Origin of the sequence: Marinomonas vulgaris (assembly GCF_018145875.1) — a bacterium.
GTDB lineage: Bacteria > Pseudomonadota > Gammaproteobacteria > Pseudomonadales > Marinomonadaceae > Marinomonas > Marinomonas vulgaris.
In genome coordinates, this window is sequence record NZ_JAGSSV010000003.1 from 115,343 (window position 1) to 215,239 (window position 99,897).

Sequence of the window (99,897 nt, forward strand, 5' to 3'; positions counted from 1 at the left end):
CTTCTTTTACTTTCTCGACGTTGTAACCTATGCCAGTGGTGCCCCATAAATACGGCACGCCGTATAAGTTGCCTGGGTCAACGGCTTCTAAAAAGCCCAATAGTTCTGGGTCAACGTGGTGTAGGTTAGTGAGTGCGTCTTTATCGAGTTTATCAAACACCCCCGCTTGAATCTGGCGACCCATAAAAGACGCCGTTGGCACGACCAAGTCGTAACCCGAATTGCCTGCGAGCAATTTGGCTTCGAGCACTTCGTTGCTGTCGAATACGTCTTGAATCACATCGATGCCGGTTTGTTCTTCGAAATTGGCAATGGTGTCTTCTGCCATGTAATCGGACCAGTTGAAGAACTTGAGTGTTTCGGCCATTGCAGGGGTGGCGCTGCCTAATGCGCAGACCACGCCCGCGACGGGCAAGACACAACGGGTGAAGCGTTTGCGGTTTGTCATGGTTCGGTTCCTTTTATGATAAAGCCATACGCCCCGTTAAGCTTTTGAATCCTAATCGGGGTGTGTTGTGAAAAACAGTTACGCCGTTAGACGTTCAACAAAAGATGCTCTCGTTCCCAAGAGCTAATCACGCGGTTAAAGGTTTCGAATTCGCTGCGTTTCACGCCCATGTAAGCGGTGACGAAGTCTTGACCTAGAATTTCGCACAATGGCTCGCATTCTTCTAGTAAACGTAAGCCTTCTTCTAAGGTTCGTGCGATTTCCACATCAGGATGGTCCGATGGCGGCTGGTTGGCTTTGGTCGGTTCCGTTGGTTGCAGCTTTTGCTTCATGCCCAAATAACCACAGGCGAGCGTTGCTGCGATGGCCAAATACGGGTTGGAGTCGGCGCCGGGGAAACGGTTTTCAATGCGCGTGGCTTGCGGTGGCGCAAATGGAATACGCAGCCCTGCGGTGCGGTTGTCAAAGCCCCAGTTCATGTTGATCGGCGCGGCCATTTCGGGTGAAAAACGACGATAAGAATTGACGTTAGGGGCGAAGAAAGAAATCGCATTCGGAGTGTATTTTTGCAAACCGCCAAGGTAGTGGTAAAACGTTTCGCTTGGCTTGCCGTTGTCATCAAACACGTTCTCACCGGTGTTGGCGTCGACCAAACTTTGGTGAATGTGCATGGAACTGCCCGGTTCGTCTTTCATCGGCTTGGCCATAAAAGTCGCGTAAACACCGTGTTTCAAAGCGGCTTCGCGCAAGGTGCGTTTGAACACAAACACCTGATCGGCGAGGTCCAGCGGGTCGCCATGAATGAAGTTGATCTCCATCTGCGCCGCGCCCGATTCGTGAATTAGGGTGTCTACGTCCAGATCTTGGGCTTCGCAGTAGCTGTAAAGCGTGTCGATGATGGAATTAAACTCATTGACCGCGTCTATGCTGTAAGAGCGACGGGAAGTTTCGCGTTTGCCTGAACGCCCTACCGCCGGTTTTAGTTCGTAATCTGGGTCGGTATTGGGCTGAATAAGGTAGAACTCGACTTCTGGTGCGATAACGGGTTTTAAGCCTTCTTTTTCGTACAAGGACAAAATATGGCGTAAGATCGTGCGGCTGGCCAAGGGATGCAAATTGCCGTCGTTGGTGTAACAGTCGTTGATGACTTGCGCGGTGGGTTCGTCGGCCCAGGGCACCATGCGTAAGGTTTTGGGATCGGGTTTGAGCACCATGTCTCGGTCGCTGGCGTCGATGATATCGTAGTGATTGTCGGCCCAGTCGCCGGTCACACTTTGCACTAACACCGTTTCGGGTATGCGCCCGGTTTTTTCAGCGAGAAATTTAAACGTTGGGTAAAATTTACCCCGCGCGTTCCCCGTCATATCCGCTAATGTTGACTCGACTTCAGTAATCGCATGCTCTTTTAAAAAAGCTTCAAGCTCTGTCATAACTCACCTTACGTTGGTTGCTCAACGACCACTGTTGAGCGCTAAAAAATGTCTGTTGGTTGTTTTACTATTAGATTGTTTTTTTAGTCAACCCGAATAATAATTCGGTTTAAACCTTATTTTAGTTTGATTGGTAAATCAACACATTGTGATTAAATAGGTTAATATTACGATTGACAACCGCCCTAAAATCGATCAATTATTCGGTTATTGCTTTGCGTTCTATGAACGTTTCGGCGTGAACCCAAACAGGAGTATTTTTTGAGCATACAGGATTCCTCTTACTACGAAGCGACAGCGACAGCGCGCAAAGGTCGTCCACAGTTAGTGGGTGATCACACAGCGGACATTTGCATCATTGGCGGCGGTTTTACGGGGGCGTCGGCGGCCTTGCATTTGGCGCAAGCGGGTTATCAAGTCACCTTGTTGGAAGCGCAAACCATAGGTTGGGGAGCGTCGGGACGCAATGGTGGACAAATATGCCAAGGTCACAACATGGGCCACGCGGAGATGGTCAAAAAAGTCGGCAAAGACACGGCGGACATTCTGTGGCAAACCTCGGTCAATTCCGTGGAGATGGTCAAAAATTTAGTGGCTCAGTATGATATTGACTGTGACCTCACGCCGGGCGTGCTGCATGTGGCGTCCAAAAAAGGTCACACCGAGGAGATTCAACAAGCGGTCGATTACAAACGCGATGTTTTAGGTTATGAGGGCGTGCGTTTTTTAGACGCCAGCGAAGTAGCAGATAAGCTCGGAACGGAGCGGTATTTTGGCGGCGAATATTATCAAGATGGCGCGCACATTCACCCACTGAATTTTGTCTTAGGCTTGGCGAAAGCCGCCGAATCTCATGGTGCAACACTGTACGAGCATTCGTCTGTGGTGGAATACACCGACGACAAACACCCAGTAATCAGCACCGAGAAAGGCCGTGTGACCTGTCGTTATGTGTTGTTTGCCTGCAATGGTTACTTGGGGCATCTGAACGGCCCTGCGGCGCGTAAAATCATGCCGATCAATAACTTCATCATCGCCACAGAGCCTTTACCTGATAACTTGGTGAAGCGCATTAACCCCGATCGTGTGGCCGTGGCGGATTCAAAATTTGTGGTGAACTATTATCGTTTGTCCCGTGATAATCGTATGTTGTGGGGCGGCGGCGAAAATTACAGTCCGCGTTTTCCAAAAGACATTGCGAGCTTTGTGAAAAAACACATGGTGGCGACCTATCCTGAACTGGGCGAGTATCGTATCGATCATGCTTGGGGTGGCACTTTGGCGATCACTCTCAATCGCATGCCAAACATCAGTCGTCAAAAAGACAATGTATTTGTTGCCCAAGGTTACTCGGGTCACGGTGTGGCCATGGCGACGTACGCGGGTGCCATGTTTGCCAAGGCAGTGCAAGGCTCGTTAGAAGAAACTGATGCGTTTGAGCGTTTGCCAAGTCGTGATTTCCCGGGGGGAACGCTGTTACGCTGGCCAGGTTTGGTGGCCGGCATGTTGTACTATTCTATGCTGGATCGTTTACCCTAGGGCTTGGCTGTTAACGGATATGTTATTTTGCCAGTTTTTCTTTTTTATTGTAGCAGGACACTTTGTCTATTATGTCTAACCCCTCTGAGACGACGAAAACGCCCACGGCGGTGAAAACCATGCAATCTGTCTCACCGCGCAGTGAGCCGGTGCAGTCTCGTTCTATTAAGCGAGCCCAACAGATTTTAGACGTCACCAGCGAACTGCTGGAAACCGTTGGTTTGAACGATTTGAACACGGCGATTATCGCCAAAGAAGTAGGCATTTCAGTCGGTTCCTTGTACCACTATTTTCCCAATAAACACGCCATCTTGTACGCCATGGGTAAGTCTTGGCTCGACAGCATCGAAGAGGTGCTTACCGACATTCAAGAATGGTCATTGGAAGAAATGCCTTTATCGGTGTTTATTGATCAGGTTACCGACATCAATTTGCGCACCTACCGCCAGCAGCGAGCAGTATTGCGTTTGGTGCAGGCGATGTTTTCGGTACAGGAATTACGTGAGCTGGACGAACGTCACGACGACATGGTCATTACGCAAATGGCCAAGGTGTTTAAGCGCATCGGACTGAAAAAACATGTGCGCGAACGGGAACGCATTGCGCGTCTGTACCTAGAAGTGACCCACAGTACCTATCTGGTGGTGGTGAACCAAAACGAGCGTCGTGCAGCGCGCACCTTATCGGACTTAAAACTCATGCTCACCTGTTTATTAGAGCGGCATTTGAACGAAGTCGATACCGACTGACTGCGTTGCGTCACAGGCTCTCTTTTTCTCGATCGAGAGCGTCCAAATGGCTCAGAAATAAGGTAAAGATTTCTGACTGACTGGAGGTATCAAGGCGAGCATGAATGTTTTTTCGATGCACCTTGACGGTGCCTGCACTGATATTGAGCTCGCTGGCGATGGATTTCGACGAGTGACCTTTTAGTAACAGCCCCAGAATTTCCTGTTCGCGAGACGTCAGCACGCCATGGGCAAAGGTTTTTAACGCTTGCTTTAAAGGGCCAGATTGCGAGACTCGTTCAACAAATTCCCCAGATTGCGCCAACCAAAATTGATTCACCAAGGCTTCTAAAACGGGAAAAACCGTTTTGAGGTTGTTTAGTTCTGAACGACGAATCGAGCCAACGGCTTTTTGTCGACCCAACGAAATCGCACAGGTGGTGGTTTTGTCTAAATCCACCAAAATATTGATTTCATCGACCAGGTCAAAATCGCGATAGCAGGTTTGGTAGTACTCGGTTTCTTCAAACGAATCGGGGGCCATATCGACCAAACGATACACGCCGGGCGTCACACCCTGTTGGATGGAGTTAAACAGCGGATCAAGCAGGTACGCCTTATTCAAATACAGTCGTAGAGTGTGGCTTTGTTCACTGGGGTCGCTAGGGTAAATGAGCAGTGGCTTCAGCGTTTTTTTGTAAGTCACTATGATGAAGGTGTCGAAATAGCAAAGGTTAGATAAGACACTTCTCAGCGTGCTGGGGAAGCTAGGCACACGAATGTGGCTGGACAGCGTACCGAGGTCTCGCATGAGTTCAGGTAGGGTCAAATGCCCTCCTAATATGTTTCTTTGCATGACAATAGGCCTTTTGCACAGACCCCAATCATCAGGGTCACTGTTTTATCGATAAAATACTGAATTAAGAGCAAACACTGTGCCATTTTAAGAGCGAAATGTCTTACACAGTATAAACGGATATTTTATTCGGTTTTATGTTTTTGCGGTCGCCTGATTTTGTTCGTCTAAAACAAAATTTACATCGACTTTATAATCTTTTCTGTAGTAAAAATAATGCCATAACCTGAATAATATGTCGGATTGTGCAACCTGTTATTCGCTGTAGAAATCCTACTCTTACTCTGTTTTCTAATGTATATCAGTTATATAGACAAGCAGAGCGGTAGAGATCTTTGTTCTTCAGCCAGATTTTTACACAATTGCGTCCATGTTTGCCTATACCCATTCGGGGATAGTTACTTGCATCATTTTATCGGGTTAAGGTGAATTACATTGAAAGAATTTGATTCAGGTCAGGCATTGAAGTCGAAAAATTACTCGATTATGAATCAGCTTAAAGCACCTCTTTCTTAGCAAGACTCATTTCAGAAGAGAATATTGTATGTCGGATATGTACGAAGGGAACAATGAATTTGATTTGTTCATCACAGATCTAAACGGTAACTTACGCGGTAAGCGTATGCCTTCCAGTGGCCTTAGATACGTGATGAAAAATGGTGTTAAGCTGCCACAATCGGTGATTGGCTTTGACCATTGGGGCGACGATGTGCTGGACAATGGCATGGTATTCGAAACTGGTGACAGTGATGGTATTTGTTTAGCCGTGCATCCTGAGCCCATTCCTGTGCCGTGGGCAGAGTCGGCTCGAGATCAAATTTTGGCGATGATGTACAACGCCGACGGTTCACCTTTTTACCCAGATCCACGTCAATTGCTTACCCGCATTGTTAATCGCTTCAAAGAGCTTGGTTACACGCCTGTTGTGGCCACTGAGTTGGAATTTTACTTGCTAGACGGCACATCCGAAGCCCAGCGTCGCCCTTCTCCGCCTATTATTGTTGAAGGCAATGGCGTGCGTTTGAACAAAACCGACTGTTACTCTATTGAAGAAATGGATGGCCTTGAAAGCTTCTTCGCTGAAGTGCGTCAAGCTTGTGAGATTCAAGGCATTCCTGCTGACACCATTATTTCTGAATTGGGCCCCGGCCAGTTTGAAATCAACATGAAACACACGGATGACGCGGTTCAAGCGGCGGATCATGCCATCATGTTTAAGCGTTTGATCAAGGGCGTGGCGCGTCAGCACGACTTCGGTGCGACCTTTATGGCGAAACCTTACGCTGATAAAAGCGGCAACGGCTTCCACGTGCATTTCAGCTTACTGGATGCCGACGGCAATAACGTTTTCAACAACGAAACCGATGAAGGGTCAGATCTGCTCAAACAAGCGGTTGCGGGCTTATTGCATCATATGTCCGATTCTATGCTGGTGTTCGCGCCACACTTGAATTCTTATCGTCGTTTTCAGACGGGAGCACACGCACCAACGTTTGCCAGCTGGGGCTATGAAAACCGCACTGTTGCGGTGCGCATCCCAGAAAGTGAAAATATTGCGCGCCGAATTGAACACCGTGTCGCCGGGGCGGATGCTAACCCTTATTTGGTATTGGCAACGGTTTTGGGTGCGGCATTGCATGGCATTGAAACAAAAATGTCACCGCCTGCACCTATTGAAGGCGATGCCTATGCTATGTCAGAAGATTTTGAACCTCTGCCTAATCGTTGGGAATTGGCGACGGAATCCTTTGCTGACAGCGCCTTCTTAACAGAATACATGGGCGAAGAGTTTGTACGAGTGTATGGCGCGGCGAAAGAACAAGAGCAAATGAAGATACACAGCCGTATTTCTAACGTGGAATACGAAGCGTATTTGTAAGCAATACACAGGTATTTGGCTATTTTATAAGCCGACATGAAAAAAGTATTTTTTTTGGTTAATGCTTTGCACAAATTTCGCGTGCAAAGTGTGATCAGCAGTATTAAAAGATGAGAAAGCTCAGTAAGGGCTCACAACTAAAATCAATATCACATCGGAACCGGTCAACGACAGTTGACTAAATGGGAGAATCCTATATGAAACGCAAAGCATTAAATGTACTGATCGCCGCCTCTGTGTCTACTTTTGCCGCAAGCAGCTACGCGCAAGACGTGTTAAACATTTATAACTGGTCAGACTACATGGCACCGGGCGCATTAGAGCAGTTCAGCAAAGAAACCGGCATCAAGGTGAACTACGATGTATACGACAGCAACGAAGCGCTAGAAGCGAAGTTGATGGCGGGCGGTTCAGGATACGATTTGGTAATGCCATCGAACTCCTTTTTTGAGCGCCAACTTCAAGCCGGTGTGTATCAGAAAATCGACAAAAGCAAGTTGACGAATTACCCAAATTTAGATCAAACCCTAGCCAAGCAAATTGAAAAACACGACGCCGGTAACCAATACAACATTCCTTATGCGTGGGGCACCATCGGCATCGGTTATAACACCAAGATGATCGAAGAACGCCTTGGCACAACGGACATCGATTCTTGGGACGTGCTTTTCAACCCAAGCATTGCGGCTAAGTTGCAAGATTGTGGCATCGCGGTTCTGGACTCTCCTGCTGAAATGATGTCTGTAGTGAACAACTACCGCCAAGTAGACCCAAACTCCGAAAGCAAAGACGAGCTTGAAGCGTCGTCTAAACTGATGGCAACGGCACAAGACAACGTAAAATACTTCCATTCCAGTAAATACATTTCCGACCTAGCCAACGGCGAAGTGTGTGTGGCCATTGGTTACAACGGTGATATTCTTCAGTCGCAAAGTCGTGCGGAAGAAGCAGAGCAAGGCGTCGACATTAACTTTGTCATCCCTAAAGAAGGTACCTTGGTGTGGTTCGATTTGATGGCGATCCCAGCGGACGCGCCTCATGCGGATGCGGCGCATAAGTTTATCGACTTTGTCCTACGTCCTGAAATTGCCGCGGCGATCTCTAACTATGTTTATTACGCGGTGCCAAATACCGCGGCTGAGCCATTGTTGGATGAAGAAGTTGCCAACAACAAAGGCGTGTACCCAACACAAGCGGTCAAAGAAAAACTGTATGTGCAAGTTGCCCATACCGCTCGTTTCGACCGTATTCTTACCCGCGCATGGTCTAATATCAAAACAGGTCGATAAACACCTGATTTTGAGTCAGTTTTTTTGATCAAGCGTCTATCGATACCAGGGCGAAGTCGTTAAGATTCGCCCTCTTCGAATGCATTCATTTTGACAGGTGGGGTTATGTCTGTGTCTTCTGGTTCTCCAATTATTACGTCTCAAACGCTGCCAACGTGGCGTCAAAAAGAAGCGGAGCCCTTTGTTCGAATAGAACAAATTAATAAGCAATTCGGTGACTTTACCGCCGTCAACGATGTGTCATTAGACATATACAAAAACGAGCTATTTTGTCTCTTGGGCGGTTCTGGCTCAGGTAAAAGTACCTTGTTGCGCATGTTAGCCGGGTTCGAGTCGCCAACATCCGGGCGGATTATCATCGACGGTGTGGACATGTCTCATGTGCCACCTTGGGAACGTCCGGTGAACATGATGTTCCAGTCTTACGCATTGTTCCCGCATTTGAGCGTTGAAGCCAATGTGGCGTTTGGCTTGAAGCGCGAAGGCTTACCTAATCACGAAGTGAAAAAGCGCGTTGCTGAAATGCTCGACATGGTGCAACTGGGGCATTTAGCCCGTCGTAAACCGCACATGTTGTCCGGTGGTCAGCGTCAACGCGTGGCTTTGGCGCGTTCCTTGGTAAAACAGCCCAAGCTCTTGTTACTTGATGAGCCATTGGGTGCATTGGACAAAAAGCTGCGCGAAGAAACGCAATTTGAATTGATGCGTATACAAGAAGAGTTAGGCATTACCTTTGTGGTCGTTACCCACGATCAAGAAGAAGCCATGACCTTGGCAACGCGTATTGGTGTGATGAACAACGGCGTGATTGTGCAAACCGCCGAGCCTCACGAGGTGTACGAATACCCGAATAACCGTTTTGTGGCCGAGTTCATTGGTAATGTGAACATTTTCGATGGCACCGTGGTTACAGATGAACGCGACAGTGCGACCATTCATTGTGCCGACACCGACTCGTTGATTTACGTGGATCACGGCATCAGCTGTGCACCAAACCAAGGTGTGAGCGTTGCCATTCGTCCCGAAAAAATGCGCATCAGCCGCGAAGCACCGACTGAGATAAATAATCATGTGTCTGGCGTGATCAGCGAAGTGGCTTACATGGGCAGCCAATCGATCTTTAAAGTGCGTTTGCCATCAGGCAAAGAGATTCGTGTGACGCAACCGAATGCTCAGCGTGATACGGGTGATCGTTTAACGTGGGACGACAAAGTGCATTTGTCTTGGGACGCCGACAGCAGCGTGGTACTCACATCATGATGACACCGCCTGCGACTGCCTCTGTTGAAACGTCTCGCCCTACGCTGAAACAACGTTTGCAACGCCTGAGTCTTGGGCGTTGGCTGGTCATTTTGATCCCTATGTTGTGGTTAGCGGCGTTCTTTTTTGTACCCTTTTTAGTGGTGTTTAAGATATCTTTATCCGAAGCCATGATTGCGGTACCGCCTTATTCGCCTTTGCTTGAGTGGGACCCCGACTCAGCGTTTGCGACCTTGCGAGTGACTTTCGGTAACTATTTATTCTTGTTCGAATCGCGTTTCTACCTGGATGCCTATTTAAGCTCCTTGCGCATTGCCGCGGTGTCGACGTTTTTCACCTTGCTGATTGGTTTTCCGATCGCTTATTTGATTGCTCGTAGTGGCCCTACCTCGCGCACTATTTTATTGTCTTTGGTGATTTTGCCGTTTTGGACGTCTTTTTTGCTGCGGGTTTACGCGTGGATGGCTTTGCTGAAAAAGAACGGTTTGGTCAACGACATTCTGATGTCGGTGGGTTTGATCGATGAGCCTTTGCAAATCTTACAAACCGATTTTGCCGTTTACCTTGGCATTGTTTATACCTACTTGCCCTTTATGATTTTGCCCTTGTACACCCAGCTTGAAAAAATGGACATGAGCCTAGTGGAAGCAGCGTTGGATTTAGGCGCACGACCTTGGCGTGCCTTTTGTCTGGTGACCTTGCCATTGGCTAAGCCTGGTATAATCGCTGGCTGTTTGTTGGTGTTCATTCCGGCGGTGGGCGAGTTTGTTATTCCTTCCTTACTGGGCGGTTCCGATACCTTGATGATTGGCCGTGTGTTGTGGGATGAATTTTTCCTAAATCGAGATTGGCCGTTGGCGTCTGCCGTAGCGATTGTGATGTTAATCGTTTTAGTGGGTCCCATTATGTTTATGCGTAATGGCAATAAGGAGGCGGTATGAAGCAGCATTCTCTTGCGCTTAAACTCAGTGCGGGTTTTGGCTTTGTGTTTTTGTATGCGCCGATTATTGCGCTGATTATTTACAGCTTTAACGAATCCAAACTGGTGACAGTCTGGGGTGGCTGGTCGTTAAAATGGTACGCCGAGTTGTTCCGCAATGAGCAAATCATGAGCGCCGCTTGGGTAAGCTTAAAAATCGCCTTTATCAGTGCCACCTTGGCTGCCATTCTCGGCACCTTGGCGGGTTTTGTGTTGAGTCGAATGCGTCGTTTTCGTGGTAAAACCATGATGGCGGGTTGGGTAACAGCGCCTCTGGTTATGCCGGAAGTGATCACTGGCTTATCTTTGCTGCTGTTGTTCGTCGCCATGGAAAACATGTTTGGCTGGCCTGCAGGCCGTGGCACCACAACGATAGTAATCGCTCACACAACTTTTTGTCTGGCGTATGTGGCGGTGGTGGTGCAATCGCGCTTGGCTTCGATGGATGAAACCCTAGAAGAAGCCGCGATGGATTTGGGCGCTAAGCCGGTGTCTCTTTTCTTTTTGATTACCTTACCGATGATTTCTCCGGCCATTTTGTCCGGTTGGTTGTTGTCGTTTACCTTGTCGTTAGACGATTTAGTGATCGCAAGCTTTGTGTCTGGGCCAGGTAATTCCACCTTGCCGATGGTGATTTTCTCGAAAGTGCGCTTAGGCGTCACACCAGAAATTAACGCGTTGGCGACCCTGATGATTTTGGTCGTATCTGTCGCTGTGATCGCTGCGATTGTGATTATGCGTCGTCAGAATCGATTTCAAAAACCGTAACTTCGTATTATAAAAGTGCTTTTTTAGAGGCTAATAAGTCATGAAAATAGGTATTCTCGCAGCGGGCATCACGCCCGATGTGTTGCGCTCTGAGTATCCAACTTACGCTGAAATGTTTGCTCAGCAACTTTCTACCTTGGAGTCGTCGTTATCGTTCGAAATATTCGACGTACGCTTGGGTGAGTTTCCCGCCAGCACGGCGGTGTGTGATGGCTGGTTGATTACCGGCTCGAAATCCGACGCGCACGGCGACGATGCTTGGGTATTGGAGCTGTGCGACTTCATTCGTGAAGTTGATGCTAAGGGTCAAGTGTTGGTTGGCATTTGCTTTGGTCATCAAGTGATTGCCCGTGCCTTGGGTGGGCGAGTTGAAAAGTTCACCGGTGGCTGGGGCGTGGGTGTTCATCATTATCAAGTGGTCGACAACACAATCTCGGCACTTGATCGTAGTGACATTGCTTTTTGCGCCTTTCATCAGGATCAAGTGCTTGAGAAACCTGAGAAGATGACGACCTTCTTGACCAGTGACTTTTGCCAGCATGCGGGTTTGATCTATCAAGATCGCATCCTAACTTTTCAAGGCCACCCTGAATTTTCTAAAGCCTATGAAAGTGAGCTGATTGATATGTACGACGGTAAAACGCTGACTACAGAAGAAGCGGCTCAAGCGCGTGACAGTGTTGCAAAAGAAGCGATACAGAACGATCAATTGATGGCGTGGATCGGATGTTTCTTGAAAGGCTAACTCGTGGCCGATCCATTCCTCAAAGATCATCACAAAACCCCGTTAGTAGTTACTCACTAACGGGGTTTTGTTTTTTATGATTTGAAGCGTTATGAATAGTGCGCTTAGTTGTGAAAAGTACACTTAAGAATGGCCAGTGATCAGCTGTATTTTTGCAAAGTAGCAATAGTAAACGCCGCCAAATCTGTGAACACAGAAAAATGAAAATCGATCTTCTTGTACTGAGTCTCACGGCCTTTGCCGGTCAAAACCAATACTGGTGCGCAACCGCGGGCATGACCTGCCTGTAGGTCTCTCAGGGAGTCTCCGACCATAATCGCTGGTGTGTTCTCAAACGACACACCGAGTTCTGCTTCGATCGATTCAATCATGCCGCTTTTGGGTTTGCGACAGTTGCAATCGTCGTCTGGCCCATGAGGGCAATATTGAATACCATCGATTTTGCCGCCCTTTTCTTCTATCAAAGCGATCATTTTGTCGTGCATTGCCTGCAAGATGGCTTCGTCATAATAGCCGCGTGCAACCCCCGATTGATTGGTCACCACAAAGACTTTGAAGCCTGCTTTGGACAGCGCGGCGATGGCGTGAATACTGCCTGGGATAGGTTGCCACTCATCGACGGATTTTACATAAGCGTCGGAGTCCTGATTAATCACACCGTCACGATCTAATAAAATAATGGGTTTTTGCGTGCTGCTTGTCGCGGTGTTCATGGAGTCGTTACCTTATAAAAAAATATAGAAATCTATTTATGCTCAGCAATGTCTGCAAATTTGGCATTGCGGCAAATCGTGCTTAAATCATGCGGTGCCAGTCCAATGTCCAGTCCACGCTGACCACCACTGACGTACATTTTGGCATGAGTGGTGGCGCTCTGATCAATGCAGGTCACAAGGCTTTTCTTTTGGCCAATTGGACTGATGCCACCTAAAAGATAGCCTGTTAAGCGTTCAGCGGCCTTTGTGTCCGCCATGTGAAGCTTTTTTACGCCTATTGCGCTGGCGGCACGTTTTAAGTTGAGAGTGCCTGTCACAGGAACAATACAAACAAAGACGCTTTTATCATCGCTCACCAACAGTGTTTTGAACACCATGGAGGGGTCTAACGCCAATTTTTCTGCCGCTTCTTCACCAAAGTTTGAGCAATAAGGGTCATGCTCATATTGGTGAAGCGTAAAAGTGATGTTTCTTTTTTTCAGTTGATCGATTGCTGGTGTCACCGCTCTCTTCCTTCTTTCGAATGGATATTGTCACTTAAGCTTATCTTTGCCAAAACATCGGCGTGAATAATACCAACAAGGTGAATACTTCCAAACGGCCTAATAACATAGAAAAGCACAGCATCCATTTTGCTGGATCACTGATACTGGTAAAGCTTGCAGACACGTCGCCCAGTCCCGGGCCAAGGTTATTGAGCGTCGCCGCCACGGCAGACCATGAGGTAACTTGATCCAGCCCTGTGGCCATCAGGCCAATCATCAAAACGATATAAACCAACAAATAGGCGGAGAAAAACCCCCACACCGCCGACACCACGCGCTCTTGAATCGCCTTGCCACCGACTTTAACGGGAATCACGGCATTCGGGTGAATAAGACGTTGGATTTCACGCATACCCTGTTTGAGGATCAATAAAATACGAATAACCTTCATACCGCCACCGGTTGAGCTGGCACAGCCCCCAACAAACGAAGTGACAATGAGTAAGAAAGGCAAAAAGTGCGGCCAGTCAGCAAACCCAGAAGTACCAAACCCCGCGGTGGTCGCGATTGTTACGGTTTCAAATATTGCGTATCGGATTGAGTTGCCCCAGTCATAGGTAGACGTCATCGCCAGTACCAGCGTTGACAAAATAATGGTGCTGGACAGCATCAACAAAAAGAAACGTGCTTCGGGGTCTTTAAAGTAATGCCAAACGCTTTTGTGACGCCAGGCGAAGAAGTGCAAAGCAAAGTTAAACGCCGATACCGTCATAAAGAAAGTACAAATAAGCTCGATGGCGACGCTGTCAAAATAGCCAATACTGGCATCGTGGGTCGAGAATCCGCCAATGGCAACCGTCGAGAAACTGTGACAAATGGCATCGAACAAGGTCATCCCTGCTATCCAATAACCCAATGCACAGACAATGGTTAATGTCGCATAAATGTACCAAAGGGCTTTGGCGGTTTCCGCGATACGCGGTGTGAGTTTGGTGTCTTTTACTGGGCCTGGGGTTTCAGCACGATAAAGCTGCATACCACCGATGCCCAACATTGGCATGATGGCCACGGCCAATACGATGATCCCCATGCCGCCTAACCACTGCAGCATTTGGCGATAAAACAGAATCGACTGGGGTAAATCATCAATGCCTAGCAAGATGGTTGCCCCCGTCGTTGTTAAACCGGAAATGGATTCAAACAAGGCATCGGTAAAAGACAGTTCAGGGTTTTCAGAAAGGAAGAAAGGCACAGAACCAAAAAAGCCCAGTACCGTCCAAAACAACACGGTGACCAAGAAACCATCACGAATTTTCAACTCGCCCCGTTCTTTGCGAACGGGAAACCAGAGCAAAAAGCCGCCGACTATGTTGGCGGCCAAACCGTACAGAAATGCATTTAGTTCGCCGTCATTGTAAATCAGTGATACCACGATGGGCGGAATCAGCGACATACTGAAGACCATAACCAACAACCCAATGACGCGTAAAATAACCCTAAAGTGCATATTTTTTCCCGGAGTAAAACTCGTTAGAAAGGATGTAAAATTAAAAGAAAGTTAAGCCAACTTGGAAGAGTTGCTCCACCGCTGGGATCTGCTTCTTATTTGTCACAAAGATAATCACATGGTCTTCTGCTTGGATCACCAATTCACTGGTGGCAATGATCAAGTCCTCCTCGCGCACAATGGCCCCAATAGTCGCACCTTCTGGTAAATTTAGGTTGGCAATACTGCGTCCTACTACTTTTGAAGAGCGATAATCTCCGTGGGCAACCGCCTCTAATGCCTCGGCGGCCCCTTTGCGCATAGAGTGCACATTGACCACATCGCCGCGGCGAATATAGCTCAATAAGGAACTGATGGTGGTTTGTTGTGGCGAAATTGCGATGTCGATCATGCCTTCTTGAACAATGTCCACATACGCTGGGTTGTTGATGATGGTCATGACGGTGCGGACACCGAGCACCTTGGCCAACATAGACGACATGATGTTGGCTTCGTCGTTGTTGGTCAGCGCACAAAATACGTCGGTGGATTCGATATTTTCTTCCAGTAACAGCTCTTGTTTCGATGCATCGCCATTGAGCACTATGGTGTTATCGAGGTTTTCAGACAAATAGCGACAGCGCTCTAGATCTCGCTCAATGATTTTGACACGGTATTCTTTTTCCAAACTGTGCGCCAAGCGTTCGCCGATGTTACCGCCGCCAGCGATGATAATGCGACGATAAGGCGTATCCAGCGGACGCAGTTCGCTCATCACATCCAATACATCCCGCTGGGCAGTGAGGAAAAACACTTCGTCATTAGCGTGAATGTGCGTGTTGCCATCTGGTGAAATGGATTTACCATCACGGTAAATCGCCGCGATACGAGTTTGAATCGACGGCATGTGTTCTTTCAAAAAGCTGATGGGCTGACCGATAAGCGGCCCTCCTTTTTCGGCTTTCACCACTACCAATTGCACCTTACCATCGGCAAATTCCATCACCTGCAAAGCACCCGGATAACGAATTAAGCGACTTAAATGCTTAGTCACTTCCTTTTCTGGACTGATACGAACGTCCATCGGCAGGGCTTGATCATTAAACAGTTCTGGATAATGAGAATAGGCACTAGAACGGACACGGCCAATTTTTGTCGGCGTTTTGAATAAAGTATGTGCGACCTGACACGCGACCATGTTGGTTTCGTCTTGGTTACTCACGGCGATCAACATATCGGCGTCATTACAGCCGGCTTGTTTTAATACATCGGGGTGCGCGCCGCTGCCTTCAACGGTTTGAATGTCGAGACGGTCTTGGAGTTCTCTGAGGCGAACTAGGTCGGTATCAATAACGGTGATGTCGTTGTCTTCACTTGCTAAGTTTTCTGCAAGGGTCGCACCGACTTGTCCTGCACCTATGATGATGATTTTCATAATCTGCCTTTGTGTGCCCGAAAAGCCTTCTTGTTGTTAGCGATCTTTAAGGGTGTATGAATGTGAGTACCCATCCCAGTTTGCTTTGATGATGGTTCAAGCAGCTTGGGTACGGCTTTGGTCAATTTTTGATTGATTCAACTAAGATAAGTTTACCTACATACCGGCAACTATTTAACTTGAACTTGCTAAATACTCGCAATTATTTTGCTGTGGTTTTACCTAGGGTATTTGTATGTTTGAGAGCATACGTTACGAGTCTGTAAGAATTGAAGGGATGTTGTGAAATGGGTACAAGAGATAGATTTCTCAGCAAAGGGAGACATGTTTCATGTGAAACAATCTCCCTTTCTGTGGGCCACTGTGTTTACGACAACGGCGGTGATACTGGAGTTGACCGAAGATCGTTATGCTTTTTGAATCAAGCAATAATAAAAGCCATCGTGGCTTTCTAGTGTCGGAAATAATTGTCGGCCATGACTGACCTCCGTCCCCCACTCCAATGCAAATTCTGGTGTGATTGAATTTAGCGGCACTTCGGTCGCTTCTTCATGAGTGGCTAAAAAGTGCGACATCTGCTGTTCGTTTTCTTCTGGCATCAATGAGCAGGTTGCGTACAACATAAAGCCACCAGGCTTTAATGTCGACCAAACGTTTTTAATGATGGTCTTCTGAATGGCAACCAGTTCTTCTATATCGGCGGGTTTACGATTTATCTTGATGTCTGGATTACGACGAATGACTCCCGTAGCAGAGCAAGGTACATCCAATAAAATCTTATCGAAATGTTCACCGTCCCACCACGCGTCCAGTTCACCCGCGTCAGCGCAAACTAGGTGTGCGTTATAGCCTAAACGCTCAAGATTCGATTCGATTTTTTCCATACGCCAAGGTTCTAATTCGACCGCAGTTAGGTCTATTTCATCAGATACTTCCAGTAAGTGCCCTGTTTTACCACCTGGTGCCGCACAAGCATCCAATATCTTTTCACTTTTTTTTGGCGACAAAATATGAGCAGACAATTGCGCCGCTTCGTCTTGCACGCTGACAAAACCGCTTTCAAAATCAGGTAACTCTGACACGCGAGTGGCATTTTTTAGGTACAGAGCGGACGGTGAAAACTCACCAAAGGTGGATTTTATACCCACTTCTTCCAGTTTTGACTGATATGTTTCACGTGAAACTCGGTGCTGGTTTACGCGAAGACACATTGGTGGATGCATGTTGCTGGCATCGACGATGCTTTCAAACTGCTCAGGCCAATGTTTAAGGAAGCGCTTAAGTAACCATTTTGGTTGGTTGTATTCGACTGACGGCGTGGATTCTAATTCGGCTTCAATCTCATCAACTTCTCGCTGATAGCGACGCAACACAGCGTTCATCAATTTTGTTGCCCAGTCCTTTTTAAGCAGACGACAGGCTTCGACGGTTTCATGAACTGCCGCATGGTCTGGGGTATTCATGTAGGTCAATTGGTATAAACCCAAGAGCAAGGTGGCGTATAAATCCGTGTCTTTTTCTTCAAACGGATGCGCCAACAAATGCAGCGCTATGCTATTTAGTTTTGGATATTGGCGGCACACACCGAAACACAATTCTTTTAAGAGTGGTATGTGCTCGCTTGCCACGTCTTGTTGGTGGCGCGCCAGTTGTGTACTCAATGAACCTTGTTGCAGCAAGATATTGGTGATGACTTGGATCGCGACTTGGCGAGCGCTGTGTTGAATCGAAAGGTCGTCGGTTTGGGGTGTTTGTTTGTTATTCATGCTGTTTGCTCGATACGGCCAAATTGTTGACCAATGACTAGGGCGGCTTTGTGTTTGCCATTGAGGGCGTCTTGTATTTTCATGCGTTTACCACCGGCAAATTGAACCTCGGTAATCAGAATCGCTCCTTGGCCTGTGGCGACAATAATGCCCTCTTTACTGACAACCAAGAGATCGCCCGGTGTGGAATCTTCATCACCGACGCTAGCAATTTGTGCTGCGTGAATTTTCATAACGCCTGCTTGGCTGTGCGTGTACGCTACTGGCCAAGGTGACAAACCGCGGATTTGTCGCTCAATCTGTTTAGCGGAAGCGGCCCAGTCAATGTTGGCTTCTTGCTTGGTGAGTTTGGCCGCGTAACAGCTCGCGTTATCGTCTTGTTTTTCAGCGGTCAATGAACCAGTTTTCAGCTTTTCTATGGCGTCGATTAACGCTGAGCCGCCAAGAGTCGCCAAACGATCGTGTAAGCTGGCAGAGGTATCAGAGGGTTTGATATCGCATGACGCTTTCAACAACATGTCGCCTGTGTCTAGGCCGACGTCCATTTGCATAATGGTAATGCCGGTTTCGTCATCCCCTGCAATAAGCGACCGATGAATCGGCGCCGCACCGCGCCAGCGAGGTAACAAAGACGCGTGAACGTTAATGCAGCCAAGTTTGGGCGTATCCAACACCACTTTCGGTAAGATAATACCGTAGGCAGCCACTATCATGAGGTCGGCATTGAGATTCGCAAGCTGTGCTTTGTCTTCGTCCTGTTTAAAATTCAATGGCTGAAACACAGGAATATCATGGGCGATAGCCAATTGTTTCACTGGGCTTTGTACCAGTTTTTGACCGCGTCCAGCGGGACGATCGGGTTGGGTGTAAACACCCACGAGCTGATAGTGGTTCTCGGTCGCCGAATCCAGCAGTGCTTGTAAGCTCGCCGCGGCAAATTCTGGTGTGCCGGCGAAAATGATGCGCAGCGGCGACTGATCATTAGGTGCGTAAGAAAAAACAGAATGTGAATGTGTGGGCATAAAAGCTCCTTAACAAAAAATCAGGCCAAAGCCTGATTTTAGAATGTCTATTTGATGATCTTGCAAGCGGGTCAAACTAGCCTTGTTTCAGAGCAAGCTTATGGGCTTTTTCCAACTTGCTCTTAATGCGGTTGCGTTTTAGTGGTGACAAATAATCCACCATCAGTTTACCGTCAAGATGATCAACTTCGTGCTGCACGCACACCGCCATTAACTCATCAACTTCTAAAGCGAACGGTTTGCCGTGACGATCCAGCGCATGCACTTTTACTTTGGCTGCGCGGTAAATATGCTCGTAGAAACCAGGCACAGACAAGCAACCTTCTTGGAATTCGTTTGGCTCGTCGTCTAGGATTTCAAACTCAGGATTGATGAACACAATCGGTTCATTGCGTTCTTCAGAGAAATCCATCACCACCAAACGGTAGTGATAATCCACCTGCGTAGCCGCTAAGCCCAAACCGTTTTCGTCGTACATGGTGTCTAGCATGTCGTCGATTTGCGTTTGTAAGGCGTCTGTGAATTCGGTAATCGGCTTAGCAACGGTGCGTAAGCGTTTGTCTGGGTATTCAAGTACAGTTAATACAGCCATGATCTTTTCCAACGATGTGTCTTTGTTCTTTAACGAAGCGTACAAGAGAATAAACCGTCAGCGACGACACTCTCTTGTGCTCTTTTGATGGTGCCTATTGTAACGCAAGTCGATCTATTGAGCAGTCTTCTGATGGCGGTTTTTTGGCCAATATGCTTGAATAGGGTTTATAGCCTCAGACTATTTGATCATTGATTAATCGAGTCGAGGTGGTTTTGGGCATGGATTGTCCAGTTTGTCATTGAGCAATGGCATTTGATCGGGGCGCTCACTGCCCTTCTAACACGCAAGGAAGCCTGTTTATGAATACTCCTCATCTAGCGGATTTAACCAAGACCGATTGGTTATGCCTAAGCTTTTTATCGAGCATTGGCCCTTCTCGTCTTTCACGGCTATTTACCTATCTACAACAACTCGATGCGCCCACCGCAGACTGCATTTCTTACGAAGTGCTAACGGCGCTTAAATGGCCAGATGTGACGGCACGAGAAGCCATGGCGTATTTGAGCAACGGCTCACTTACCAAAGAACAAGCCATCAAACGAGACGACTCTTTAACTTGGTTGGCAAAAGACACGCATTCACTCATTCTTCAAAACGAAGAGGCTTACCCCAGCGCACTCAAAGAAATCAATGTAGCCCCTGCTTTTTTGTATGTGGAAGGTCAGCTTGAGCCCCTGGCTTTGCCAAAGCTTGGCATAGTTGGCGCCAGAAAATGCACTCGCTATGCCCGAGATGCCACGCTTCAGTTAGCAGGGCAACTCTCTGCGCACGGTATTTGTGTGGTTAGCGGTGGTGCAATGGGCATTGATACCGCGGCCCATCAAGGGGCTTTACAAGACAAAACGACGCCGACCATCGCCATTATGGGCACTGGATTACTGCACCGTTACCCTTCTCAAAATCGCCGTATGTTCGACGAGATTTTAGAACAAGGTGCGTTAGTCAGTGAGTATCCACTGACGACCAGCCCTAGGCCGCATCTTTTTCCGCCGCGGAATCGCATTATTAGTGGTGTCAGTATGGGCGTTTTGGTGGCAGAAGCATCCATCAAGAGCGGTTCCTTGATCAGCGCCAGTTACGCGGTGCAGCAAAATCGTGATGTATTCGCCCTACCCGGACGTTTAACCGATGTGCAATCGGAAGGTTGTCACCAATTAATTCGACAAGGCGCGACCTTAGTACGTCGGGTAGAAGACATTTTGGAAGAGTATGCGGATTTAAGTCAGACGAACAAAACACAAAGTATGCTGCCTCTTGGGCAACGTCAGGTATCCTTGCAATTGCTACCGACGGACGCCTCTAAACAAGCCAAAGATGTATTGGCTTGTTTAGAGCGGGACACCACGCCAATGGACTTCGACGAGCTAATTCGACAAACTCAAATGCCAGCCGGTGACATGATGCAGGCTCTGATGGAATTAGAGTTGTATGGTTGTGTCGAAAATCGCTCTGGATTGTATGGCCGCTGTTAGTTTGTCTTACTCTGTGCCACTGAACATATCTTTTTTGAGTTGCTTAATGTCGCGGCGTTCTTTCTTGTTGGGTTTATGGTCCGACATAATGCGTCCGCCAAACGACTTATTCTCTAGCGCACGCTTTTCCCGCTTAGCAATGGACTCTGGGGTTTCCTCGTACAGCATTTGCGCTTCAGGTGCGCCGCGTCGTTGGCCGCTGATGTCGATGATTTTTACCACCTTTTCATCCCATCCAAGGCGAATGCCGATCAAGGCGCCCACTTCCACATTGCGACTGGCTTTGCCTTTGCTGCCGTTGTAGGAGACCTTGCCGCCATCAATGGCGTCTTTGCAGAGCGAGCGGGTTTTATAAAAACGAGCGGCCCAAAGCCACTTATCTAAACGTACGGCTTGTGGTGTCGAGTGCTTTTCTGGTTTACTCATAGAGAATGCGTTGATCCTATTCTGTTGTCATATTCGAGGCTGTTATGCAGGACGTTAAAACACACCCCATTTTTCAAGCTCTTCAAAAAATAATGTACGATGCCGCTGATGTAATTATGGAAGTTTATCAACGCGCTGATCTTGGCATCGAGCAAAAGCTAGACGACAGCCCTGTCACGGCGGCTGACCTTGCGGCACATAATATAATCTTAGCAGGTTTGAAAACGCTTACACCTGATATTCCTGTTCTGTCCGAAGAAGGTGTGGTGACCTTTGAAGAGCGTTCCAAGTGGTCCACACTCTGGGTTGTTGACCCTCTCGATGGCACCAAAGAATTCATCAAACGCAACGGCGAGTTCAGTATTAATATTGCTTTGGTCGAGAACGGTGTGCCTTTGCTGGGTATGGTGTACCTACCGACAACAACCGAAGGTTACTTTGGTGCTACGACAGCATGGGAGAATTTGCCGGTTGGCGCCATTAAATGGCAAGGCGACGAATACGAACTCATTACCGTACGAACACCGCGCGAACCGATTATTGCCATGACGAGCCGTAGCCACGGTCCATCGCTGCCGGTCGATTTAAAAAACAACCTCAAAGAAACCTATGAACAGGTACGAGAATTACCCAAAGGCAGTTCAATAAAAGGTTGTCGTATCGCCGAAGGCATTGCTGATTTGCACCTGCGCCGTGGGCCGACCAGCGAATGGGACACCGCCGCGCAACAAGCCATCATAGAAGCCGCAGGCGGTATGCTCGTTACCCCTCAAGGCAAACCGTTTCGCTATAATCAAAGAGAAACCCTATTGAACGGGCACTTCTTTGTCTGTGGCGCTGAAATCGCCCCCTACATTATGAATTGGTATTCTCAGCAAGACGAAGAATCGTAATTCGCTGGTACATTGATGTTTGGGTTGTAGTAGAGAGTCTTAAAAAAGCGCCGCGTTCTTAGCCAGTTCGTCTGGCGCTAAACGGTAAATCCGCATGTTATCAATGCAGTAAGCCCCCTGATTTTGGTAAAATTCAATCGCTGGTGTGTTCCAATCTAGGCACCCCCACTCTAAGAATTCGCACCCACGAGATACTGCTAATCTAGATAAAAATTGCATGACTAGGTTGCCAATTCCTTTGCCTCGAACAGCATCGTCAATAAATAAAGCATCGAGGTACAAACCGGAACGACCAGAAAAAGCCGAGCTCTTTTCATAATAATAGGCAAAACCGACATCAATGCCGTTGTCTGATATAAAAATAGCCTCACCAATGCCTTTTTCTAATAGACGCGCAATACGTTCAGGTGTGGCAATGATGCTATCAGCCATTTTCTGAAATCGTCCCAACTCCTGCATAAAGTGCACAACCAATTCGGCGTCGTCGACAGAGGCGTGACGGATCATACAAGAAGGGCGTTTAGTGTGAATGATGTCCATGTTGTGCATATCCTTTTCTTAATTGTAAGAAGGCTGAAGCAGCGCTGAGTTGGTTCAAAACGTGACGTCAGTCAAAAGGGTTATCAATCACCGCCGTCGCTTGCAAAATTAGGCTTGGGCTGAGTATGTGTTTACGAATGATGGCTGTCGCAGTCGCGGCGTTTCGGCTTAGTAATGCCTCGACCAGGGCTTCGTGTTCTTTTTTGTTCGCATCAAATACAGACAAATCCACCATGTTTTTTTTAAGCCACAAGTTACGGTAGCGAGAGGCTTTTTCATAAAGTGCATCTCGTACTTGTAACAAAGCAGGCGACTGACACCCTTCGGCGATAGCAGAATGAAAGTCGTGGTGATATTGCTCCCACAAATGTGGCTCGTTTTCGAGCAAGTCGGCGTGGAGCTTCATTTTGTGCGCGCAGGCCACAATATTCGCTTCCCATTCATCGTCACCGCGTTCTATGGCAAAGCCGACACACAGGGCTTCGATTTCGGCTCGGGTCTCGTAAATATCAATCAGTTCTGCTTTAGAGATTGGGTGTACACGAAAGCCCCGCTGGTTCTCAACAATGACTAACTGTTTTACCAAGAGCTGGGACAAGGCTTCTCGTAATGGCCCAACCCCCACGTCATAGCGCGCTTTTAATCGCGTCATTCGCAGCTTTTCACCTGGCTGAAAATACCCCGTCAAAATGTCATAAGTTAGCGCCCCCAGCACTTGAGCGGCTGAGTTGTCTTTGTTGTCAACGTCGGTTTTTTCATTTGTTTTCATCATTATGCGCTCATGTGGCGAGTTCTCTTGCGGCGTTTATTAACCGCTAAGTGTGAGTAGTGAGGTTTGCATTCTATGTGAAGACAGAAAAATAGTTAAGAGCGTTTGCTCAAAAATGCTTGACGTTTAAATTAAATGAATTACATTACGTCAAAACGTAGACGTTTTTAATTAATGACGATATTTTAAGTGAAAAACAAAAACAACAGGAGACACACAATGAGCGCCGTTGCAAAAGAGCAGACCATTCCTTATACCATGCAGGGCTTTACTGTAGCGGATTTTCCCGCTAGTAAACGCTTACAAATTGTTACCTTAGACGAAGCAACAATCACCGCGTTTGCAGACGCTGTAGCAGAGTGGACGGTCCAAGGTATTGAATACAAACCTTTCTTACGCTTTGAAGTGGCCGACCGGTTGGATAAGGTGACAGGTTACACTTTGGGTAAATGCCTCAATGATATAGTTCGAGATCGAGCAACAGGGGCGTTTTTGCTGAACTATCAAGGTAATCCTGGTGTAGAAGACGGTGAAGCTCGTACGGAATTTGAAGTGAAATTGTCTACTGCGATTTCGCATATCATTGGTTTATCTAATCACGATGCCATGTACGGACAATATTACGCACGCTTTACTGTACGTAACGTCGATAACTCTGACAGTTACTTGCGCAAGCCCCATCGTCGCATGGAGCTGCACAATGATGGTACTTATGTGAACGAGCGCACCGATTATGTTTTGATGCAAAAGCTAAAAGAAGAAAACATGCAAGGCGGCAATTCATTGTTGCTGCATGTGGATGATTGGGCTGAGTTGGAGACATTTGCTAAGCACCCATTAGCTAAGCAAGACATTGTATGGGGCGCACCAAAATCGAAAAACGTTGATGTGAAAGTTGAACATCCTGTGTTCTTTGAGGAGGATGCTGACGGTAATCCTATGATGCTATACATCGACCAATTCGCTGAGCCAAGTAACAAGGCGCAAGGTAAGTATTTATTTGAAATGGGTGAATCTCTAGAAGCGGACCCTAACTTTTTGTCGGTTCCTATGCCTGTGGGTTCTATGTTGGTGATTCACAATCATTTCTGGCTGCATGGTCGCGATAAGTTTGTACCTCATCCTGGCTTATGCCGCGAGCTGCTTCGCCAACGAGGACATTTCACGGATTAGCTAGGGTTTGGTCATCCAGTGATGACGACACAGTGATACCAAAAAGAGAATCAAAGCAGCGACGAAGTAACGGCTTCGTCGCTGCTTTTGTATGGGTATAATGAACCCACCATCAGCAAGCTGAGCGAGAACAAGATGATGTACGATTTTATTATTATTGGCGGCGGCATTGTCGGCGTTTCTACCGCATGGCAACTACAACAACGCCATCAAGATAAGAAAGTGTTATTGCTCGAAAAAGAGTCCGTGTATTCCAAGCACCAAACTGGACATAACAGCGGCGTGATTCATGCGGGTGTGTATTATGCGCCAGGCAGTATGAAGGCGCGTTTTTGCAAAGCGGGCGTGTCCGCCACCATGGCATTTTGTGACCGTAAAAACATTCCTTATGAGCAATGCGGTAAGCTGTTGGTCGCAACGACTGAGTTAGAAGTCGAGCGCATGAAGGCTTTGTTCGAGCGTTGCAAAGAAAACGGCTTAGATGTAGAAATGCTCGACGCTGAGCAATTAAAGCAACGCGAGCCCAACATTGTTGGCTTAGGTGGATTTTTTGTCAAAGACACCGCCATCGTAAACTATCAGCAAGTCACCACTCACATGGCCGAAGAGTTCGTTGAATTGGGCGGTACCGCCCTATTGAATCATGAAGTGACAGGACTGATGGAAAGCGAGCAAGAAGTCACCGTGGTTGCGCAACACCAAGGCGCAGAAAAGACCTTTCAGGGGCGTTTCTTAATCACCTGTTCCGGTTTAATGGCTGACAGAACCACCAAGATGTTGGGCATCCCGACGGACTTTCAAATTATCCCGTTTCGTGGCGAGTACTACCAACTGCCAGCGAAATACAACAACATTGTTAACCACCTAATCTACCCTATTCCTGATCCTGACCTTCCTTTTCTCGGCGTGCATTTAACGCGCATGATTGACGGTTCTGTAACCGTTGGGCCTAACGCAGTACAGGGTTGGAAACGCGAAGGCTATGGACGAGTCAATATTTCGATTAAAGACATCGCGGACATGATGCGTTTTTCAGGCTTCTGGCGCGTATTAAAAAACAACTGGCGCACCGGCTTGGTAGAAACAAAAAACTCCTTGTGGAAACCGGGCTATCTAAAAATGGTGCAAAAATACTGTCCTCAACTGACAGTGGCCGACTTACAACCTTACCCTGCTGGTATTCGCGCGCAAGCGGTCATGAAAGATGGCTCACTGGTACACGACTTCCTCTTTGCCAACAGTCCACGAAGCCTGCACGTATGCAATGCACCCTCGCCTGCCGCTACATCAGCAATACCGATTGGCGAGTATATTTGTGACAAGGTGGAAGAGATATCGCGTTAATCTATATATAGAAAGAGAATTAATAGGTTTTTGTAACCTATATTTGAACCAAAAAAAGAGCTTCAAATTGAAGCTCTTTTTTTTGGTTTTTTTAATCGACTTGTAAAATCAGAGTATTAATCCATTAACTGATTTGGTAACCAAGTGACTAGTTCAGGGATCATCATGACAGTGATGAGAACCAGTAATTTGAGCAATACAAAAGGTAATATCGACTTATATATATCTAACATGGTCACACCAGGCGGTGCGATACCTTTGAGATAAAATAGCGCGAAACCATAGGGTGGTGTTTGTACTGCAATCTCGATATTTAAGATCATCAAGATACCAAACCATATAGGGTCGTAACCGAGTGCCACGGCGATGGGAGTAAAAATAGGCGCACATATTAGAACAATAATGAACTCATCAATAATGAAGCCGAGCAACAACATGATTAGCTGAAATAACATAATGATGACAATGGGCGGTAGGCCTAGGTCTTGCGTAAAACCAGCCACCATGTTTTGAACGCCCATCAGCAGATGGAAGTTACTAAACACGGATGCCCCAACAATAATCCACATGGCAACACTGACTAATAAGGCCGCCTGCATACCGGCTTTTTGTACCATTCTTGGCTTGAATCGTTTGAATAGAATGGCCAGTACAATGGCACCGACGACACCAATGGCGCCTGATTCTGTTGGCGTTGCAATACCCATAATAATGCTGCCAAGCACGGCAACAATTAACAACAAAGAAAGCAGGCCATCTCGAGCGGTTAAAAACTTTTCTTTGACGGTAGGTAATACCTCTGGTACTGGATCAAGCGGCGCTCTTTTAGGGTTGAGCTTACAAGAAATTACCACGTACGTGATTAGCAATATAATGGTGATCAGAGCAGGAATTAACGCACCAATAAACATGCGCCCTACTGAATTTTGTGTCGAAGAGGCAAACATGATCATAGGGATACTAGGAGGAATTAATATGCCTAAACCACCACCTGCCATGATAACCCCTAAGGCAAGGCGTTTATCGTAGCCACGTTCCAACATAGGACGAAGAGCGATACTGCCTGAGGTCATGATACCTGCACCGATTATACCCACCATGGCACCAATCATAGAACACACGACGATAACGCTGATGGCTAGCGAACCTCGAACTCGACCGATAATCATTTGGCTGGCATTAAACATAGCATCGCCAATGCCCGAACGAGTAAGTAGCTGTCCCATATAAATGTACAGAGGGATAGCCAGTAAAATGAAACTAAAATGTGTAGACTCTAGCGTAGTTGGAATAACATTAAATAGTGCATCTCCCCAAGTCAGGTAGCCGATGCCCATGGCAATACCACCTAACGCTAGACCAACGGGCGCACCCAACGCGAATGCGACAACGATACAGACTAATAAAATTCCCGTTAATAATTCAATACCAATCATTGGTCATCTTCCTGTGCATCTTTCAACAATTCAGGTAGTAATGGCTTGCCTGTTATTGCCTGATGAAGTGAGTTAATCCAGTCGCTTGAAAGCTGGAGGATGAGAAGAACACTGGCTACGGCAATCATTAACCAGTAATGATGCATTTGAGGTGCCCATTCGCTTTGACGGCGATAATTAAACTCTAGAGCCTCTTCGAACTTTCCGATGCTGACCTTGCACATAATCACAACAAACAATATCGCCAAGGCAAAGGAAAACAAGTTAAAGACCCCTTTTAAGCGATCAGAGACCTTGTTATATAAAATATCAACATTGATATGCGCACGCTGCTGTTGAGCGTAGGCGCCGCCTAATGCGGCAATATAACTAAAAATGAACAAAGAAGTGTCGTATGCCCAAACTGTCGGCTGATTCAAGATGTATCGAGAGAAAACCTCAAATGCAACGACAAGCGCCAATAATGGCATCAGATAGGAAACAGAATTTCCAATGAAAGCCACCAATGTGTGCACTCCCAGACAATAGCGCCTAATAGCAGTCATTATCATTATTTTACTACCTGTGTAGGTGAGTGAAGAAAGAATAACGGCCTTCGAAAAGGCCGTTATTCTGAGAAGTTGCTAGCTGTATTACATCTGTTCTTTACGAAGAATATCAATCAGCTCTTTGCTGAACTTATCAGCTGCTGCGTATTCGTCATAAAGACTCGCACCAGCATTCTTCCAAGCTAACTTATCTGCATCGCTTGCAGCAGGGCTCCACTGAAGGCCTTTTGACTGCATGTCTGCAACGGCTTCGGCTTCCCACAATTTAGATTTGTTCATTTGCTCTTGAGCGTGGGCTGTTGTAGCGGCTTTTACGATGGCTTTCAGGTCATCAGGTAATTTGTTCCAAGCGCTTTTATTTACAATGATAGGTAATACTTGTGCGCCAGCTAAAGGAAGAGGATACATGTATTTTGCTACTTCAACGTGGTTACCGTCACGGTGATCGATCATGTTTGAACCGATAGAACCGTCAATGACGCCAGTTGAAAGACTGGTATAGATTTCGGACCAAGAAAGAGAAACCGGTGAAGCACCCAAGTTGCGAAGGAACTTACCATATGCGCCTGGTGCTCGGATTTTCAAACCTTTGAAGTCTTCAATAGAGTTAATTGGTTCTTTTGTAAGAACGTAAACAGCAGGCTGAATATAAGGGTCAAGCCAAACAAGGCCTTGTTCTGCGTACGCTCTTTCTAGAATAGGTCCCCAGCCTTTCTCATGGAACAAGGTAGACAGTTCAGCAACGTCACTGGTGCCACCAGGTAAGCCGATTTCAACAATACCTGCAGGTAGTTCACCTGCGTTCAAAGATTGAAACGTCGCTCCCATGGTAATTAGTCCTGTTTTAACGGAACCAAAAATACCAGAAGAACCTACGCCCTCTCCAGCGTACAGTGTTTGTACTTTGATACGACCGTTAGACATGGTTTCAATATTTTTAGCAAAATTTTCATAGACCTCACCAAACGCGGTACCACGGCTGTAAAGATTGGCGAAGCGCCAGTTGTATTCAGCAGCATGGGCTGTTGATGCCACAGCCCCCAGACCAAGAGCCATAGTCAATGAACCTGTAATCAAGTGCTTTTTCAGTTTCTGGATTGCTTTCATCATAGTGTCACCTCGAAATGTTTGGATGGTAAATTTATGTTTTGTCTATACCTCGCAATCGATACTTTCAAAAAGTGTGCACGCATTAAAGCACGCAAAATCTATCTAAAGTTTTGTGCTTACCAAACAATGAAGAAAAGCAAAAGCTTATATAAATCAAATAAATACATCCACGATGCGCACTTATTGAGGGCTTGTTGTGCCAAATTGGTGCATATTAAACGTGAGTCTATTTGATTAATAGCATGAGAAATAGTGACGTATCACCTTGAAAACGTGCACTTTTTTTGCTTTTTTACAGTGTTCAAAAAATATCTCATAAACATAACAAAGCGCACCAGAAAAGTGCTTTTAACAATGGGTGATCAGCTAAAGAATTAGTTTTTTATGAAGACTATTTTCACATGACTCTCTACTACATGAAGTTATTTGATAATTATTGTTTTGAGCTACAAATAAAGTTCTTACAAAATGACGCATCTCGAAGAGATAAAAGTCCCTTCAATGCGTGTAAACTAATCGTAATAAAATGTTTCTTTCGGAGTAGACATCACAATGAGCGCAAAAAACTACTCGCTGGGTCAGGTGGGTGATTATGAGATTAAGCAGTTAAAAGTGTTTAAAACCGTGGTTGATTGTGGTGGTTTTTCAGCGGCGGAAACCTCGTTGAATATTGGTCGTTCGACGATCAGTTTGCACATCTCTAATCTTGAGGCGCGTCTTAATTTGGTGTTGTGTAAGCGTGGTCGCGGTGGTTTTTCCTTGACGGAAGAAGGGGTGATTATTTACGAGATGACCGAGCGGTTGTTGGAGTCGCTTGATGCGTTTCGAACCACGGTGAACAATCTCAACGTCAGTCTTACCGGAAAGCTGCGCATTGCGTTATCAGATAAGGTTAGTTTGGACCCTCGCAGTCATTTTCCCGAGTTGATTAAACATTTTAGCAATGTGGCGCCCGAGGTTTTTATTACTACGAACGTGGCTTCGATGACGAACATTGAGAGAATGGTACTTAACGACGAAGCGGACGTGGGTTTTATCCCCTATCATCGTAAGCTGGACGGCCTTGATTACATTCATTTGTACAATGATCGCTGCTTTGTGTACGCCACCCAAGATCACCCATTGGCGAGCATGTCGAGTGAGGAACAGGAAGCGCGCGTCGATAGTTTCCCATCGTCCCACGCGGGCCTGAAATACCATGAGCAAGCCAGCGAGCAAATCTCGCACATGAAGCTGTCTAGCATTAGTTACTTTTACGATAGTCGTTTAGCGTTGATTTTGTCAGGGCAATACGTTGGTTTTTTACCGGAGTTGTATGCCAAGCCGTATATTGCCTCTGGGCAAATTGTTGCGGTGGCGACAACGACTCGTTATTACGACTTAGGCGTTGCGGTTGCAACAAAGAAAACCGCCCAGCCCAACAAAGCGAGAGAGTTGTTTTTAGAGGTACTACATAACACCATCAAAGACCTTATTGTCGCGCCCTACTAGCCCTTGTCTATTTTTAGGCATAAGAAAAGCCACCGTGTTACCACGATGGCTTAGGGTCAATCTCGTTTAGATCGAGAACGCAAAAGCAAACGCTTACGCGAGGGCTTTTTTCAGGCAGGCTTTAAAGATTTCCATGCCTTCATCAATCAGATCCATTTCGATCGTCAACGCCGGCAAGAAGCGAATAACGTTGCCACGAATACCACAAGACAACAAAATTAAACCGTGTTGTGCTGCAATAGCCGGTAGTTTCTTCGCCAATTCTGGATAAGGCTTGTTGACGTCGCCATCGTGTAAAAATTCGATGGCAATCATGGCGCCAGCATTACGCACATCGCCAATCAACTGTGGGTATTCTGCTTGAATAGCCGTTAGATGTTTAACGAAGTGAGCACCCACTTTGGTAGCGCGTTCGCACAATTTTTCTTCTTCAATCACATCGAATACCGCAAGGCCAGCCGCACAACCAATTGGAGAACCACCGTAGGTGCCACCCAGTCCACCAGGAACCGGCGCGTCCATGATGTCGGCTTTACCCACTACAGCGGCTAATGGAATACCGCCCGCGATGCCTTTTGCTGTGGTCATAAGATCGGCTTCAACCCCTGCTTGCTCGTGGCAGAACAGGGTACCGGTACGACCAAAGCCCGATTGAATTTCGTCGATGATGAGCAACATGCCGTGCTCGTCACACAAGGCGCGCAGTTTTTGTAGAAAGCTGGACGACGCTTTGTAAAAACCGCCCTCGCCTTGTACTGGCTCGATCAAAATCGCAGCAACGCGAGAGGCTTCTATGTCGCAGGTAAAGCGCATGGCCAAATCTGCCATAGCTTGATCTTCACTGATGCCCAAAAATTCATTTGGGTACGGTACGTGATAAATATCGCTTGGGAATGGACCAAAGCCGATTTTGTAAGGGGCGACTTTGCCTGTTAGACCGAGGGTCATATTAGTACGACCATGGTAACCGCCGTTGAACGCGATGATACCAGGGCGACCTGTATGAGCGCGGGCGATCTTGACACAGTTTTCAACCGCTTCGGCACCGGTTGTGACGAAAATCGATTTCTTCGGCGTGTCGCCAGGCGCAGCGGCATTGAGTTTTTCTGCCAACGCAACCGCGGATTCATAAGGGCTGACCATCACACAAGTGTGGGTGAAGCGTTCCATTTGCGCTAGTACAGCGGCTTTTACTTTTGGATGGTTGTGGCCGGTATTTAGCACCGCGATGCCAGCACCAAAATCGATGTGACGATTGCCTTCCACATCCCATACTTCGGAATTCAAAGCTCGGTCAACATAGACAGGCGCCATATTGGCTTGACCGCGTGCAATGGCGTTTTCTTTGCGTTGTTGTAAATCTGCGTTGTTCATTTTTTCACCTTAATGTTCGTTTTTCGCTCTAATGTATGTCACGCTTTTCTTGTCGACACCGACAAAAAGAGCGTGTGGTTATCCGTCGAGTTGAGTAAAGAAAGACGAGAATTACGCCAATCCACCTATGCACATGTATTTGATTTCGATGTATTCATCGATGCCGTACTGAGAGCCTTCACGGCCACTGCCAGACTCTTTCACGCCACCAAATGGCGCGACTTCGTTGGAAATAAGCCCTTCGTTTACACCCACCATGCCGTATTCCAACGCTTCGGTAACACGCCAAATACGCGCCATATTTTGGGAATAGAAGTAGGACGCCAAGCCAAACGGGGTATTGTTCGCCATAGCAACCGCTTCGTCTTCGGTGGTGAATTTGAACAAAGGCGCGACAGGGCCGAAGATTTCGTTAGAGAAAATCGCCATGTCTTCGGTGACGCCAGTTAGAATCGTTGGCTCAAAGAATTGCGCGCCGGCTTCAGTGGCCTTTGAACCACCAACCAAAATGTTGGCACCTTTTGCGACGGCGTCTTTGACCAGTTCGTCTACTTTGTTGACCGCTGCGGTATTAATGAGTGGCCCAATCGACACATCTTTGGCAAAACCGTCACCGGTTTTAAAGGTTGCAACCCGCGCTGCGAGCTTCTCAGCAAAGGCGTCGTAAACGCCCTCTTGCACCAAAATACGGTTAGCGCATACACAGGTTTGACCGGCGTTGCGGTATTTAGAGGCAATCGCACCCTCTACTGCGGCGTCTAGGTCGGCGTCATCAAACACGATAAAAGGCGCGTTGCCGCCCAATTCCATTGACGTCCGTTTGACGGTATTTGCGCACTGCGCCAGTAGTAACTTGCCTACTGGTGTGGAGCCGGTGAAAGACAATTTACGCACGGTAGGATGGCTGGTTAACACGCCACCAATGGCTTTCGCGTCTTTACCCACTACCACGTTCAACACGCCCGCTGGAATGCCCGCTTGATGAGCCAATTCCGCCAATGCCAAGGCACACAATGGGGTTTCGTCAGAAGGTTTAATAACAATAGTGCAGCCTGCCGCCAACGCTGGGCCGACTTTACGAGTGATCATGGCGATGGGAAAGTTCCATGGCGTAATGGCCGCCACAACACCGATCGGCTGCTTCATGGTCAGAACGCGCTTGTCTTTGGCGAAGCTTGGAATCACATCGCCGTTTAAACGACGCGCTTCGTCGGCGAACCAATCAATAAACGCCGCGCCATAAGCCACTTCGCCTTTGGCTTCTGCAAAAGGTTTGCCTTGCTCTAGCGTCATTAGAGTGGCGAGGTCATCTTGGTTGTCAAGAATCAGTTGGTTCCAGCGGCGCAACAAGGTTGCACGCTCTTTGGCTGTCGTCGCTTGCCATGCTTTTTGCGCCTTTTCAGCGGCTTCTACTGCAAGAGTGGTTTCTGTTGCACCGAGATCGGCGACATCAATTAGGTGTTCACCGGTAGACGGATTGGAAACAGAAAATGTCTCGCCCGACGCGGCCGCGACCCACTCGCCATTGATGTAGGATTGGCTTTTTAATAAAGAAGGCTGAGATAGTCGTGCTTGCATGCGAGTCTCCAAAAGTAGCAACGCGAGTTGATTTGTGTGTTTGCGATTGATCGATAGTAGGCAATTGGTTTGATTTGAAAAATGGGCAGCAATCAATTCAATGTTTGATGTGGTTCAAACATTAAGTGACCTATTGTGATGCGTCGTTATTAAACGAGTTTTTAGTATAATATGGTGAAATGTAAAAAGGCGGCTTAAAGCCTATGTTTGAAGCTCAACCGTCGTTGATCAAGACCATAAGAGGGTAAGAAATTGGCACAAAAAAGAGCGGTGGTTCGTCAAAGTTTACCGGATGTTATTGTCGCGGATTTGCGTAACCGAATTTTGAGCGGTGATTTAGAAGAAGGCACCTTGATTCGCCAAGAGCTGCTTGCTGAAGAATACGACGTATCGCGTATGCCAGTGCGAGAAGCCCTAAAACGCTTGGACTCGGAAGGGTTGGTGGTGTTTAAAAACAACCGCGGGGCAACCGTTACCAAACATTCATTGGATGAAATCGCGGAAATTTTTGATGTTCGTATCTTGCTGGAAATGGATTTGTTTCAGCGCTCGATTCCCGATATGACAGAAACACACTTTGCTGAATGTGAGGCGATATTGGCGGCCATGGATGCGTCTTATCGTGAGGGTAATATTGCAGATTGGGGGCCATTAAACGCAGCCTACCATGGAAAACTCTATGAAGCGGCTGGACGCCATTTGACGGAAGCGCTGTTAAAAAGAGTTACCTTGCAAGCCAATCGTTACGTCAGTATGCACATCGATAAATTAAATAACCGTGAAAACGCCAGTCACGATCATCATTTATTGCTTGAGTTAGCGCGTCAGCGAGATGTGCCCGCCGCAACGGAGCAACTCAAAGAGCATTTGATCAATACCAAGAACCAAGTTATTGCGTTGGTGAAGCAAACGCGCATGGCATAACTCTCCTTTATATTGACCTTGTTACGAGCCATAAAATAGTGAACAATTGCCTTAACAAAAATTGGATACAAAATGCAAAACTAACAAATTCATCAAGTTGAGGGTTTTATGACGTTTACTCCCCACGGAAAACACTTCATTGCGGGTCAATGGATCAGCACAGAACCACAATTTCGTTCTTCCCCTGCACACGGCGAAGCCTTTTCCTTTTCAAAAGGTTCTGTTGATCTGGTGAATGCCGCCGTGACCGCAGCGGAAGACGCTTTTTATGACTACAGTGGTTTGCCACGAGAAAAGCGAGCGGCTTTTTTACACGCCATCGCCGACGAAATTGACGCTCGTGGTGAGGCGATCACCGCCATAGGAACGTCTGAAACCGGCTTGCCTGAAGCGCGTTTACAAGGGGAACGAGGCCGCACTTGCGGCCAGTTGCGTTTATTCGCTCAGCATATTTTGGATGGCGACTATTTAGATCGTCGACATGACCAAGCTTTACCGGATCGTCAGCCTTTACCGCGTGCCGAATTGCGCTTAATGCAGCGCCCGATCGGCCCCGTTGCTGTCTTTGGGGCGTCTAACTTTCCATTGGCGTTTTCGACAGCGGGAGGAGATACCGCTTCAGCGTTGGCGGCGGGTTGTCCTGTGGTCGTGAAAGGTCATCCGGCTCACCCGGGCACCACGGAAATCATTGCAGAAGCCTTGCATGCAGCGATGGTTCTTTGCCAAATGCCGGCGGGAACCGTGAGTGTGATACAAGACAGTGGCGAGACCTTCGAGGTGGGTAAAGCGCTGGTCGAACACCCACTTATTAAAGCGGTTGGCTTTACTGGCTCATTGGCCGGTGGACGAGCGTTATTCGATTTATGCGCCGCGCGCCCCGAGCCGATTCCTTTTTTTGGTGAATTGGGTTCAGTGAATCCTATGTTCTTGTTTCCTCATGCGGTGTCCAATCGTGGCGAGGCGTTAGCTAAAGGCTGGGCGGCTTCATTAAGCATGGGCGCGGGACAATTCTGTACCAATCCAGGCATGGCGATCTTGGTAGCGGGATCAGAGGCGGATTATTTTGTTGCCCAAACCAAACAAGCCTTGTCGACTGTACCTGCTCAAACCATGCTGACAGACGGCATTGCACGGGCGTACCGTGCAGGGCAACAAGGTATTGCCTCCACCTCTGGCGTCAAAGAAGTGCTGAGCACTCACTGCGATGCGCGCCTTGCTACGCCGTATTTGTACGCCACTACCGCTGAAGAATGGTTGGCGAATGAAACCTTAGCGCAAGAAGTGTTTGGCCCGTTGGGCGTGGTGGTGGTGGCAAACAATGTCGAAGAGATGCTACGTGTCGCTAAACACCTAGAGGGTCAACTGACCTGCACCTTGCATATAGACGATGCCGATCTGGAAACGGCTCGTACTTTTATGCCAATCCTAGAACGCAAAGCGGGCCGAATCTTGGCGAACGCCTTTCCTACGGGTGTGGAAGTATGTGACACCATGGTGCATGGCGGCCCTTATCCTGCCTCCACCAATTTTGGTGCGACCTCGGTGGGCACCATGGCGATTCGTCGTTTCTTGCGTCCGGTGTGTTTCCAAGACATTCCAGCGGCTTTGCTGCCTACAGATTTACAATAATCACGATGTTTTCAGTGCGATCAGATCGTCGTAGAGCGCGCGCGGAATGTCCACCGCGTTGCGTTCTAGGTTAAACGCCTGTGCAGCTTGACGGCGTTGAGACGGTAGACGAGCGCCTTGGTCGATCACATCGGCGAACAAGCGCTCGGCGCGGTCGTTGTTTTCTGTCACACGGCCACCGCTGAGCATGTTGGGATCAAACGCGAGAATGATCTCACCATGATACGGCGCTTCGGGTTTACCACCGGCGGCGGCCATGCTTTCTTTACTGGTTAAATCATCGATCAGCGGTCCCGCCATTAATTCAATCATCAATGAAAAAGCAGACCCTTTGTGCCCGCCAAACGTTAGCATGGCACCGTTCATCGCCGCTTCGGCGTCGGTGGTGGGTTGGCCGTTTTTATCAATAGCGACGCCTTCTGGCAAGGCTTTACCTGCTCGGCGGTACAGTTCTATTTCACCCCGTGCAAATTGGCTGGTGGCAAAATCAAAGGTAAAAGGCGCTTTGCCTTGGCGTGGCCAGCTAAACGCGAACGGATTGGTGCCTAGCAAACCACGTGTTCCACCGGCGGGCGCGACCCATGCATGGCTGGGCAACATGGCCATGCCGGCTAAGCCAGCGGCAGAAAGCATTTCTACTTCGGGCCAGAGCGCAGAAAAGTGAAAACAACGATTGATCGCCAAGGCGGCGACGCCGTTTTTCTTGGCTTTTTCGATCAACAAAGGCATGGCGGCCTTCATGGCCAGTAACGAAATACCATCGTTGGCGTCGGCGCGAACCACAGAAGGGCCGACATCCGAGATGGTTGGTGCGGCGGTGCCACTGGCACGACCAGATCGGATACTTTCGATGCACATAAGCAACCGATACAAGCCATGGGAATGACAGTCGCCTAACTGATTGGTGTAAATAATATCGGTAATCGCCTTGGCGTGGTCGTTATTAAAGCCATGGTGGGCGAGTACCGACTCACTTAACTCACGGACTTCAGCCAAACTAAGCGTTATATTGTCACTCATATTGTCTCCCTAATGCTTATAAGAGGTTTGATTACATCATACTGCGAACAATGGGTAAAAAATCATTTGAAACGCTGCGCGCCATAGGCGTTCATGGGAATACTCGGTGTTTGTTCGTTTATTAACTCTGCTACCAACTCGGCGGTACCAGCGGATTGCGTCAACCCAAGATGGCCATGACCAAAAGCGTAAACGATGCGTCTAGATTGGCTGGCATAACTGATTACCGGCAAGCTGTCTGGCATGGAAGGGCGAAAGCCCATCCATTGCGTTCCGCCTTCCATGTTTAAATCTGGCAAAAAGGCTTTGGCTTTTTTGAGTAAAATATCCGCGCGCTGGTAATTAGGGGCTAAAGATAATCCGCCCAGTTCTACCGCGCCGCCAACGCGAACGCCGTCGCCCGCTTTGGTGACCACAAAACCATGATTGCTAAAGGTGATATGGGTTTTTAGCTCAAACGCGCCGGCTGGCAAGGTGGTGTTGTACCCACGTTCTGTGTCTAACGGCACACTGTCTCCTAAAGAGCGAGCGAGTGTCTTCGACCATGCGCCAGCGGCTACAACGATTTTTGTTGCTGTATAGAGGTTGCTAGAGGTTTGGATTTTTACCGAATCCGTTTTGATATCAATCGCTTGTACTGTGTCTATCGCCATGGCACCGCCGGCACGATGGAGGTAATCGGCAAGGTGTTCCGTCCACACTTTTGGGTGCACAACGTTTTTCCATTCTGGCGTGAAGCCCGCGTGGGTAAAACGAGGATGAATGCCAGGCTGAATTTTGGCAATGGCGTCTACGCTGTCTAAGAGTTCAAATACCACGCCGTGTTCTTTTCGAGTTTGCCAGCCCGCCAAAGAGGCTGTGAACTCGGCTTCGCCTTCGTACAGCTGCAACTGCCCTTCTCGACGAATCAAGGCTTCGCCATTCACCCGTTGTATTTGTCGTTCTAGGGCGTCTTTCGAAAAGTCCATTAAGGTAGATTGTGCTGTGAGCGCCGCTACGTAACGGTCTTGCCAACTGGCGCGCCAGAAATGCAGCATCCAAGGCATTATTTTAAATGCGTAAGCCGGTCGAATCGACAAGGGCCCGAGCGGGTCCAGCAGCCACTTTGGTGCGGTGCGCATAATACCAGGCGTTGCCAAGGGAATCACATCGGCAAAGGCAAAAGCGCCCGCGTTGCCCGCCGACGTTTCTGCGGCTACGCCTTTGCTGTCGATGACCAGAACCTGCTTGCCTTCTTGCTGTAAGCGCAATGCCGTGCTGATGCCGATAATGCCAGCACCAATAACAATGACGTCATAATTAGCCGCATCAGAAACGTCGAGCGATGTCATAGGGACACGCCGTGGCGCAAAGGGTCGGTTGGGTTGAGCATCATTTTGGCTTCTCGAGTGATAAACGCTTGCCCGGTAATAGACGGAACGACAGCGCCTACTGGTGCATTTTCCGCTGTGGAATATTGATAACTCAAGGTGTAGCCGCTGCCTATGGTGCTTTCTTGGTAAATGTCTTCCCCTGGCGCTAGGCGTTGATCGGCGGCTAAGCAAGCCAAACGCGCCGAACTGCCGGTGCCGCAAGGGGAGCGATCGTAAGCATCGTCAGGGCACAATACGAAATTGCGCGAATGACCTTTGTCGGTCAGCGCTGGGCCAAAAAACACGATGTGATCGATGATGCCGCCGTGTTCGCCTTCGATACCATGAGCGTAAAGCGTGTTACGAACCTGAATGCCCACCTCGGTTAAGGTGCGAATATTATTCGGTAATACGGGTGTTGGGCTGTTATCCACCAGAAAGAACCAATTGCCGCCGTAGGCGATGTCTCCTACGACCTTGCCCACGCCTTTCACGCCCAGTTCAACGCCTTTTTTGAAGCGATAGCTGTCGATATTTTGTACGGTCACGGTGTTTTGGTCGGTTAGCGTGACTTCAACAATGCCCACAGGTGTTTCAATTTTATGGGTGCCAACGCCGATTTTACCTAGGTGAGCCAGCGTCGCCGCCAGCCCAATGGTGCCATGACCACACATGCCAATCACCGCAGCGGCATCGAAGTAGATAACGCCAGTGACGCAGCTCGCATCGGTGGGTTCCACCAATAAAGCCCCCACCATGGCTTCTTGACCATAGGGCTCGACGACCAATGAGCGGTAGAAGTCTTTATGTTCGGTGGCAAGCCGTGTCGCTCGTTCCGATAAGGGCCCTGATCCAAGATCAGGCCCGCCTTCTAATATGACTCGGGTTGGCTCGCCTTCGGTGTGGCTATCGACAAGGGTTAGCATTGGGTTTCCTGCAAAATAGTAGACAGTACTCCGCCCTGTGTAGACCAGTCCGCAAACCAGGTTTTGAACAGGCTATATTGTTGTTCACAATAATGGCGCTGAGCGTCGTTGAGTTCGTCTGTTTCGTTGAAGTGTAAACGGTATTCTTCTTCCCCATTCAACACCAATAGGTATTTGAAAAACAGCACTAAATCTGGGCCTTCGTCAAAGCTTGCTAACACGCTAAAGGCTTCTTCTAATTCTTTGGCTCGCACCCGCGCTTCGGCGTTACCAGCAGCGGCCTTGCGGGATAAGTTCGCTAGCAACAACACTTCTTTTGGCAGCGCCGTGCCAATGCCGGTAATGGCGCCAACAGCACCACAGTTAACAAAGCCGTGCACAACCGCGGTGTCGACGCCGATCATGAGCAATACGTCATCGTCTTGCGAGGTGATGTTTTCCGCTGCATAACGCAGGTCATCTTCGCCGCCAAACTCTTTAAAACCGACCAAATTGGGGTGTTCAGCACGCAAGCTAAAAAACAAATCCGCACGGGTGGCAAACCCATATACTGGGCTGTTGTAAATAATAGCGGGCACATCCGGCGCGGCGTCAAGAATGGCTTTAAAGTGATGGCGCTGTGCTGCAATCACGGAACCACGAGACAATACACGAGGAATCACCATCAGACCCGCCGCACCGACGTTTTGCGCATGGGCGGCCAATGCCACGGCAGACTTGGTATTAATCGCCCCAGTGCCAACGACAACAGGAATGCCGGCATTGACCAAACGCTCGACACCTTCCATGCGCTCAGCATCGGTCAGCAAGGGCCAATCGCCCATCGAGCCGCAATACACCACCGCCGACATGCCCGCTGCCATCATTTCCTGCCCTTTTTTGACCAGACCATCGAAGTCTGGCGTACGGTCAGGTTTGCATGGCGTCATTAGGGCCGGCATTACGCCGTTAAATACGTTTGTGTTCATGGTCACTGGCCTCTTTCGCGGAGTTAAAGAATTTTAAAGACAAAGTTATGTTATGTATTTTGTATCCAAAATATATTCAGAGTGAAAAATAGTCAATGGCTATTTGATGACGAGGGTGGTATTGGTGCCTTAGCGACATGGAAGGTACATGGAAATAAGCGATGCTATATAAAAAGACCGCTGCGGTAAGGTAATATGGCTTTTTACGATCATTAGACGAACTGTACGACATGCTCCCATCTGATAAAAATACCTATAATCCTACTTTTCAATGGCGTTTTTTATCGCCTCGTTTTTGGCTTACCTGGCTGGTGGTCTTGTTGGTGATTTTACTGGCCTATGTGCCCTTTCGTCTTCGCGACAAGCTGGCGTGTAAAGTGGTTCCTATTATTTTGAAGCGAAAAAGTGGCACGCTAAAGCGTGCTCGTATCAATCTGCAATCGTGTTTTCCAGAAAAAACAGACGAAGAAAGAGAGCGTATTTTACGTGCAAGCTTGGAAACCGCGGCGCAGTTTTGTTTCGGTTACGGTGAGTTGTTGGTACGCAGTGACAAATACAAACAAAGCCGCAATCAAGTTATGGGTGGCGAGCATCTGTTTCCACTGCTCGACAAGGGTGAAAATGTCATTACCTTGGTGCCGCATTGTTGGGCGATTGATTACACCGGCTCTATGTTGGCTTTTCTTGGGTACACGGTAACCACCATTATGAAGCCGCAGAAAAACCCTGTGATGGATTGGTTAATGCACACCCAGCGCATGCAATACGGTCGCGGCGTTGTTTACCCTAGAAGTGCTGGTATTAAACCTTTTCTTCAATCCGTCAAGAAAGGCCATGTGGGGTATTACTTGCCAGATGAAGATTTGGGTGCTCAACATTCGGTCTTTGTGCCCTTTTTCAGCGCTGAAAAAGCCACCATGAAGGGTCTAGGAAAACTGACCAAGTTGACGAAAGCGCATATTGTGCCCATGTTTCAAGCGTACAATTCGAAGACGGGAAAATATGAACTGCATATTTTTCCTGCGTTGGAAAACTTCCCAACGGGAGACGACACCCAAGACGCGATTTTAATGAATAAAGCATTGGAGCAAATGATCGGCCAGCGCCCCGAGCAATACATGTGGATTCTTAACTTGTTACGCTCGCGCGCAGACGGCTCTAAACGCTATTAGCTTTAGTATAAAACGACAGCCTAAACTGTCATTTTGTTCGTATTATTTTACACACACCTATTTACGACAACACCAAACGGAGCAAATCATGTCATCCAGCTCATCTGCTACGGTTACTCACCTCGATGTCGAGGCGGTTAAAGCCTATCTTATGTCCCTTCAAGATCACATTTGTGCTTCGTTAGAAAGTCTTGAACCTTCGGTTCGCTTTCATGAAGACGCTTGGGATCGCCCCAACGGCGGCGGTGGTCGCACACGAGTCATTGCTAACGGCGCGGTAATCGAAAAAGGCGGCGTTAACTTTTCCCATGTGATGGGCGACAAGTTACCGCCTTCTGCGACTGCAGATCGGCCTGAACTGGCCGGCGGACGTTTCGAAGCCATGGGAGTGTCTTTGGTGATTCATCCGAATAATCCAATGGCGCCGACGTCTCATGCCAATGTGCGCTTGTTTATTGTCTATAAAGACGACATGGCGCCGGTGTGGTGGTTTGGAGGCGGCTTTGATTTAACGCCTTATTATGGCTTTGATGAAGATTGTGTTCATTGGCACCAAACCGCTCACGACGCGGTGGCGCCTTTTGATGAAAGCTATTACTCACGTTTTAAAACCTGGTGTGACGACTACTTTTACCTAAAACATCGTGGCGAACCGCGCGGAGTGGGCGGTTTGTTTTTTGACGACTTTAATGAAGGCAGTTTCGAGCATTGCTTCGGCATGATGAAAGCGGTGGGCGATGCCTACACCAAGGCTTACATGCCGGTACTGGCGCGCCGTAAAGATCTGCCTTTTACCGAACAACAGCGAGATTTCCAATTGCACCGTCGTGGCCGTTATGTGGAATTTAACTTGGTGTTTGACCGCGGCACCCATTTTGGTCTGCAAAGTGGTTTGGGCCGTACCGAATCTATCTTGATGTCATTGCCACCCGAAGTGCGCTGGACCTACGATTACCAAGTCGCCGCCGACAGCGAAGAAGCCAAATTAACCGATTATTATCTAACATCCAAAGATTGGCTGAATCTTGCAGGGTAAAGAGTGGTTTGCCTTTAAATGAATCGATAAGTTCATTGGTTTTGGTGTTTAAAAAAGAGGACAGATTTTGGATCAATACGCTGTAGTGGGAAACCCAATTGCGCACAGCAAGTCACCGAGCATCCACGCTTACTTTGCGACGCAAACACAACAATCGCTAACCTACTCAACCCTTTTGGGCGATGAAGTAGAGTTTGAACAACAGGTACGTGACTTTTTTCAGCAAGGCGGTAAAGGTCTCAACATCACTGTGCCGTTCAAAGAACGCGCTTACGCCATGTGCGATATATTGAGCCAGCGAGCCAAGCAAGCCGGTGCGGTTAATACTCTGTTAATGGGTAAAAATGGCGACTTGTTTGGCGACAATACCGATGGAATCGGTATGGTTCGCGACATTATCGACAATCATCAAGTGTCCCTAAAAGACAAGCGAGTGTTGATTTTGGGCGCTGGTGGCGCGGTTCGCGGCGTGCTTGAACCTATTTTGTCGGAGCAGCCAGAATCTGTCACCATTGCCAATCGGACAGTAGAAAAAGCGCAAGCATTGGCGGATCATTTTGATTGCCTCGCTTCCTCATTTGACGCCCTTGAAGGGTCTTTTGACATCATTATTAATGGCACATCGGCGAGTTTGTCGGGCAATTTGCCACCATTAAAAGATGAGCTGATCGGCGATCAAACCTGGTGCTACGACATGATGTATGGCGTCGAGCGCACTATCTTCTTGCAATGGGCACATGAACGCGGCGCAGACGGCGCTGATGGTTTGGGTATGTTGGTAGGTCAAGCCGCTGAAGCGTTTTATTTATGGCGTCAAGTACGTCCAGACAGTGCCAGCTTGGTGGCGCACATGCGCCGTCAAATGCTGACGAACGGACAATAACAAACGGATAATACTTGCAGAACATAGGATGGGTCAGATGAAGGCGCAATGGTTTAACTCGGTGGATCAAATCGGCGAAGCTACATGGCACGCCGCCATTGGTGAAACACAGTACCCTTTTGCGCAATTTGCTTTTCATCAGGCGCTTGAACAGAGTAACAGCATCGGCGATGGCACTGGCTGGTATCCAGAATACTTGCTGGTGATGGACGACGATGACAGCCCGCTGGCCATTGCGCCCACCTACTTAAAAACCCATTCTCAAGGGGAGTTTGTTTTTGACTGGTCTTGGGCCGACGCTTACCAGCGTTACGGCATGCGTTATTTTCCTAAACGCATTTGGGCTATTCCCTTTTCCCCAGTGACGGGAGTTCGACTCTTTTCCCATCTTGATCCAAAAGGTGACGATGTCGCCTTTTCGCATCTGTACCCTGCCCTTGCCGAATTAATGACTCAAGCCAACCAAGAGCGCGATTTCTCCAGCTGGCATTTGTTGTTCGCTAAGCCAGAACACGCGGCCTTGTTTGCACCAAATAAAGATCTACTGCAGCGTATTTCCTGTCAGTTTCATTGGTTCAATCGTGGCTATAAAGACATGGCCGATTACTTCTCACACTTTTCCAGTCGCAAGCGCAAAGCGGCACGCAAAGAGCGAGAAAAAGTCGCCCAGCAAGGTGTCACCTTAACGCGTACCCTTGGCAACGAACTGACTGCGGCCGAGATCGATTTCTTTTACCAGTGTTATCAATCCACCTACGCCAAACGCGGTCAACAAGGCTATTTAACGCGAGAGTTTTTCGGTTTATTAGCCGACAACATGGGCGGTCAAATTCTGTTGGTGCAAGCGTTTCGGGGCGAAAAAGCCATTGCGGCTTCCTGGTGTTTCTTCGACGATCGCTCCTTATATGGCCGCTACTGGGGTTGTGTAGAAGAAGTGGATTGCCTGCATTTTGAAGCCTGCTACTACCAAGGCATCGAGTTTTGCTTAGAAAAAGGGTTACAGCATTTCGATCCAGGTACACAAGGGGAACACAAAATCGCCCGTGGTTTTGAACCTGTGTTTAGCTACAGTGTGCATTACATTGCCCATGAAGGCTTTCGTGAAGCAATTGGCAACTTCTGCGAAGAAGAAGCCACCGCAGTGCGGGAGTATCATCAAGATACCCGAAAAATGCTGCCGTTTAAGCAATAGGCGAAACGCTGTGTTAAACAGCGATCTTCCAATGATTGTCGACTTCTTCTAATAATATTTCTCTTGCAGCTTGCTTAGCTTCGGCATCTGAAAGTAAATCGAGAAAATAGCCAACAGAGCTGGTTTTCTCTAGTATTTCCATAAAGAGAGATCTAAGCGCAGCGTCTGTTGTTCGAGGAATCACGGATTGCCCTTTTTCATAACGTGCGATCGTTTGCTCTGATACGCCAAAACGATAGCCGAGCATTTTTTGCGATAAATTTAATTCTATGCGTAAAAATTTAAACTCGGCAGGACAAAGTGCCGTGTGATTGTCTGTCAGGCTTTGTGCAATGGCATTATGTAAGTTATTCATATCATCGATGCTGGTGTAATCTTCGCCGTCGACCTGTTCAATGACAAAACCGTTTTTTAGAAAAACGTTAGATAAGCCACATTCAGTATAGTGATACATAAATACTCCTAATGCAGTGACCACTAGTGAACCCAGACTGTGATTAAAATCGATGTCGGGTTATCCGCAGGGTTTTTTATGGCAACGCTCAGTTCTAATATAGACCCAGCAGCCATGCCCTTTATATTACATTTCCAATCACCATTGAGCTCAAGATAAGGGCCTTCACGAAATACGGAGCGCTTACTTTTAAGCAGAGTTAAAATTTGCCTCGTGGTCACTCCTCGCTCAAGCATGCGTTCTTTGATGTGCCTGCTCCAGCGAATTCTACTTGTGTGATTTTCGGCTAAGTCGTTAAGGATCTTTCGAGCTGCAAATTCACTGAGAGGAAATACCACGCTTCCTTGTAGGTAGTTTTTTTCATAATGCTCATCCATTGAGACAATACCTATCATATTGATAGGTTATCTCATTTTTGTCAATAGTGAGATCAGTGATGGTAACCCTCCCCCTTTTTCTAAAGAGGGTTTCTTAAAGGGGAGGGTTTTCAAGTAGAAATGATGAGAAGGGAAAGCTCAAACGTCTTTCAAGATCAAACGTCTTTTAAAATCAAACATCTTTGTGCGGGCCGAACAATTCATAGTGAACGCGGTCTGCTTCGACGCCTAGCGTCAGCAGCTGTTGCTTGACGAACATCATGAAGCCCACTGGGCCGCAGAGGTAGAATTCGCCGTTGCTTAATGGCAGGCTGTCTTTTATTTCGTCGAGTTGCATTTTGCCTGCTATCGCGTCTTCGTTTGCGGTGCTGCCTTGCTCGTACCAGGTATGGACAGACAAATTCAGTGTGTCTTTTTGGCTGTTTACGTGGTCTTTGAACGAGTGTTGAGCCGCGTTTGCACAGGCATGCAAGTAGCTAACGGGTTGAGCGTATTGCTGTTTCGCCAAGGTATCTAGCATGGCTTGCATGGGTGTTAAGCCCACACCGCCAGAAATCAACACAACCGGTGTTTGCTTGTCTTGGAAGAAGAAGTCGCCTGCGGGTGGCATGGCTTCGATTTCATCCCCGACGTTGACGTGGTCGTGTAGGTAATTCGACATGACTCCCGCCATGTCGGCAGCGCCTTCGCGTTTCACACTGATACGATAATTTTGGCCATTGGGTGCAGTAGACAAAGAGTACTGACGAATTTCGTCGTATTCGTTACCTTTAGGGTGCAATTTTACGCCTAAGTATTGTCCAGGGATGTAATCGATCACCGCGCCGCCGTCGATCGGTTCCAGTACGAAGCTGGTGACTAACTCAGACTCTGCGGTTTTAGACGCCACGCGAAAACGACGAAAATCCATCCAACCGCCCGCTTCAGCTGCACGCTCTTTGTACAGGTCGGCTTCTATCTTGATGAAAATATCTGCCAACTGGCCGTACGCCGCCACCCAAGCTTCTTCTACGTTTGGAGTAAAAGCATCGGGTGCCAATTCACGCAATGTTTCGATTAGATGATGGCCGACAATGGCGTATTGGTCTGGCTGAATATTAAAACTGGTGTGTTTATGCGCGATGCGCATCACGGCACCAGTAAGCACTTCCAAGTTATCGATGTGCGTTGCGTAGGCCGCAATGGCGTTAAACAACGCCGCTGGCTGACCGCCCGTTTTTTGGTGAGTCATGTTGAACACATGCTTAAGTTCAGGATTATGCTGAAACATGCGTTTGTAGAAATATTCGGTAATAGCAGGGCCGGCAGACGCTAGTAGAGGAATGGTAGAACGCACTGTGTCTATGTGTTGTTGAGATAACATGGTTGTTTCCTTTTTAATGAATCAGTAAATGAAAATGTCACTGAATTAAATTGACTATTGCGAAGGCCGTGCCAAGTTATAAAATATATATAAATCAGTCACTTGAATTAATCTTATAAAAAATAGAGTCAATAAGACTCGATTAAATAAAAATCTATATGATATGTTTGAGTCAAATTGACTCAAACAACGAACCAGGAATGAAGCATAGCCACCGATGAATCATATTTCCAACAATGCCCTACTCAGCTTTGCGTTAGACCTTGCCAGCGCGGTGACCCAGCCGAATCGCTTCGAGCAATTGGTTAATGCCATACGAGCAACGATCAATTGCGATGCAGTGGTTCTCTTGATTCGCCACCATGAGGTATTGACGCCCATTGCGCAGCGCGGCTTATCGGAAGATTTAATGGGGCGTCGTTTTGTCATCAATGAACACCCGAGGCTAAAAGAAATCTGCGCGGGGCATTATCCGGTGCGTTTTCCCAGTCATTCAACCTTGCCCGACCCTTACGATGGTATGGTGGTTGGCTATGGTGAGCATTTGCCCGTGCATTCTTGTATGGGCGTGCCCTTGTATTTAGAAGGCGAATTAATGGGCGTGGTGACATTAGACAGCATTCAGCCCGGCGTTTTTGATGAAATAGACAACCGTGCCTTAGAAATTATTGGCACCATGGCGGCGATGACGCTAAACACCTCGATGTTGATGGAGCGACTCGAAAACCAGTCTCAGCACGCCCAAGATGTGCTAAAAGTGATGAACGAGCAGCCAAGCGAAATGATCGGTCAAAGCAAGGCGATGCAAGCTCTTAAACAATCGATTCAGTTGGTTGCCTCGTCCGATTTTACCACCCTCATAGAAGGGGAAACTGGCGTCGGTAAAGAGCTGGTGGCGCGCTCTCTACACGAACAGTCTTCCCGTGGCGATGCGCCCATGGTGTACGTCAATTGCGCCGCGATTCCGCAACACTTAATTGAAAGCGAATTGTTTGGGCATGTAAAAGGGGCGTTTACGGGAGCGGATCGTGACCGAGAAGGAAAGTTTCTGCTCGCCGATGGTGGCACTTTGCTGTTAGACGAAATCGGCGAGCTGCCTTTAGAAGTACAAGGCACGTTATTGCGTGCCATTCAAAATCAAGAAATTCAGGCGGTTGGTAAAGATCAGGTGCGAAAAGTCGATGTGCGTATTCTCGCGGCCACCAATCGACATTTAGAAACCGAGGTGGCTGAACAGCGCTTTCGCGCCGATTTATTTCATCGCTTGAGCGTGTTTCCCATTCAGGTGCCCGCATTACGTGAGCGTAAAGGGGATATTCCCTTGTTAGCGGGATTTTTCGCCGAGCGTTTTCGACGCAAATTAGGTTTACAGCAACTGACCCTTTCCGTCGCTGCGATTGAATTGCTCGAAGCCTATCATTGGCCGGGCAATGTACGAGAGCTGGAGCACGTGATTTCCCGAGCGGCTTTGTTTGCTAAAGCAGAAGCCACCAAATCGGCGCAAAAGAGCGGTATTACCGTGATAACGCCGGCTCATCTAACAGGGTTACAGATAAATAATAACCCAATGAAAAAGACACAATCCAATTGGCTAGAAACCGACTTGCCACAAGCCGATATTTCACAAAACAGCTTGCCACAACACAACATGGTTGAAACGGTGGATTTACGAGAAAAAACAGAGAGTTACCAACGTGGCTTGATCCGACACGCGTTAGAGAAAAATGACGGCAATTGGACAAAAGCCGCGCAACAGCTTTCGATGGATCGCGCCAATCTAGCGCGATTGGCGAAACGTCTGGGTATTTACGTGTTGAAAGACATTCGTAGCGAATAGCGCCTTTTAGGCGTGGTTGGCGGCACTGACTTGGCGAATACGTTCAGCGGGAAATTCGAGTTTTGGTAATAAATACGCTTTTAGGTCGGCGGGATAATTGAGTTCATCCAATGCCACGGCCATGCAATCTAACCACATGGCTTTTTCTACTTCTGTAACCACAAGATGCGCATGTGCCTGCGGCAAACTCATGGCACCGTATTTCTTTGAAAACAAACGTTCTCCGCCCATCCAGCCGGACAAAAACGCCACCAATTTATCGATAGTGAGCGTCATGTCTTTTGGGTGCATGTCGTACAAGGGGCGAAATTCGGGTGTGTCGCCCATGATGCGATAAAAGGTTTCTACCAAGGATTGCAAACCTTCTACACCACCAATGGCCTGTAAAGTGCCGTCGGCTTCGCCGTAAGCGGGAGCGTGTGAAGAAGTCATTTTATTTGTCCTCTTTTTTGGCTGGCGAGATTTTTTTCGCAGCCAATTTTTCTTCTTTTTCACGATCCATTTTGATCGAATTGCGGTAGCCGCCAAGCGCCGCAAGCGCACCAATGATAAGGCTCATGTAAAAAGGGATTTCAAACAACATGGTGATGCTGATGAAAACACAGCCAACGGCTAATGCCTCAAGATAGGGTCTCAATTGTTTTGACATAGAGTGTCTCCAGCGATGCAAAATAAACGCGAGTTTAGCAAACTTCTGTGATCATGTGCTCAGGATTGTGGAAAAAACCATGAGTTATCCCAAAATAGGTTTTGTGAAATAATTTTCTTATTGATCTCGTTTTAACGGATGAATCAGGCGGCGGCCTGTGGAAAAGTCGACATATAATAACTACTACGGCATTTTTTGAGATTATATGGTCTAGATTGAAGGTTAAAACCACTTTTGACGGCTTTTACTGTGAATAACCGCGCTTTTTTTCCACGCTGTTTTGGTTTGTATTTTATAATCGGGACAGTAATGTGGGTAAAAGGTTATCCACAATGTTTTATTTACCCACAAGCGAGCCCAGTGTGTCCAAGTTATCCTTAGCCTCTGTTTCTCATTCTTATCGAGAGAATCTGCCTCTTAATACCAAAATCTGGCGAATGGCCTGGCCACCGATGGTGGCAAACATCACCACGCCGTTATTGGGCTTGGTTGACACGGCGGTTGTTGGGCATTTAGGCACCGCTACCCATTTGGCGGCGGTGGCCATCGGAGCGAGCATTTTTAGCTTCTTGTTTTGGGCGTTTGGTTTTTTGCGCATGGGGTCGACGGGGCTGACTGCTCAGGCACTGGGGCAAGACGATCAGCGTCGTGTGCGAGAGTTGCTGTTGCAGTCTGTGTTGATGGGGGTTTTTATCGGCTTGATGCTGATCGCCTTTCGAGCGCCGATTATTGATTTGGCCATGACCTTAATGGAACCCAGCGCCGAAGTAGAACCTTGGGCGCGATTGTATTGTGAGGCGCGAATTTTTAGCGCACCGGCGGTACTGGCTGGCTATGCCCTAATGGGCTGGTTTTTTGGCGTGCAGTATTCCAAAGGCCCCTTGTGGATGTTGTTGGTGATCAACATTGCCAACATGGTGCTGGATTATGCTGCGGTGTATGGTTTGGGAATGGCCAGTGACGGCGTGGCGTGGGCGACCGTGTTGTCTCATTACATCGGCGTCTTAGTAGCGGGAGTATTGGCTTGGCATAAACTCAAGTGCTTTTCGGGTCATGTGCCCCTACGAGCATTGGCGAAATGGCGCGAATACATCGCTTTGGTGCAGGTGAACCGTTACTTGTTTGTGCGAACGATTTTGTTGTTGCTGGTGATGATGTTTTTCACCGCTCAAGGCGCTCGCCAAGGGGATTCTATTCTGGCGGCCAACGCCGTGCTATTGACCTTTTTGATGATTATTTCCAACGCGCTAGACGGCTTTGCCTTTTCGGTAGAAGCCTTATGTGGCGAATATTACGGCCGCAAAGACAAGGCGAATTTTAAAAAGGTGATTCGCCTTTCAACCTATTGGGCCTTGTTAGCGGCGTTGATTTTAATGCTGATTTTCTGGCTGTCGGGCAATCAAATCATTGCTTTACTGACCAGCGTACAAAGTGTGCGCGACGATGCCGCACTGTACCTACCTTGGCTGATCTTCTTTCCACTTTTGGGTATTTGGTCGTTTATGCTAGACGGCATTTTTATCGGCACCACCAGTGTGAAGCAAATGCAAAACACCATGATTCTTTGCGTACTCGGCGTTTTTTTCCCTTTGTGGTTTATGACACAGGGCTTGGGGAACCATGGATTATGGCTAAGCCAAGCTGTGTTGTTTATTGCCAGAGCCGTGACCCTTTATTGGTGTTATTTACAAAACATGAAAAAAGACGTTTGGTTTTAATTGATTAATAAATGACAACGCTAAATATTTTTTCTCATTGTTATAATAAATAAATGTTTATTCTACCTAACATTTTTTATTGTAAAGAAAAGCTTTACAAACCAAGTAGACTGATTAAAAATCCATCCTTCATTGTAAAGGGACATGGATGATTATTATGAATCTTAGAAAAAAATTGGCTTTAGGTTGTGTTGCTATGGCGGCAGTAAGTTATACAGGATCAGCATTGAGTGCTGTAAGAGCTCAAGTTGGTGTTGGTCTTTTTGATGAATTATTTGTCTATAAAAACGATAGCTTAGAAGCAAATTTAACAGGTTACTCTCTACAAGTTCGTACGTTTGGCGGCAAGCATTTTGCATCAGATTTTGGCATTCAAAAAGGAAATAGTTTAGAGGCAACTCAAGGTAATATTAGTGTAAAAGTAGATGGGTATGAATCCACCGCTTTGTACTTTAATTGGTTATTAACAACAGAAATTCAACCGAATTTAGCTTATGGATACCTTGGTTTAGGTTTATTTCATGACACGCTGGAATATAATGACCTGTCATATACAGCAACAGGTTTACAGATTCCTATTGGCATAGGCTATCAGTTTCAAAGATTTGCAGTAGAGTATCAGCTGCAGTTTAGAAGCGCAGATGATTATTCATCATCCTTAGAAAGTGTTGATGTCGGTACATTAAGTTTGTTGTTAGCCTTTTAGTTTTTTATCTATAAGCTGTTAATATATCAGTAAGTTAAATATTTAAGCTTACTGATATATTGTATTCACTCTTTTACTCCATTCATTCCTTGGTGCTCACTTCTTCTCAGGGATCGTTGAATACGCGTTTCTTCTTGTCTTATCTTCAATAGGTTGTCTTCTACAAAGACGAGGTGATCGTGAGCGGCGCGGCGAGCTGCCTCGGCGTCGCCTGCCATGATGGCTTGGTACAAATTAGTGTGTTGTTCCATAACGAGCTGTCGAGCGGCTTTTTTCTCAAACAGGTTTTTCAAATTGCTTGAAATACTCTTGGCCAACATGGTGTGTAAGCTGCGCAAAGTGTGTTGCAGCACCACGTTGTGGGCGGATTCGGCGATGATCAGATGAAATTCCACATCGAGTTTGGCTTCTAGAGCAAACGCTTGGTTTTGGTTCGCTTCGACGAGCTGTTCGAAGCAGTGAGTGAGTTTGGCTTTGTCGGCGTCGGTGCTGCGCAAGGCCGCATAATAAGCCGCGAGACTTTCCAGTGCGTCGCGAAATTCCAGTTGATCGTATAAAAACTCATCGTGGGAACTGATCAAGTCCTGCAAAGGGTCAGCAAACGAGCTGCCAAGCTGATCGGAAACGTAAGTGCCGCCGCCATGGCGACTGAACAATACGCCACGAGCCACCAATTTCTGTATCGCTTCGCGTAATGACGGGCGAGAGACCTCAAAACGCGCGGCCAATTCTCGCTCTGGCGGTAACTTTTGCCCTGCGCCAAAACTGCCTTCTAAAATCATGCTTTCCAGTTCCTGCACTATCATGTCGGAGATTTTTGGTTGTTTGACGCGATTAAATGGCTTGATGTCCATGGGGTTCCTAACGTTCTGTGCTTGAATAAAAAGTATGAAGTTCACTGTACAAACAATGATCGTAATTTAGGTTGACAAACTTCGGTCAGATTCTTAATGTGCTCTGTATTTATAGGGTAAATTGGTCTTACCAATATGTCCATTAATTAATGGTCTATTGTTAACCTGTTATCTTCACAAAAATAACAACTTGCTTGAACTGGCTTTATGCCATGGGATGTCTGATGAATTCTGCTACGACCCTTACCGTTAAAACCGCGCTTTATAATGATATGTACCACGCCCTTAAAAAGGTAATTGATGAGTCTCGGCTCATTCAAGACCCGCTTCGTACTCTCGCCTACGGCACCGATGGTAGCTTTTATCGACTGATTCCTCAGTTGGTAGTGCGTGTCGACAACGAGGATGAAGTGCGTTTGGTGTTAAAAGAAGCACGTGAGCGATCTTTGCCGGTGACGTTTCGTGCGGCGGGAACGAGTTTATCCGGTCAGGCGGTCACAGATTCGATTCTGATGCAGCTGTCGGATAACTGGAAAGGCCATCGCATTCATCAACATGGCCACAGTATTTCTTTGCAGCCGGGGATCATTGGCGCGCGAGCGAATCAAATCTTGGCGCCTTTTCAACGTAAAATTGGCCCAGATCCCGCGTCAATTAATGCTTGTATGATTGGTGGTATTGCGGCCAACAATGCCAGCGGCATGTGTTGTGGTACGGCGCAAAACAGTTATCACACCATTGAAAGCGCTCGACTGATTTTCGCCGACGGTACCTTGTTAGACACTTCCGATGACGCCAGCCGTGCAGCCTTTGCGAAAAGCCACACTGAGCTACTAAGCACCTTGACGCGCCTTTCTAGAGAAGTGCAAACCAACCCAGAATTGGCGGAAAAAATCAGACACAAATACCGCCTGAAAAACACAACGGGTTACAGTTTAAACAGCCTAACGGACTTCGAAGACCCGTTCGACATACTCCTACATCTAATGATCGGTTCTGAAGGTACGCTAGGTTTTATTAGCGAAGTGACGTACGAAACCGTGGTGGATCATCCAATTAAAGCTGCGGCGATGATTTTCTTTGAAAACATGGAAGCCACGTGTCGCGCGGTGATGGCGCTGAAAACCTCATCGGTTGCGGCGGTTGAATTGATCGATCGCGCTGGGTTGCGCGCGGTGGAAGGTAAACCTGGTATGCCGGATGCCTTGGCGTCCCTTGGGCCAGATGCCGCAGGGTTATTGGTCGACGTTCGTGCTGCCGATGCGGACGAGCTAGCGGCAAACCTCGTGTTGGTAAAGGCCGCTTTAGAAGGCCAAACCACATTAAGTGAGATTGAATTTACTCAAGACAAAGCCATTTACGACTCTTACTGGAAAATTCGCAAAGGCTTGTTCCCTGCCGTCGGTGCAGTGCGCCCTGTAGGCACGACTGTAATCATCGAAGACGTGGCGTTTCCTATTGAGCAATTGGCAGAAGGCGTTTTAGAGCTGCAAGGCGTTTTCCAAAAACACGGTTATTCAGAAGCGATTTTGTTCGGTCACGCCCTAGAAGGCAATTTGCATTTCGTCTTTACCCAAGGCTTCGATGACCCGAAAGAAGTCACCCGCTACGAACAACTCATGGACGAAGTCGCACAATTGGTTGCGGTGAAATACAAGGGTTCTCTAAAAGCGGAACACGGCACCGGACGCAACATGGCGCCGTACGTGGAATTGGAATGGGGCAAGGTGGCTTACGACATCATGTGGGAAATCAAACGCGCGTTTGATCCGCACACCTTACTGAATCCCGATGTGGTCTTGTCCCGCAACGCGAATTTGCATGTGCAGAATTTGAAACCCATGCCGAAAGCCAACGATAAGGTCGATACCTGTATCGAGTGTGGTTTCTGTGAATCTTCTTGCCCGTCTAAATCTGTGACGCTGACGCCGCGTCAGCGCATCGTCATCTGGCGCGAAATTCAGCGCTTGATCGCGGCGGGCGACCAGCCGGAACGCCTTGCCGAATTGCAAAAAGACTACGATTACCAAGGCGTGGATACCTGCGCGGGGTGTGGTTTGTGTTCTATGCAGTGTCCGGTTGGCATTAATACGGGCGATTTAACCCGAGAAATTCGCCACGATCGTCATCCAGACAGCAAGGTAGGTTATTGGGTCGCGGATCATTTTGCTGGTGTAACGAAAACCGCGAAAACCGGTTTGTCTGTGGCACACACGGCGCGGGGACTAATCGGCAATGGCGGTATGAAAGCCGTGACTTCCGTGATGAATAAGGTCTCGGGTGGTACTGTGCCTAAATGGCATAACAGCATGCCGACGGCAGCAAACAGTATTCCTGTTCGTCAACTGGATGGCGCGCAAAAGGAAGTGATTTACTTTCCAAGCTGTGCAACACGAGTGATGGGCGCGGGCCCCAATGCCAGCGACAAACGCTCGGTGATGACGGTGATGTTTTCTGTATTGGAAAAAGCCGGTTACAAGGTGACTGTACCCAAAGACATCGAAAGCCAATGTTGTGGCATGGCGTTTCATTCGAAGGGACAATTCGATGCGGCACAGCAAAAAGCCAGTGCGCTTAACGCTTTATTGATAAGCGCCAGTGACAATGGCCGTATTCCGATCATTTGTGATGTGAGCCCTTGTACCTTGCGCATGCAGGAAAGCCTAGACGACCGTTTGGAATTGCACGAGCAAGTGAGCTTTTTGTCGACTCATGTGATGCCAAGCGTCACGATTCCGAAAAAGCTCAACAAGATGGCCTTGCATGTGACGTGCAGCACCACGCGAATGGGTTTGGCGGATCAGTTTGTTAGCTTGGCGCACCAATTAGCCGATGAAGTGGTGATTCCCGCTGATATTACTTGCTGTGGCTTTGCCGGCGATAAGGGTTTCTCGACGCCAGAATTGAACGGCAGCGCGCTGAAAACTCTCGCTAAAGCAGTAGAAGGCTGCGACGTTGGTTATTCGAACAGCCGTACTTGTGAAATTGGCTTAACGGAACACAGTGGTATTGAATATCAATCCATTGTTTATCTTGTTGATCAATTGACTCAATAGGGATCTGGGTAAACTTACTGGGTCGTTGTTTACTCACTGGATCCTAGCTTACTTACAAAAAAGCCAATACTTCGTTCTGACGCTAAAGCGCAAACATCCACGAAGTGTTGGCTTTTTGCTTTGAGTTTATTTCTTAGTGGCCAATAATAGCCGAGCTCGTGTTGATAGCTATTCCGCCGATTCTTGTTGAAATTGGCAGTACTATTTAAATGAGAATTTGCTAATATATTGCCTATTGAGAACACGAAAGAGGAGTCTTCGTATGAAACACAGAATTATTTTTGCCGTACTGATGTCGTTTACCCTGTCTTTGTTTATGTCTGCGTGGATTACCTATGTAAACATGGGCGCGACGCCAGATTTTGTCAGCTTTTGGATGAGTGCTTGGGTGTTGGCGTGGCCAGCAGCGGGTATTATCTCGTTTATTGCAGGGCCGTTTTTGCATGGGTTTGCACAAAAAATTGCCAATAAAATTTAGTCTACAACACTGGTTATGTGTGGCTCACAATGAAGCCGCTACCTCCACGGAGCTAGCGGCTTTTTTGTGTCTGTATTAAGCGTGGCAAGAAGTAAAATGTTAAAACGAACTGTTTAAAACGCTTTTGGTGGTGTTGGTTCTGGGTAGTGTTCTTCTTGTCGAGGGTCTTGTTGATTTTCGCCCCATGTTCTCTCTAACGGCATCACGCCGGCCCACACTGGCCAAGAGTAATCTTCTTCGTCATCCACGGGCGGCTCTGCTCGAAACTTGACCGACGCCTCTGCTATTTTAATTCGTACCAAGCCCGTGGCTTTTATCTCGGTGTCGTTAACGGGTCTGAGTTGTTCCCAACGGCCTGGGCTGACTTTGTCTAAGAAAATCTTAAATTGACGCACTTTTTCGGCTTTGTCTTCGATTAATTCAGGCACGCCAAACAGGGTGACAGATCGATAATTCACCGAGTGATGCATGGCGGAGCGAGCCAGTACTAGTCCGTCGAGTAAGCTGATGTTGATGCAGACTTTCTCTGGCTCGTCGATCGGGCCTTGTACATTGCGAGCCTTGGAATGAGCGTGCCAGTAAAAGTAGTCCCCCTCGCGCCAATGACAAGTTGGTGTGACAAAGGCTTGACCATTTTTGGTTTGGGCCACGTGGCACATAAGAGCGGCATCAATTATGTCCAGTGCGGTGGTTTTATCGTAAGACGCGCGCTTTTGGCCGCGCTTCACTTGACTTAATGCGGTTTTTTCTAAGGTCGAATGAGAGGGCTGGCTCATGGTGTGTTTCCTTGCGTCTCGGTGGGTTACTGGTTATAACTCAAGCATAAGAGGATCTGGCTGTAACAAAAATAGCCAGAATAGATATTTTAAAGCAGGCCAGATATGTCATACGCCAGTCTACGTTTTGTGCTCGATGAGCAAGGTGCGCCCTATTATCAGCAGTTGGTTGCGCACATTCAGCAAAGTATTGTGTCGGGTGAATGGGGAATAGGCGACAAACTGCCCTCGTCACGCTTTTTGGCCAGCTCGTTGGGCGTATCTCGTAGTACGACGACACGCGCTTACGATCAGCTTATTGCAGAAGGGGTATTAACCAGCGAAGAAAAACGTGGCGTGTTTGTGGCGGCGTTGCCTATGATGACTCCCCGGACGCCTTCACCAGTGAGATTAGCAACACCGATGGAAGGTCCCGAGCAAGTTCAGCGGTTCGATTCGGGCGCAGACGCCAGTGTGTTTCCGACGAAGGAGTGGGCGGCGAGTATGAGACGAAGTTGGCTAACGCCGGATTTTGCCGTCTTACAAGGCGGGTATGCAACGGGTTACCCTGCGTTAAAAGCCGCTATTGTGGAGTATTTGTATCGTGTTCGAGGGCTAGAATGCTGCGCCGAGCAAATTATCGTCACCGCAGGCAGTCGAGATTCGCTGTTATTATTAAAACATACGCTTTCTGCGTTATCCAAAACGTCGCCCAAGTGGTGGCTGGAATCCCCTACTTACCCGCCGATTCGTGAATGTTTTCGTGCCGATAACGCTTCGGGAGAGCTGACTATTGACGATGAAGGCCCTTGCTTACCCACTTCTACCACAGGTTCTAATGTGGCAATTTTGACTCCCAATCGTCAGTACCCTTTGGGGATCAGTATGAGTCCACAACGTCGTCAAAAATGGCTGATGAATCTAGAGAATAATCTGTCTGAATGGTGGCTGGTGGAAGACGATTACGACAATGAATTTGTTTATCATGGGCGAAATAATGTGCCTTTTATGCAGACGGCTAGCGTGCATCCGAATGCTAAAAATCGTCTGTTTTTTATTGGCAGTTTTTCAAAAGTGTTGTTTCGTGGTTTGAGATTGGGTTTTATTGTGGCGCCTTTGGCTCACCTTGATGCCATGCGAAACAGCCAGCGAAAATTGGGTTCGTCTGCGTCGTTACCAATACAGCCTGCGGTGGCGGATTTTATGCAGCAGGGACATTTCGAGCGGCATGTTAATCGAATGCGTCGGCATTATCGAATCAAGCGCGACGCACTACTTTCCTTGTTGGATGAGTTTTTATCTCATTGGTTTTATTGGAAAAAACCGCAAGGTGGTATGCATATACTGGTGGAGTTTAAGGCGAACTTTACGAAGCAGAATGCATCGAATAAGCCGCTGGATCAAATAATTGCCGGTCAGCTGACACAGGCAAATATTGTGTTGTCCACCTTGTCAGAACACTACGATAAAAATGCGACCTGTTTTCATCGGGAAGGTTTTTTATTGGGTTTTAGTGGACCTTCCCTGGAGCAGATAGAAGATCTAGTAGGGGCAATAGCGAGCTGTTGCCAAGAAAATATTGAAACGTCTTAATACCTACAATATGTAAGGAAATGGACCGAGAAGAATGCTAACCTTGCGCGCGCTCAACGACGTGTTTGCCAATTTGTAAAAATTGCTGAGTAATTGTTTACAGGAAAAAACCTTGATTAGTATCAGTAAAAGCGAATCTGCTCTTTGTATGCTGTACAAAATTTGCTATATTTCGCGGGTTTTTATTGATATACCGCAAAAAAAATAAAACCACTCAAAATGACATTGCGTATAAACCGTAAGGATTTTTGACAGCAGCTACACAGATGCTGACGATTTTGTTTTTAAGCATTCAATTTAGTTTTCATAGCTAGTTGCATTAAATGTATGAATTCTATGAGTTTACATTAAGCGCCTAGTTCGCTTGGAAAACTTGCTCTAGGACATTCTGAGGTTACAGATGAAGAAAAAACTGTTCCAGTCAACGATGGTATTTTCACTTGCACTTTTGCTAAGTGGTTGTGATCTTGCCTTGTTCGATTCTAGCGGTGTCACAGGTAAAAAAATAGGTGACACTTTATTACTTACTATGGGCTTGATGCTTATTGTCGTTATCCCAACGATTTTAATGTCTATTTGGATCCCATATAAATACCACGCAAGTAAGAAAGACGACTCTTACGATCCTGAATGGGAACATTCTAGTAAGATAGAATTTTTTGCTTGGGGTGTGCCAGTTGTAATTATCGTTATTCTAGCGACCATTACTTACTTCACATCTTATTCACTTGATCCTAGAAAAGAGCTTGTTTCTGACAAGAAACCGATAACAATCCAAGTGGTTGCAATGGATTGGAAATGGCTTTTCTTGTTCCCAGAAGAAAAAATTGCTGTGGTGAACGAAGTTGCTTTCCCAGTGGACACACCGGTTGAATTCTTAGTGACATCTCAGTCGACAATGAACTCATTTTTCATTCCGAAACTGGGTGGTCAGATTTATGCCATGGCCGGTATGGAAAACCGCATGAACATCATGGGTAATGAGATTGGGGAATACCGAGGCATTTCTGCTAACTACAGTGGTTTTGGTTTTGCTGGCATGCGTTTCAAAGCAAAAGTAACCTCAGAAGAAGACTTTGAGAAATGGAAAGAAGGCGTTAAAGCGTCTGGCCAGGTATTAACCGATGCTGAATATGATCGCTTAATTGAAAAGACACGTGATCATAAAGTGGAGTATTTCTCTTCAATAAATCCTCTACAATTTAAGAATATTATTGAGTCTTTCACTGGAGCGCAAAATGGTTCAAACTGATCTAATCAAAGATCCTCATGTGCTAACTGGTAAGTTGCATTGGGGTGTTATTCCTTTCCACGACCCGGTAGTAGCGCCTGTTATGGTTGCCGCTATTCTTGGTGGCTTGCTGCTGGTAGCTTTTGTTACCTACAAAAAGTTATGGGGCTATTTGTGGGATGAGTGGTTTACTTCTGTCGACCACAAGAAAATAGGTATCATGTACTGTATCGTCGCCTTGGTGATGCTAGTACGCGGTTTCTCTGACGCTATCTTGATGCGGACCCATCAGGCTTTAGCCACATCGGATTCGTTTGGTGAAGGCTTTTTACCGCCTGAACATTATGACCAAATCTTTACCGCTCACGGCGTAATCATGATCTTCTTCGTAGCCACCCCTTTGATGGTGGGTATTATGAACGTGATCATGCCATTGCAAATTGGTGCGCGAGATGTGGCCTTCCCGTTCTTAAACTCTTTAAGTTTCTATCTATTTTTGGTAGGCGCTTTGCTGATTAACATTTCTTTGTTTGTCGGTGAGTTTGCGGCAACAGGTTGGTTGGCTTATACGCCATTATCGGGCATTGAATACAGTCCTGGGGTCGGGGTCGATTATTGGATATGGGCATTGCAGATATCCGGTATAGGTACAACGCTAACCGCAGTGAACTTTGTTGCGACTATTCTGAAAATGCGTGCTCCTGGCATGACAATGATGAAAATGCCAGTGTTCACATGGACAACGTTCTGCGCCAACATTATTGCTTTGGTTATCTTCCCTATATTGACGGTTGCCATTGCTCAGCTAACACTTGATCGTTACCTAGATTTCAACTTCTTCACTAATGATGATGGCGGAAATCAGATGATGTGGGTGAACTTGATTTGGGCTTGGGGTCACCCTGAAGTGTATTTCTTGGTTCTGCCTGCGTTTGGTATGATTTCAGAAGTAACCGCTACCTTCTCTAGGAAGAAACTGTTTGGTTATGTTTCCCTTGTTTGGGCGACTATTGCCATCACTATCTTGTCATTCCTAGTATGGTTGCATCACTTCTTTACCATGGGTTCTGGCGCCAGCGTTAACGCTTTCTTCGGCATTATGACCATGATCATTGGTATTCCTACCGGTGTGAAACTCTACAACTGGATCTTTACAATGTATAAAGGTCGCGTGGAGTTGACGGCATCTATGTGGTGGGTAATCGCCATGCTGGTGACCTTCACCGTAGGTGGTATGACAGGTGTTATGCTGTCTATCCCTGCTAATGACTTCGTACTGCATAACAGTATGTTTGTACCGGCTCACTTCCACAACGTAATCATAGGTGGTGCGGTATACGGCTACTTCGCTGGTTTCACTTACTGGTTCCCGAAAGCAACTGGTGTAAAACTGAATGAAACTCTAGGTAAGTGGTCTGTTGCACTTTGGTTCTTCGGTTACTTCTTTGCTTGGTTCCCATTGTACTACACAGGTTTCGACGGTATGACTCGTCGTTTGCAGTACATCGATAACCCTGAGTGGCAAGCGAGTATGTACATCTCTTTGATTGGTGTTGCCTTGATTGCTGCCGGTATCGCTGCTCAAGTGGGTAACATTGTACTAAGTTTGTACAAGCGTAATGATCCACAGTACAAAGACGTAACAGGCGATCCATGGGATGCCCACACATTAGAGTGGTACACAACATCTCCACCACAGTTCTATAACTTCGGTGATGTTCCATACATTAATGATCGTGATCCTTTGTTGGATATGAAACAAAAAGGTACAGCGTACAAACGCCCTGAGAAATACGAGCGCATTCACATGCCGAAAAATACATGGGCTGGCCCAGTATTAGGTATGCTGACATTGCCTATGGGCTTTGGTTTTGTATGGCATATTTGGTGGATGGTACTTGTTTCTGTTGCTGCTATTTTTGTTTGCTGGATCAAACTGAACTTTGAGCGAGACAAAGATTACTATGTCGAAGTTCCTGAAGTTGAAGAGATCGAAGGCAAGTTCTTGAAGAGCAATGAAGGTCGCAGTTTTTACTTTGAGAAGAATGCTAAATTCTATAAAAAGTGGAAGCCATCTGATCAAAAATGACAGAACGGTTTTGCTAAGTAATCAGTAAGCTGTTGTTACAGAGCCATCTAAGGATGGTTCTGTAATCAGAACTTAAATTTTGGAAGATATTTATGACTGCATTAACTAACGATCATGATCTTCATGACCATGACGATCATCACCATCATGAAGCGGAAGCCGCTGATCGCTACATGTTTGGTTTTTGGCTATACATTATCAGTGACTGTTTGTTGTTTGCTACTCTGTTTGCAACCTATGCTGTTATGGGGCAAAACTTTGATAACCAAATCACACCCAATGAACTGTTCGATTTAGGTTTTGTTGCGGTTGAAACGGCACTTTTATTGTTGAGTAGTTTTACCTTTGGTATGGCAATGCTAGGTGCCAATGTTGAAAACATGGCGAAAATGAAATTCTGGTTGATCATTACCGCCTTGCTCGGCCTTAGTTTCCTTGGTATGGAAATTTATGAGTTTGTTCACTTTAGCCATGAAGGGGCAACGCCTCAAACAAGTGGTTACTGGACATCATTCTACAGCTTAGTTGCAACGCACGGTTTACACGTAACAGCCGGTTTGATTTGGATGTCTTTATTGTTTGTCCACTTTAATCGCGACGGCTTTACTAATGAAAACAAGATCCGTTTAGCTTGCCTAAGTTTGTTCTGGCATTTCCTTGATATTATTTGGATTTGTGTCTTTAGCTTTGTTTACCTAAGAGGAGCTATGTAATGTCTTCAACTGAAACAGGTCCAGGCGGACAAGCACACGGTAGTGTTCAAGAGTACGTAAAAGGTTTAATTCTCTCTATCATTTTAACAGTGATACCTTTCTATTTGGTAATGACTGGAACGGGTAGTGATACATTTGTTGTAATCGCGATTGTTATTGCGGCGATTGCTCAGATTTTGGTTCAAATGGTGTTCTTCTTACACATGAACGGTTCGTCCGGTCAAACTTGGTTAACAGCGTCCGCTGTTTATACTGTGTTTATTGTGCTGTTCGTTATTGTTGGTTCATTGTGGATATTCGAACATCTAAACCACAATATGCTAATGGGTCACTAATAACCTAGTCGAGATAATTATGTTTAAAGACTATGTTTCGCTGACCAAGCCAGGCATTATCTTCGGAAATCTCATAGCCGCTGCAAGCGGCTTTTTCCTTGCTGCGAAAGGCAATATTGATTGGTTTGTATTGTTGGTTGTACTTGTTGGAACCTCTTGTATCGTTGCAACAGGATGCATTATCAACAACTATGTTGACCGTGATATTGACTTGAAAATGGCACGAACAAAAGACCGTGCGTTAGCGCAAGGTCGTGTTAGTGTTGCTTCCGCTCTTTTATTAGCCTTGGTTCTTGGTACCATTGGCTTTGCCTTATTGCATTATTACACTACGGTTTATGCCGTGTTGTTTGGTGCTATTGGTCTGCTTGTTTACGTTGGACTTTATACCCTCAAGTTTAAACGTAACTCCGTTTACGGAACCTTGGTTGGCAGTTTATCTGGTGCTTGTCCTCCGGTAATGGGTTACGTAAGCGTGACTAATGGCTTTGACACAGGCGCTGCTATCTTGCTATTGACGTTTTGTTTTTGGCAAATTCCTCATTCTTATGCCATCGCCATTTGTCGATTCGACGATTACAAAGCGGCGAACATTCCAGTCTTACCGGTAAAGTACGGTATTCAAACCGCAAGATTGCATATGTACGTTTATATTTTCGGCTTTGCTGTGTCTGCTTTGTTGCTGGTTCAACAAGGCTATGTGGGTATTATTTATGCCCTAGTTATGAGCTTGATGAGCCTATATTGGATTTATTTAGTGAAAGCTGGGTATAGCCCTGAGAACGAAAAGGCTTGGGGTCGGAAATTATTCGTTTTTTCTATTTTAGTGGTTATGGTATTTAGTGCCTTGATTTCGGTCGACTATGTAAATCATGGGCAAATGGTATCGGCTTTTTCTCATCATTTTATAATAGCGACATAATTATGAACCAATCCAAAATATTAAAAATATCCATTGCGACGGCCATCTTTTTTTCTATTTTCATCATTGTTTTGTATGCGACTAACTCGACACGACCGATCGGTGAAAAATACAAACAGTTAAGTGAACTGGGCGGACCTTTTACTTTGCAGACAAAAGACGGCCCCTTCTCTCTTTCCGATATTGAAGGGAAAGTGGGTGTTGTCTATTTTGGTTTTTTAAGTTGTACCGAAGCTTGTCCCGCATCGATTGGTGTGGTTCAAGCGGCGTACAAACAGCTTTCTGATGAAGAAAGAGCCAATGTTCAATTTTTGTTTATCAGTGTTGATCCTGACAGAGATTCACTCGAAGACCTGTACGATTTTGGTGATTACTACGACAATGACTTACTTGCGTTGACTGGTACTCAAGAAGAAATTGACAAGGTATCTTCTGACTACGGTGTTTTCTTTGAGTTGACGGATTTAGAAGGCTCAGCGCTTGGTTATACGGTTGATCATTCGTCACGTTTTTACATGATTGATAAGCAAGGCAAGTTATTTACTACAATGAGCCACAGCACGACACCAAGTGAGCTTGCGGCACGTATACAACAACTACAAGCTATGTAAGGTTATTTTAAACCTGAGCGCTTATGTGACATTTTAGCGCCAACATTAAAGGACGTTTTATGAATCGTGTTCGTCATTTTTTTTCCATTACTGCACTCGCTTCTTCTCTATTATTTTCTTTGAGCGCTCAAGCCGACACGTCTATGTCGATTATTGTAGAAGAGCACGATATTCAACAGTGTAAATTGCCTTTGCTATCCATCGCCGATGAAGTGATTGGTGAAAAAGAGCATAGATTACACGTAGATCAGCCGAAGCAACACGCTGATAAATACCCTTTCACCGTCGTAGGCGTCATTTCTTACAATGACAGTGACGCTCAAGTTCAATTTATTGCTGCTCCCATGAGTAATGGTGAGTGTGAAGTATCTTATCAAGAAGCGTTTGCTTTAACAGAGAGTTGCTTAGAGGTTCGTGAGCAAGTTTTCAAAAAATGGAAATACGTTGGTCGGTTAAGTGAAGACAGTTTTTTCCTACGACATAAAGAGCGTTTGACGAAAAACGCGACACTAACAAGCATCAAGTCGGGTACTGAGTGTCTAGTGACTCGACGTCACAGCGGAATTTAAGAGGGATTATCATGAAAAAAGTCATTGCATCTTTACTTATTGCAGCAAGTCCACTGGCCTTCTCGGCTCAGTTAGACATCAGCCGAGCAAGTTTAAAAGCCAATACACCAGGCAGCGACAACACCGCAGCCTACATGCTTGTTGAAAACATGACCAAAGACGATGTGCGCATTGTTGCAGCAGAGTCCAGTGTGGCGGAGTTTACTGAGCTTCATAGTCATAAAATGGACGGCGATCGCATGATTATGCGCCATGAAAAATACATCGATGTAGACGCAGGCGAAGCCGTACGCTTTGTACCTAACGGCTATCACATCATGTTGATTAACTTGAAAAAACGCATGAAACACGGCGAGCAAGAAGACATCACCTTGAAGTACGACGATGGCACAACTCAGACCGTCACCTTCGAAGTGTTCGATCCAAGAAAAGCCGCTGAGTAACACCCAGAGGCGAATGGTCTAGCAAGCATTGAGGCGTTATTATTCGCCTTGATGCTTACTTAACAAAGCGTCTATGCCTTCAATTGTCACCTTTCCATACAGCACATCAACGATTTCGCCCGCGGGAGACAGCAAATACGTGGTCGGCAACACCGCTGGCAAAGTAAGCGGCAAGTTTTCCAATGACGCGGTTTTTAATACCGGAAACTGAATTTGGTAACGCTCGATCAAATCCAACGTCCCTTCGTCTGGTAAACGATCATAACTGATACCAAACACACGCACATCGCCCGCTTGCGCCAGCGTATTCAGCTCCGGCAGCTCTTCTAAGCACGGCTTGCACCACTCGGCAAAGTAATTGACCAGGGTCCACTGCTCACTTTTCCAACTGTACGACTCCCCTGATACCGCTTCGAACGAAGGTGTACTTCGCAAGTTCATCACAACAAGCAAGGTAATAACGGGAATCAGAGCGCATCCCAATAGTTTTAGGGCAAAAGATGTATTCTTAGTCAACATAACAAGGCTCAAATAAGGTAGATTAAAAGACAGGGTATTGTGATCTGTGGTGTCTCAATGGGGGATCAACATCATACATTCATGATAACCATAGGCTCTGTTACGGGCAAGGTTCGGCCTGAGAATAAAACCCAAGGGGATACACATGAACGCGCGGTTAGCTTGGCTGGTGTCGACCAGCTTATTGTTGGTTTTTGGTCTTATGTTGAGCATATTGTCTGCTCCGGTTTCTGCGAATGAAGGATCAGACAAGCTTGACGAGCCAAAACCACTGAGTCGAGCCCAACGTTGCAACGGATTATTGAGTTTAGAGACGAATCAGCTTGAACTCAAAACCGCCCTATTTGCAGGAAACCGGCAGATTAAAACAGCTTACTGTTTAGTCGCTGGCACACTTGAAAGACGCATGGGCGCAGACGGCGAATTATACGCCATTCACTTTGAATTACGTTTACCTACCCGTTGGCAAGGGCGTTTTGCTTACCAGTTTACTACCGATAACAACGGCGATATTCCCCCTGCTGTTGGAGCCATCACCGGCCTAAAAACGTCACAGTACGCCATTAATCAAGGTTTTGCCGTTGTCACCAGCAACAGTGGTGTGTCGGCTCATGGACAAACGCCCCAAAGACTAGACCCTCAAGCGCGAAGAAATCTAGGTTACGAAGCGGTACAAAAGGTCAATCCCATCGCTCGGGATTTAGTGGAGCGCTACTATCAAGCTCCGATTCAATTTTCTTACGGTCTAGGGCAAGCCGACGGCGGACGCATGGCCATGGTGGCGGCGTCGCGTTTTCCTACCATGTTCGATGGTCTCTTGGTCGGTTACCCAGGCTTCAATGCCCCCAAAGCCGCCTTACAGCACCCGTGGAACCTTCAAGCATTGCATCGTGTCCACGAGGACATTCGTCAGTCTATCCCATCGCGACAGATGGACTTCTTTGCCGCAAAAATGCTCGAACAATGTGATGGATTAGATGGCCTGAACGATGGAATGATCTTTGCCAGCGATGCTTGCCAGCGGGCTTTCAACCCGAAAGCCTTGGTGTGTAAAAGTGACTTCGACCGAGACTGTTTGCCTCTCTCCACCGTCGGTGCTCTGATGCGCATGCACATGGGACCACACAATGACCAAAATCGCGCCCTGTATTCCGATTGGGTTTACGATGCAGGAATGGCTTCTGATCACTGGCGACAGTGGCGCATTGAAAGCACCGTTTCTGAATGGGATCGTTTACCAATGAGCGTCACCCTTGGAGCGGCGGACTTAGCATGGCGATACATCACGCCTGAGCCTTCCGTGGCCAATGATCCATACGCCCTAGAAGGCTATTTACAAGCCTTTGACTTCGACCAAGATGCGCCAAAGATAACTGCGGTCAACGAGCGTTTTAAAACCTCTGCCATGACCGACATGACGCCACCAGATGCATTAAAACCTGAACTGGCGGCATTTAAACAAGCTGGCGGTAAAATGCTGACATTTCATGGCAACAGCGATCCGGTGTTTTCGGTCAAAGACACGGTGCGCTGGGTCGACTTTCTGGATTTCGCGTTGGCCGGTCGCGCCCACGAATTCACTCGCTTGTACCGTATTCCCGGCATGACTCACGGCCAAGGCGGCCCATCGACAGACCAATTTGATCTGCTGTCACCCTTGGTGTCGTGGGTCGAAAAGCGCCAAGCACCTCAGTCTGTTGTTGCCGCTACGCGTTCCGCTAATCCAGATGTTACACTGCGAATGGAAGGCATGACGCGGCCTTTGTGCCCTCATCCGAGTTATGCGCAATACACAAAGGGAAACATGTTGCGGGCGTCTTCTTTTGCGTGTGTTCAGGCTAAATAAATTCGTGTGACGTTTTTAATTTCGTCCTTGGAACAAGTCGATAAGGCATATTTTGTCGTTTTTTTGAGTTATCATGCCTATCCTTGTTGAGGCAGTAGGTTGTTTTTTGAGCAGCCTATCCTGTTAAGCAGCTAATTATGCGGAGGCGAAAATGAGTGCAGCAGATCGACATTTTCTTTTGGGCTACGGCAGTCTGATTAACGGGCAAAGTCGTGCGAAAACGGGTGAAACAGGCAATGTTTGGCCAGTCAAGCTGCACGGTTTTGAGCGCCACTGGGCCGTTATGTCACTTGAATATGGCATGAGTTCCGTCGCTGTTATAGAAGCCCCAAGCAAAGCCTGCAATGGTGTCTTGGTGGAAGTGCCTTATGACCAATTCCCCTTATTCGACGAGCGCGAAGTAGGCTACCGCCGCAGTCAAATTGAAGCAGATCAGCTGAGCGCATACCAAGACGATGTATTACCAGCTGGTACCTATTGGGTGTATCACACCGACGATGTGATCGATCCGCATCATGAATGCCCGATTGCCCTGAGTTACCTCGATGTTATTTTAGCCGGCTGTTTAGAGCATGGCGATGCCTTTGCGCAAGATTTCCTCACCTTAACAAAGGGGTGGGCATCCCCTCTGCTGAACGACCGACAAGCACCGCGTTATCCACGAGTACAACCGGACGTACCAACCGAGCGCCTCAATACCCTGTTGGCGCCCATTACGACCCTTTCCATTAAAGAGCTATCTGTTACTTATGAATCTTAATTCCACCAGTCAATTATTGGCACGCAATGACACCGCCTTAGTTGGCAATGTTCTCTTCGCCAACCCAGAAGATACCTATCCCGTAGATCTTAGCCGCCAAGCTGAGGTTTACGCTTGGTGCCAATCAAAAACCATTCACGATGCCTTATCGCGGGTGGGGTTTGCACAAGACAAGTTGGTGTTGTCCGCTCAATGGGAGCATGACACCGACATTGCTTTTGATCATGTGGTGATTTACCAGCCGAAAGCCAAAGAGCTATTAGATTATCTATTGGCTGCGGTGTTGCCCTTGCTGAAAATTGGTGGACGAGTGTGGCTCGTAGGCGACAACAAGAGCGGCGTTAAGTCGTCTATGAAGCGTCTAGAAAACGGTTTAGACGACGTGGGCAAGCATGACGGCGCTAAGCATTGCTTGTTGTACACTGGCTACAAACAGCGTGAGTCGTCGCCTTTTGTGTTTGATGACTGGGTAGTCACTTGGAAGCAAGAGGTAGCGGGTCAGAGTTTCACCTTGTGCAGTCTGCCGGGGGTGTTTGGTCATGGCAAATTGGACAAGGGCACGGCGTTGTTCTTAAACCAGCTTGATCAACATCGCTTTATGAGCGACGTGGCCAGTGCGCGACTGCTCGACTTTGGTTGTGGCGACGGCATCATTTCTCTGTGGTTACACAATAAAACCGGCGCTAAGATCACCGCTTTAGACGACAGCATGTTGGCGCTAAAAGCCACAGAATTGACCTTTGCAGCGAACCAATTAAGCCATGCGGTGACTTTAATCGCGTCAAATGGCTTGGATGAAGTAAAGGGTCGCTTTAATTACGTGGTGACCAATCCGCCATTTCATTCTGGCGTCAATACGGACTACAGCGTGGCGGAAAGCTTCTTCATGAGTGTTAAACAACACCTTACCTTAAACGGTGAATTGTTTGTGGTGGCGAATGACTTCTTACGCTACCCACCGATACTCGACGCCGCCTTGGGGTCTCATACACGCTTGTTCCGGGACCAAGGTTTTGCGATCTATCACGGTCGTCAGCCGAAAAAGCGCTAAGTTTATGTGACCACAAACTTGATACAAAAAAGCGCCCCTTACTTATCGTAAGGGGCGCTTTTCTTTGTGGTTTATCAACCGATTATTTCGGGTTTTTGTTCCAGATATCTAAATCGATTTTGTCCGCGACTTCAGGGAAGTGTTTAGGGTCAAACACCGGAGAATCCGTGTTTTTACGCTGATCGAAATAGTCTTTGGTGAGTTTGACCACCAAGCCAGACAATAAGAAAATCGCAATCAGGTTAACTGTGGCCATTAAGCCCATGGCGGCATCGGCTAGGTTAAACACGGTCGCCACGCTTTCGTAAGCGCCCCACACCACCATCATCAAGGCCACTACTCGCAGAACGAGAATGCCGCCTTTGCCGCCCTTCAAGAAAATCACCGCGTTTTCCGCATAAGAGTAATTACCAATGATCGAGGTAAACGCAAAGAAGAAGATGGCAATGGCGATGAAGTAAGTGCCCGCTGCGCCAATGTGAACGCCCATAGCGGCTTGAGTAAGAGGCACACCCGTGAGCGTCGAACCGTTTTCAATGACCCCAGACAGCAGAATCATTATCGCTGTGGCGGTACACACCAAAATAGTGTCGATAAACACCCCAAGCCCCTGTACCAAGCCTTGAGACGATGGGTGATGCGGGTTTGGCGTGGCCGCTGCCGCGATGTTGGGTGCAGAGCCCATACCGGCTTCATTGGAGAACAAACCCCGTTTGATGCCGTTTAGCATGGCCCCCGCGATACCGCCGATGGCCTCTTCGTAGCCGAAGGCGCTTTTTACGATCAAACTTAAAATACGCGGCACTTCGGAGATATTCATCACAATCACGAACAAGGCAACCAGCAGATAAATGCCTGCCATGATAGGAACCACCAATTCAGACACTTTCGCCACGGTGCGAATACCACCGAAGATCACGACGCCAGCCAGTGCCGCGAGAAAAACACCCACATACAGCGGCGGTAAATCAAAGGCACCTTCCATCGCGCCGGCGATCGAATTGGCTTGCACAGCGTTGAACACCAAGCCAAACGCGATGATCAAGGACACCGCGAAAATCGCGCCTGCCCAAGGGGCATTCAAGCCTTTAGAAATGTAAAACGCTGGGCCGCCACGCAGCTGACCGTTTTCGTCGCGGGTTTTAAACAGTTGTGCCAAGGTGCTTTCGGCGTACGCGGTGGCCATACCGACCAAGGCAACCATCCACATCCAAAAAATCGCACCAGGGCCGCCCAAGGTAATGGCAACCGCCACACCGGCTAAGTTACCGGTACCAATACGCGACGCCAAGCTGGTGCATAACGCTTGGAAAGGCGAAATGCCACCACGTTCTTTATTGTGCGATTTTAAAACGGAACGGAAAAATTCAGGGAAATGCCGGATCTGTAAAAAGCCTAAGCGGACGGTGAAAAACAAGCCCACGGCCAATAATCCATAGATGAGGATGTAGCCCCAGAAGATGTTGTTCAGAAAGTTAATAATAGAATCCATACCGTGTTTCCTAGAGGTGGTGTGTCAAATTTGGCGGTAGCCTAAAGCTTTTCGCAACAAAGTGAAACAAAAAGCAAAAACCCTGCGCGAAGAGTGCGCATCGGCGTGGACTTAAGCGGACAATGTGAATGCGTGTGGCCGTGCGTAAAAAAGACAACTCCTGTCTATTCTGTTACTATGCCTTGCACTGACGACAGGCCAAATATTGGTCAGTTTCTCACTTCTATTTTAGGAATCTATTTTGAACAACAACGATATCTTTCGTCGCCTTCGCTATACTTTTGATCTAAAAGAACTGGCCATTGTAGACATTTTCGCCGCCGCTGATGGTGAAGCGACACAAGAACAAATTACCGCTTGGCTGAAAAAAGAAGACGATACAGGGTACGTTGAAATGATCGACATGGAACTGGCGACCTTTCTAAATGGCTTTATTAATACCAAGCGTGGCAAACGCCCAGGGCCACAACCTGAGCCAGAAAAGCGCCTTATTAACAACGCGGTGTTTATGAAATTGCGCATTGCTTTGAACCTGCAAGCCGAAGAGATTCTCGACATCATGTCTCTTGCTGAATTTAATCTGAGTAAGCATGAACTGAGTTCTTTCTTCCGTAAGCCTGGTAATCGCCATTACTGCGAATGCCAAGATCAAATCTTGCGTAATTTTCTTATGGGGCTACAAAAACACTACCGTCCTCAAGCGTAAGCGCTGAGGCCGCCAGTCGGCTCAGACAGTAATAGATAGATACATGATACAAGCCGCTTACGTTCGTTAGCGGTTTTTTATTAGATTTTTCTCATCTCCCCTACACATTGTGTACAAAGATTGCACTATATGGCTATTTTACCCCCTGTGGCTCTGCGATATTGACTGTTCAAAATAACTATAAATTTTAGAAAACAGGTCGGTATCCTTATGCTTATAAAAAATAAAGTAGCGCTTGCTGTCATTGCCGCAGGTTTATCTACTCAAACTTTTGCGTTGGACTTAGGCGAATTTAACGGTACGAACGTGAGCATCGGTGGTTACTTAAAAGCCGAAGCCGTTTCCAGTAATCCTGATGAAGGCAAAAGTGTTTTAAAAGGCAGCGCCAGTCAATCACGAGTCAACCTGATCACGACACGCACCGAAGGCGAGCACAAAATCAAAGGTTTGGTTGAAGGGGATTTTCGTGGAACAGGCGATGAATTCCGCCTACGCCATGCGGCAATTACGGTAGACAACGTGACCGTGGGTCAAACTTGGAACGGTCAGTTCCTTGCGACCGCCCCATTAGACACGCCTATGATCAACTTCTACGGCCCCGGCTTTGGTACCATCGGCGGTAACGGCGCGGTTGTACGTCCAGACTTAGTCGTGCATTACGCCAAAGACGGCCTGCGTTTAAGCTTACAAGATCCTGTTTATACAGAAGCCAGTGTGCCTGATTTAGTCGCCGCTTACACAATGAAAACAGACGCTGGTCATGCCTTCAATGTTGCTGTCACCGGCCGTGAAGTGGGTACAACAGGTAATGAGTCTGAGTTTGGTGCGGCCTTATCGTTAGCGGCGAAGCTGAAATTTGGCGATACCAGTCTAACATTAAGCGGCTTTTCCGGTGAAGGTGTAGCGGTTTACGCAGGTTGGGGTTATAGCGGTGCAGCGGGTGCAAGTTCCCTTGCCGATGTTGATACCAGCACCAATGATCTAATCACTACCACAGGTTTCTCAGCGGGTATTACCCAACAGCTGAGCGAGAAACTAAAAGTGAACTTGCGCTACGGTCAAGTTTCAACAGACGAGTCAAGTTTAGCAGACGATACCATGAAGTTGACCACGGTGAACGCCATGTACGCCTATCTACCAAGTGTTGATTTTGGCATCGAATGGCGTGATCAAAATGCTAAAAGTACTGGCGGAGCAAATAACCAAATCTCCTATCGCCCAGCGGGTCAACAAGTCGAATTGATGGCCATGTACAAGTTCTAACTCGGTCATCGCTTCAAAGAGCACTCCAAAGCCACGCTGGGCTTACCCCTTTTGTTCAGCGTGTCTTGCTGCTTTACTGTGATCCCATTCGTAAGGTGTGGGATGGCAGCTCTCCAATCTGTTCACGATATTGCGCTGAAAACCGCCCTAAATTAGTAAAACCGTATTTGAGCGCCACCTGAGTGACGTTTTTAATGCGCGTGTTGTTTTTTAACTCGCAATGGGCGTGTTCCAATTTCAGTCGTCGAATGTAGGCGGTAGGCGTCACCCCCACTTCTCGTTCTAACACATTGTACAAAGATTTACGGCTGATCCGACATACGCTGACCAATTGCTCAATGGTAATGTCTGTGGTGATGTGATCGAGCACATAGTCATGAATGCGTTGCACTTGGCGATCTAAAGACACACTCGATACGGTTTGTTGTCGTGGGCGTTGGGTAAAAAGTGACAATATGGCCGTGCTTAATAATTTGCTGTAATAGACCTTGGCTCGCTCGCCAAGCTGAGTGAGGTCTTGCTGCAGTATGTCATTGAGCAAATTAAACAAGGGCCCAGCCATGGGGAAGCGTTGTGCATTGGCGTTGAGCGCGAGAGCATTTTCTGTCATCACATAGCCAAATTCTCGAGCCGTTTGGTGCAAAAACTCAGCGGGAATCGTCACTATAAGCTTTCTGCAATGGGGCCAATCGGTTGCGACAAAACGGCTGCCAGGTGCAACAAACGCACATTCTTCCGTTTGCAAGGTGCGGCCTGTTATGCCTTGTTCTTGGCTTTGCCCTGCCAGCACAAGATGCAGGCAATAGTCTTGCGTCGAAGCAAAGGTGTTTATTTGTTCCGCGTCTGTGGTTTGGTATTCTAAAAACGACAAGGCACCAAACGCTTTGAAGCGTAAGAGTGTGAACATATGATTGGGCGAGGCTTCTAAAAAGTGATACCGAGTAAAGTTTTTATCGGATAGAAACGTAGTCATTACTTTTGCTGAGGCGTCGAGAACTTGCACGTCGCAGGCGGTAAAATTAAACATCATAATAATACACCGAAACTCATTATTTTTATAAATCAGTATGTTATGTAGATAAATACCCTTTGATATAACGGGCTGATACCGTCTGCGCGATGGCGCTATGAAAGACAGTCAAAAGCGTTACATTAAATGTATATTAATAAATATTAGTGTAATGCTTTTTTGCGCTTTGGCTATCTTTTTTTTGCACAAAAAACAGACGGCTCTTAACAGACATGACTGTTTAGATGAAGAAGTGTATCGCGAGGCGCTTGGTTCAGCTCATCCATTTTATGATGAACGTCATCGATTATTTCTATAATGACAGGTGCTAACAGGGAGGCTAGCCCAAATCTGGCTCAGTACGATTTCGGCCCTTGTCTTTTGCGGCGTAAAGCTGTGCGTCGGCTGCAACGATAAGCGAATCTTTGTTGTCTAAATTAATGCTACAGGCCACGCCTAAAGAAAGGGTTAAGCGCGTTTCTACTGGTGAGGCCTTATGGGGAATGTGTCGAGCATGCACCGCCGCTTGAATGCGGTTGGCAAGAGCAACCGCAAAGCGTAAATCCGTATTGGGCAGAATGATGACAAACTCTTCCCCACCATAACGACAAGCCATGCCCGTGGTGCCGTGAATGGTGTGTCGAATCGCACTGGCGACCTGTTTTAAAGCGGTGTCGCCTTCTGGGTGACCATAGGCATCGTTGAAGCGTTTAAAATAATCGATGTCGCAGATGATCACCGATAAAGACGTTTGGTTGTGTCTCGCTTGCTCTTCTTCCTTGGTGATCATGGCGTCGTAATAGCGACGGTTATACAAGCCTGTAAGACCATCTACCAAGGCTTCTTGTTCAGCAATGGACAGCTTTCTTTCCCGTCCTAATATCCACAACAAAAAGCATTCTATGAGAATAAAAGCCACCAGTGAAAACGCGATGTTGATAAGAAACGAGTGTTTAAAAGCCTCTATCATATCGGTGACGTCTTCCCAAATCAGCACAAAGCCAACGGGCGGTAACGTGGCGTCGTTAGTGCCTTTATAGTCGAATAAGGGAAAATGAAACGACGATAAGTATCGATCATTCTCTTTAATAATTTCGGTTTCGTAGGTGATAAAGTTTTTCTTGATTGGCGTTTGATTCAGTATGTCACGGGAAGTCTCTGACGAGCTGGCTTCGGTGTAATAGTCGACATCGGAGGTTTCTTTAAAATAGGAGCCGACGTAACTTTGCCACATGGTTTCCCCCACGTGTTCTTTGGTCAAAAAAACGGCGCTTTCCACGTCAAATGAGCGAGCAAACACCGGCAAAATTTGGTTAAAAGACGTGCCCACTTCTACTGCGCCAACGTAGGTTCTCTGGTTGGTATCTGGGTCTTGTGTCCAAACTGGCGATACACCTCTTAAGCCACTGTAAACACGGCCCGTTTCAAAACCAGAACGCTCTTGTTGGTCGGCATTCGTGTCGACAATAGTGTAGCGAGTGTTGTCCATTCTGTCGCCAAATCGATTGGGTTCATGCACTCGCAAATAACTCAAACTGCCTGGTCCTAGCTGGTAATGCAGCTGTCGGACATCGAACTTTTCTGAGGTGAGGTCCCAAGGGATTTTGACTTTATCCAGCAGGGCTTTTCTAAGTGCACTGACTGAGTCACTGTACATACCCTCTTTTTCAACGGCTTTTTTTCCCGCTAAAAACAGCTGATTTAACTCATCGTTGGTGCTGATAAAGGTCGACAATTGGAGCATGTCGCGATAAGTCATATCGAGGGTGAGATTGAACTCTTGTTGATGAATTTGAGCGCGGTGTAATAAGCTGTTTTCGAGTGCTTTATGGGAGGTGTAATAGTTTATGGCGATGAAAATGAGATCAATGCATAAGATAATTAAACTGATGTAAATCGCAGATTTATGCGTGTGTGTTTGTACTTTCTGCCATATCTTCATTTTGATTAGAGTGATTTTTGCCCACAAGGTTACGAATTTAATTATAAAAGAGCATGTTTATATCATAATTTGTTCAAAAATCATGTGTACTCTAATGTAAAAGTAGGAAATATTAGCCATCAAAAAAAACGCCCTTGCGGGCGCTTGTGTGCATTGATCAATCCCTATGATGAAAGGGCTAAGCAACCTGTTCCTTGAGAGGTTCAATGCGATTTTCTTCCACCGCGTGACAGGCGATCAAGTGGTCCTTTTCCTGCTCGTTGGCGTGGTTCAAACGCAAAACCGGCGTTTCACTGCGACAACGGTCGTTGGCGTAACGGCAGCGACCGTGGAAAGCACATCCAGACGGCGGGTTCAGCGGCGATGGCAATTCTCCCTCGAGTTTAATGCGCACACGGCGTTTTTCTGGTGAAAGTTGTGGCGTACTGGACAGCAACGCCAGCGTGTAAGGATGTTGAGGGTTGTTGAACAATTGCTCACGAGAGCCCTGCTCAACGACCTTGCCTAGGTACATCACCATCACATCGTCGGCGATGTGTTCTACTACGGATAAATCATGGGAAATAAACACATAGCTGAGGCCAAATTCTTGCTGCAAATCCATCATCAGGTTCAGCACTTGCGCTTGTACCGACACATCGAGTGCCGAAACCGGCTCGTCGGCGACGATCACATTCGGGTCGAGCATCAAGCCGCGAGCAATGGCAATACGCTGGCGCTGTCCACCGGAAAACATATGCGGATAGCGCTCGTAATGTTCGGTTTTTAACCCCACTTTTGCCATGATGGCGAGGGCTTTTTCTTTGCGTTCCGCCTTGGATAACTTGGTGTTAATCACCAAGGGTTCTTCCAAAATCGCGCCGATTTTTTTACGTGGATTCAGCGAGCCATAGGGATTTTGAAAGATGATTTGAATCTTCTGACGCAGCTTAGCTTGTGCGTCCTTGCTCAAGGTGAGCAAATCTTCCCCGAGGTGCGCCAAACGCCCTTCGGTTGGTGTTTCTATCATGGTGAGCATGCGACCTAGGGTCGATTTACCACAGCCAGATTCCCCCACCACGGCCAGTGTTTTGCCTTTTTCAAGGTTAAAACTGATGCCATCAACGGCTTTTACCACGGCGTCGGGTTTGAAAAAACCTTGCTTCACATGGTAATGCTGCTTGAGGTTTTCCGCTTTTAAAATCAATTGGTTATCAGTGTGACTCATGCGGCGGGTCTCCCTTCTTTGTCCAAAGGCGTGTGGCATTTTACCTGACGGTCTAGGTCGCCCTGATTCATCGGCGCCACATTGCGGCAATGGTCGGTGGCGTATGGACAACGTGGGCTGAGCAAGCAACCTACAGGGCGATCGTATTGCCCTGGCACCACGCCGGGTAAGGCATCCAGTCGCGCTTTGCCCGCGGCGGACTCTGGCAAGGACGCCAGCAAAGCCTGGGTGTACGGATGTTTTGGCGTGCTAAACACCTCCGACGCTGGGCCAGATTCAACGATTTGACCGGCGTACATCACAATAACGCGATGAGCGACTTCGGCCACTAAGGCCAAATCGTGGGTGATCAGCACCAAGCCCATTTGTTTTTTGCGCTGTAGATCGATGAGCAAATCAATGATTTGCGCTTGAATGGTCACATCCAACGCCGTGGTCGGCTCATCGGCGATGAGCAAACGCGGGTCGCAGGCAATCGACATGGCGATCATCACCCGCTGACTCATCCCTCCAGATAGCTGGTGCGGATAGTTGTTCAAGCGAGATTCGGGTGCCGGAATGCCCACTTGGGTGAGCAGTTCAATGGCGCGCGTTTTGAGCTCTTTTTTGCTGCCGCCTTGGTGCGTTTTCAAGGCTTCCATGATCTGATAACCCACGGTAAAACACGGGTTTAAGCTGGTCATCGGGTCTTGGAAAATCATCGCAATGTCGGAGCCGGTGAGCTTACGACGTTGCTTTTCGGGCATGGCTTGCAGGTCTTGATCGTCAAAGGTTAATTGATCGGCGCTGACTTTGCCGTGAAAATCGATCAAGCCCATGATGGACAAAGAGCTGACACTTTTACCGGAGCCAGATTCGCCCACGATGCCGAGCACTTCGCCTTCTTCTACTTTGTAACTGATGTTATCCACGGCGCGAAAATTGCCGAAGGTAACGCTTAAATTGTCCAACTGTAACAGTGACATAACAACCTCTCTTACTGTTTCAACTTGGGATCAAGGGCATCACGTAAGCCATCGCCCATGAGGTTAAACGCCAATACGGTGATCAAAATCATCAAACCGGGGAAGGTCACCACCCACCAAGCGCGCTGCACGAATTGCAAGGCATCGGCCAGCATGGAGCCCCATTCTGGGGTCGGTGGCTGTGCGCCGAGTCCCAAAAAGCCCAATGCCGCCATGTCCAGAATCGCGCTGGAAAAGCCCAAGGTGGCTTGCACGATGAGAGGGGCTAAGCAGTTTGGCAAGATGCACACAAACATCAAACGCAGCGGGCCAGCGCCAATCACTTTGGACGAGGTGACGTAGTCGCGAGACATTTCCGCCATGGTAGCGGCACGGGTTAAGCGCACATAGTGAGGCAAGGAAACGATGGAAATCGCCAAGGCCGCGTTGACAATGCTCGGCCCTAAAATCGCCACAATCGCAATGGCGAGCAACAAGCTTGGCATGGCCAACATGATGTCGACGATGCGCATGATGGCGGTGTCTATCATGCCTTTAAAATAGCCAGCAATCAGACCTAATAAAATGCCCATCACTAGAGACGCAGTCACGGCCACAATGCCCACGGCAATCGACAAACGCGAGCCATAGATGAGGCGTGATAAAATATCACGACCCACATCGTCGGTGCCCAGCACGAACGACCAGTTGCCACCTTCTAGCCAAGCTGGTGGTAACAGCAAGGCATCACGGTATTGGTCCGACGGCGAATGTGGCGCGACAAAATTGGCGAAAATCGCCATAAAGCAAATGATTACAATAACGACTAAGCCAGCGACCGCACCCCTGTTGCTGCTAAAGTAATGCCAGAATTCTTGCAGTGGCGTCATGGGAGCCGGTGCTGTGCTGGTGGCCGTTTGCGTCGTGGACGTTTCGGTTGAAGTACTCATAAAACGCCTCCTTATCGGCTGTGTCGAATACGTGGATTTACAATGCCGTAGGTAATGTCTACCAAGAGATTCACGACAATAATGATGCAGGCGACAATTAAAATACCGCCCTGAACAACGGGGTAATCTCGGCGTCCGATGGACTCGATCAGCCATTTACCAATGCCCGGCCAAGCGAACACAGTTTCGGTCAGAATCGCCCCAGACAGCAAGATACCCACTTGCAAACCAATCACGGTAATCACCGGAATCAGCGCATTACGCAAAGCGTGAATGACAATCACCCGCCACGGCGCGATGCCTTTGGCGCGGGCGGTACGAATGTAGTCTTCGCTTAACACTTCCAACATGGAAGAGCGCGTCATGCGGGCAATCACCGCCATGGGAATCGTACCTAACACAATGCTTGGTAAAATAAGATGCGACACGGCCGAGGTGAAAGCGCCCTCTTCGTCAGACAACAAAGAGTCGATCAACATAAAGCCGGTCACGTCATCGATCCAATACACCACATCGATCCGCCCCGAGACGGGCGTCCAACCGAGGTTGACGGAAAACACCAGCATTAACAGCAGCGCCCACCAGAAAATGGGCATGGAATAGCCGGTGAGCGAGAAGGTCATCACCGAGTGATCGACAATGGTCCCGCGTTTCACCGCGGCAAAAATCCCCGCGGGTAAACCAATTAAAATGGCAAAAATTGCCGCACAGGTGGCCAATTCTATGGTCGCCGGAAACAGCGTCAGAAATTCTTTCATGACGGGCTCGCGCGTGATCAGCGAGTTGCCTAAATCCCCTTGTAATACCCCGCTCACATAGCGGTAATACTGCACATACAAGGGCTGGTCGAAGCCGAGTTGGGCACTTAATTCCGCGTGGCGTTCTGCGCTCACACCGCGTTCGCCGGCCATCACTTCGATAGGATCGCCAGGAATCAAACGAATCAGGGTAAAAGTCAGCAAGGTAATGCCGAGGAAAGTCGGAATAACGAGACTTAAGCGACGAAAAATAAACTGGAACATAACAGATGCGCTCTCTTGAGGTGTTATTTGATCGAACTCTTGGTTCGGTCAGCAAAACCCCTGCGCACGTCCCAGTGAACAGAGGTTTTGTTTCGCCCGAAGACGGTATGTTGCCCATGAGTTATTCACTGATGGGCTTACTGCTCAACGTCGATTATTTACTGACGTTGTAGAAGTAGTGACCGCCAAGTGGGTCAATTTTGTAACCTTTAACTTCTTTGCGAACCGGCTCGTACACAACGGAGTGTGCTAGGGTCACCCAAGGCGCTTCGCGCTTGAAGACTTCTTGAGACTCTTCGTACAGCTTAGTACGTTCGCCTTTGTCAGAGGTTTGTTTGGCCGCCAACAACAAGTCGTTGAACTCGTCGTTACACCACTGAGCACGGTTTGATCCGCCAACGCCATCACAGCCTAGCAACACGTAAAGGAAGTTATCTGGGTCACCATTGTCACCGGTCCAACCAAGCAATACGGTATCGTGCTCGCCTTTTTTAGAGCGGTTTAGGTATTCGCCCCACTCGTAAGAAACGATCTCGGCTTTGACGCCCACTTTAGACCAATCTTCTTGCATGATTTCCGCCATACGACGGGCATTTGGGTTGTATGGACGCTGTACTGGCATTGCCCAAATGTTGGTATCGAAACCGTCTGGGTAACCCGCTTCGGCCAACAGTTTTTTCGCTTTAACGGGATCGTATGGGTAATCGACCACGTTTTTGTTGTACGACCACATAGTTGGTGGAATCGGGTTTTTCGCGGCTTTACCAGCCCCTTGGAATACGGCATCGATGATGGCGCTCTTATCCGTCGCTAGGCTCAAGGCTTGGCGAACGCGTACGTCGGTGAAAGGCGCTTTTTGAGTGTTAAACGCCAAATAACCGACGTTCAAACCTTCTTGGCTCATCAAGTTGATGTTTGGATCCGCTTCCATCTGCTTAAGGTCAGCTGGGTTCGGGTACGGCATCACATCACACTCGCCTGCTTTTAGCTTGGCGTAACGCACAGATGCATCTGGTGTGATAGAGAACACCAAGCGGTCGATTTTCGCGCGGCCTTTCCAGTAATCTTCAAAAGCTACGTAGCGAATCAAAGAATCTTTTTGGTACTGAACTTTTTGGAACGGCCCTGTGCCCACAGGGTTGATATCGATTTGCTCAGGCTTGCCCGCTTTCATCAACATGTCGGCTTGTTCTTTCGAGAAGATAGACGCGAAATCCATCGCCAAGTTGGCAATAAACGGCGCTTCTGGCTGGTTCAACACGAATTTTACCGTGTAGTCATCAATGCGCACTATGTCTTTAACCAGCGTGTCCATGCCCATGCCGGTGTAGTACTCATAAGAGCCGCCAGACACGGTGTGATAAGGGTGTTCTTTGTTGCCTTGACGATCGAAAGTGAAAATCACATCGTCGGCATTAAAATCGCGGGTCGGTTTGAATTCTTTGGTGGAGTGAAACTTCACGCCTTTGCGTAAATGGAAAGTGTATTCAAGGCCATCGCTGGAAACCTCGTAGCTTTCGGCTAAGCCCGCTTCGGTTTCTGTGGTGCCCAGCTTGAACTCAACCAAGCGGTTGAACATGTTTTTTGATGTCGCATCAAACGTGGTGCCAGAGGTGTAGAACGAAGGGTTGAAGCCTTCTGGACTGCCTTCAGAACAATAAACCAGTGTGGATGCCGCGTGAGCAGAAGTGCTGATCGCGCCAGCCGCCATGAGTGCAAGCGTCAGTTTTGCTAGCCCTGTTTTCATTGGAACTCTCCATTAACGTCATTATATTTCGTGTTAAACACGTGGGAAGTTGAATCAAGGTGTTCGTTTCTTTTGTGATTTTTTTGAGGGAGGCAATACGCGGATAGCATCGCAAATGAGAAACAAACGTCACCCAGACTTCCTGCCTGAATGACGCCGTTCTGTCTCATCCTTGAGCCCCCTTTCACCATAAATACAAGCTTGAGTCTCATCAAGTTGTAAAAAACAGCGTCTTTGAAGAGTACTCAAGCCGATCTAAATCACCAATCGAAATAACGATATGCCCTATGCGTGGAATGAATACAGAAATGGCCTCATTCAGCGCAAGCCCTGTCAATCAAGGCATACAGGGAAAATCCACACGTAAAGAAAATGGAGGAAAAGTGCGTAAAATTTTTACAGAAGTAAAAAATAGAAGCGATTAAATCGGTAAACAACGACGGTTTTGTGGTTAAGGCGTTGATCCGTATTATGGCGAATATGAGAAAGTTAAGGTTCGTCTACTGTCGGTGAGTGAGTATTCATAACATGCTTCGCGACATGAGGGTGAACGGGTGTTAACCCTGATTTCATCCCAAGTGGTTTGAATACTTTATCGATAATACTTTGTACCTGGCTGCCTTTGTCTTGTTCGATGTCTGTTAAAGTACGGCGGCTAACACCCACTAACTCGGCATAACGAGTTTGAGAAAAGCCAAGCACGTCCTTACGAAGGCGTTTCAACATTTGTCCTTGCGTAAGCTCACCTAATAAATGTTGTTGTATCAGTGTGACTAATAAGGCTTGGCGTTGTTCTGCGGTCATACTCATAGAAGCCCCCAGCGAGCGAGTTTCGTGTCTAGCCATTTGACTTGGATAACCTCTAGAATGCGTTTCGGAACTCCCCTCGTTTCTAGGCGTTGCTGTAGCCCTTTTAGTTTGTTGGCCGTTTGCTTTAAGGCCAACAATGATGTTTCACTTGGGCATAAATTGTTGAGCGCTTCCGTAATGGCTTGCCAGCGATACTCGCCACCTTCTTCGAATGGCGGGCCCCATTTTGTTGTTCTAGTGATACCTTCAGGGTCAACCTTCATTGGTGCGAAGTCATAAATGGGTGATAACCAAATATTACTCGGCTTTTTCAGCAGAGCAGTATTGCGGCCATGATTATCAGAGTTTCCAAAAGCAATGTTAAGAAGGTCGCGGGTTAACCAGTCGCAAACAAAATCGGTCGCATCGAAACTTGCTGACTGTTTCTGCAATAGGTCACATACGGAATGAATGACCTCAAAATGATTAAGGTAACTCCCCGCTGGTTTGTTTAACACAGAGAAAATAGACTCCAAACCATAACGATCCCAGTGGTTCTTGTCCCAGTGAGTATCAAATCTTGGCAACCAAAGGGAGGGATAGCGGCTACCCTCAAGCAGTTTCATTTTCTCAGTGTTGATCGTATTAAATCCCATGGCAGTAAGTTCATGGTAAAAGTGATACTCCGCTCGTAAAATATCGCAATCGTCTTGTGTTTTTCGGCCGCGAGGAAATTTTACCAAGTAGTGTGCGTCAGCAATATTGTGCTGTTCTTGAAAGGTATCAATCCAGATTTCATTCTGCTCTGAACAGCGTAATAATAATTTTGGTGCTTCACCACCGGCTCCTGTTGCGCCACCGCTAATGGCACCCATTTCTTGAGCGTATTCTAAAAAGCTAGAGTCACGCTCGACCACATCGGCTAGAGTGAATTTTCGAAGATGAAGCGTTGAGTCGCTTGGTATGCTGGGAAGCGATTCTTTTATCCTCACGTTGCCAACTGGCGCGATAGTGCCCTTTTCCAATAAAGTTGTATCTTGCTCGCCGGAAGAAAGTGCTTGAAGCCCCCAGAAGTCGACTAAATATCGCCGTGCTGCGCCAGCGGGCACTATATCTTCTAAAAAGCCAAACCAACGATCGGCCTCATGTTCAATCATAATTTGTACAGGTAATACTAAACTGCAAGCATGCTCGTCATGACGATCTAACCATGTGACAGAGTAGTCAAATTCATAGCCAAGGCGACAAGGGCTAGCGGTGCCTTTTTTAGGGCTGAGCAATTGCAAGGTGGCAATATCCCACCACTGTTGTTCGATTAGGGCTTGAAGAGTGAGTGTTTTCATCGAGTGCCTATCTGAGCATACTTTTGCTCATTATAGACATTAAAATCATTTTTTGAGAAATATATTGCGCAGAAATATCTTTCAATGTTCTTTTTGAGCATAACTTTGCGCAATGTGAAGTGTGTTAAAAGCTCGGAACTGTGCTCCGAGCTGCTGCTTATGACCTGCAGTCTAAGGTTGAAATCACATTAGGCTTTTTTATCAAAAGCCTTGATCAGCACCGAGGTATCTTGGCGGCCGTGGCCTTCTGCCATGAGATCTTGGTAATCCTGATCGACGGATTGAGTCAGTGGCAGTGTCAGTCCCATTTTTTCGGCTTGGGCAAGGCACAGGCTTAGGTCTTTGTGCATCCATTCGATGGCAAAGCCAAAGTCGAATTCGTCTTTCGCCATGGTTTCACCGCGGTTTTCGAGCTGCCACGAGCCAGCGGCGCCGTATTTTAGGGTATCGACCAAGGTAGCTATGTCTAAGCCGGCTTTTTGCGCAAAGCGCATGCCTTCGGATAAACCCGATAAGACGCCACCGATGAGAATTTGGTTGACCATTTTAGCGATCTGACCGTTGCCGATCGGCCCCATTAGGCGAGTGGCTTTGGCGTAACAATCGAGCACGGTTTGCGCCTTGTCTAGATCGCTCTGCTCGCCGCCAATCATCACGGTTAATACGCCATTAACGGCCCCAGCTTGACCGCCGGACACAGGCGCGTCCATAAAGAAAAAGCCTCGCTCTTGGGCGATTTGATGCAGCTCCTTCGCCACTTCAGCCGAGGCTGTGGTGTGATCAATGAACAAGGTGCCAGGCTTGGCGAGCTGAAATGCGCCTTCTTCGCCTAAATACACTGCGCGTAAATCGTCGTCGTTGCCGACGCAGGTCAATACAATATCGCAATCTTGAGCGGCCAACGCGGGAGTGGGTGCCGAAGTGCCAGTGTATTCATCGCACCAGGCGTGCGCTTTTTGCGCTGATCGGTTGTACACCACCACAGCATGACCGGCTGCGCTGACATGCCCTGCTATTGGGTAACCCATAGTGCCTAATCCGATAAAGCTAACTTTCATCGCTGTTTTCCTTTTGCTTTTAAATGAGAGGGAATCGTGAATGGACGATATTTTCATGGTATGCGTTAACACCCTAATGACGGGATGAAAAAAAGCAAGGAAATCGGCTGAATCGCCGCTGATTATGACCATCTAAAGGATTTTCATGGTTGTTTTAAATCAAGAAATATCAGAATTCGCCTTGTGGATAACTTTGTGAACGAATCCCTGTCGCGGCGTTATTTTGCCTGCAAACGCATTATCACAGGTATTTGGTGGTGCTTCATACAGTGATTTTCAGCCATTTCAAGCAAACATGCTGAGAAAAGTGCGATTGGGGATAAAATTCCTACTGAGGTCACTACGCCCATTCAGGCGTGTGCTAAGGGGTGGCGAGAAAGTATTCTTGACTTATTGATCAGTTTTGGATCGATTTACGGGTAAAACGCGCCCAATCTCCCGCCGTAATATGAGGCGCGTTTTTCAGCGTTTGGTTGTAGGTGTAAATCCAGCCACGGCCGTACGGGGAAAAAATAGGCGTACGAACATGCAAAGAGCGCTCTAAAGCGTCGGGGTCGTAGACTTCCAATTGATCGATGGCGCTAAGCACCTCATCGGGTACGTCGTACCATTCAACGCGAATGCGATCGACGTTTTCTTGCGTGAAGGTAATCGCGGGGAACTCCCCTAAATCGTGCATACGAAACCCGGTTAACCAGCCAAGGCCGATGGGTTTACAGTCTGACAGCAGTGTGTGGTGATCCAGCCCTTTTCGTAGTGTGCCGTAAACAGCAACAATGTTAGTTGGCATAATGTGTTTCGCCTAATCATGATCAAAAACCACAAGATGCCTTGGGGATAAGCGCTTTTCAAGCAAGATACCGAGAAATTACACTCTGATGACGCAACCTTGGGAAGATCATGAAAGTCTTGTGTTTTTGCTATAAAAAAGCCCTAGTAATTAAGCTTTGTCAGCTTGGCGGATTATTACTATTATCCGAGTCCACTTTTGACATCTTGCAAACGGATTGCCCGTTTTATTAGGAAAATACTATGGATTACAGCCTGTTCACGGTGACCTTGCTGATTGGCACGGGGTTTATTGCTGGCATTATTAACACCCTAGCGGGCGGCGGTTCTAACCTCACTTTACCCGCCCTAATGGTGATGGGCATGCCGGCAGACATTGCCAATGCGACTAATCGAGTGGGTGTTTTTTTACAAAATGTTTCGGCTACGGTGGGTTTTCGTAAAGCCAAAAAGCTCGACACCGTAGACATTTTGCCGGTGATGATTCCTTCTTTGCTAGGTGGCGTAGTAGGGGCATTTGCGGCCAGTTACGCCCCAGAAACTTGGCTCAAGCCGTTGTTACTAACCGCTATGATTGGCATGACGGTGATCATGATAGTGCGCCCGACCCTGATTGCGCCGCCGGAAGGCACGGTGCCTTTTAAAGTAACGGAAAAGCCCAGTGCGTGGATTGCGTTGTTTATTGCTGGAATATACGGTGGCTTCGTACAGGCCGGTGTAGGGTTCATATTGATTGCCGCGTTGGCGGGCACCTTGCGTTACGACTTGGTGCGCACGAATGCCTTAAAAATGGTCTGTACGCTGGGCTTCACCGCGTTGGCGTTGGGGGTGTTTATTTGGAACGATCAAATTCTCTGGGTGCCAGGGTTAATATTGGCGTCTGGCACCATGTTAGGATCGTATTTGGCGGTCAAAATGGCCATCAAGGCCAATCCTAACCATCTGAAATGGTTTTTATTCATTATGACCGTTTGTGGCAGCGCCGCGGCGCTGCTAACCGATTAGCGCATCAAGGCTTTTAATACCGTACAAATTAACTGGCCTTGACGATGAACGCCGGCTTTGGGAAACATTTGTTTCAGTTGCGAGCGCACGGTGGCCTCGCTTTTAAAGCGTTTCACGGCAATGTCTTTTAAGCTCATGCCGAGTACTAAATCGGCACAGAGCACAGATTCGGCGTGAGAAAAACCAAAATAGCTGGCGATCAATTCCGCAGTGGGTAAGGTGCGTTGATTACCGTCGTATACTGTTATCAAAATCCCGCTATTGTCGATTGGTGTGAGCGCTAATAAATGGGGTTTATGGTCATTGATCCTCATAACGATCACATCGCAATCAAACTCACTCTGCCCCATGCTGGCACGAATGATTTGCGTAGAAGACGCTAAATACGACGCCTGGTGTTCTTCATCCTGAAACTCCAAGCGTTTGCTATTGAGCATGAGCTGATCTTGTCGACACAAAAAATCTTCGGCTTTGCCATTTAAGTACATGAGTTCCGCTTGTTCGTTTAAAACAAAGCTTGGATACGGTAAAGCCTTGACCAAAGACGAAAAGGATTCTGTTTGTGTCTGAGTTTTATCGAGTTGTTGATACAGCAAAACCGCTTGTTTGATGTAAGGCGCTAAGCGATTTAATTGGTTTAGCTCAGCGGCTTGATAAGCGCCCTGCTCGACGGTTCTTTGAATGGCTAATAAGGTGGTATGTGAGTCGGTGCTGTCGATAACCAACCAAGCACTGTCGATCATGTTTTGATCTTGTTGCCAGCGGCCATAATCGGGCAATTGCTTGGCTTTCTCAATGAGCGATAAGGCAGTTTGAAATAAGCCTGGTCGAGTATAAGTGGCGTAGTTTGAGACGAGGTCGCTTTTGATCATGTCGTTCTCAATGTACCAGAGCATGAATTCTTCAGATAACCCCGTGTACCAAATATGATCTATCTGCAGCGGTTGCTTTTTGATCACCACCAGCTCAGCGGCACAGCCTTGAATGGCTTCTACAATAAGGTTTAGAAACGGATGAAAGCCTTCTTTATCCACCAAAGCGGCGTAAAGGGATTGAATGATCTGTGGCTCTTGGACAAGTGGCTCTTGAGCGAATGATTCTTCAGCATGGGGCTCTTGATTCAGCAAGGTAGAGAGAATGCTGTCAGTGTTCGATTGGGATAATACGGTCATTGTAAATCCAAATAATAGCGATTACTTATCCTTAAGGTGAGCGTTCAAGCGGCATACAAGGCCATTTACACGGCGGTATTAATGAAGAACTGTCATCCTTTTAAAACAGCCTAGAACAGGTGGTTTGTCAGGTCAACGTAAAGAATGACGATTTTTCTGGGAGATTAAAAATGGTCGCCGTGTCGGTATGGGTAAAAAACAGCGGCGACCTTGAGGGGCAATAAGTATGAGTGTTTTCAATATGTCGTTAACAGAAGGCGGCTTATTCCTTCATTTTATCGACCATTTCAACGAACCTTGATACGCCAGCGGAAATCTCTGTTAAGCCGCGAGACACCTCATTGATGCTCTCTTGCCCCTGCAGTGCGATACCATCCACTGACCTCAGCATGTTGTCCATCTCATTGATTAAATTATGATTTTGCTCGACAACACTGGTGATTTCCGCTGTTGCGGTGGCGGTAGAGCTGGCCAGTTTACGCACTTCATCGGCCACCACAGAAAAGCCTCGACCAGCTTCACCAGCGCGTGCCGCTTCGATGGCCGCATTGAGCGCCAGTAAGTTGGTTTGGTCGGCAATGGAGCGAATGGTCACGACAATATCGGCGATGTTTTTAGACTGCTCTTGAAGCTGCTCACCGGTTCGAGCGGCCAACCTGACTTTCTCGGCGATCTCAGCGGAAGTACGCACCGAGGCGTCTAGAATTTCGACGGCGTTAGACGATACCTGACTGGTTTGCTCCGATGTGGCCGCAGCAAGCTCGATGGCAATCATCGCATTATTAATACGAGTGGTGATGTCTGATGCAAATTTGATGATCTTATACACACGACCTTTTTCATCAAAAATGGGGTTATAGGTGGCTTCTAACCAGATGACCTTGCCTTCACCATCGAAGCGCTGAAAGCGTCCAGAAAAGTGTTTACCACGCGCCAAATCTTGCCAAAAATTCGGATTGTCTTTGTAGAATTTATCATCGCAGAAGATACGATGGTCTTTGCCCTGAATGTCTTCTTGGCTGTATTTCATCGCCGTTAGAAAATTCGTATTAGCCTGTATGATTTTACCATTCGGCTCAAATTCAATGACCGCTAATGAGCGATCGAGTGCGGTTAGTACGGCGTTTTTATTATCCAAAGATTCTTGAATATCAGTGATGTCATTGGCAATTTTAAGAATTTTGGTAATGCGTCCCGTGTCGTCAGAGACTGGAAAATAGTTGGCTTCTAAATAGATGGGTTGCTTGTTTTTAGTGAAACGAAGAAGGTGCCGTTGTTGGCTTTGCCGGCTTTTAAATCGTTCCAAAATTGCTTGTAATCAGCAGAGCGCGCGTATTCTGAATCGCAAAACAGACGATGGTGTTGACCAATCACTTCGTGTAATTCGTAACCGACAGCGTTTAAAAACAGCGGATTGGCTTCCAAAATAATGCCATCGGTATTGAAGCTGATACAGGCTGTGTTTTGCTGAATGGCGAGCAGTTCATGGCTGCATTGATTGTCTTTTTGCCCAGATTCTTTCGATGGGACCTTTTTCTCAGCTTTTCGTCTAAAAATCATCATTGCCGTCCTTAGTAACGGTGCGTGGAGTCACTATTTTTGATAGGCCAAAGTATGTTCTATGTCCAGAACATTGCCTAGTCAACCACCTTTGTAATTTAGGTAAATGATGTATCGTTTTGTATCAATTTAATTTATCTCTAATGCGCTGTTTGACCTCTGTGGTGGAAACAGAGTCGGTGCGTGGGGCAAACACCACAGAAATGCCGTCCCGCTGAAGGCGTATCGCTAAAACGTTCCAGCGCTCGCTTCCCTGCCATTCTTCACCGCAGACGACGGTTTGCACATTGAGCGACGCGATCCATTGCGCCGCCGCTTCTGTCTGCGCCATGGGGGCGGCGACAAGGTGCACTTCGTCGACGACATTGAGTGCTCTGAGCAGCGCCATGCGATCTTGCTCTGCGGTGATCGGAGCGTAGCCTTTGCTCTTTTGAGCAAAGGCGTCTTGTGCCACGCCGACGACCAAAACACGGCCCTGTTGTTTGGCAAAATTGAGATAGTTAAGGTGCCCTTGGTGAAATAAATCGAAGTACCCCAGAGCCAGCACACGATGCTCATTCAAGGACTGGCTCAAGTGTGTTTGTATGTCGGCCAAGATAGGGTCGTTAGGTTTATGTCGACGCAAGGTGGCGAGCATGGCCAGGGCTTTGTGTGTGTTGCCCTTGCCCCATTCGCCATACAAGCGAGAATAGCCATAACACTGGGCGAGCCAAGAATAATGGCGAAGATTGGCCGCACACACTATGGTGTCAAAATACGGGTCTGGCACTCGCCACGCTTCGCCATACAAAGCGGCTAAAAACGCCCTGGGATCCGATAAATGCCACACCTCTCCCGCGGGTGAGGTTTTTTCTGTCAATGAAAGCGTCGGGAAATAGGTAATGCGATTCCACGAAAACGGCACGTGATCCATCCATAAGCCAGAAATGGCGTCGCCTGACTGAGTATCGGTACCATAGCCGCACACATCCAAAGTAATGCCCGTCGCTTGGTGCTTGAAGCAGCGAGGGTTAATCAAGCCATAGGAATGTGACGCCTCTTGCCAACCAGATGCGCTAAGCACCCGAATGGCGTCGGTCATTTGTAGCCAATCTATGCCAATATCAATGTCTTTGTCGTTGTCGAGTAATTGCCCTGTGCGCTCAAGCCCTAACAAGGTGCCGGCGGTGGCAAAGGCATAAACGCCCTGCTGTTTGAGTGTGGCTAGCGTCAACCACAACAAGGGCTCGGCTTGCTGACGATCAAATGGAGCGGGAGTCGATTGCGGCGTTGAACGGGGCGATGAGGGCTGTGGCGGCTGCAGGCGACAAAGCACCAATGCCTGATAAAACGCTTGCGACGCTTGTGGCAACAGTCGCTTCTGCTGGTAACAAAGTCCTAATGTGTGATGAGCTTCGTGGGCATAAGGCACATCACGAACGAGCGCTTCAAGATCGGCAATCCATTCAGCCCCTTTACCTTCCAAAACGGCTAATTGAGCAAGGTAAATCCTAGCAATGGCTTGGCTAGACGTTTCTTCGTACAAACGGCTGAAACGCTGTTTAGCCTGCGGATAATCGCCTTCACGAAACGCCTGCAGGGCCAGTTGTACCTTGTTCTCAATGGGCATAGTGGTTCTCTATAAGACGTGTCATTTGAATGCTTACTTGCACTTTCTTAGGTTTTTGTCAGAGACAGAGTAAGGGTTTTTTAGTCGCTTGATAAGGCGAATAAATGCCTTTATTGCTGATTAATGGGGTGTTTTCTCGGCTTTGAGCTAGTCTGTAATATAACTGTCATCTCTATGCTTTCTACTTTATGTATAGTCTAAGGTAACGATATTAGGGAAATGTTATGTCCTCAAACCCAGTGGTGTTGACGCTTCAAGAGCCGGTGTCTTTTCTCTTGAATGAAGTGGAAACACACTGTCACCTAGTGGCGCTTTTTTTCAGTTCCAGCTCGATTACCTTGTTGCCCAGCTTGCGTGGCCGACGTGGTTATGTGCAGGCGCTGCGTGAAAAAGCCGATGTGGAAGTGGCGCGGTTATTGGCACAACGCAAAAAAAACAGCCGCTACCATGCCCAAGTGACTGGTATGCACGCCCTCGCCATGGCGTTGGAAATGCTGACCAAACACTGCTTCGACTGCGTTCGGGAAGGCACGTTAAGCGCCAGTTACCCACACCCAGCCGGCGACGAAGCCAAAAAGTTGGTCAAACGCATTCGTCGGGCGTTGCGTTTGGTCAAAGTCGGTTTGGCGGACAATCGTCGTCGTACTGGCATCAAGTTAGGGCGCCGCACCCACAAATTGCTCGCCAGTTATAACGATTTACAAAGCAAAACCTTGCAGGCAAAAGCGACCTTGAGCGACGAACAGTTGCAAGCCTCGATACTCAGTAATCTTGGTATCAAGCGACTGATTGAACAGTTAGGCGTGGTCGGCGACGCTTTAATCAAGGCGGATTTGGGTCAAGTCGCCACGCTTGATAATTATCCGCATTTATTAGACAGCGCGACCAATCTGAACTATCACTTGCGAGACTTAAAAGTCCGCCGCTTGGCGTTAACGCGCTCAGGCAGTGCGATTGCGGCGATCACTCATAAAGATCAGTCTGGTAATAATGTGTTGGCGGTGTACAAAGAAGGCGACCGCGCCAAAATCGAAGAAGAAGTGGCTGGGGTGAATCACTGGCGCAGTATAGACCCCAAATTAGCGCCGAGCGTGCTGTCACAACAGGGCAATTCCGATGAACAGGTGTCGCTGCTGATCGAGCATATTCCCGGACAAACCTTGGAAGCGCTTTTGCTGAACGGCGACCAAGATGGCACTCAGGCGGCATTAAAAGCCTTGTTTAAAACGTTGAATCAAACTTGGAAAGCCAGCCTCACCCCAGAAACCTGCAACGCGAACTTTATGGCTCAGCTGCAAAAGCGTATCAGCGACAGTCGCAAAGTGCACCCTGAATTTTTCAAAGAAGAGGAGCGTATTTGCGGGTATGTCAGTCGTGGATTCGACGAGCTAGTGCAAGACGTTGCCAAGCAAGAAACTCTATGGCGCGCGCCCTTTTCAGTGCTTACTCACGGGGATTTTAACGTGGACAACCTTATCTACGACGACGCCGAAAAGCGCGTGTATTTTATTGATTTACACCGCGCCGCTTACTTTGATTATGTGCAAGATTTGTCGGTGCTCATGGTGTCTATTTATCGTTTACAGGTGCTCAGTGGCGACACGCGAACACAAATGATGGACAGCGCCAAAGCCGTGTATCGTTTTGGTCAGCGTTTTGCTAAACGCCAGCAAGACGAGACGTTTGAACTGCGCTTAGCCGCCGGTTTGGCGCGTTCGTTCGCGACGTCGACGCGTTTTATATTTGATAAAAAACTGGCCTCTCGCATGCACTTGCGAGCCCGTTATTTGCTGCATACATTGGCAAATATAACGCCAGAACAGGCTCAGACATTTACCCTACCATTAAAGGAATTGTATGTTGAATAAGCCAAAAATCGGGGTCATCGGCATCCCGGGAAAATGGTCTACAGAAGTGCTGGCAGATCGCCTTGAAGAGCGCACAGGTTTTCGCGCAGTGATCGACATGAGCCAAGTGGAATTGCGCCTCGATACTCAGCAGCTTATGTATCAAGGGTTGGATCTAATGACGCTCGATGGCCTTATCATCAAGAAAATCAGTGAAACGTATTCCCCTGCTACGGAAGACCGCATTCATTTATTGTCTTACGCGGAGCGTGCTGGTGTGAAACTGTTCAGCCCGGCTCACAGCGTCGGCAACTTGGTGAATCGCCTAAGTGGCACCCTTGCGTTACAGCAAGGCGATATTCCCATGCCGAAAACACGCATTACTGAAAGTGCTGAGCAGGCATTCACAACGATACGAGAATTTGGCTCGGCGATTCTAAAACCCCTCTACTCGACCAAAGCCCGCGGCATGATCATGTTAACCCCCGCCGACAGTGATGAAGTAGTACGCGACGCGTTAGAAAAATATCGACATACCCAAAGTATTTACTACATTCAACAAACGGTAGAACTCGATGGCCGAGATCTCGGTATGGTTTTCATTGGCGGTGAGTATCTGTGTACCTACGCCCGTGTGGGCAATAAAGACTCTTGGAACACCACCATCAATAGCGGCGGCAAATACGAGCTGTTCGAGCCCGGTGCGGACTTAATCGAACTGGGGCGACGCGCTCAAGCCTGCTACGATCTCAGCTTCACCACGGTCGACATCGCTCTGACGAACCAAGGCCCTGTGGTGTTTGAAGTGTCTGCGTTTGGTGGTTTTAAAGGCGCGTTAGAAGGATGTAATATCGACGCGGCCAGCGCTTATGCCACCTATGTTTTACAAGCATGTGGCTTATCGGAGGGAACAACATCATGATCAAAGCGTTATTAAATTTACCCCACGTGAACGAAGTGCTGAATCGTTGCACCAATACCGTTCAGCTTACCTTTGCTGATGTGTCAGTGACCGTGCATTCAAACGAAGGCATTTTGCTGGCCGGCATTGCCGATTACTACCGCAGCTATTTAAAAAGTACGACCACTCCCAGCACGTCACTCACCTTGTATGTGATTGAACAAGACGCGGTTGGCGACGAGCTAGACTGGCTCGAAGTGCCTAGAGAAGCAGGCAAAACAGGTCGAAAAGAAGGCTACCTTGATGTGGAAGGCGGCCGCTGGATTAAGAAATTCAAAACCGGCATGGCGTTTTTGCAGCGCCCAGATCAGGCCGTTGCGGTGGGGCCATGCACGGCAAATGTGGCGCAGATCGTCAACTTTATCAACAATCAATTCTTGAACCACTACTTGCGCCAAGGCTTCACTCTAGGGCACGCGTCGGGTTTCAGTGTGAATGGCGAGGTTACGGCCATTGCGGCCGGCTCCGGCGGTGGTAAATCAACGTTGATGCTGCGTTGCTTGGAAAACCCTAAACGCGATTTTTTAACCAACGATCGCATCTTACTCAAAAAGGCACCCGTGGGCACAAACACCATCGGATTAGCCAAATTACCACGAGTCAACCCCGGCACTCTGTTGCATGCGGAACGCTTGCGTCATATTTTGCCCGAAGCGCGTCAAGCGGCATTACGCGAGATGCCACAAGGTGAACTCTGGTCACTGGAAGAAAAATACGACGTACAAATTGAAGACGAATACGGCGCAGATCGCGTGTGTTTAGCGGGGAACTTGTCGCGCTTGATCATGCTCGATTGGTCGTTAAACAGCCCAGAGCCAACGTGCCTTGAGCGAGTCGATCTTGCTACGCAGCCTGACGTTATCGAAGGCTTACGTAAGCGCCCAGGACCATTTTACCAAAACAACGAGGGCGTGTTTGCGGATTTGAACGCCATAGATTCGGTCGCTCATTATGTCGACGAACTGGCAAACGTAGCCGTGTACCGTTTGACGGGTAAAATCGACTTTGATCGTGCGTATGAGCTGATCGCTAACTTGGATCAAGCATGATTGCCTTTATTCGTCACGGGGAATACGAGCAGCTTAAAAACGTGCCGAGCGCCCTGCAGCCCTTTCCGCTCACGCCTGAGGGTGAACAAGAAGTGCGCCGCCAAGCGCGAGCGTTTGCTGTGTGGTTGGCTGAGCAAGGCTTGCGCTTAGAGGCTCAAGTAGATGCCTCGTCTTTGCTGCGAGCGTGGCAAACCGCGAAAATTTACCTGGAAGAGTTAGGCGATTTTTTTGACGATGAGCCGAGTGTTGTCTCGTTTCCCGCATTGTGTGAGCGCAGCGTGGGTGCGGTGGCGAATTTGCCTATCGATGAAATAGAACGTATTTTGGCGCTGGATCCCAGGTTTGATACGCCACCAGATCATTGGAAATCCGACAGTCATTATTGTCTGCCGTTTGATGGTGCGGAGTCCTTATGGCAAGCGGGCGAACGGGTGGCCACTCACGTACGAGACTGGCAACAGCAAGCTGGCGATAATGGCCGTATAAAGCTGTTTGTCGGTCATGGCGCGTCGATACGTCACGCGGCTTGTCATTTAAATGTCATAGAATTTTGCGATATTAAACGGCTCAGCATGTTCTATGGCCACCCTGTCGTGCTCGATTTTACGGCAGGAACCTATCAGGAAAAACGTTTCGGTGATTGGAAGCAGCGTCAAATTCATGATGTACCCGATTAAAAACTCTCAGTATAACCCGTGATTTGAACGCTCACTTTACAAAGGTAAATGACCATGCAAAGCCCCATTCCCGCGATTTTAGACCGCCCCAATCACACTGATATTATTGCTCGTTTACCGAGTGAATGGGCGCCATGGCCGCGGGATGACAGCTCGGTGAATCATCATGTGATGTCCACAGGTAAAACTCCATCGCGTTTTAAAAAGAACAAGCTACGCTGGCCAAAACGCCCCGTTGTATTCATCTCTGACCCACATGCCGATGCGGCCGCATTTGAAGCCTCTTTAATTGCAGCGGGTGTTGCCGAACGCAAGAAAAAAGCCGCGTTGGGCCATCTGTCCTTGACCAAAAAAGGACGTCGCGCTGAAATTATTGTCGGCGGCGATTGCCTAGATAAGGGCCCAAGCAACCTTCAGCTGCTGCGCAGCGTAAAACAGCTGTATAAGCTTAAAGCCCGTGTCACCTTGTTGGCGGGCAATCACGATTTGCGTTTGTTGATGGGATTATTGGCGCTGGCACGGAAAAAAGACGTAGGTAACCAGCACTTCTTCGTGCGCATGGGGAAAAAGGTCGTGCCTCTCTTTCGTGAAGTGTTTGATGAATACCTAGCGGACACCAAGTGGGACAAGAAAATTCCCGACGAAGACACCTGTCGTTCGTTGTTGTTTCCTGGCGATGATTGGTTTAAAGAGTTTCCTTTTCACGCGGCGGGGTTTTTAACAGTAGAAGGTATCGACCGTGAAGTACGCAAAATGGAGTCGAAAAATCACAGCTTCGAAAAACACTGTTTGGCCGCCGGCTTGAGCTTGCGTCAGGTGTACGCTACCTCGCTCAAATGTCAGCAGTTGTTTCTGCACAAAAAAGGCGAGTTCAACTGGTTCTTCCGCAAGATGGAGCTGGTGGCAAAGCGCGGTTCTTTCTTGTTTTTGCACGCTGGGCTCGACGACAGCATGGGGCAGATGTTGCTAAAAAGCGGCACTAAATACGCCAATAAAGCCTTTCACCGTAATTTAAAACGCCGTGATTTGTTCAGCTTTTACTACAGCTCCATCGCCAATACCTTTCGTACCAAATACCGAGACGCAGATTTGCCTTTGACAGCGCGAGGGGTCGAAGCGATTCATAAAGCGGGCATTCATGTGGTGGTGCAAGGTCATATTAACCGTCAGCAAGGTCAGCGCGTGGCGATCAAAAAAGGTCTAGTACACGTGGAAGCCGACATCACCTTGGATTCTCATTCTCGTCAAGTCGAGGGCCTAAAAAGCTACGGCATAGGCGCGACCTTGATCGATAAAGAAACCGGCATCGTGGGATTGAGCTGCGATTATCCGACCGCGAAAGTCATGACCGCCGACGAACTTCAATGCATTTACGAGTAAGCTAGATGAAATCAAAAACCGAATTTAAATACGAAGCTTTGTTAGACTCAAACGACATTCAAGAAGTGCTCAAAGCCTTGTCCAAAGGCCTCAGCAAAGGAAAACTGGAATTCAGCGATGAAAAAGAAGGCACACTGCAGCTAGATCCAAAAGGCTTGATGCGCCTAAAAGTTACCGCTTCAGAAGATGAAGACAGCCAGCAATTTGAGGTGAAAGTGCGCTGGGAAAAACGCCCAAAACGCCTGAACAAAACAGCCCCCAGTATCCGCTCGTAGTACGAAGGCCATCAGCAAATAGAGGGTGAATACTGGTACACTTTTGTGTCGTTCTGATCCTTTCCTGTTTTAATATGTTAACCCTCGTCTTCGCTGATTGACGAATCCCCCGCCGTTGTCCTATTTTGAATGAGCACCCGATTGCCATAAAAATAAAACACGGAGGTCACAATGTACAAAAAACTGCTCATCATCATTAGTCTCTTGTGCACGCCCGTGTTGTGTGTGGCGGGACCATCTATTAATCAATTAAATTCTTGCTTAGCGCTGGTGGATTTTGTTGACATCAAGCTGTCTGAATTCAGCGATCATTACTCCCAGGAAGACATGGCTACCGTACACAAGGGGCTGTCCATGTACAGTCAATTCTTGCAAAACGAAGTGATCACGCCAAAATTAGTCAGCATGTACGGCGGCAATGAAACCCAGGCAAAGGTCATGCAAAAACTCTTTGATCGACAGCGCAAAACCTTCCTACTTCATCTTAACGAGCGCTACACAGAACAGAAATTACTCACCGAATACGCTGCCAGCATCAATCAATGCAAATCTAACACACGAATTCGCCCAGATGCCGCGAAAGCCCTAAACAACGCGATGAACACTATTATAAAAATGGTGAAAGCACGTAATTTTAATTGAGATGTTTTGTACGGTATTGAGTTTAATGTTTTTTATAAAAAAATAAAAAGCCTCAGTAATCAAATGCTGAGGCTTTCATAATAAAAGTAATTTTATTATGAGGTTGGTCTATTTATTAAATAAAGATATCATTTAAACAAATAAAATTTATTTCTCTGGAATTACTATATATGGACCAGTTAATAAGCCTCTATTAGGATTATAAATAGCTAGGTTGTTCGCTGCTCGTGCAACTTTTGGTGTGTTGTCTGAAATAGAGTTGGCGATTTGTGATACTAACGCATTTACAAGACTTCCAAGCCCACCTCCACCTGAATCAGAACTTTGCTTAACATGAGAGCTTGCATCCCACAAAAGAACTCCTGTTTTACCATCAACTAATCTCATTGAAACATTAACAACGGTATCAGAAGAAATTATATTATATTTTTGTCCCCAATCGTTGATTTCAACATATAATACAGCATCAGCGCCAATATTTTCATATAGCTTATCAAGAGGTACGGAATTCATTTCTCCCGGTGTTGGCAGTCCATTTTCTTTCAGAAAAGTGTCAATAACGGCAACAGGAAAAACGTAATATCCTTTTTCTCCTAATGGTCTGCTAATAGTTGATAAGTAAATATAAGGAGCATTTGTTTCTACTGAATTATTATTAGGTGGGATGACCAATATTGATTTTGGTTTAGATGCTAATAATGCATCATAGTTATAAGGCGTAGTAGAACACCCAGTAATGAAAAGAGATAAAGAGACTGAAAAAAGTAAGAAAAGATTTTTAAAACGCAGCATTATTTCGCTCCTTCTAAACGATTCATCATCCCGTCTATGAGTACCGCAGACTCTGGGAAGAGTGACTTCTCTGTCATAAACTCCGCTTTAGACTGAGCCACATTACCCTCTAATGCATACATGTATCCAAGATGGGCGTGTATGCCTGGCGCAACAGGTATATTATTGGCTTCAGCCTTTTCAATGTCAGCGACCAAAGTAGAAATTTGAGTTGTTGAATCTGCGCTGCCTGGCTCGATATACATACTGTAAAGTAAGTCTTCGTATTCACCCCAGTAAAACGTGCTTTTTTGAGATGCACAACCACTCAAAGCAAGTAATACTAATGCGAGTAAAACAGTGCTCGATTTTCTAAAGTGCTTCAAACTTTTATTTTTTATCATTTACTTCTACCATCCATGTACCATTTTCCAAATCACGTATGATATTATTGACTGCTTCTGTGATTGCAAAATTTAAAACTTTACCATTTAGTGTTGCATCATAGCTCGCTGTAGAGCCAAAGCCTACAACTTCACGATTACTAAGTTCGTATTCACCTGCTGCTTGGGTAGAGTAAACAATTTCCCCATTTACAACATCTACGATATTAATGCTAACTTTTGCGTATGCTGTCTGAGTTTTTCCAGACCCAAGAATACCGAACAGTTGTTTATCACCAGTCAATTTTCTACCAAATTCAGTAACATCACCAGTAATAGTATATCTTGCACCTGTCAAAGTTTGTTTTACGCCATTAAGCTCTGCTTCACGTTGCAAGACCTCTAAGTTCTCTCTGTCTACTACTTTAAATCGATTTGTCTGTTGGAGATGAGTTTTAAGAATAGTTTTAGATTGATTTCCTAACTTGTCAGTGCCTGACGAGAAAAGACCTTGCATGTATGAAGATCTATTTTGGAAGTTACCGACAACCAACGTGGTTTTGAGTCCTTTGTAGTCAGTGTTATAACTCTGTACGGTTTCGGACTCTACAGCACGATGTGATTGGCTGACAGAGCAACCTGTAATTGTTAAGCTTGTTGCTATAGATAGTGCAATTACAGAATTCTTTAAGGA

General features: G+C 47.4%; 96 protein-coding genes (1 of these 96 running past the window's edge). 47 read left to right on the forward strand and 49 right to left on the reverse strand.

The window, feature by feature from the left end; all coding sequences use genetic code 11:
- Together J9B83_RS04190 and J9B83_RS04195 are read right to left on the reverse strand one after the other, a co-directional pair.
- A protein-coding gene (locus J9B83_RS04190) for an extracellular solute-binding protein (RefSeq protein WP_211535481.1) crosses the window boundary here: on the reverse strand, positions 1–448 show its 5' end (the start). Its footprint begins 671 nt before the window's first position; 448 of the gene's 1,119 nt are visible here — the first part of the coding sequence; its start codon is at positions 446–448; its stop codon lies off the left edge, out of view.
- Positions 449–534: 86 nt separating this feature from the next.
- Complete coding sequence (locus J9B83_RS04195; RefSeq protein WP_211535482.1) at positions 535–1,878, reverse strand: glutamine synthetase family protein; 1,344 nt, start codon at positions 1,876–1,878, stop codon at positions 535–537.
- Positions 1,879–2,139: 261 nt separating this feature from the next.
- Here J9B83_RS04195 and J9B83_RS04200 point away from each other — a divergent pair, with 261 nt between their 5' ends.
- Both J9B83_RS04200 and J9B83_RS04205 read left to right on the forward strand, forming a co-directional pair.
- Entirely contained in the window at positions 2,140–3,417 is a 1,278-nt protein-coding gene (locus J9B83_RS04200) for an NAD(P)/FAD-dependent oxidoreductase (RefSeq protein ID WP_211535483.1), read from the forward strand.
- 71 nt (positions 3,418–3,488) lie between these two features.
- Complete coding sequence (locus tag J9B83_RS04205) at positions 3,489–4,166, forward strand: TetR/AcrR family transcriptional regulator (RefSeq protein ID WP_211535484.1); 678 nt, start codon at positions 3,489–3,491, stop codon at positions 4,164–4,166.
- A gap of 10 nt (positions 4,167–4,176) precedes the next feature.
- Here J9B83_RS04205 and J9B83_RS04210 read toward each other — a convergent pair whose 3' ends face one another.
- Positions 4,177–5,001: a helix-turn-helix transcriptional regulator gene (locus J9B83_RS04210; RefSeq protein WP_211535485.1), complete on the reverse strand. Its 825-nt coding sequence runs from the start codon at positions 4,999–5,001 to the stop codon at positions 4,177–4,179.
- Between the two features lie 544 nt (positions 5,002–5,545).
- Here J9B83_RS04210 and J9B83_RS04215 point away from each other — a divergent pair.
- The 6 genes from J9B83_RS04215 to J9B83_RS04240 all read left to right on the forward strand — a co-directional run bounded on the left by J9B83_RS04215 (position 5,546) and on the right by J9B83_RS04240 (position 11,921).
- A complete protein-coding gene (locus tag J9B83_RS04215) occupies positions 5,546–6,880 on the forward strand; it encodes a glutamine synthetase family protein (protein ID WP_211535486.1) in 1,335 nt (444 codons plus the stop codon).
- Between the two features lie 197 nt (positions 6,881–7,077).
- Positions 7,078–8,169, forward strand: a complete 1,092-nt coding sequence (locus J9B83_RS04220) for a polyamine ABC transporter substrate-binding protein (protein ID WP_211535487.1) — start codon at positions 7,078–7,080, stop codon at positions 8,167–8,169.
- Between the two features lie 105 nt (positions 8,170–8,274).
- Positions 8,275–9,429, forward strand: coding sequence for an ABC transporter ATP-binding protein (locus tag J9B83_RS04225; RefSeq protein WP_211535488.1), 1,155 nt, complete (start codon positions 8,275–8,277; stop codon positions 9,427–9,429).
- Positions 9,426–10,370 (forward strand): ABC transporter permease subunit, encoded by a 945-nt coding sequence (locus tag J9B83_RS04230; protein ID WP_211535489.1) that lies wholly within the window; start codon positions 9,426–9,428, stop codon positions 10,368–10,370. Before J9B83_RS04225 ends, J9B83_RS04230 begins: the two co-directional genes overlap by 4 nt.
- Positions 10,367–11,176: an ABC transporter permease subunit gene (locus J9B83_RS04235; RefSeq protein WP_211535490.1), complete on the forward strand. Its 810-nt coding sequence runs from the start codon at positions 10,367–10,369 to the stop codon at positions 11,174–11,176. The genes J9B83_RS04230 and J9B83_RS04235 overlap by 4 nt, the downstream gene beginning before the upstream one ends.
- A gap of 40 nt (positions 11,177–11,216) precedes the next feature.
- Positions 11,217–11,921, forward strand: a complete 705-nt coding sequence (locus tag J9B83_RS04240) for a glutamine amidotransferase-related protein (RefSeq protein WP_211535491.1) — start codon at positions 11,217–11,219, stop codon at positions 11,919–11,921.
- A 140-nt stretch (positions 11,922–12,061) separates the two neighbouring features.
- On the opposite strand, the gene gmhB is transcribed toward J9B83_RS04240, so the two are convergent.
- The 7 genes from gmhB to def form a co-directional block, all read right to left on the reverse strand.
- Positions 12,062–12,634 carry a D-glycero-beta-D-manno-heptose 1,7-bisphosphate 7-phosphatase gene (gene gmhB, locus J9B83_RS04245; RefSeq protein ID WP_211535492.1) on the reverse strand — a complete coding sequence of 191 codons (573 nt, stop codon included), beginning with the start codon at positions 12,632–12,634 and terminating at the stop codon, positions 12,062–12,064.
- 32 nt (positions 12,635–12,666) lie between these two features.
- Positions 12,667–13,140, reverse strand: coding sequence for a Cys-tRNA(Pro) deacylase (ybaK, locus tag J9B83_RS04250; protein WP_211535493.1), 474 nt, complete (start codon positions 13,138–13,140; stop codon positions 12,667–12,669).
- Between the two features lie 40 nt (positions 13,141–13,180).
- Positions 13,181–14,629 (reverse strand): TrkH family potassium uptake protein, encoded by a 1,449-nt coding sequence (locus J9B83_RS04255; RefSeq protein ID WP_211535494.1) that lies wholly within the window; start codon positions 14,627–14,629, stop codon positions 13,181–13,183.
- A 40-nt stretch (positions 14,630–14,669) separates the two neighbouring features.
- Positions 14,670–16,043 carry a Trk system potassium transporter TrkA gene (trkA, locus tag J9B83_RS04260; protein WP_211535495.1) on the reverse strand — a complete coding sequence of 458 codons (1,374 nt, stop codon included), beginning with the start codon at positions 16,041–16,043 and terminating at the stop codon, positions 14,670–14,672.
- Positions 16,044–16,450: 407 nt separating this feature from the next.
- Positions 16,451–17,809: a 16S rRNA (cytosine(967)-C(5))-methyltransferase RsmB gene (rsmB, locus tag J9B83_RS04265; RefSeq protein WP_211535496.1), complete on the reverse strand. Its 1,359-nt coding sequence runs from the start codon at positions 17,807–17,809 to the stop codon at positions 16,451–16,453.
- A complete protein-coding gene (fmt, locus tag J9B83_RS04270; protein WP_211535497.1) occupies positions 17,806–18,831 on the reverse strand; it encodes a methionyl-tRNA formyltransferase in 1,026 nt (341 codons plus the stop codon). Before fmt ends, rsmB begins: the two co-directional genes overlap by 4 nt.
- Before the next feature lie 76 nt (positions 18,832–18,907).
- Complete coding sequence (gene def / locus J9B83_RS04275) at positions 18,908–19,423, reverse strand: peptide deformylase (protein ID WP_211535498.1); 516 nt, start codon at positions 19,421–19,423, stop codon at positions 18,908–18,910.
- A gap of 302 nt (positions 19,424–19,725) precedes the next feature.
- On the opposite strand from def, the gene dprA reads away from it, so the two are divergent.
- Positions 19,726–20,898, forward strand: a complete 1,173-nt coding sequence (gene dprA, locus J9B83_RS04280) for a DNA-processing protein DprA (protein WP_211535499.1) — start codon at positions 19,726–19,728, stop codon at positions 20,896–20,898.
- 6 nt (positions 20,899–20,904) lie between these two features.
- Here the strand turns inward: dprA and J9B83_RS04285 are convergent, their stop codons facing one another.
- Complete coding sequence (locus J9B83_RS04285) at positions 20,905–21,324, reverse strand: RNA-binding S4 domain-containing protein (RefSeq protein ID WP_211535500.1); 420 nt, start codon at positions 21,322–21,324, stop codon at positions 20,905–20,907.
- 44 nt (positions 21,325–21,368) lie between these two features.
- On the opposite strand from J9B83_RS04285, the gene cysQ reads away from it, so the two are divergent.
- Positions 21,369–22,217, forward strand: coding sequence for a 3'(2'),5'-bisphosphate nucleotidase CysQ (gene cysQ / locus J9B83_RS04290; protein WP_211535501.1), 849 nt, complete (start codon positions 21,369–21,371; stop codon positions 22,215–22,217).
- Between the two features lie 39 nt (positions 22,218–22,256).
- On the opposite strand, the gene J9B83_RS04295 is transcribed toward cysQ, so the two are convergent.
- Both J9B83_RS04295 and csiR read right to left on the reverse strand, forming a co-directional pair.
- Positions 22,257–22,757, reverse strand: a complete 501-nt coding sequence (locus J9B83_RS04295) for a GNAT family N-acetyltransferase (RefSeq protein WP_211535502.1) — start codon at positions 22,755–22,757, stop codon at positions 22,257–22,259.
- Positions 22,758–22,824: 67 nt separating this feature from the next.
- The gene (gene csiR / locus J9B83_RS04300) at positions 22,825–23,529 is read right to left on the reverse strand and encodes a DNA-binding transcriptional regulator CsiR (RefSeq protein WP_236037103.1); all 705 of its coding nucleotides are present in this window, start codon (positions 23,527–23,529) and stop codon (positions 22,825–22,827) included.
- Positions 23,530–23,745: 216 nt separating this feature from the next.
- Between csiR and glaH the strand changes: the two genes are divergently transcribed.
- On the forward strand, positions 23,746–24,699 hold the full coding sequence (glaH, locus tag J9B83_RS04305; RefSeq protein ID WP_211535503.1) for a glutarate dioxygenase GlaH: 954 nt from the start codon (positions 23,746–23,748) through the stop codon (positions 24,697–24,699).
- 135 nt (positions 24,700–24,834) lie between these two features.
- The gene (lhgO, locus tag J9B83_RS04310) at positions 24,835–26,043 is read left to right on the forward strand and encodes an L-2-hydroxyglutarate oxidase (protein ID WP_211535504.1); all 1,209 of its coding nucleotides are present in this window, start codon (positions 24,835–24,837) and stop codon (positions 26,041–26,043) included.
- Between the two features lie 116 nt (positions 26,044–26,159).
- Here the strand turns inward: lhgO and J9B83_RS04315 are convergent, their stop codons facing one another.
- The 3 genes from J9B83_RS04315 to J9B83_RS04325 all read right to left on the reverse strand — a co-directional run bounded on the left by J9B83_RS04315 (position 26,160) and on the right by J9B83_RS04325 (position 29,137).
- Positions 26,160–27,479 (reverse strand): TRAP transporter large permease, encoded by a 1,320-nt coding sequence (locus tag J9B83_RS04315; protein WP_211535505.1) that lies wholly within the window; start codon positions 27,477–27,479, stop codon positions 26,160–26,162.
- Positions 27,476–27,982, reverse strand: a complete 507-nt coding sequence (locus J9B83_RS04320; RefSeq protein ID WP_328797691.1) for a TRAP transporter small permease subunit — start codon at positions 27,980–27,982, stop codon at positions 27,476–27,478. The genes J9B83_RS04315 and J9B83_RS04320 overlap by 4 nt, the downstream gene beginning before the upstream one ends.
- Positions 27,983–28,111: 129 nt before the next feature.
- On the reverse strand, positions 28,112–29,137 hold the full coding sequence (locus tag J9B83_RS04325) for a TRAP transporter substrate-binding protein (protein ID WP_211535507.1): 1,026 nt from the start codon (positions 29,135–29,137) through the stop codon (positions 28,112–28,114).
- A gap of 552 nt (positions 29,138–29,689) precedes the next feature.
- Between J9B83_RS04325 and J9B83_RS04330 the strand changes: the two genes are divergently transcribed.
- Positions 29,690–30,628, forward strand: coding sequence for a LysR family transcriptional regulator (locus J9B83_RS04330; RefSeq protein WP_211535508.1), 939 nt, complete (start codon positions 29,690–29,692; stop codon positions 30,626–30,628).
- Between the two features lie 93 nt (positions 30,629–30,721).
- Here the strand turns inward: J9B83_RS04330 and gabT are convergent, their stop codons facing one another.
- Together gabT and J9B83_RS04340 are read right to left on the reverse strand one after the other, a co-directional pair.
- Positions 30,722–32,002 carry a 4-aminobutyrate--2-oxoglutarate transaminase gene (gene gabT, locus J9B83_RS04335; protein ID WP_211535509.1) on the reverse strand — a complete coding sequence of 427 codons (1,281 nt, stop codon included), beginning with the start codon at positions 32,000–32,002 and terminating at the stop codon, positions 30,722–30,724.
- Between the two features lie 111 nt (positions 32,003–32,113).
- Entirely contained in the window at positions 32,114–33,580 is a 1,467-nt protein-coding gene (locus J9B83_RS04340) for an NAD-dependent succinate-semialdehyde dehydrogenase (protein WP_211535510.1), read from the reverse strand.
- 252 nt (positions 33,581–33,832) lie between these two features.
- Here J9B83_RS04340 and J9B83_RS04345 point away from each other — a divergent pair, with 252 nt between their 5' ends.
- Both J9B83_RS04345 and J9B83_RS04350 read left to right on the forward strand, forming a co-directional pair.
- Positions 33,833–34,504 carry a GntR family transcriptional regulator gene (locus tag J9B83_RS04345; protein ID WP_211535511.1) on the forward strand — a complete coding sequence of 224 codons (672 nt, stop codon included), beginning with the start codon at positions 33,833–33,835 and terminating at the stop codon, positions 34,502–34,504.
- A 108-nt stretch (positions 34,505–34,612) separates the two neighbouring features.
- A complete protein-coding gene (locus J9B83_RS04350) occupies positions 34,613–36,133 on the forward strand; it encodes an aldehyde dehydrogenase (NADP(+)) (protein ID WP_211535512.1) in 1,521 nt (506 codons plus the stop codon).
- Here J9B83_RS04350 and J9B83_RS04355 read toward each other — a convergent pair whose 3' ends face one another.
- From J9B83_RS04355 to J9B83_RS04370, 4 genes are all read right to left on the reverse strand, one after another.
- Positions 36,134–37,153 carry an Ldh family oxidoreductase gene (locus tag J9B83_RS04355; RefSeq protein ID WP_211535513.1) on the reverse strand — a complete coding sequence of 340 codons (1,020 nt, stop codon included), beginning with the start codon at positions 37,151–37,153 and terminating at the stop codon, positions 36,134–36,136.
- A 62-nt stretch (positions 37,154–37,215) separates the two neighbouring features.
- Positions 37,216–38,484: an NAD(P)/FAD-dependent oxidoreductase gene (locus J9B83_RS04360; RefSeq protein ID WP_211535514.1), complete on the reverse strand. Its 1,269-nt coding sequence runs from the start codon at positions 38,482–38,484 to the stop codon at positions 37,216–37,218.
- Entirely contained in the window at positions 38,481–39,431 is a 951-nt protein-coding gene (locus J9B83_RS04365) for a 4-hydroxyproline epimerase (protein ID WP_211535515.1), read from the reverse strand. Before J9B83_RS04365 ends, J9B83_RS04360 begins: the two co-directional genes overlap by 4 nt.
- The gene (locus tag J9B83_RS04370) at positions 39,425–40,399 is read right to left on the reverse strand and encodes a dihydrodipicolinate synthase family protein (protein WP_211535516.1); all 975 of its coding nucleotides are present in this window, start codon (positions 40,397–40,399) and stop codon (positions 39,425–39,427) included. Before J9B83_RS04370 ends, J9B83_RS04365 begins: the two co-directional genes overlap by 7 nt.
- A gap of 230 nt (positions 40,400–40,629) precedes the next feature.
- Here J9B83_RS04370 and lpxM point away from each other — a divergent pair, with 230 nt between their 5' ends.
- The 4 genes from lpxM to J9B83_RS04390 all read left to right on the forward strand — a co-directional run bounded on the left by lpxM (position 40,630) and on the right by J9B83_RS04390 (position 44,682).
- Complete coding sequence (gene lpxM / locus J9B83_RS04375; protein ID WP_211535517.1) at positions 40,630–41,571, forward strand: lauroyl-Kdo(2)-lipid IV(A) myristoyltransferase; 942 nt, start codon at positions 40,630–40,632, stop codon at positions 41,569–41,571.
- Positions 41,572–41,659: 88 nt separating this feature from the next.
- Positions 41,660–42,607, forward strand: coding sequence for an oxygen-dependent coproporphyrinogen oxidase (gene hemF, locus J9B83_RS04380; RefSeq protein WP_211535518.1), 948 nt, complete (start codon positions 41,660–41,662; stop codon positions 42,605–42,607).
- Positions 42,608–42,674: 67 nt separating this feature from the next.
- Positions 42,675–43,490, forward strand: coding sequence for a shikimate dehydrogenase (gene aroE / locus J9B83_RS04385; protein WP_211535519.1), 816 nt, complete (start codon positions 42,675–42,677; stop codon positions 43,488–43,490).
- Positions 43,491–43,527: 37 nt separating this feature from the next.
- The gene (locus J9B83_RS04390) at positions 43,528–44,682 is read left to right on the forward strand and encodes a GNAT family N-acetyltransferase (RefSeq protein ID WP_211535520.1); all 1,155 of its coding nucleotides are present in this window, start codon (positions 43,528–43,530) and stop codon (positions 44,680–44,682) included.
- A gap of 13 nt (positions 44,683–44,695) precedes the next feature.
- Here J9B83_RS04390 and J9B83_RS04395 read toward each other — a convergent pair whose 3' ends face one another.
- The 3 genes from J9B83_RS04395 to hmpA all read right to left on the reverse strand — a co-directional run bounded on the left by J9B83_RS04395 (position 44,696) and on the right by hmpA (position 46,876).
- Positions 44,696–45,136, reverse strand: coding sequence for a helix-turn-helix domain-containing protein (locus tag J9B83_RS04395; RefSeq protein WP_211535521.1), 441 nt, complete (start codon positions 45,134–45,136; stop codon positions 44,696–44,698).
- A 23-nt stretch (positions 45,137–45,159) separates the two neighbouring features.
- On the reverse strand, positions 45,160–45,513 hold the full coding sequence (locus J9B83_RS04400) for a DUF4258 domain-containing protein (protein WP_211535522.1): 354 nt from the start codon (positions 45,511–45,513) through the stop codon (positions 45,160–45,162).
- A 172-nt stretch (positions 45,514–45,685) separates the two neighbouring features.
- The gene (gene hmpA / locus J9B83_RS04405; protein ID WP_211535523.1) at positions 45,686–46,876 is read right to left on the reverse strand and encodes an NO-inducible flavohemoprotein; all 1,191 of its coding nucleotides are present in this window, start codon (positions 46,874–46,876) and stop codon (positions 45,686–45,688) included.
- Positions 46,877–47,093: 217 nt separating this feature from the next.
- Here hmpA and norR point away from each other — a divergent pair, with 217 nt between their 5' ends.
- Complete coding sequence (gene norR, locus J9B83_RS04410) at positions 47,094–48,713, forward strand: nitric oxide reductase transcriptional regulator NorR (RefSeq protein WP_211535524.1); 1,620 nt, start codon at positions 47,094–47,096, stop codon at positions 48,711–48,713.
- A gap of 6 nt (positions 48,714–48,719) precedes the next feature.
- On the opposite strand, the gene J9B83_RS04415 is transcribed toward norR, so the two are convergent.
- Both J9B83_RS04415 and J9B83_RS04420 read right to left on the reverse strand, forming a co-directional pair.
- The gene (locus J9B83_RS04415) at positions 48,720–49,145 is read right to left on the reverse strand and encodes a group II truncated hemoglobin (protein WP_211535525.1); all 426 of its coding nucleotides are present in this window, start codon (positions 49,143–49,145) and stop codon (positions 48,720–48,722) included.
- A 1-nt stretch (position 49,146) separates the two neighbouring features.
- On the reverse strand, positions 49,147–49,362 hold the full coding sequence (locus J9B83_RS04420) for a hypothetical protein (protein WP_211535526.1): 216 nt from the start codon (positions 49,360–49,362) through the stop codon (positions 49,147–49,149).
- Between the two features lie 437 nt (positions 49,363–49,799).
- Here J9B83_RS04420 and J9B83_RS04425 point away from each other — a divergent pair, with 437 nt between their 5' ends.
- Together J9B83_RS04425 and J9B83_RS04430 are read left to right on the forward strand one after the other, a co-directional pair.
- Positions 49,800–51,080 (forward strand): MATE family efflux transporter, encoded by a 1,281-nt coding sequence (locus J9B83_RS04425; protein WP_211535578.1) that lies wholly within the window; start codon positions 49,800–49,802, stop codon positions 51,078–51,080.
- 157 nt (positions 51,081–51,237) lie between these two features.
- On the forward strand, positions 51,238–51,786 hold the full coding sequence (locus J9B83_RS04430; protein ID WP_211535527.1) for a hypothetical protein: 549 nt from the start codon (positions 51,238–51,240) through the stop codon (positions 51,784–51,786).
- Between the two features lie 65 nt (positions 51,787–51,851).
- Here the strand turns inward: J9B83_RS04430 and J9B83_RS04435 are convergent, their stop codons facing one another.
- Positions 51,852–52,640: an FCD domain-containing protein gene (locus J9B83_RS04435; protein WP_211535528.1), complete on the reverse strand. Its 789-nt coding sequence runs from the start codon at positions 52,638–52,640 to the stop codon at positions 51,852–51,854.
- A gap of 224 nt (positions 52,641–52,864) precedes the next feature.
- Here J9B83_RS04435 and J9B83_RS04440 point away from each other — a divergent pair, with 224 nt between their 5' ends.
- Both J9B83_RS04440 and J9B83_RS04445 read left to right on the forward strand, forming a co-directional pair.
- Positions 52,865–55,696, forward strand: a complete 2,832-nt coding sequence (locus J9B83_RS04440) for an FAD-binding and (Fe-S)-binding domain-containing protein (protein ID WP_211535529.1) — start codon at positions 52,865–52,867, stop codon at positions 55,694–55,696.
- Between the two features lie 262 nt (positions 55,697–55,958).
- Positions 55,959–56,174, forward strand: coding sequence for a DUF2798 domain-containing protein (locus J9B83_RS04445; RefSeq protein ID WP_211535530.1), 216 nt, complete (start codon positions 55,959–55,961; stop codon positions 56,172–56,174).
- A gap of 113 nt (positions 56,175–56,287) precedes the next feature.
- Here J9B83_RS04445 and J9B83_RS04450 read toward each other — a convergent pair whose 3' ends face one another.
- On the reverse strand, positions 56,288–56,950 hold the full coding sequence (locus J9B83_RS04450) for a pyridoxamine 5'-phosphate oxidase family protein (protein WP_211535531.1): 663 nt from the start codon (positions 56,948–56,950) through the stop codon (positions 56,288–56,290).
- Positions 56,951–57,055: 105 nt separating this feature from the next.
- Between J9B83_RS04450 and pdxR the strand changes: the two genes are divergently transcribed.
- From pdxR to J9B83_RS04495, 9 genes are all read left to right on the forward strand, one after another.
- Positions 57,056–58,522, forward strand: coding sequence for a MocR-like pyridoxine biosynthesis transcription factor PdxR (gene pdxR / locus J9B83_RS04455; RefSeq protein ID WP_211535532.1), 1,467 nt, complete (start codon positions 57,056–57,058; stop codon positions 58,520–58,522).
- A 400-nt stretch (positions 58,523–58,922) separates the two neighbouring features.
- On the forward strand, positions 58,923–59,774 hold the full coding sequence (cyoA, locus tag J9B83_RS04460; protein ID WP_211535533.1) for a ubiquinol oxidase subunit II: 852 nt from the start codon (positions 58,923–58,925) through the stop codon (positions 59,772–59,774).
- On the forward strand, positions 59,761–61,842 hold the full coding sequence (gene cyoB, locus J9B83_RS04465; protein ID WP_211535534.1) for a cytochrome o ubiquinol oxidase subunit I: 2,082 nt from the start codon (positions 59,761–59,763) through the stop codon (positions 61,840–61,842). Before cyoA ends, cyoB begins: the two co-directional genes overlap by 14 nt.
- A gap of 92 nt (positions 61,843–61,934) precedes the next feature.
- Complete coding sequence (gene cyoC, locus J9B83_RS04470) at positions 61,935–62,555, forward strand: cytochrome o ubiquinol oxidase subunit III (RefSeq protein ID WP_211535535.1); 621 nt, start codon at positions 61,935–61,937, stop codon at positions 62,553–62,555.
- Entirely contained in the window at positions 62,555–62,890 is a 336-nt protein-coding gene (gene cyoD / locus J9B83_RS04475; RefSeq protein WP_211535536.1) for a cytochrome o ubiquinol oxidase subunit IV, read from the forward strand. Before cyoC ends, cyoD begins: the two co-directional genes overlap by 1 nt.
- Positions 62,891–62,909: 19 nt before the next feature.
- A complete protein-coding gene (gene cyoE, locus J9B83_RS04480; RefSeq protein WP_211535537.1) occupies positions 62,910–63,812 on the forward strand; it encodes a heme o synthase in 903 nt (300 codons plus the stop codon).
- A gap of 2 nt (positions 63,813–63,814) precedes the next feature.
- Entirely contained in the window at positions 63,815–64,423 is a 609-nt protein-coding gene (locus J9B83_RS04485) for an SCO family protein (RefSeq protein ID WP_211535538.1), read from the forward strand.
- Positions 64,424–64,482: 59 nt separating this feature from the next.
- Positions 64,483–64,992 carry a hypothetical protein gene (locus tag J9B83_RS04490; protein ID WP_211535539.1) on the forward strand — a complete coding sequence of 170 codons (510 nt, stop codon included), beginning with the start codon at positions 64,483–64,485 and terminating at the stop codon, positions 64,990–64,992.
- A gap of 11 nt (positions 64,993–65,003) precedes the next feature.
- Complete coding sequence (locus J9B83_RS04495) at positions 65,004–65,435, forward strand: copper chaperone PCu(A)C (RefSeq protein ID WP_211535540.1); 432 nt, start codon at positions 65,004–65,006, stop codon at positions 65,433–65,435.
- A 39-nt stretch (positions 65,436–65,474) separates the two neighbouring features.
- Here J9B83_RS04495 and J9B83_RS04500 read toward each other — a convergent pair whose 3' ends face one another.
- Positions 65,475–65,954 (reverse strand): TlpA family protein disulfide reductase, encoded by a 480-nt coding sequence (locus tag J9B83_RS04500; protein WP_211535541.1) that lies wholly within the window; start codon positions 65,952–65,954, stop codon positions 65,475–65,477.
- A gap of 145 nt (positions 65,955–66,099) precedes the next feature.
- Between J9B83_RS04500 and J9B83_RS04505 the strand changes: the two genes are divergently transcribed.
- The 3 genes from J9B83_RS04505 to J9B83_RS04515 all read left to right on the forward strand — a co-directional run bounded on the left by J9B83_RS04505 (position 66,100) and on the right by J9B83_RS04515 (position 69,611).
- Positions 66,100–67,800 (forward strand): tannase/feruloyl esterase family alpha/beta hydrolase, encoded by a 1,701-nt coding sequence (locus J9B83_RS04505; RefSeq protein ID WP_236037104.1) that lies wholly within the window; start codon positions 66,100–66,102, stop codon positions 67,798–67,800.
- A 151-nt stretch (positions 67,801–67,951) separates the two neighbouring features.
- A complete protein-coding gene (locus J9B83_RS04510; protein ID WP_211535542.1) occupies positions 67,952–68,560 on the forward strand; it encodes a gamma-glutamylcyclotransferase family protein in 609 nt (202 codons plus the stop codon).
- Positions 68,550–69,611 (forward strand): class I SAM-dependent methyltransferase, encoded by a 1,062-nt coding sequence (locus J9B83_RS04515; RefSeq protein WP_211535543.1) that lies wholly within the window; start codon positions 68,550–68,552, stop codon positions 69,609–69,611. The genes J9B83_RS04510 and J9B83_RS04515 overlap by 11 nt, the downstream gene beginning before the upstream one ends.
- An 82-nt stretch (positions 69,612–69,693) precedes the next feature.
- On the opposite strand, the gene J9B83_RS04520 is transcribed toward J9B83_RS04515, so the two are convergent.
- Complete coding sequence (locus J9B83_RS04520; protein WP_211535544.1) at positions 69,694–71,103, reverse strand: alanine/glycine:cation symporter family protein; 1,410 nt, start codon at positions 71,101–71,103, stop codon at positions 69,694–69,696.
- Positions 71,104–71,344: 241 nt separating this feature from the next.
- Between J9B83_RS04520 and J9B83_RS04525 the strand changes: the two genes are divergently transcribed.
- Together J9B83_RS04525 and J9B83_RS04530 are read left to right on the forward strand one after the other, a co-directional pair.
- Positions 71,345–71,809, forward strand: coding sequence for a YehS family protein (locus J9B83_RS04525; RefSeq protein WP_211535545.1), 465 nt, complete (start codon positions 71,345–71,347; stop codon positions 71,807–71,809).
- Between the two features lie 210 nt (positions 71,810–72,019).
- Positions 72,020–73,072, forward strand: a complete 1,053-nt coding sequence (locus J9B83_RS04530; protein ID WP_211535546.1) for a hypothetical protein — start codon at positions 72,020–72,022, stop codon at positions 73,070–73,072.
- 73 nt (positions 73,073–73,145) lie between these two features.
- On the opposite strand, the gene J9B83_RS04535 is transcribed toward J9B83_RS04530, so the two are convergent.
- From J9B83_RS04535 to J9B83_RS04560, 6 genes are all read right to left on the reverse strand, one after another.
- On the reverse strand, positions 73,146–74,102 hold the full coding sequence (locus J9B83_RS04535) for a helix-turn-helix domain-containing protein (RefSeq protein ID WP_211535547.1): 957 nt from the start codon (positions 74,100–74,102) through the stop codon (positions 73,146–73,148).
- A 319-nt stretch (positions 74,103–74,421) separates the two neighbouring features.
- A complete protein-coding gene (locus J9B83_RS04540) occupies positions 74,422–76,023 on the reverse strand; it encodes a sensor domain-containing diguanylate cyclase (protein ID WP_211535548.1) in 1,602 nt (533 codons plus the stop codon).
- Positions 76,024–76,201: 178 nt separating this feature from the next.
- Positions 76,202–77,230: a peptide ABC transporter ATP-binding protein gene (locus tag J9B83_RS04545; protein WP_211535549.1), complete on the reverse strand. Its 1,029-nt coding sequence runs from the start codon at positions 77,228–77,230 to the stop codon at positions 76,202–76,204.
- Positions 77,227–78,195, reverse strand: coding sequence for a dipeptide ABC transporter ATP-binding protein (dppD, locus tag J9B83_RS04550; RefSeq protein WP_211535550.1), 969 nt, complete (start codon positions 78,193–78,195; stop codon positions 77,227–77,229). Before dppD ends, J9B83_RS04545 begins: the two co-directional genes overlap by 4 nt.
- A gap of 11 nt (positions 78,196–78,206) precedes the next feature.
- Positions 78,207–79,124 carry a dipeptide ABC transporter permease DppC gene (gene dppC / locus J9B83_RS04555; protein ID WP_211535551.1) on the reverse strand — a complete coding sequence of 306 codons (918 nt, stop codon included), beginning with the start codon at positions 79,122–79,124 and terminating at the stop codon, positions 78,207–78,209.
- 11 nt (positions 79,125–79,135) lie between these two features.
- Positions 79,136–80,146, reverse strand: a complete 1,011-nt coding sequence (locus J9B83_RS04560; protein ID WP_211535552.1) for an ABC transporter permease subunit — start codon at positions 80,144–80,146, stop codon at positions 79,136–79,138.
- Between the two features lie 5 nt (positions 80,147–80,151).
- Here J9B83_RS04560 and J9B83_RS04565 point away from each other — a divergent pair, with 5 nt between their 5' ends.
- Entirely contained in the window at positions 80,152–80,319 is a 168-nt protein-coding gene (locus J9B83_RS04565; protein WP_211535553.1) for a hypothetical protein, read from the forward strand.
- On the opposite strand, the gene J9B83_RS04570 is transcribed toward J9B83_RS04565, so the two are convergent.
- From J9B83_RS04570 to J9B83_RS04590, 5 genes are all read right to left on the reverse strand, one after another.
- Positions 80,301–81,893, reverse strand: a complete 1,593-nt coding sequence (locus J9B83_RS04570) for an ABC transporter substrate-binding protein (RefSeq protein ID WP_211535554.1) — start codon at positions 81,891–81,893, stop codon at positions 80,301–80,303. The genes J9B83_RS04565 and J9B83_RS04570 overlap by 19 nt on opposite strands.
- A gap of 489 nt (positions 81,894–82,382) precedes the next feature.
- Positions 82,383–82,703 (reverse strand): helix-turn-helix transcriptional regulator, encoded by a 321-nt coding sequence (locus J9B83_RS04575; RefSeq protein ID WP_211535555.1) that lies wholly within the window; start codon positions 82,701–82,703, stop codon positions 82,383–82,385.
- Positions 82,700–84,025 (reverse strand): type II toxin-antitoxin system HipA family toxin, encoded by a 1,326-nt coding sequence (locus tag J9B83_RS04580; protein ID WP_211535556.1) that lies wholly within the window; start codon positions 84,023–84,025, stop codon positions 82,700–82,702. Before J9B83_RS04580 ends, J9B83_RS04575 begins: the two co-directional genes overlap by 4 nt.
- Before the next feature lie 188 nt (positions 84,026–84,213).
- Complete coding sequence (locus J9B83_RS04585) at positions 84,214–85,140, reverse strand: NAD(P)-dependent oxidoreductase (protein ID WP_328797693.1); 927 nt, start codon at positions 85,138–85,140, stop codon at positions 84,214–84,216.
- A gap of 340 nt (positions 85,141–85,480) precedes the next feature.
- Positions 85,481–85,873, reverse strand: coding sequence for a gamma-glutamylcyclotransferase family protein (locus J9B83_RS04590; protein ID WP_211535558.1), 393 nt, complete (start codon positions 85,871–85,873; stop codon positions 85,481–85,483).
- A gap of 242 nt (positions 85,874–86,115) precedes the next feature.
- Here J9B83_RS04590 and J9B83_RS04595 point away from each other — a divergent pair, with 242 nt between their 5' ends.
- Entirely contained in the window at positions 86,116–86,877 is a 762-nt protein-coding gene (locus J9B83_RS04595; RefSeq protein ID WP_211535559.1) for a sulfite exporter TauE/SafE family protein, read from the forward strand.
- Here the strand turns inward: J9B83_RS04595 and J9B83_RS04600 are convergent.
- The 4 genes from J9B83_RS04600 to J9B83_RS04615 form a co-directional block, all read right to left on the reverse strand.
- Entirely contained in the window at positions 86,874–88,049 is a 1,176-nt protein-coding gene (locus tag J9B83_RS04600) for a helix-turn-helix transcriptional regulator (protein ID WP_211535560.1), read from the reverse strand. The genes J9B83_RS04595 and J9B83_RS04600 overlap by 4 nt on opposite strands.
- 262 nt (positions 88,050–88,311) lie before the next feature.
- Positions 88,312–89,355, reverse strand: a complete 1,044-nt coding sequence (locus tag J9B83_RS16135) for a methyl-accepting chemotaxis protein (RefSeq protein WP_211535561.1) — start codon at positions 89,353–89,355, stop codon at positions 88,312–88,314.
- A complete protein-coding gene (locus J9B83_RS04610; protein ID WP_211535562.1) occupies positions 89,277–89,612 on the reverse strand; it encodes a PAS domain S-box protein in 336 nt (111 codons plus the stop codon). Before J9B83_RS04610 ends, J9B83_RS16135 begins: the two co-directional genes overlap by 79 nt.
- Before the next feature lie 121 nt (positions 89,613–89,733).
- Positions 89,734–91,218: an adenylyltransferase/cytidyltransferase family protein gene (locus tag J9B83_RS04615; RefSeq protein WP_211535563.1), complete on the reverse strand. Its 1,485-nt coding sequence runs from the start codon at positions 91,216–91,218 to the stop codon at positions 89,734–89,736.
- A 224-nt stretch (positions 91,219–91,442) separates the two neighbouring features.
- Between J9B83_RS04615 and J9B83_RS04620 the strand changes: the two genes are divergently transcribed.
- From J9B83_RS04620 to J9B83_RS04650, 7 genes are all read left to right on the forward strand, one after another.
- On the forward strand, positions 91,443–93,086 hold the full coding sequence (locus J9B83_RS04620) for a phosphotransferase (RefSeq protein WP_211535564.1): 1,644 nt from the start codon (positions 91,443–91,445) through the stop codon (positions 93,084–93,086).
- Complete coding sequence (locus tag J9B83_RS04625; RefSeq protein ID WP_211535580.1) at positions 93,079–93,987, forward strand: GAK system ATP-grasp enzyme; 909 nt, start codon at positions 93,079–93,081, stop codon at positions 93,985–93,987. The genes J9B83_RS04620 and J9B83_RS04625 overlap by 8 nt, the downstream gene beginning before the upstream one ends.
- Complete coding sequence (locus J9B83_RS04630) at positions 93,984–95,075, forward strand: HprK-related kinase B (protein WP_211535565.1); 1,092 nt, start codon at positions 93,984–93,986, stop codon at positions 95,073–95,075. Before J9B83_RS04625 ends, J9B83_RS04630 begins: the two co-directional genes overlap by 4 nt.
- Complete coding sequence (locus J9B83_RS04635; RefSeq protein WP_211535566.1) at positions 95,072–95,752, forward strand: histidine phosphatase family protein; 681 nt, start codon at positions 95,072–95,074, stop codon at positions 95,750–95,752. The genes J9B83_RS04630 and J9B83_RS04635 overlap by 4 nt, the downstream gene beginning before the upstream one ends.
- Positions 95,753–95,806: 54 nt before the next feature.
- Positions 95,807–97,132, forward strand: a complete 1,326-nt coding sequence (locus J9B83_RS04640; protein WP_211535567.1) for a metallophosphoesterase family protein — start codon at positions 95,807–95,809, stop codon at positions 97,130–97,132.
- Positions 97,133–97,137: 5 nt separating this feature from the next.
- Positions 97,138–97,407 carry an amphi-Trp domain-containing protein gene (locus tag J9B83_RS04645; protein ID WP_211535568.1) on the forward strand — a complete coding sequence of 90 codons (270 nt, stop codon included), beginning with the start codon at positions 97,138–97,140 and terminating at the stop codon, positions 97,405–97,407.
- A gap of 171 nt (positions 97,408–97,578) precedes the next feature.
- Positions 97,579–98,049: a hypothetical protein gene (locus tag J9B83_RS04650; RefSeq protein WP_211535569.1), complete on the forward strand. Its 471-nt coding sequence runs from the start codon at positions 97,579–97,581 to the stop codon at positions 98,047–98,049.
- A 147-nt stretch (positions 98,050–98,196) separates the two neighbouring features.
- Here the strand turns inward: J9B83_RS04650 and J9B83_RS04655 are convergent, their stop codons facing one another.
- From J9B83_RS04655 to J9B83_RS04665, 3 genes are read right to left on the reverse strand one after another with little or no spacing between them, the layout of a single operon-like run.
- Positions 98,197–98,841: a DUF799 domain-containing protein gene (locus J9B83_RS04655; RefSeq protein WP_211535570.1), complete on the reverse strand. Its 645-nt coding sequence runs from the start codon at positions 98,839–98,841 to the stop codon at positions 98,197–98,199.
- A complete protein-coding gene (locus J9B83_RS04660; protein WP_211535571.1) occupies positions 98,841–99,224 on the reverse strand; it encodes a DUF4810 domain-containing protein in 384 nt (127 codons plus the stop codon). Before J9B83_RS04660 ends, J9B83_RS04655 begins: the two co-directional genes overlap by 1 nt.
- Positions 99,211–99,879 carry a CsgG/HfaB family protein gene (locus J9B83_RS04665; protein WP_211535581.1) on the reverse strand — a complete coding sequence of 223 codons (669 nt, stop codon included), beginning with the start codon at positions 99,877–99,879 and terminating at the stop codon, positions 99,211–99,213. Before J9B83_RS04665 ends, J9B83_RS04660 begins: the two co-directional genes overlap by 14 nt.
- Between the last annotated feature and the right edge of the window lie 18 nt (positions 99,880–99,897).

Coding starts and splice junctions, on each gene's coding strand:
- J9B83_RS04575 (WP_211535555.1), bottom strand. CDS start 82,703: ATGAGTATGACCGCAGAACAACGCCAAGCCTTATTAGTCACACTGATA.
- J9B83_RS04195 (WP_211535482.1), bottom strand. CDS start 1,878: ATGACAGAGCTTGAAGCTTTTTTAAAAGAGCATGCGATTACTGAAGTC.
- J9B83_RS04365 (WP_211535515.1), bottom strand. CDS start 39,431: ATGCTAACCCTTGTCGATAGCCACACCGAAGGCGAGCCAACCCGAGTC.
- J9B83_RS04415 (WP_211535525.1), bottom strand. CDS start 49,145: ATGACTTCTTCACACGCTCCCGCTTACGGCGAAGCCGACGGCACTTTA.
- cyoA (WP_211535533.1), top strand. CDS start 58,923: ATGAAGAAAAAACTGTTCCAGTCAACGATGGTATTTTCACTTGCACTT.
- dprA (WP_211535499.1), top strand. CDS start 19,726: ATGAATACTCCTCATCTAGCGGATTTAACCAAGACCGATTGGTTATGC.
- J9B83_RS04530 (WP_211535546.1), top strand. CDS start 72,020: ATGCTTATAAAAAATAAAGTAGCGCTTGCTGTCATTGCCGCAGGTTTA.
- J9B83_RS04515 (WP_211535543.1), top strand. CDS start 68,550: ATGAATCTTAATTCCACCAGTCAATTATTGGCACGCAATGACACCGCC.
- cyoB (WP_211535534.1), top strand. CDS start 59,761: ATGGTTCAAACTGATCTAATCAAAGATCCTCATGTGCTAACTGGTAAG.
- J9B83_RS04500 (WP_211535541.1), bottom strand. CDS start 65,954: ATGTTGACTAAGAATACATCTTTTGCCCTAAAACTATTGGGATGCGCT.
- J9B83_RS04585 (WP_328797693.1), bottom strand. CDS start 85,140: ATGAAAATATCGTCCATTCACGATTCCCTCTCATTTAAAAGCAAAAGG.
- J9B83_RS04565 (WP_211535553.1), top strand. CDS start 80,152: ATGCGCTCTCTTGAGGTGTTATTTGATCGAACTCTTGGTTCGGTCAGC.
- J9B83_RS04635 (WP_211535566.1), top strand. CDS start 95,072: ATGATTGCCTTTATTCGTCACGGGGAATACGAGCAGCTTAAAAACGTG.
- J9B83_RS04370 (WP_211535516.1), bottom strand. CDS start 40,399: ATGAACACAAACGTATTTAACGGCGTAATGCCGGCCCTAATGACGCCA.
- fmt (WP_211535497.1), bottom strand. CDS start 18,831: ATGCCCACACATTCACATTCTGTTTTTTCTTACGCACCTAATGATCAG.
- J9B83_RS04495 (WP_211535540.1), top strand. CDS start 65,004: ATGAAAAAAGTCATTGCATCTTTACTTATTGCAGCAAGTCCACTGGCC.
- J9B83_RS04235 (WP_211535490.1), top strand. CDS start 10,367: ATGAAGCAGCATTCTCTTGCGCTTAAACTCAGTGCGGGTTTTGGCTTT.
- J9B83_RS04330 (WP_211535508.1), top strand. CDS start 29,690: ATGAGCGCAAAAAACTACTCGCTGGGTCAGGTGGGTGATTATGAGATT.
- lhgO (WP_211535504.1), top strand. CDS start 24,835: ATGATGTACGATTTTATTATTATTGGCGGCGGCATTGTCGGCGTTTCT.
- J9B83_RS04220 (WP_211535487.1), top strand. CDS start 7,078: ATGAAACGCAAAGCATTAAATGTACTGATCGCCGCCTCTGTGTCTACT.
- csiR (WP_236037103.1), bottom strand. CDS start 23,529: ATGATGAAAACAAATGAAAAAACCGACGTTGACAACAAAGACAACTCA.
- J9B83_RS04520 (WP_211535544.1), bottom strand. CDS start 71,103: ATGGATTCTATTATTAACTTTCTGAACAACATCTTCTGGGGCTACATC.
- J9B83_RS04600 (WP_211535560.1), bottom strand. CDS start 88,049: ATGACCGTATTATCCCAATCGAACACTGACAGCATTCTCTCTACCTTG.
- dppD (WP_211535550.1), bottom strand. CDS start 78,195: ATGTCACTGTTACAGTTGGACAATTTAAGCGTTACCTTCGGCAATTTT.
- J9B83_RS04640 (WP_211535567.1), top strand. CDS start 95,807: ATGCAAAGCCCCATTCCCGCGATTTTAGACCGCCCCAATCACACTGAT.
- J9B83_RS04615 (WP_211535563.1), bottom strand. CDS start 91,218: ATGCCCATTGAGAACAAGGTACAACTGGCCCTGCAGGCGTTTCGTGAA.
- J9B83_RS04560 (WP_211535552.1), bottom strand. CDS start 80,146: ATGTTCCAGTTTATTTTTCGTCGCTTAAGTCTCGTTATTCCGACTTTC.
- J9B83_RS04650 (WP_211535569.1), top strand. CDS start 97,579: ATGTACAAAAAACTGCTCATCATCATTAGTCTCTTGTGCACGCCCGTG.
- J9B83_RS04440 (WP_211535529.1), top strand. CDS start 52,865: ATGAATTCTGCTACGACCCTTACCGTTAAAACCGCGCTTTATAATGAT.
- lpxM (WP_211535517.1), top strand. CDS start 40,630: ATGCTCCCATCTGATAAAAATACCTATAATCCTACTTTTCAATGGCGT.
- J9B83_RS04400 (WP_211535522.1), bottom strand. CDS start 45,513: ATGGATGAGCATTATGAAAAAAACTACCTACAAGGAAGCGTGGTATTT.
- J9B83_RS04240 (WP_211535491.1), top strand. CDS start 11,217: ATGAAAATAGGTATTCTCGCAGCGGGCATCACGCCCGATGTGTTGCGC.
- J9B83_RS04350 (WP_211535512.1), top strand. CDS start 34,613: ATGACGTTTACTCCCCACGGAAAACACTTCATTGCGGGTCAATGGATC.
- J9B83_RS04545 (WP_211535549.1), bottom strand. CDS start 77,230: ATGAGTCACACTGATAACCAATTGATTTTAAAAGCGGAAAACCTCAAG.
- J9B83_RS04425 (WP_211535578.1), top strand. CDS start 49,800: ATGGCCTGGCCACCGATGGTGGCAAACATCACCACGCCGTTATTGGGC.
- J9B83_RS04620 (WP_211535564.1), top strand. CDS start 91,443: ATGTCCTCAAACCCAGTGGTGTTGACGCTTCAAGAGCCGGTGTCTTTT.
- J9B83_RS04225 (WP_211535488.1), top strand. CDS start 8,275: ATGTCTGTGTCTTCTGGTTCTCCAATTATTACGTCTCAAACGCTGCCA.
- J9B83_RS04505 (WP_236037104.1), top strand. CDS start 66,100: ATGAACGCGCGGTTAGCTTGGCTGGTGTCGACCAGCTTATTGTTGGTT.
- hmpA (WP_211535523.1), bottom strand. CDS start 46,876: ATGTTATCTCAACAACACATAGACACAGTGCGTTCTACCATTCCTCTA.
- J9B83_RS04390 (WP_211535520.1), top strand. CDS start 43,528: ATGAAGGCGCAATGGTTTAACTCGGTGGATCAAATCGGCGAAGCTACA.
- J9B83_RS04655 (WP_211535570.1), bottom strand. CDS start 98,841: ATGCTGCGTTTTAAAAATCTTTTCTTACTTTTTTCAGTCTCTTTATCT.
- glaH (WP_211535503.1), top strand. CDS start 23,746: ATGAGCGCCGTTGCAAAAGAGCAGACCATTCCTTATACCATGCAGGGC.
- J9B83_RS04630 (WP_211535565.1), top strand. CDS start 93,984: ATGATCAAAGCGTTATTAAATTTACCCCACGTGAACGAAGTGCTGAAT.
- J9B83_RS04595 (WP_211535559.1), top strand. CDS start 86,116: ATGGATTACAGCCTGTTCACGGTGACCTTGCTGATTGGCACGGGGTTT.
- rsmB (WP_211535496.1), bottom strand. CDS start 17,809: ATGAATAACAAACAAACACCCCAAACCGACGACCTTTCGATTCAACAC.
- J9B83_RS04535 (WP_211535547.1), bottom strand. CDS start 74,102: ATGATGTTTAATTTTACCGCCTGCGACGTGCAAGTTCTCGACGCCTCA.
- J9B83_RS04540 (WP_211535548.1), bottom strand. CDS start 76,023: ATGAAGATATGGCAGAAAGTACAAACACACACGCATAAATCTGCGATT.
- J9B83_RS04430 (WP_211535527.1), top strand. CDS start 51,238: ATGAATCTTAGAAAAAAATTGGCTTTAGGTTGTGTTGCTATGGCGGCA.
- J9B83_RS04230 (WP_211535489.1), top strand. CDS start 9,426: ATGATGACACCGCCTGCGACTGCCTCTGTTGAAACGTCTCGCCCTACG.
- J9B83_RS04315 (WP_211535505.1), bottom strand. CDS start 27,479: ATGATTGGTATTGAATTATTAACGGGAATTTTATTAGTCTGTATCGTT.
- J9B83_RS04580 (WP_211535556.1), bottom strand. CDS start 84,025: ATGAAAACACTCACTCTTCAAGCCCTAATCGAACAACAGTGGTGGGAT.
- J9B83_RS04205 (WP_211535484.1), top strand. CDS start 3,489: ATGTCTAACCCCTCTGAGACGACGAAAACGCCCACGGCGGTGAAAACC.
- J9B83_RS04285 (WP_211535500.1), bottom strand. CDS start 21,324: ATGAGTAAACCAGAAAAGCACTCGACACCACAAGCCGTACGTTTAGAT.
- J9B83_RS04610 (WP_211535562.1), bottom strand. CDS start 89,612: ATGATGATTTTTAGACGAAAAGCTGAGAAAAAGGTCCCATCGAAAGAA.
- J9B83_RS04215 (WP_211535486.1), top strand. CDS start 5,546: ATGTCGGATATGTACGAAGGGAACAATGAATTTGATTTGTTCATCACA.
- J9B83_RS04325 (WP_211535507.1), bottom strand. CDS start 29,137: ATGATGAAAGCAATCCAGAAACTGAAAAAGCACTTGATTACAGGTTCA.
- J9B83_RS04395 (WP_211535521.1), bottom strand. CDS start 45,136: ATGTATCACTATACTGAATGTGGCTTATCTAACGTTTTTCTAAAAAAC.
- J9B83_RS04210 (WP_211535485.1), bottom strand. CDS start 5,001: ATGCAAAGAAACATATTAGGAGGGCATTTGACCCTACCTGAACTCATG.
- J9B83_RS04645 (WP_211535568.1), top strand. CDS start 97,138: ATGAAATCAAAAACCGAATTTAAATACGAAGCTTTGTTAGACTCAAAC.
- J9B83_RS04570 (WP_211535554.1), bottom strand. CDS start 81,893: ATGAAAACAGGGCTAGCAAAACTGACGCTTGCACTCATGGCGGCTGGC.
- J9B83_RS04255 (WP_211535494.1), bottom strand. CDS start 14,629: ATGCACTTTAGGGTTATTTTACGCGTCATTGGGTTGTTGGTTATGGTC.
- J9B83_RS04420 (WP_211535526.1), bottom strand. CDS start 49,362: ATGTCAAAACAATTGAGACCCTATCTTGAGGCATTAGCCGTTGGCTGT.
- trkA (WP_211535495.1), bottom strand. CDS start 16,043: ATGAAAATCATCATCATAGGTGCAGGACAAGTCGGTGCGACCCTTGCA.
- gabT (WP_211535509.1), bottom strand. CDS start 32,002: ATGAACAACGCAGATTTACAACAACGCAAAGAAAACGCCATTGCACGC.
- cyoD (WP_211535536.1), top strand. CDS start 62,555: ATGTCTTCAACTGAAACAGGTCCAGGCGGACAAGCACACGGTAGTGTT.
- J9B83_RS04490 (WP_211535539.1), top strand. CDS start 64,483: ATGAATCGTGTTCGTCATTTTTTTTCCATTACTGCACTCGCTTCTTCT.
- gmhB (WP_211535492.1), bottom strand. CDS start 12,634: ATGAACACCGCGACAAGCAGCACGCAAAAACCCATTATTTTATTAGAT.
- cysQ (WP_211535501.1), top strand. CDS start 21,369: ATGCAGGACGTTAAAACACACCCCATTTTTCAAGCTCTTCAAAAAATA.
- J9B83_RS04485 (WP_211535538.1), top strand. CDS start 63,815: ATGAACCAATCCAAAATATTAAAAATATCCATTGCGACGGCCATCTTT.
- J9B83_RS04660 (WP_211535571.1), bottom strand. CDS start 99,224: ATGATAAAAAATAAAAGTTTGAAGCACTTTAGAAAATCGAGCACTGTT.
- hemF (WP_211535518.1), top strand. CDS start 41,660: ATGTCATCCAGCTCATCTGCTACGGTTACTCACCTCGATGTCGAGGCG.
- norR (WP_211535524.1), top strand. CDS start 47,094: ATGAATCATATTTCCAACAATGCCCTACTCAGCTTTGCGTTAGACCTT.
- J9B83_RS04445 (WP_211535530.1), top strand. CDS start 55,959: ATGAAACACAGAATTATTTTTGCCGTACTGATGTCGTTTACCCTGTCT.
- cyoE (WP_211535537.1), top strand. CDS start 62,910: ATGTTTAAAGACTATGTTTCGCTGACCAAGCCAGGCATTATCTTCGGA.
- J9B83_RS04355 (WP_211535513.1), bottom strand. CDS start 37,153: ATGAGTGACAATATAACGCTTAGTTTGGCTGAAGTCCGTGAGTTAAGT.
- def (WP_211535498.1), bottom strand. CDS start 19,423: ATGGCTGTATTAACTGTACTTGAATACCCAGACAAACGCTTACGCACC.
- J9B83_RS04450 (WP_211535531.1), bottom strand. CDS start 56,950: ATGAGCCAGCCCTCTCATTCGACCTTAGAAAAAACCGCATTAAGTCAA.
- dppC (WP_211535551.1), bottom strand. CDS start 79,124: ATGAGTACTTCAACCGAAACGTCCACGACGCAAACGGCCACCAGCACA.
- J9B83_RS04435 (WP_211535528.1), bottom strand. CDS start 52,640: ATGGACATCAAGCCATTTAATCGCGTCAAACAACCAAAAATCTCCGAC.
- J9B83_RS04510 (WP_211535542.1), top strand. CDS start 67,952: ATGAGTGCAGCAGATCGACATTTTCTTTTGGGCTACGGCAGTCTGATT.
- pdxR (WP_211535532.1), top strand. CDS start 57,056: ATGTCATACGCCAGTCTACGTTTTGTGCTCGATGAGCAAGGTGCGCCC.
- J9B83_RS04590 (WP_211535558.1), bottom strand. CDS start 85,873: ATGCCAACTAACATTGTTGCTGTTTACGGCACACTACGAAAAGGGCTG.
- J9B83_RS04340 (WP_211535510.1), bottom strand. CDS start 33,580: ATGCAAGCACGACTATCTCAGCCTTCTTTATTAAAAAGCCAATCCTAC.
- J9B83_RS04360 (WP_211535514.1), bottom strand. CDS start 38,484: ATGACATCGCTCGACGTTTCTGATGCGGCTAATTATGACGTCATTGTT.
- J9B83_RS04295 (WP_211535502.1), bottom strand. CDS start 22,757: ATGGACATCATTCACACTAAACGCCCTTCTTGTATGATCCGTCACGCC.
- cyoC (WP_211535535.1), top strand. CDS start 61,935: ATGACTGCATTAACTAACGATCATGATCTTCATGACCATGACGATCAT.